Below are 105393 nucleotides of genomic sequence, written 5' to 3'. Positions count from 1 at the left end.
CCGGTTCTCAAGGTGCACGCCTGCGCTGGTTCCCGGTTCCACCGGGCCGCGCGGCAAGGAGATATATTGCCAGACCGCGAAGCGATGTGGGACGTCAATTCCACTCTTCACAAGTCCTACACAATCCATGACTTTCTATGTAGGTAGTAGAAAGTCGAGTGCAGCAAGACCGCACGTATCAGATGATGACCCTTCGGTTAAGAGATATGTAAAGATCGGTCACCTGTAAGTGTTTATCTACCCGCGCTTTTAGCTATGCAAACCAGCGCTTTCGATAAAAAAGTGGGAGCGCCGCGCACAGCGCGACACTCCCCTAGCGATTCAACAGAATCTATTAGGCCTCGAGAGCCTTCTTGGCAATGGCAGCCAGCTCGTTGAAGGACTCGATGTCCTCGTAAGCCATCTGAGCCAGGACCTTACGGTCGAGCTCGATGCCGGCAACCTTCAGGCCGTGCATGAACTGAGAGTAAGAGATGTCGTTCAGGCGAGCGGCAGCGTTGATACGGGTGATCCAGAGAGAGCGGATCTCGCGCTTCTTGTTGCGGCGATCACGATACTGATACTGCAGGGAGTGCTGGACCTGCTCTTTAGCATGCTTGTAAGTACGCGAAGCGGCACCGTAGTAACCCTTCGCACGGTGCATAACGGTACGGCGCTTCTTCTTGGCGGCAACAGCGCGCTTAATACGTGCCATGTTCTATCAACTCCTAGACGGTAAAACGAAAAACGGGAACGCGAACTTAGGCGAGACGCGACTTGATGACCTTGCGGTCGGCAGCGGCGATCTCGGTCTCCTGACGGAAGCCACGCTTACGCTTGGTGGACTTCTTGCTCAGGATGTGGCTCTTGAAAGCCTTGGCGCGCATAAGCTTGCCGGTACCAGTCTTGCGGAAACGCTTCTTGGTGCCGCTGTGGGACTTCATCTTAGGCATGAAATACTCCTTAATCGGTTACAGAACACTAGTTACTTAGTATCGCTTGCCGCTTTATCCTCATCGAAGGCGCCCTTAATCGGGGCGAGCAGCATAAGCATGTTACGGCCTTCCATCTTAGGCTTGGACTCGACCGTAGCGTAAGGCTTGAGATCCTCGGCGAGACGCTCGAGAACGTTAAGACCCTGCTCCGGGTGAGCCATCTCACGGCCGCGGAACATGATGGTGATCTTAACGCGTGCGCCCTTCTTGAGGAAACGCAGAACGTGGCCCTTCTTGGTCTCGTAGTCGCCAACGTCGATCTTGGGTCGGAACTTCATTTCCTTGACCTCGACCTTGGACTGGTTCTTACGAGCGGCCTTAGCCTTCATGGCCTGCTGGTACTTGAACTTACCGTAGTCCATGACCTTGCAGACCGGCGGCTCCGCGTTGGGAGCGATCTCGACCAGGTCGAGACCCTGATCGTCGGCGACGCGCTGGGCATCGCGGATGGCGAACAGGCCGAGCTGAGAGCCATCGACGCCAATCAAACGGCACGAAGATGCGGTGATCTCGTCGTTGATGCGGGTGTCATCAGACTTAGCTATTTTCCCTACCTCCATTCATAAAAAAATAACCCGGCGCTTTTCAGCAACCAGGTCGTAAACATAGACATCCTCGGTATGAGGAAGGGAATCTAGGTTGTATGACCAGTCAGCTGCTCATTGGCGCCAAAAGGTGGGAACCCTCGGGTTCCTCTTTAGGGCATTGCGGGAACAACGCCTTGCGAATAATAACACGTACCGCGCGTTATCACATTACGTACACGAAAAAGGGGGCTTTGAACCCCTTGAAGCGCAGGTGCATGTATGGTGCCCGAGGCGAGACTCGAAGGGCCTTCGCTCCGCGAAGCCCCGGGCTTCGGGCGCACGGCGCCCTCGCCACGCTCCGCTACAAACAGGCCACAGGCCTGTTTGCTTAACGCTCCGCGCGCTCACGCGAGTTCGGCACGAAAAAGGGGGCCTTGACCCCCTTGAACGCTCACTTGCATGTATGGTGCCCGAGGCGAGACTCGAACTCGCACGTTGTTGCCAACGGTGGATTTTGAGTCCACTGCGTCTGCCAATTCCGCCACTCGGGCACGTAATGCGTGAGTTAGTTTATCACAGCTTTCTGTTGATTAGTCCGAAAATGGAACTTCGAGCATTTCGATAAGCTCAACCTTGCGCAACATCTCCCGCTTACGACATCCACGTCCGTTAACCGAGGCCTCGCCCATCTGGTTGTCATAGGGGTCCTCACGCATGCCATCGAAAGCAGGCACAAATTCAGCCTGGAATCGATTGTTGGCCACCATACGCCACGGGTCGAGATTGCCAAAGTAGTGACGACGACGCCACTCCTCCCCCATCCTACGTGCCGAGGAACCAAACGATACGTCGGCGTTAAGCCAACCGGTCTGGGGTGTGTAGAACTCGGCCCAGTCGTGCGGTCCCACCGAATCGGGCGCAACATAAAGGCCGCTCTGCCAACGAGCGGGCACGCCCGCGATGCGGCACATGGTGATAAACGTGAGCGCCATAACGCCGCAATCGCCGCGGAGCGAATGCGCACAGTCGTCGGCAATAGATCCCAAAAGCAGGTACGGTGGCTGATAGCGATAGTCGATATGCTGTGTCAGGTAATCATAGATAGCACGAGCGCGATCGAGCGGATCCTCGAGCCCGTCAACAACACGCTCCGTCAACTGTCGCAAATACGGCGTGAACGCAATGTGCGGACGGTCCTCGGAGGTGTCCTCGGGCAGCGGCGTGTCCATGCACGCATGCGATGGGAGCGCGCCACCATAGATATCGCAATAGGCAGCATCGATGTGATAGCGATAGGTCACCGAGAATAAATGTTCAGTCGAAGATATCCAAGAGGCAGTACGAGCCGAAACGTTTTCAGAGGCAACGGTACCCTCCGACGTCATATCGAGAACCTCGATTTGAGACTGTTGACGACAGGCGGCGGCAACGGGAAGCCACGCGCGAACGGTCTCTCCCTCCAGAGCCCCGGGAACAGACACGGATGCCTTAAGCGTGATGACGCGAGTCAACCCGTTTTGCGACTCCATCTCCCTGAGCATCTGGTTACGCAGCGCAATGCCGTCCGTAGAATCGGGACGCAGGCCCGGAACCTCCTTGGGGTACACGCGAAGCGAATCGAGGAAGTTATCGAGAACAAACAGCTCGCCATCGATAAAGCGCCAGTCAATTCGCTTACGATTAATCAGGTCATCAAACTGCTCTTCGGTAAACTCAGGCCACTCCTCGAGAATCATCGCAATGGCTCGATCACGCGACACCGAAAAATGAAGCGGCGTCTCGAGCATGCGATACCGCTCGGCACGAACACAAGCAGCCAGCGAAGGCTCAGGTTTCTGCTCCAGAAGACGATCGCAGGCAGCAACAGCCTGCGTCAAATACCCGGCATCCTTAAGACGAAGAATCTCGGGCGGCAGTCCAATATCGAGATGACGAAAATCATCACAGCAAACATCAACAGAGCAACCAACAGGACCCTCGTCAATAACCTTCCCATCAGAAGGCAGCACATTAATAACAGCCATACCAAAACTCCAAGTCACTAGAACGCTTGCAGTCCATTGTAGCGAGATAAAAAAGAAAGCCCCAACAAGGGAGCCATCAACACCGCCGAACGGCAATCAAATAAATTATTCAGCCTCGTAACCCTGCGGCGTTAAACAAAGGAAGCCCCGTCCCCCGGAACTGTTTCCTTGGCGCGACTTCTGGCGAAGCCAGTAGCCATTTTAATTCAGCCCAGTAACCCTGTAGCGAGTTAACAAAGGAGGCCCCGTTCACCCGGAGCTTTTCCCATTGCGCGACTTCTGGCAAAGCCAGGTGAGCGCAAGGGAAAAGCGTAGGGTGAACGGGGCCTCCGGCGGGAAGTTAAACCGCTACTTACGCCTTGTTGACGGAGCCAAACTCCTCCATGAGCTCCTTGGTGCGGGCAACGATGTTGTCGCGACCAGGCTTGAGGAGCTTGCGGGGGTCGAAGCCCTTGCCCTGCTGATCCTTGCCAGCCTCGATGTACTCACGGACGCCCTTGGCGAAGACGAGCTGCAGGTCGGTGTTGACATTGATCTTGGAGATGCCCAGGGAGATGGCCTTCTTGATCTGATCCTCGGGGATGCCGGTGCCACCGTGCAGAACGAGGGGCAGGTCGCCGGTCTGAGCCTTGATCTCGCCCAGACGCTCGAAGGAAAGGCCAGCCCAGTCGGCGGGATACACGCCGTGGATGTTGCCGATGCCGCAGGCGAGGAAGTCGACGCCCAGGTCAGCAATCTGCTTGCACTCAGCGGGGTCAGCGAGCTCGCCGTTGGAGGTCACGCCGTCCTCGGTGCCGCCGATGCCGCCGACCTCGGCCTCGATGGACATGCCCTTGGAGTGGGCAAGCTCAACGAGCTCCTTGGTGCGGTCGAGGTTAAGCTGGAAGGTCTCCTCGTGAGAGCCGTCATACATGATGGACGTGAAGCCGGCCTCGATGCACTTGAAGCAGTCCTCGTAAGAACCGTGATCGAGGTGAAGGGCGACGGGAACGGTAACACCCGTGGCCTCGACGGCAGCCTTGACCATGTCGGCGCAGACCTTGAAACCGCCCATCCACTTAGCGGCACCAGCGGTGCACTGAAGGATCAGCGGAGACTTGGCCTCCTCGGCGGCCTGGAGAATAGCCAGGGTCCACTCGAGGTTGTTGGTGTTGAAGGCACCGAGAGCGTACTTGCCGGCCTCGGCCTTCTTGAGCATGTCTGCTGCGTTGACGAGCATAAAAGAAACCTCCTGTAAGGTTGCTCCGATAACGCCTGTGATTTTACCACGGCGCACCCGAGCATAAACGTTCGTTTGTTCACGAATATCGTCCAAACAGACTTTTTTGACCGTTTGCCCTACGAAATTGACCCGTTGGGGAAAAATAGCTTGACGTTTGGACGCTTCTCGTGCTTTAGAAGCTGACTATAAAACTACACCCGCATGAAAGGGTTCTGCATGAGCTCGCGTGCCATGGTGGTCGAATCGCTATGCCCGGTTAGGCAAACGGTATCGGGCGGGAGAAGCCGGGCGAGCTTGGAGAGCGAGCGCAGAATCGCCGCCTCGTCGCCACCGGCAAGATCGGTGCGGCCGTGGCTGCCCGGGAACAGGGTGTCGCCAACAAAGGCGATGCTTCCCTGCTCGGTGGCGGCGAACAAGACGATCCCGCCCGGCGTATGCCCTGGTGTCTCGATCACCTGCAGGCAGATATCGCCAACCTCGATAGCATCGCCCTCGGCGAGCAGGCGCGTCGGCTCCCCGGGGTCGGGCGTCTCAATGCCCCACATAGCTCGCTGTTCCTCGATGTTCACATGCGGCACCGCCACATCCTTAGCACACAGCTCATACTGGCAGCCCGCGCCAACGGTGGTTCGCACGCCGGCAACACCACCAACATGATCGGCATGGCCATGAGTGCATACGGCGCCAAGCACGCGTACGCCGGGATGCTCGGCTCGAACATGCTCCACCAGGCGCTCGCCTTCCCACGCAGGGTCGATAATCACGCATTCATTGTCCGAGATAACAGCATAGCTATTGGTCTGAATGGGACCGTTTACGAGTGTCTCGATCTCGACCGATCCCTTGGGAGTTACATCCAAGGACACAGCATTCATGTCCCTTTCCTCTCTATAGAACTCGAGGCATCAAACGATGCCTCGAGTGTAGCGAATATCGATAATATGGCGCGTTCGTCGCGACTAAATGCGGCGCTTAAGCTGGGCTCCACCCTCGCCGGGCATCAGGCGGCGCGCGTCGTAGACCGAGTCAACGCTGCTGATAGAGGCCAGCAGCGGATCCAGACCACTCGCGTCCGAGATCTCGACCATAAAGCGCAAGGTTGCAATACCCTCGCGGTTAGTCGACGTGGCGGCAGAAAGGATATTGCCGCCCGCATCGCCAATGGCAATGGTGACATCCTTGAGCAGCCCCATGCGGTCCAGGCACTCGACCACGATCTCGACCTGGAAGAGGGTGTCGGCTGCGCCGTCCCACTCCACTTCGATCATGCGCTCGGGATGCTCCATAAGACCCTTGACGTTGGGGCAGTTGGCGCGATGCACCGAAACGCCACGACCGCGCGTGATGAAGCCGACGATATCGTCGCCCGTCACCGGATTGCAGCAATGCGCCAGACGGACCAGCAGGCCGCTGTTGCTCTCGCCCTTGACGATAATGCCGTTGCTGGCGCTCTTGCCGCGCTTTTGCGGCTTGCGGTTGGAGCCTCGGGCCGGCTGCTTGACGACCTCGGCGATAGCCTCGGCCTTGGTGAGCTGTTCCTCGGGCTTGGGGTCCAAGATTTGCTCGACCTTGTTACCCACAGCGCGTGGGGCAACCTTGCCGGCGCCGACGGCGGCAAACAGGTCCTCGAGCTGCTTGTAGTTAAACTGCTCCGCCACGGCGTTGAGCGCACGCGTCGAGCGCGGCGTAGAGATGCCATACCCGCGTTTGCGCAGGTCCTTGGCCAGTATATCGCGGCCGGCAGCAGCGTCATCGTCTTTGGTCGCGGCGGCGAAGTAACGGCGAATCTTTGACTTGGCCGAAGGTGTCTTGACGATCTTGAGCCAATCACGCGACGGCTTAGAACTCTTGTTGGTCAGGATTTCAACGCGGTCGCCCGTCTTGATCTCGTGCGTGAGCGGGGCCACCGCACCGTTGATCTTGGCACCGACGCAGTGGTTGCCCACCTCGGTGTGAACGGCGTAGGCAAAGTCGAGCGGCGTGGAGCCGGCACGAAGCGCCATGACCTCGCCCTTGGGCGTAAAGACGAAGATCTCTTGATCGAAGAGGTCGACCTTCAGCGAGTGCAGGTATTCCTTGGCGTCGGTAATCTCATCAGACGCTGCCCAATCGAGCGAATGTTTGAGCCAGTTAATCTGGTCGTCCAAACGTTGAGCGTCATTGGTCTTGGAAGCAGACGATCCGCCCGATTTCTTATACAGCCAGTGGGCGGCAATGCCGTACTCGGCCTGCTCATGCATCTCGTAGGTTCGAATCTGAATCTCGAGTGGGCGGGCCGTGGGGCCGATAACCGTCGTGTGGAGCGACTGGTAGTTATTGACCTTGGGCATGGCGATATAGTCTTTAAAGCGACCGGGCATGGGGTGCCACAGCGTATGCACCGCGCCGAGCGTGGAGTAGCAATCGCGCACCGAATGCGTGATGACGCGCAGTGCCACCAGGTCGTAGATCTCGGAGAACTCCTTGCCCTTGCGCTTCATCTTTTGGTAGATGGACCAATAGTGCTTGGAGCGGCCATTGATCTGGAAGCCCTCCAGGCCAATGCGGTTGAGCTCGTCGGTGAGCGTCTTGATGGTCTCGGCCAGATAGCGCTCACGGACCTCACGAGACTCCGCCACCATGCGCGCGATGCGCTGGTAGGCGTCGGGCTCAAGGTAGAAGAAGGACAGGTCCTCGAGCTCCCACTTAATAGAGCTCATGCCCAGACGGTCGGCCAGGGGCGCATACACGTCCATGGTCTCGCGAGCTTTAAACAGGCGACGGTCCTCACGCAGGGCTGCAAGGGTGCGCATGTTGTGCAAACGGTCGGCAAGTTTGACGATAATGACGCGGATGTCCTTGGACATGGCGAGGAACATCTTGCGCAGCGTAAGCGCCTGCTTCTCGTCCATGCTATCGACTTCGATGTTGGTGAGCTTGGTCACGCCATCGACGAGTTCGGCCACCGTATCGCCAAACAGGCCGGAAACATCGGCAAGCGAGGTCTCGGTATCCTCGACGGTATCGTGCAGCAGCGCGGCGCACACCACATCGCAGTCCATCTTGAGGTCGGCCAAAATGATGGCCACCTCGACGGGATGGTTGATGTACATCTCACCCGAGCGGCGCTTTTGGTTGCAGTGCTTCTCGGCAGCAAAGCAATAGGCCTGCTCCACCTTAGAAAAGTCGTCCTCATTCATATATTTGAGGCACAGGCGCTCCAGCTTGTCGTAGCTGTCCGCCATAATCTCGGGCGGCAGCTCATCGGCATGCTTATAGTGCTCCATCTCCGAAAAAGGCTGGAGGGTGGAATCATGGGCGGTACGGGCTGCGGCATCCATCGAGGTCCCCTTCCCCTAGGCCCGCGGTACGATCGGGCGGTTAACTTTGGCTAGCATATCAGAAGCGCACGAATCGAGCGCCCAGCTCCGGAAAGCCGAGAACTCCATGCGCGAGCGCAAGCCCTCCAAATAGCGAATTGACCTGCTCAGTTGCACACGGCCAGGGTTTTCGGCCATCGCGATGCGACGGGTGTCATCAAACCCCGAAACGCGACAGAAACCAAGCTCTTCGAAGATTCCCAGGCCGCTTTCCACCGAGCGCTCGTCGACCGGCGTGCGGGCATCGATGGCAAGGCACATCTGCGCAATGTCGATATCGCTCGCGCTAAAGGAATCGTCCCCCGTCTTGCCGCGGTTGGAACGCCACATGGTCTGCAGCGCTCGATAGAGCGTGACGAGCTCGTCGCGCTCGGGCGCGTAGCAGTCGAGCAGGCGCTCGTTAATGCGAGCGTCACGCGACGAATAGAGCAGGTGAATCACGGCAGGTTGGCCGTCGCGACCGGCGCGGCCGCTCATCTGGTTGAACTCGATGGCGCCAAACGGCATGTGGTAGAGCACGACATGTCGGATATCGGGCAGGTTGACGCCCTCGCCAAAGGCAGAGGTCGAAACGATGCAGCTGAGGCTTCCGTCTCGGAATGCCTCCTCCACGCGGCGGCGATCGGAGCGCGCAAGCCCCGCGTTATAGAACGCGATGCGGGTCGCGCAATCGGGCACCCGCTTGCGCAGCGTCTTGGCAAGCGCCACGGACTGGTCGCGCGAGTTGACGTAGATGACGGTCTTCTCCCCCGTCGCCACGATTGACACCAGGCGGTTCTCCCGGCTCGCAAGGTCTCGGTCATCCTCGAGCTGCAAGTTCTCGCGCACCGTCTCGTCGACCACCGTGCGGGTAATCGGTAGCACGCGGGCAAGCTCGGCCACAACCGGAGCCGTTGCGGTGGCCGTCGCCGCCATAACGACCGGGTCGCCCAGGGCCTTGAGGATATCGGGCATGTCGAGATAGGCGCTGCGGTCGCCGCCCTTGGCAAGACCGGCGTGGTGTGCCTCATCGATAACGACAAAACCGATGCGTCCCGAACGCGCAAAGCGGTCGCGGTGAATGGACAGGAACTCAGGCGTCGTGAGCACGATGCCGGTGCGGCCCGAAGCCAAACCGGCAAACACGTCATCGCGCGCCGCCTCCACGGTCTCGCCGGTCAGCACGCCAACGCCAATGCCGAGCGCGGCCATAGTCGACGAGAGGTGATAGGCCTGGTCGGCAACGAGCGCGCGCAGCGGATAGACAAAGATGCTCGCACGCCCGCGAAGGACCGCCTCGCGCGCGGCATGCACATGGAAGATGAGCGACTTGCCACGCCCCGTTCCCATAACGGCCAGAACACTTTGGTGATCGGCCAGGGCATCGAGCGCCTCGACCTGCGCGCGGTGTGGCTGGTTCGAGCCGATAAAGCTATGGATAAGCGAGCGCGTCAGCTCGGTATAGGAAAGCTGGGCGAGCGTTTGGCGCTTGCGGGACTCCAGACGGAGACCGGCGTCCGCAGGCTCCACGCCGCGGCGAAGCTCACATGCCGGGTCGTCAACGCTGGGCGCCGTGGTATTGCGAACCAAGACGTCCTTGATCATGAGCTTTGGCTTTACGCGACCCTGCCAATGCTCGGCCACGGCCTCGAACACCAAATCGACGGCGCTATCGCAATTGATGAGCTTATCGATCTGCGGCACACGGAACATAATGGCCGGCACACTCGCGGCGCCATCGGTCGCCACGAAGCGCATGTGCTCGCCGGTTTTGCCCACCACGGCGCGATCGCACATTGTCACGCCCTCGGCCGCCAACAGCGGCACCTTGTTGCCCTGGCCAAACGGCTCAAGACGGGAGATCTGCTCGATGGTCTCAATATTCAGCTCGGAAAGGTCGACGGTGGCGGCAACCTCGTCGGTGTCCTCAAAGTCCTCGGCGGGAAGCTCGGACAGCACGGCGGAAAGGCGACGGCGGAACTCGTCGAGCTTGGACGCCTCGATGGTCACGCCCACCGCACCCGCATGCCCGCCGCGACGAATCAGCAGATCGGAGCAGCGTTCTACGGCGTCGAACAGGTTGACCTTGCCCACCGAGCGACCCGAACCGCGAGCGATACCGTCTTCGATCGAGAACAGCAGCGCCGGCACGTGATAACGGTTGGTCAGGCGGCTCGCTACGATACCCTTGACGCCCTCGTGCCAGCCCTCGCCGCCCACGACGATTGCGCGCCCGCCATCATAGGTCTCCTCGACCTTTGCCATGGCATCGCGCGTGAGCTCCGCCTCGATCTCGCGACGCTGACGGTTAATCTCCTCGAGCTCGGCCGCCAGCGCGCTTGCCTCGATAGGATCGCGGGCAAGCAGCAGGTCGAGCGCCAGCTTGGGATCGGCCATGCGGCCCGCGGCGTTCAAGCGGGGAATGAGCGAAAATGACAGGCCATCGGCCGTAATGCTAGAGAGGTCGGCCTTGGCAAGTGCGGCAAGCGCGATATAGCCGGGACGGGCCGTCACGCGCATCTGCTGAATGCCCTCGGCGACCAGTGCGCGATTCTCGGGCGTGAGCGGCATCATATCGGACACGGTGCCCAGCGCCGCAACCTCGATCAGCGAACGCCAATACGACGGCTTGCCCAGACGCTCGCCCAGGACCTGCACCAGCTTGAGTGCCACGCCGGCACCGGCAAGCTCACGCGAAGGACCCTCGTCCTCGAGCTTAGGGTCGGTCAGGGGCACGCCCTGCGGCACCTGATCGGAGGGCTCGTGATGGTCCGTGACCACCAAATCGATCCCCAGGCTCTCCAGATAGGAAACCTCTTCCTTGGCGGCAATACCGTTATCGACGGTCACAATCAGGTTGGGTTGGGCGAGCTCGTTGACGCGGTCGAGCGCCGCGCGCGAAAGACCGTAGCCCTCGTCAAAGCGATGCGGAATAAACGGCGTGACATCGGCGCCAAACGTGCGCAGCGCCTCGGTCAACAGGCAGGTCGACGTAATACCGTCAACGTCAAAATCGCCAAAGACCGCGATGTGCTCGTGGTTACGAATAGCACGCTCGACGCGGTCGGCAACGACCGACATGCCCGGGATAATGAGCGGGTCGGCCCAGTCGCGATCGAGCGAAGGCGTCAAAAACAGCTGGCCTTCCTCGATGGATGTAATGCCGTGCGCAACCATAATGCGCGCCACCAGCCCGGGTATGCCCAGGCCAGCCGAAAGCTCCTTTTCGAGCTCGGGGTTTTGCTGAGCGACCGCCCAGCGATGCGTCGTCTTAAGCGATGACATAGGCGCCCACCCCCGATAGGGGCAGGTCGCCGCGATACCTCTCACGGTTCATAGCGATGAGTCCTCTGTGTATGCCCGCTTCGGCAGGCAGATCTGTTGAACGGATTTATTATACCGTGCAGCGCGGACGCAAATCGCCGCAGCACGCCGCGGTTTCGGTAAACGATGCCGGTAATACCCTCGAAATATTCGAGCGTTTCTGACGCACGAACGCATGCGAGCGTCTAGCATATCCATTCAAAACGGATTCACGAGCAAAGGGAGGCACAGGCGCATATGAAGCAATGGGTTGGACTGGGCAAGTTTCTCGCGGGGCACATGCAGGTCATCGTTCCGATTTGCGTGGCACTCGGCGTGCTCTTTCCTCAGCAGATTGGCGTACTCAAGCCCATCGTTCCCGCTCTCTTCGCCTTTATGACATTCCAAGGCGCGATCAGTAACACCTTCCACCAGGTAGCTGAGGTGTTCCGCCGTCCGCTGCACCTGATTTTGGCGCTGCTCGTCTCGGCGGTGTTTATTCCCATAGCAGCTTATGCCATGGGATCGCTGTTCTTTGGCTCCAACCCCAACCTTGTCTGCGGCATCGTGCTCGAGTACAGCGTACCCGTGGCGGTCACTGCCTTTATGTGGATTAGCATGTTCGGCGGCAACGGCCCGCTCGCGCTTACCATCATCCTGACGTCCTCGGTTATCTCCCCTGTGACGATTCCGCTCACGCTTAAGCTCTTGCTGGGTGCCACCGTCTCAATCGATGTGCCGAGCATGATGCAGGACATGGCCTTCATGATCGCCATCCCCGCCGTGCTCGGCATCGTGATCAACGAGCTCACGCGTGGATGGGGACACGAGAAGCTCTCCCCCGCACTCTCGCCCGCCTGCAAGTTCATGATGATGGGCGTTATCGCCTCCAACTCCACCGCCATGAGCGAGTACGTTCTGCACATGAACGCGATGCGCCTGGAAGTCGCCCTCTTTATTTTGACCTTCGCCATCAGCGGCTTTATCGTCGGTTTTCTGATCGCCCGCGCGTTGCACCTGCCGTATAGCGAGACGACCACCATGTGCTTTACCTGCGGCATGCGCAATATCTCTTCGGGCGCCGTCATCGCCACACAGTATTTTCCCGGCGAGGTCGTGTTTCCCGTCATGTGCGGCACGCTGTTTCAGCAGGTACTCGCCTCGCTTATCGGACATCTCTTTGAGCGTCTAACCGGCGAGGAGCGCGCCGCCCAGCGCAAGCGGGTCGAGGCCGGCCGCGACGCCATGGGACGCTAGGCTGTCCGCATTACGCGGGTGTTAGTCTTACTATACGAACGTTTCCAGATGCGCACGCAGGCGCTCAGCATCGACATCGAGCGTCGTCTCGGCATTGACCTGGGCTAAACGATAGCCGACGAAGTAGGGCGAAACCACCCAACGCGGCAGCGCCTTGGCAATGGTCCGACCGCCCAGGTGATAGAAGAACAGATTATACGACCCTGCGCGACCACCGTGGTGCTCGTTCAGGATATAGCGCAGAGCTACCTGGACTGCATCGGCGAAGAGATCCGCCTCGGCTTGATCTCTCGTGTCATCGCTGGCAGAGATTCCCTGCGGGGCTGAAACGTTGATCTCAAAGAACCCCATGATGGGTTCGGTTGAGATGTTGGCCGAGATCCTCCCCTGTTGCCAGACATTGATGCCTTCGAAATTGGCGGAAGTCAGCGAAGCATAGCCGTCTTCCTGCTCCAAACCCACAATCTGCATGTGCGGATGAACGAGGCTACCGCCCGAGAGCGGACCCTTGTTCTTGTACATGAGCACGCTTCGATACTGCTGTGAATCGATCATCTGCTGCCAGCAACCCAGGGCAAACCGCATCACATGGTGGAGTTCATCCGGCTCATAGGTCACCAGGTCGGCATCGTGATCGGCCGACTCGATCAGCACGGTTTGACGGGTGGCGCGCAGGGTCTTGAACTTATTCTCGAGCCAAATGCAATCGCCATCACGGCGAATGATGTCGGTGAGCCCTTCTGTATCGCAAAAGGGACACGCGGTGCCGGGGCGGCGGTTGTCGTCGGGCTTACCGTTCGCCTGCTGAACGTCAAATACCAGCGCCACGGGTTATACCTCCAGCGGCACAATCTTGGTGCCATGGAGCTCGGAGGCGCCCAGTGCCGCCGCCACGGTATCGCGGTTGGCCGTGGAAATGCCGCCGCCGGGAAGGATGGTCAGGCGGTCTCCCGCACACTCGATAAGACGCGACAGATGCTCCAGGTTGTCCTCAATCGGCGTGCCGGCGGCACCGCCGTGCGTCAGGATGCGCGTAACGCCGCAATCGACGAGTGTGTCGACGGCATCGAGCTGAGCCTCGGGCGAGAGCTGGTCAAACGCCATGTGGAAGGTGATGTCGATGGGCTCACGCTTGCATTCCTCGGTCGCGCAGCCCGCGGCCATCACGAGGGCGCCCAACGTAAGCTCGTCGAGCGCCCATCCGTCAGCGCAGGGCTTGCAGCAGCCAAAGACCAAGCCGTCAACGCCGGCGCTCACGGCAAGGCCCAGGTCCATCTCCATCATACGCAACTCGTCCTGGTTGTAATGAAAGTCGCCGCCACGCGGACGGATCATGCACATCACCCGTGCATCGTGCTCGTGGGCATAGCTGGTCGTAGCGCTGATAACACCGGCCGAAGGTGTAGTGCCACCGACGGCAAGGTTGTCGCACAGTTCGATACGCTTTGCACCGGCATCGATAGCCGCCGGCACCCGCTCAAAGTTCTCGGCACAAAACTCGTACAGCATAGATAGACCCCCAAAGACAGCAGATGTTTTCCGACGGGCATTGTCACACATCCCCATGAAGTTGCGGTGGAATAGGGACTCTTTTGGCCTCTGGAGCCCGTATTCAGTCCCCATTTCACCGCAACTTAAAAAGGGGCGCTGACTGAGATAGTCAGCGCCCCTTTTGTTAGGTGGGTTAGCCTCCGAGGTAGGCTTTGCGGACGTTATCGTCGTGCAGGAGCTCTTGGCCGGTACCGGTCATGGTGATCTTGCCGGTCTCGAGCACGTAGCCGCGCGTGGCGATGGAAAGCGCCATCTGCGCGTTTTGCTCGACCAGAAGCACCGTGGTGCCAGCCTTGTGCAGGTCCTCGACAATCTGGAAGATCTGTTCGATCAGAATCGGTGCCAGACCCATGGAAGGTTCGTCGAGCATAAGCAGTTTGGGGTTGCTCATAAGGGCGCGGCCCATAACGAGCATCTGCTGCTCGCCGCCCGAAAGGGTGCCGGCGACCTGGCGACGGCGCTCCTTCAGGCGCGGGAACTGCTCGTAGACGCGCTCCAGGCCCGGAGCCACCGTGGACTTGGGCTGTGTATAGGCGCCCATCTCCAGGTTCTCCTCGACCGTCATCTGCAAAAAGGCGCGACGGCCCTCGGGGACCTGAGCCAGGCCCTTACCCACCAGCTTATCGGCGGGCGTATGAGTAATGTCCTCGCCCATAAACTTGATGGAGCCGGTCTTGGAACGCAGCAGGCCCGAGACGGTTTTAAGCGTCGTAGACTTACCGGCACCGTTCGCACCGATCAGAGCAACGATCTCACCCTCGTTGACGTTAAAGGAGATGTCCTTGATGGCGTGGATGGCGCCGTACCAGACGTTGATGTTGTAGACGGAAAGCATCGGCTCTGCCATTTAGTTCTCCCCCTTATCCTGCTTACCCAGATACGCCTCGATAACGGCGTCGTTGTTCTGGATTTCCTCTGCCGTGCCCTTGGCGATAACCTTGCCAAAGTTAAGCACGCAGATGCCCTCGCAGATGTTCATGACGAGCGACATATCATGCTCGATAAGCATGATGGCGATGCCGAAGGTGTCGCGAATCTTGACGATGTTCGCCATGAGCTCTGCGGTCTCGGACGGGTTCATGCCGGCGGCAGGCTCGTCGAGCAGCAGCAACTTGGGGTTGGTGGCAAGCGCGCGGACGATTTCCAGACGACGCTGAGCGCCGTAAGGAAGCGAGCCGGCCTGTTCATTTGCCAGGTGCTCCATGTCAAAAATGGACAGCAGCTCCATGGCGCGCTCGTGGGCGGCCTTCTCGTGCTTCCAATACGTCGGCAGGCGCAGCACGCCCTCAAAGCCGGAGTAGCGCTCCTGATTGTGCAGGCCGACCTTAACGTTGTCCTCCACCGTCATGGTGTTGAACAGGCGAATGTTCTGGAACGTACGGGCAATACCCATGCGGTTGACCTGGTAGACCGACTTGCCCGAGGTGTCCTCACCGTCGAGCAGGATGGTGCCGTGCGTAGGCTGGTACACCTTGGTGAGCAGGTTGAAGACCGTGGTCTTGCCGGCACCGTTGGGGCCGATGAGACCGGCGATCTCAGTCTTGCCGATGGTCAGGCTAAAGTCATCGACTGCCTTAAGACCGCCGAATTCAATGCCCAGGTGGATGCACTCGAGCGCCGGGCGCTGGCCCAAGTCGCGGTCGGGAACGATGGCGCCAGAAGGATACGGGACCATCTTGCCCTTGTTGAACTCAAACTTACTGGGCATCGGCTGCCACCTCCTTCTTGGAAGCAAAGCGGTCCTTAATGCGTGCGAAGAACGCCTTGAGCTGTGGGTTGTTAGTAAAGACCATGACCAGAATCAACACGATGGCATAGATGAGCATGCGGTAGTCCGAGAACTGACGGAGCAGCTCGGGGAGCACCGTGAGCAGCGCCGCAGCGATAACGGAGCCGCGCATGTTGCCCAGGCCGCCCAGGACCACGAACACCAGAATGAGGATGGACGTATTGAAGTCGAACTTAGTGGCGGAAAGCTGCGAGAAGTTACCGCCGAACAGGGCTCCGGCAGCACCGGCGAGGGCAGCGGAAACCACGAAGGCGATCATGCGGTACTGGGTGACGGAGATGCCCACGGACTCGGCAGCAATCTTGTTGTCGCGCACGGCAATGATGGCACGACCGGTACGGCTGCGAACCAGGTTGAGCACAATCACGAGCGCGACCATAACCAGGATTGCGCCGGCAAGGAAGGTCGAATAGGTCGACACGCCCGATGCGCCCTGCGCGCCCTTGATAATGGCGGTGCCGTCCTCGAGCAGGTGCAGGTCGTCGATCGTGGAGTTACCCGTGATGTTAAAGATCACATGCAGGCCGCGGGAATCGACGCCCACAATGAGGCAGGTGACGACCTCTTTGATGATCTCGCCAAAAGCCAGGGTCACGATGGCCAGATAGTCGCCGCTCAGGCGCAGGACCGGGATACCGATCAAGAAGCCCAAGATGGCAGCGGCGATAGCGCCGACCACAATGCTGATGATCAGACGCATCGGATCGGACGGAACGGCGCTCTCCAGTGCGACGGCGGTGACGATTCCCGTATAGGCGCCGACGCTCATAAAGCCCGCGTGGCCCAGCGACAAATCGCCCGCGATGCCGACGACGAGGTTAAGGGAGATGGCCATGACGATATAGGCCGTGATGGGAACCAGCTGACCGGCGATCATGCGCGGGATCATGTGGTTAGACTGCATAAAGAACACGATGGCGAACGCCACAAGGCACATGGCGTACGTAACAAAGTCGTGACGCGTCTGCTTGTCTTTAAGAAACTTCATAACGCTCACCTACACCTTCTCGGGGACGTACTTGCCCAAGAGGCCGGCAGGCTTGACGAGCAGGACGATGATCAAAACACCAAAGACGATGGAGTTGGCAAGGCTCGTGGAAATGTAAGCCTGCGCCATCGCCTCGATGATGCCGATGAGAATGCCGCCGACAAAGGCACCGGGAATGGAGCCGATGCCGCCGAAAACGGCAGCGTCGAAGGCCTTGATGCCAGGCATGGCGCCCGTCGTGGGCTGCAGCACCGGCGAGTAGGAGCACAGGAGCACGCCGGCGATGGCGGCAAGCGCCGAGCCGATAGCGAACGTCATCGAGATGGTGCGGTTGACGTTGATGCCCATGAGCTGAGCGGCGGCCTTGTCCTCGGACACGGCGCGCATGGCCTTGCCCATCTTGGTCTTACCTGTAAAGAACATTAGGCCGGCCATGATAACCAGGCAGGCGACGATGGTGACGAGCGAGACGGCGCTTACGTTGAACTTGGCCAAGAACTCCGGCACCGGGAAGGTGACGAGCGAAGTGAAGTTCTTGGGCGTGGCGCCCCACAGAAGCTGCGCGGCGTTCTGCAGGAAGTAAGACACGCCGATGGCCGTGATCAGAACGGCCAGCGGGCCTGCTTGGCGCAGCGGCTTATAAGCCAGACCCTCGATGAGAACACCGAGAACCGTGCAGACCACACAAGAGAGAACTACAGATGCCCAGCCCGGGAGGCCGAGATACGACGTGGCGCAGAACGAGACATAGGCACCGACCATGATGACGTCGCCGTGAGCGAAGTTGAGCATCTTGGCGATACCGTAGACCATGGTGTAGCCCAACGCGATGATGGCGTAGACGCTGCCCATGGACAGGCCGTTGACCAGGTATTGGATAAAGACCGTCATGTTCCACATCCCCCTTTCGAATAGGTTTCCAGTTGATGTATGAAAACGGGACGTTACATCGTCCCTAGATACCAAGCAAGCAGGGAAGGCCAAAACCTCCCCTGCTTGGGATCAAAACCGCTCTATGTAAGGCGGCCAATTAGGCCTGTACGTACTTGCCGTCGGTGATGACGTAAGCCGTGGGCTCCTTCTGGACCTGGCCCTTATCGTTCCAGGTGAGCTTGCCGGTCAGACCGTCAACGGTAATCTTGAGCATAGCCTTAGACAGCTTCTCGGCGGCCTCGGTCGGGTCGGCGTCGACACCAAGACCGGCCTCCTTGAGGGCCTCGGCCACCGCGTGCACGCCGTCGTAGGCGTCGGCGGCAAACTGGTCGGGGGTATCGCCGTACTTATCCTTGTAAGCGTTGACGAAGTCGGCGTTCTTCTCGTCGTCGGCGGAGAACGGGGTCATGAGCAGCAGGCCCTCGGCAAGAGAGGTATCGAAGCCCTCAACGCCCAGGATGCCATCCATGCCGTCGCAGCCCATCATCTTGACGTCGTAGCCCATGTCCTTGGCGTTCTTGAGCAGGACGGACGCCGGCGTGTAGTAGATCGGCGCAAAGATCATGGTGGCGCCGGCCTGCTTGGCCTTGGTCAGCTGGTTGGTAAAGCTCGTGGCGGAGTCGTCCTTAAAGGTCTCCTCGTCAACAATCTCGAGCTTGGACTCAGCGGCCTGGGCCTTAAAGGAATCTGCGATGCCCGAAGAATAGGCGTCGCCGGAGTTATAGAACAGCACGAACTTCTCGTCCGCATACTTCTGCGCCAGGAACTTGGCAGCGTTGACGCCCTGGTTGGGGTCGGTAAAGCAAACCTGGAAGACGCAATCCTTGCCGTCGGTGACGTCCTCGGAGGACGCGGACGGAGTGATCATGAACGTCTTGGGGTCGTTACCGCACTCGGCGGCAACGGCAACCGACGCACCCGTGGTGGTCGGGCCGACGAGGGCCTGCATGCCCCAGTCGAGCAGGGTGTTGAAGGCGTTGACGGCCTTCTCGCCATCGGCCTGGTCATCCTCGGCCTTGCTGGCAAGCGGCAACTCCTTGGTCGAGAAATCCTTGCAGCCAAGCTCGACACCCTGGGTAACGGACTTGCCGTAGGACGCGTTGGCGCCGGTCAGCGGGCCGATGGTGCCGATCTTAAACGAAGCGTCGCCCGACGCGGAACCGCTGTCGCCGCCGTTGGAGGAGCAGCCAGCTAGAATGGACATCGCCCCCAGACCTGCTGCGCTCGCGATAACGCTCCTGCGATTCATAACAGGGTTCAATGACTTACCGGTGAGGCTCGACATGCGGCTCTCCTCTCAAATCTCGTCGGGTTTCGGTTACCCGACAGGCCATCCTTCGCCGTGTTCGGCGTTCGCAAAATAGTAGACGCTTTAGTTAAGGAAAGTGGCGATTATTTCAACTTTTCTTTGGATTTGTTGATTTATCCATAATTCTGCGTATTTCTATTACTTTATGCAGTATTGCCACTTTATTATGTAAAAGTAATGTTTCCGTTCTGTTACAGGCGTCCCTGCCCTGAATAAAACGGCCTCACCGGTCGCGCTTTATGCGCACTTAGGCGGCGATGTACTTGCCGTCCTGAATCACATAGGCTGTGGCGGGCTTTTCGACCTGGCCCTCGTCATTCCACGTCAGCTCGCCTGTCAGGCCCTCGATCTTGATCTTGCGCATGGCCTTGGCAAGGTCGCCGGCAATGTCGGCACCGTCGGCCGTAATGTCAATCCCCGCCTTGTCGATGGCCTCGACAATGGCGTGGACGCAATCGTAGGCGTCGGCGGCAAACTGGCTGGGTGTCTCGTCGTAGACATCCTGATAGGCTTTGACGAAGTCGGCATTCTTCTCATCGTCAGCCGAAAACGGGGTCATGAGCAATACGCCCTCGGCAAGAGAGGTATCGAAGCCCTCCACAGAGAGCAGGCCGTCCATGCCGTCGGTACCCATGAGGGTCATGTCGTAGCCCATGTCCTTGGCGTTCTTGAGCAAAACGGACGCCGGCGTGTAATAGATCGGCGCAAAGATGAGCGTGGCGCCGGCCTCCTTGGCCTTGGTGAGCTGGTTGGTAAAGCTCGTGGAGGAATCGTCCTTAAAGGTCTCGGTATCGACGATATCAAGTTTGGACTCCTTGGCCTGCTCGGAAAATGCATCGGCAACACCCGAGCTGTACGTATCGCCGGAGTTGTAGAACAGGGCGATCTTGGCATCCGCGTACTTCTCGGCCAAGAACTTCGCAGCGCTGGCGCCCATGGTGGGATCGGTGAAGCAAACCTGAAAGACCGTGGTCTTATCCTTGGTGACGTCGAGCGACGAGGCCGAAGGCGTGACCATGAGCATATCGTCGGCGATCTCGCCCGAGACGGCGACGGCGGCACCAGTCGTGACGGGGCCAACGAGAGCCTGCATGCCCCAGTCGCACAGGGTATTGAAGGCGTTGATGGCCTTTTCGCCGTCAGCGACGTCGTCCTCGGACTTAAGCGAGAGCTTGAGGTCCTTGGTCGAGAAATCCTTGGCGGCGAGCTTGGCACCCTTCTCGGCCGAGACGCCATAGGTTGCCGCAGCGCCGGTCAGAGGGCCGATGACACCGATCTTGAAGGTCTTGCCGTCATCGGCGGAGCCGCCGTCCGAGCCACCCGACGAGCAACCAGCGAGTGCCACGGTGTTGCCGAGCGCCGCGGCACCGGCGAGAAAGTTCCTACGGCTGAGCGTGCTGTTGATGTTGAACATGGTGTCCCCCTTTTTCGCTGGCCGCAGTGCGGCCGTCTTGCGGTACGGGGCAAACCTTATGGCGCAAACGTTGACAGTTTGTTACGGAGTTCCGTTTGTAGCGAGCATGTTTCCAATGTTTCCGCAGCGTTTCGGGGGTGCCGTTTTGTGCGACTCCTGTTGCCTGGCGAGCACGCGCCCTCGGTTCACGCTAGAATGCACTCAACCTTTAAGCGGTTAATCCATCCATAAGATGCACGAAGGAGCTATCTATGAGCGAACCCCTGCGCACCGTGAACGTCGGCCTCATCGGTCTGGGAACCGTCGGCGGCGGCGTGGCCCGTCTGATCAAGAGCCACCACGATGAGTACCTGGCAGCCTACGGCATCGACCTTAAGCTGACCCGCGCCTGCGCGCTTGCTTGGGAGCAGGCCGAGGCGGCAGGCATTGAGCGCGAGGCCTTTACGAGTGACTGGCACGACATCGTCACCGACCCCGCCGTCGACATCGTCGTCGAGCTCATCGGCGGCGAGCATCCCGCAACCGAGATCTTCACCACTGCCTTTGAGCACGGCAAGCACGTCGTCTCTGCCAACAAGGCCCTGCTGGGCCGTCACGTCGAGACGCTTGCCGAGAAGGCACGCGCGTGCGGCGTGCAGATTAAGTGCGAGGCCAGCTGCGGCGGCGGCATCCCCATCGTGAGCACGCTTGAGCATGACCTGGTGGGCAACAAGATCCTGACCATCGCCGGCATCCTTAACGGCACCACCAACTACATCCTGTCGCACATGGACGCCGAGGGCGCCGATTACGCTGACGTGCTCGCCGACGCCCAGGCAAAGGGCTATGCCGAGGCCGACCCGTCCGCCGACGTCGACGGCTTCGATGCCGCCAGCAAGACGGCAATCCTCGCCTCCATCGGTTTTGGCACCCGCGTTACCACCGACGATGTGTACCAGCAGGGTATCCGTACCATCGGCGCCGAGGACATCGCCCAGGCCCGCGAGCTCGGCTACACCATTAAGCTGCTCGGCATCGCCCGCAATACCGACGCCGGCGTCGACGTCCGCGTGCATCCCACGCTGATCCCCGCCGACCACATGCTTGCCAAGGTCAACGGCGCCATGAACGCTGTCTACGTGGTAGGCGACGCCGTGGGCGAGACCATGTTCTACGGTGCCGGCGCAGGCTCCTTCCCCACCGCGAGCGCCGTCGTGGGCGACATCCTGTCGCTCTCCGAGCAGATCAGCCGCGGCGTGGCTCCGCTGCCCGAGATTGAGCCCTATGGTCACAATCTCGCCTTTAAGCCTATGGACGAGCTCCAGACCAAGTACTATGTGCGCTTGAAGGTCGCCGACCGCGTGGGCGCCCTGTCCGAGACGGTCGACATCTTTGCCAAGCACAACATCTCGATCTCGCTCATCAACCAGGTCGAGGACGGCAAGTCGGGCGTCAGCGATGCCTGCTCGGTCATCTTCCTGACACACCGCGCGCTCGAGAAGGACGTCCAGGCTGCCGCCGCCGAGCTTGCCGGCGTCGACTGCGTGGCCGAGGTCGCCAACGTCCTGCGCATCGAGGACGTCGAGGCCTGGACAGAAGGCGTCATGGCCAACTAGTCCACTACTTCGAACCTCAACGAGGCCCAACGCAAAAGGCGCGCTGTCTGCATCAACCGCAGGCAGCGCGCCTTGTTCTGCTTGCAGGGGAAGCTGCGTCCCGGTATTTCAGCTCAGAACGGGGCGCAGTTTCCCTCAGGGCCTTCTTTCAGAAACTATGTCCCATTCTGGGCGCGGATTCTGGGACACGCTTTCCGTAACGGGCCTCTCGCGGAAAGCGCGTCCCACACTGGACGCGGATTCTGGGATGCATTTTCCGCGACGGCGTTGGCTACCTGCCGTCGTCGTCCTCGGCTTCTTCTCTTGCATAGAGCTCCAGCATGCGGCGGCGGTATTCGCGCACGGCGAGCTTGGCGCGCTCCAGGCGGCGACGCTCGCGCGGAGTCAGCTCGGACGGGTCGACCTCGTCTCCATAGGTCTTATCGGCAAGAAGATGTGCCGCGTCCACAATACGGGCATCGATATGGCCGCTCGCCGCCTCGGCGGAAAGACGCTCGGCAATCGTATCGAGCGTAGGCAAGCCCTCGAATACGCGACCATGGCCATGCGAAGTCAGCAGCTCGTGCTCACGTGCGAGCAGGCTCGCCAAATCGTGATGGGCGCGCAGGATGTCGAGCGCATCGGATGGATGCTCGGCAACTTCTGCCACGGCGGCGACCGGCGCGGCGTCGACCACGCGGTAGAAGAGCTGCGCGAGCAACGGCATCAAGAACACCGTGATGGCACCGGCGGCAACCATGACCGACGCAATATCTTGCGACAGCGCGCCCGCGTTGACGGCAACGCTTGTCACGGCAACGATGATCGGCAGGGCCGTGGTGCAGTACAGGGCCACGGTAATGCGACCATACGCCGACACATCGCGCGTCGCAGGACAAATGCTCATAGAGATGAGAATGGGAACGGCACGAATAATCAACAACGCCACGATAAAGCCCACGAGCAGACCCGGGCGCGACGCCACGGCCGTCAGATCGATCTTTGCGCCCGATACGGTAAAGAATACCGGAATCAAAAAGCCGTAGGCCAGGCCATCGAGCTTGGTCTCGAGCGTATGGTTGCCCTCGGGGATGATGTAGCGCAAGACAAAGCCGGCGGCAAAAGAACCCAACACGATGTCGAGATCAAAGACAGCCGAGAACGCCACGAGCGTGACCAGGATGAGCACCGTCAGGCGCACGAAGGTCTGCGACGTGGTATCGGCGCGTTCCTCGACAAACGCAAAGAAGCGGCTGCCGACGCGCTTGGAGCGGCTCGGGACCACGGCCAGCAACACGCAGACCACCGCAAACAAGCCAAGGATCACAAGCGTTTGGATGCCGGTGCGGGCAGACAGCAGCACCGACATGGCAAGCACAGGGCCGAGCTCACCCCAAGTGCCATACGCGAGAATCGAGTCGCCCACGCGCGTGCCGGTGAGCGAGCGCTCACGCATGATGGGCACGAGCGTACCGAGCGCCGTCGAAGTGAGGGCAAGCGTCACGGCGATACCGTCGAAATGACTGACCGAGAACCACGGGGTAAAGCGTACGGCAAGCCAGGCGATACCAAACGTGACGACCCACGTCGCCAAGCCGTAGCGCCCCTCGACGCCCGTGATGCTCTTGGGGTCGATCTCAAAGCCGGCAAGCAGGAACAAGAAGGCCAGGCCCAGCTCGGACACAAGCGAGACCTCGGCATCTACATGGATGACGCCGAGCATATGGGGTCCCAGCACCGCGCCGAGCACGAGCAAAAAGACCGTCTCGGGAACGGGTTTTCCGGGAATCGCCGAGGCGATAAAAGGACTCGCAAAGGCCACGAGTGCGATGATGGCGAGCGAAACGAATGCCATGTGATGCCTTTCTCTTGTTTGCGCTTCACTGTAGCACCCTCGCCGTCCTCAACGCGCCGCGAGCTGTCGTATCATAGTGAGGTTTACAAACATGTGGCTCAAGGCGACCGCGAGGCTTGTCCCGTAAACCGACCGCTGCCGCATACCGTACCGTACGCCCAACCGATCAGGAAGGCAGGAACCAATGGTCTCTCGTATCTACGTGGAGAAGAAACCCGGGTTCGACGTCGAGGCTCAGCAGCTCAAGGGCGAGCTGACCGAAATTCTCGGCATCAAGGGCATCGAGGCCCTGAGGATCATCAACCGCTACGACGTCGAGGGCATCGACGAGGAGCTTTTCCGCTCCTGCGTGCCGACCGTCTTTAGCGAGCCCCAGGTCGATGTGACCTACGACGAACTCCCCGCAAGCGATGGCGCCGTCTTTGCCGTCGAATTCCTGCCTGGCCAGTTTGACCAGCGCGCCGACTCCGCCAGCGAGTGCGTGCAGCTCATCAGCCAGGGCGAGCGCCCCGCCGTGCGCTCCGCCAAGGTCTATATGATCTCGGGCGCTCTGGACGAGGCCGCCATCGATGCCATCAAGCACTACGTGGTGAACCCCGTCGAGGCGCGCATCGCCTCGCTCGACCTGCCCGAGACGCTGTACATGGAGACTCCCGAGCCCCAGCCCGTCGAGGTGCTCGACGGCTTCCGCAAGCTCGACGAGGCCGGCCTTGCCGCCTTTATCGCCGATCGCGGCCTTGCCATGGACGAGGCAGACATCGCCTTCTGCCAGCAGTACTTCCGCGATGAGGACCGCGACCCCACCATCACCGAGATCCGCGTAATCGACACCTATTGGTCCGACCACTGCCGCCACACCACTTTCGGCACCGTCCTGGACGACGTGACGATCGACGACGCCGTGGTGCAGCAGGCCTTCGACCGCTACATGGAGATGCGCCATGAGCTCGGTCGCGACGCCAAGCCCGTCTGCCTCATGGACATGGGCACCATCGGCGCCAAGTACCTCAAGAAGACCGGCGTCATGACCGATGTCGATGAGTCCGAGGAGATCAATGCCTGCACCGTCAAGGTGAAGGTCGATGTCGATGGCGAGGACCAGGACTGGCTATTCCTCTTTAAGAACGAGACCCACAACCACCCGACCGAGATCGAGCCCTTCGGCGGTGCCGCCACCTGCGTGGGCGGCGCTATCCGTGACCCGCTCTCGGGCCGCAGCTATGTGTACCAGGCCATGCGCGTCACCGGCGCCGGCGACCCCACCGTCCCGGTTTCCGAGACGCTCGAGGGCAAGCTGCCGCAGCGCAAGCTCGTGACTACTGCCGCCGCCGGCTACTCCAGCTACGGCAACCAGATCGGCCTTGCCACCGGTCAGGTCAACGAGCTCTATCACCCCGGCTACGTGGCCAAGCGCATGGAGGTCGGCGCCGTCGTGGGCGCTACCCCGGCAAACCACGTGCGCCGCGAGTGCCCCGCCCCCACCGACAAGATCATCCTGCTGGGCGGCCGCACCGGCCGTGACGGCATCGGCGGTGCCACCGGCTCCTCCAAGACCCAGAACACCGAGTCCATCGAGACCTCGGGCGCCGAGGTCCAGAAGGGCAACGCCCCGGTCGAGCGCAAGCTGCAGCGCCTCTTCCGCCGCGGCGACGCCTGCCGCCTGATCAAGCGCTGCAACGACTTTGGCGCCGGCGGCGTCTCGGTCGCCGTGGGCGAGCTTGCCGACGGCCTGTACGTGGACCTGGACACCGTGACCAAGAAGTACGACGGCCTGGACGGCACCGAGCTCGCCATCTCCGAGTCCCAGGAGCGTATGGCCTGCGCCGTCGCCGACGGTGACGTCGAGGAGTTCATGGGCTACGCCGCCGAGGAGAACCTGGAGGCGACCGTTATCGCCGAGGTTACCGCCGAGCCGCGCATGCGCATGGCCTGGAACGGCGTCGCTATCGTCGACCTGTCCCGCGAGTTCCTCAACTCCAACGGCGCACCCAAGCACCAGGTCGCCCACGTGTGCGCCCGTAGCGTGTGGCAGCCCAGCTGGGCCGGCACCACGCTCGCCGAGCGCATGACCTCGCTCGTCACCGACCTCAACGTCGCTTCCAACAAGGGCCTTTCCGAGCGCTTCGACTCCACCATCGGCGCCGCGACCGTGCTCATGCCCTTTGGCGGCAAGACGCAGCTCACCCCCAGCTCGGCCATGGTCGCCAAGTTCCCCGTAGACGGCGAGACCACCACGGCGAGTGCCATGGCATGGGGCTTCAACCCCTATCTGATGGAGGCCGACCAGTTTGCGGGCGCCTACCTGTCCGTGGTCGAGTCCATCGCCAAGCTCGTGGCTGCCGGCTTTGAGCACAAGCGCGCCTATCTCTCCTTCCAGGAGTACTTCGAGCGTCTGCGCACCGAGGCCGAGCGCTGGGGCAAGCCCACGGCAGCCGTCCTGGGCGCCCTCATGGCCCAAGTCGACCTGGGTGCCGGCGCCATCGGCGGCAAGGACTCCATGAGCGGTTCGTTTGAGGACGAGACCGGCGAGCTCAACGTTCCGCCGACCCTGATCAGCTTCGCCGTCGCCGTGGGCAAGGCCGCCCGCGCCGTCTCGCCCGAGTTCAAGGGCCTCACGCACCGCGTCGTCCGCATCGCCCCCGCCACCTATGGCGAGGACTACCGTCCCGACGCCCAGCAGTTGCTCGCCGCGTTTGACGCCGTCGAGGCGCTCACTGCTACCGGCAACGCCCTGGCCATATCCACGCCCGGCTACGGCTGCGGCGCCGAGAGCCTCTTTAAGATGTGCGTCGGTAACCAGATCGGCATCGAGCTTGCCGAGGATGTAGACGTAGAGAGCCTCTTCACCCCGCTCTACGGCAGCTTTATCGTCGAGCTCGCCGAGGATGCCGAGCTGCCCGAGGTCGCCGACGGCGTTGTCGTCGAGCCCCTGGGCACCACCGTCGAGGGCTATGTCATCGACACCGGCTCCGAGGTCATCGAGCTCTCCGAACTCCAGGAGGCCTGGGAGAGCGGCATCGAGGGCGTCTTTGTCTACCGCAGCGCCGACGAGACCCCCGAGGTCGAGACCATCGACTTCCGTGCCAAGGACATCCACGTGTACAGCGGCGCCAAGATCGCCCGTCCGCGCGTGATCATCCCCGTGTTCCCCGGCAACAACTGTGAGTACGACAGCGCACGTGCCTTCCGCGCAGCCGGTGCCGAAGCCGACACCTTCGTGATCAACAACCTCACGCCCGAGGCCGTCGCCGAGAGCACCCACGAGCTTGCCCGCCGCATCCGTGCAAGCCAGATCGTCATGATCCCCGGCGGCTTCTCGGGCGGCGACGAGCCCGACGGCTCCGCCAAGTTCATCACGGCGTTCTTCCGCGCTCCCGAGGTCACCGAGGCAGTTCGCGACCTGCTCAAGGCCCGCGACGGCCTGATGCTGGGCATCTGCAACGGCTTCCAGGCCCTGATCAAGCTCGGCCTGGTGCCCTACGGCGACATCGTCGACGCCACGCCCGATGCGCCCACGTTGACGTTCAACACCATCGGTCGCCACCAGAGCCGTCTGGTGCGCACCCGCATCTCGTCCAACTTGTCCCCGTGGCTGTCGCAGTGCAGCCTGGACGACCCCTACACCGTCGCCATCAGCCACGGCGAGGGCCGCTTTGTCGCCAATGACGAAGTGCTCGCCCAACTGATCGCCAACGGCCAGGTCGCCACGCAGTACGTGGGCGAGAACGGCAAGCCCAGCATGGACCTTTCCGTCAACCCCAACGGCTCCGCACTCGCCATCGAGGGCATCACGAGCCCCGACGGCCGCGTCCTGGGCAAGATGGGCCATGCCGAGCGTCGCGGCGACAACCTGTACCGCAACGTGCCCGAGCATGTCCCCGGCGATAAGTTCATGCCGATCTTTGAGAGCGGCGTGGCCTACTTCGCTTAAACCTTTCCCATCGGGTACAATCCCTTCGGGTAACAACACCCGCCACCGGCACATCCGGTGGCGGGTTCTTTTTTGCTTCGCGCATGTAGGAAGGACATCATGGAAAGCCGCAAGCCGTATCTCGCCACCCTGCCCGGACTCATCCTGGGCTGCCTCGTCTGCTGTGCACTCTGGGGATCGGCCTTTCCCTGTATCAAGATCGGTTACGCACTCTTTGGTATCCCAGCGCACGATAGCGCCTCGCAGCTGCTCTTTGCGGGCTTGCGCTTCACACTTGCCGGCGCCCTGGTTATCGTTGGGATGAGTGCGGCCCAACGCCGCCCCCTCATTCCGCAGGCTCGCGACATCAAGCCCATCTTTGTCTTGTCGCTCTTCCAGACTATCGGGCAGTATTTCTTTTTCTATCTGGGCCTCTCGCGCGCCAGCGCCATGTCGAGCTCCATCATCGAGGCCAGCGCCAACTTCCTAGCCATCCTCTTTGCCGCCCTGGCGTTTCGCACCGAAAAGCTCGATGCGGCCAAAGTGCTCGGCTGCGTACTGGGCTTTGCCGGTGTCGCGCTCGTCAACCTTTCGGGCGCGGACGGCACCTTTGGCTTCAGGCTCGATGGCGAGGGCTTTATCCTGGCCTCCACCGTCGCGGGTGCCCTATCGACCTGCCTGATCGGCATCTTCTCGCGCGAGCACGACGGCGTCTTGCTTGCCGGGTGGCAGTTTTTAGTCGGTGGCGTGGTCCTTACCGCCATCGGGTTTTTGATGGGCGGCACGTTGTCCCCCACCGAAATCGCCCCCGCCATCGCGCTCATCATCTACATGGCGCTTATCTCCGCGGTCGCCTACTCGCTGTGGTCGCGCCTGCTTGCCGCCAACCCCGTCAGCCGCGTCTCGGTCTTTGGGTTTATGAACCCGGTCTTTGGCGTGCTGCTGAGCGCGCTGCTGCTCGGCGAGGGCGCTGGCACGAGCCCCGTTACCGTCATCGTTGCCCTGTTGTTGGTCTGCGGCGGCATCATCATCGTCAACAAACCCAAAAAAGCCTAGCGAGTTCACCTTTTTAGAGAGGATGTTCGCAAACTTTAGCTTAATGGAGCACACTGGTTCTCGTTGATTTCGTACCGAGTCGCGGCTGCAGACGCCCGTCTTGCCGCACCGCGCCTGGGCATTATGGCCGGTGGCCCCCACAAACGCAAAAAGGGGCGCACGACCATCGCAACGGTCGTGCGCCCCTTTTTCTAGCGAACCTTGATGCCGGATTTCTTTTTGGCATCCTTGATGCGATAGAGCTCCGCATCGGCAGCGCGCAGAAGCTCTTGCCACGTGTTGATCCCATCGCCGTAGCGCGCGTAGCCGATAGACATTCGAAGCGAGTAGGGTGTCTCGGCGCGCGAGAGCTCGTTATTGATCGCCGAACACAGGCGGATAATGTCGTGCTCCGTCACCCCCTTCTGCAGTACGACGAACTCATCACCGCCATAGCGCGCAATAAAGCCGCCGGACGGCGAACAGACGTCCTTGAGTACTGCGGAAACAACCTGAAGAGCATGGTCGCCCTCCACATGTCCATACTGATCGTTAATCTGCTTAAAGCCGTCGGCGTCCATCATGAGCAGATACTCATCTTCGGCCTGATCCACATTTGAGAAGAGCGACAGCATATAGGTCTCAAAACGGTTGCGATTGTTGAGGCCAGTCAACGGGTCGGTCGAGATGAGCTGCTCCTGGCAGATGATATAGAGCAGCAACATGCTAATCATTATGCCGACACAAAGGCCAGGCACCGAGTATACGATCTGAAAGGTACCGCCCACCAGGGCCGGAATGGCGAAAAATGCCAAGGTTCGATAGATAGCCTTCGTCTGCAGGCTCTCGACCCTGCGAGATTGCACAAACGCATGCAGGGACGTATGTATAACGTAACAGTAGCTGACAATGGGCTGGATCATATAGGCAAAGCCGCGACGATACACGCCCTGCGAATCGATATAGAACAAGGCGTGCGTCCAGTAACTGGTAAAAGCCAGCACGACCACCAGAGCCGTAGGCAACGTTACAAGCACCACCCTATAGCGCGAGGTCACAAGGCGAGAGCCCTGCATCGTCTCGGAATAGATAAACCAAATGAGACACGCGATGGCAAAGAGCGAAAACGAAACCGCGTTGGAAATCCAGTTGGCAGCAATACCCAACGTGCCGTCCGCACCATCCGAAAGCGTCCAGATCATATCGAATAATATGTACGCGGCAGAGGTGTAGCCAAGCATGCTAAACAATAGCTGCAGGGTGCTCGAGAACAAGGAGCGACGACTTCGCGCGGCAAGCCCGATAAGAACAATCATGCATAGCAGGAATATCTCAATCTTGAGTGCCTTAACCACTAGACGCCATCCCTTCAATATCCGAATGGTCAGAATCGCCCAATTCGAATCAGGGCAATAAACACCCCTTTACTCCGCAGGGGTAAAGGGAATCATAGCAAAGCGCCCGAACATCACTGCAAAACAGTTTCTGTTCGGGCGCTCGGACGGCGCGAATTGCACGCCGGAATCAATTATCGGTAACGGCCGTTACTCGCCATCGATGTCGGTCGCGACGGCCTCCTCGATGGCCTCGACACCGGCAGGCGACAGGTCCTCCTTGCCCTGACAGAACTTCTTGTCGACCCAGCCGGTCAGAATCGGAGCCATGATTGCCGTGATGATAACGGCAGTGGCGATCTGGGCGTACGCGGTGGGCGCAAGCTCGGCGTAGCGCGGCGCGACCTCGGCGAGAGCAACCGGCGTGGTCATAGCCGTGCCGGCGATGGTGGAACAAGCCACGGCAGCCTTGCCGTTACCACCGCACAGGCGCTCGAACGCAAAGGTGATGGGACCGACGACAAACAGCGTGACAAGGCCCAGCAAGATGCCGGAAATACCGCCGGTGATAAAGCTCGACAGGCTCATGGACGCGCCAAGCTGAAATCCGATGACGGCAATCGCAGGGTTGGAACCGGGAACCAGCAGGTTCTTGATAAACGGGAACAGGTTGCCCAGAACCATGCCGATAACGAGCGGCAAAATGGAGCCGATGATAGTACCGACAGGGATGTTGGCAAGACCCGAAACACCAAGGATGATCATCGTGACGGCGGGGCCGGCCGTAAAGAACAGGATACCGACGGCGCCCTGCTCGGACTCATCGCCGAACTCGCCCATGATGCCCGTATAGAGCGCCATGTTGCAAAACGTAATGCCGCCGATGATAGACACGGAGCTCAGACCCAGGAAGTTGTCGTTAAAGAAATATGCCACGCCTAGGCCGAGAGCCGCTGCGACGACCAGCTTGGGAATCAGCACGACGATACCGGTCTTGATGGCGCCCGGCGTGGACTTAAAGCTGATGCCGGCGCCCACGAACAGCAGGATCGCGGCGACGATGGTATTGGAGCCACCGCGGCAGGCAGCCGTAAAGAAGCCGCCGATCTCAAAAACCTGCGGGCAGAAGGTGTTGAGCAAAAGACCGACGATCATCGGATAGATCATGATGTCGCCCGGGATGCGCGGAACCTTGAATTTCTTTTGCTCGTTGGCAGTCGCTTCCTGTGCCATGAAACCCCCATTTCCGCTGACGCGGAACAAAAGCCCACGTCATGCTTTGCTACAGTAAAGTTTGACCATGGTACCAGAAGAAATAGACCAGCTCGGTGAAAAATTCGACAAGTTGGGATGGAACGAGATTCGGCGCCCGCGACGCCACCCCTATATAAGGCTCAAGACGATATAGAGTACGATGCCCGAGACGCAGCACCACAGCATCGATTTTGTCTTGACCGCCACGACCACGACGCCGGCGGCCGCAATCCAGGGAACCAAGGCAGGCCAGAGTCCCGCGTCGAACGCGCCGGGGCTCACCAAGTCGTTGGCGACCAGCGCGGCAAAGGCAGCGGGCGGGATATAGCCCAGGGCCTCGGTAATACGGGGCGACAGGGTCCGCCCGCGCAAGGCGAACGCCGGCGCGATGCGAAAGAACGCGATAGCAGCCCACGACGACAGCCACAGAACCAAGAACTCGTTAACGGGCATCGCGGGCACCTCTTCCGTCAAATACAGCATCGCACGCCAACGCAATGGCAATGCCGGCCACGACGCTTGCCGGCACGGCAATATTCGTGAGGCCCAAGAACTTGCATATGGCGACAGACACCGCAGCCATAACAGCAGCCACGACATTGCCGCGCGACAGCCGCTGCGAAAAGAGCAGGCAGATAAAGAGTGAGGTGCAGACAAAGGCTGCAATGGCGGTGGGAACATCGACAACGGCGCCGACGATGGCGCCCGTCGTACACGAAACGCCCCATGTTGCGATAAGGATCACGTTGAGCACGAAGGACTCACGCGGGCCCCAATCCTCCCCTTCAACCAACTTGGCAAGCGAGATGCCGTATGCCTCCTCGGTAAGTGTCGCGGCAACAGCCAGCGTCTGACACTTCGAGGCACCCGTCAGATGCGGCGCGATCGATGCCGAGTAAAGCGCAAAACGCGAGGAGACGGCGGCGACGCTCGCGACGATCGATGCTGCAGGCACACCCGCCAGCCACAGGTTGCAGATCATAAACTGCCCGCTGCCCGTCACAAACGTGCTGCTCAGAGCAAAGACCATCCAGGGCTCCATTCCCGTCTGCCCCATGATCATTCCGCACGGCGCGCCTATTGCAACATAGGTAAGCATCACCGGCCAGACGGTTCTAACGATTTTGAGCACCATACGCTTCTCACCCTGACAAGGTCTCCGAGCCGCATGTAGCGATACGGCAGAATCATCATCCGACAGCAACCGAGTTCACCTACAATTGCCACCGGATCGAAAGACACAACTTTTTAGGAAGTCATTATGACAGCTATCGATCGAGACCGGGCGCGCGCGGCCTTCAAAAGCTACACCGATGCCTACGACGCCACCAACCCACGCATCGCGCTCAAAATCGAGCATACGTACCACGTGGCCGAGGCATGCGATGCCGTAGCGCGCGAGCAGGGCTGGTCGTCAGAAGATATTGACCTGGCATGGCTTTGCGGCCTGCTACACGATATGGGCCGCTTTGAGCAGCTGCGACGCTGGGACACCTTTAAGGACGCCGAGAGCATGAGCCATGCGGCGCTGGGCATCGAGGTCCTCTTTGGCGAGAATCCCGCCGATGCACCCGCCACGACAAACATCCGTGACTTTATCGAAACCGGTGCGCATGACGAGCTCATCCGAGCGAGCATCGCCTATCACAGCGACTTTCGCCTGCCGGCACAACTCGACGAGCGTACACGGTGCTTCTGCGATATCGTGCGCGATGGTGACAAGATCGACATTATGCGCACCATCGCCGACAGCACCGTCGACACCATCCTCAAAGTGGATGAGGACGCGTTTCTAGCAAGTCGCTTTTCGGTACCGACGCTTGCCGCCTTTGACGAGCATCGGTGCGTCGCGCGCGACGAGCGCAACGAGCCGGCGGACTACCTGGTGGGGCTCATCTGCTTTATGTTTGAGCTCGTCTATCCAGCAAGCCGCGCGCTGGCGCGCGAACAGGGCGATATCTACCGCCTGCTCGACGCACCCTTTGGCATTATGCGCCCCTTTACCAATCCCACCACGCAAGCGACCTGGGAGTGCCTAAAGGACGAGATGCGCGACTGGCTGGCGCGCGCCTAGCGCTCAAGCTGGGCCAGCAGCTCCTCGACGACCTCGGCGGCGTCCCCAACAACCTTGTACTGGGCAGCACCAAAAATGGGGGCATCCGGGTCCTCGTTGATGGCGATAATGCACTCTGCCCCACCGATGCCGGCAAGATGCTGGATGGCGCCCGAAACACCGATACTCACGAGAAGCTTGGGCGAAACCGATACGCCGGTCTGGCCAATCTGATGGCGATACTCCAACCAGCCGGCCTCCACGACAGGTCGCGTGCAACCAAGCTCGGCTCCCAGAGCCTCGGCGAGCCTTCGCATCAGGGGCAGATTCTTCTTGGAGCCAATGCCGCGGCCCACCACGACCAAGCGCTCGGCATCGGCGATCGAGGCCTGCTGCCCCCACTCCTCGGCGGGAATCGAGATCTCGACACGAGCCTTAGCATCATCCGCAAGCGATATCTGGGTAATCGTGCCGGAGCGGCCGTAGTCAAAGTCGGGCGCCTTAAAGATGCCGGGACGAACTGTTGCCATCTGGGGACGATGATTGGGGCAGACGATGGTGGCCATCAGGTTGCCGCCAAACGCCGGACGCGTCTGTTGCAGCAGTCCCGTCTCCGTATCCATCGAAAGTACGGTGCAGTCAGCCGTAAGGCCCGTCTGCAAGCGCACAGCAACGCCGGGTGCCAGTTCGCGGCCAAAAGCGGTCGCACCGTATAGGATGGCCTCGGGTTTGCGTTCGGCTACCAAATCGCAGATCAAGCGGGCGTAGACCTCCGCATCGTTTTGGCGCAGGCGCTCGTCGCGACAGGCCAGGACTTCGTCGGCGCCCGCGCAAACCAGATGCTCCAGGTCGCCGAGAGAACCCTCGGGACCCATACCGATCAGTGCCACCAGACGGCAGTCGCGAGCATCGGCAAGCTCGCGGCCCTTGCCCATAAGCTCATAGGCAACGGGAGTCACCGTATTGTGCTCGTCGGTCTGCGCGAATACCCAAATGTCTCGATATGCATCAAGGTCCAACGCACCAGCGGCCTCGTCACGCTCGATCGAGATAGCGTTGACAGGGCAGGCGTCGACGCACCCACCGCATAGGATGCAGCCGTCGGTTACGCGGGCGCATCGGCTGGGTCGCTCGCCTTCCACTACGATGCCGCCCGAGGCACAGGCGCGAACGCAGCGACCGCAGCCGATACAGGCTTCGCTATCGATAATCAGTCCGCTCATCTATGCCATCCCCTCGATAATCTTGGCAAGCTTTGCCGCCTGCTCGGACGCCGTCCCCTCAACGGCCTCGCACGTTTGGTCACGGTCGGGCACAAACGAGCGCACGACCTGTGTCGGCGACCCGGCAAGACCGCAACGCGCGGGGTCGGCGTTCACGTCGGCGGCACTGACCACGCGCACGTCCGCCTCCTCCGCCGCGCGAATACCGGCAATACTCGGCATACGCAACTGGCCAATCTCCTTGGCAGTCGTCATCGCGCACGGCATCTCAAGATAGACCGTCTCCTCGCCGGCATCGCAACCGTGAACGAGCGAAAGCGCACCGCACGTCGTAAAATCTGCGCTCTGCACGCAGCTCACATCGGTCACGCAGGGAATCTCAAAGGCGCCGGCAAGCTCGGGGCCAATCTGGGCCGTATCGCCATCCACCGCCATCTTGCCGCAGATGAGCAGGTCGAAGTCCTCGTCGAGCGCTTCGATGCCGCACTTGAGGGCATAGGTGGTTGCCAGGGTATCGGCGCCCGCAAAGGCTCGGTCGGTCAGCAGCAGCGCGTCGTCGGCGCCTCGAGCGATGCAGTCGCGCAGCAGCGATTCGGTCGCGGGGATGCCCATCGACACCACCGTCACGCGCACGTCCATGCCAAAGCCGATAAAGTCGTCCTTCAGCGCCAGCGCGCATTCCAAAGCGCTCGCATCAAAGGGATTAATGACCGCCTGCTTGCCATCGCGCACGATGGTATTGGTCTTGGGGTCCATCTTGACCTCGGTGCTGCCCGGCACGGCCTTGACGCACACCACCATATGGAAATCGCTCATCTTCACGCGCCCCCTTTCTGGACGAGCTCATCCAAGAGCTTCTCCGAAAACAGGTTACCGCGACCCAGCTGCCCGGCAGGATCGAGCTGGAGCTTGAGCCGCGCCGACTCGACCATGGCCTCGTGACCGTACATCGTCTCCAAGAAGCCCGCCTTGATCTTGCCGACGCCGTGTTCTGCGGAGACGGCACCGCCCATGGCCGTGACCTCGGAAGCCCACTGGGCAAAGAGTTCTCCGCCGCGGCGATAATCCTGTGCATCGCGCGGCAGAATGTTCACATGCAGATGGTTGTTACCGATATGCCCCCAGGCGGCAGATTCAAGCCCACTTTCCGCCAGCGTGCGGCGATAGAGGGCGATAACATCGGCCAAGTGCGCGTTGGGCACCGACATGTCCGAACCCAGTTTGGTGATGGTGGGATCCATGCGGCGGCGCTCGTCGATGAGCATGTTGACGCTCTCGGGCACCGCATGGCGGAAGAATCGCTGACACTCGCGATCGACCTCGGTGCGCGCGACCCATGTCGCATCGTCACTGCCGCCCGCAAGCTCCAGTACCCACCCCAAGTGATACAGCTCCTCAGTCGCCTGGGCTTCGTCGTCGCAGTCGAGCTCCACGTAGACACAGACCTTGGCGTCTTTGTCGAGCGCAGGCAGCGAGGCAAACGCCGTCGACTGCTCGCGCTGGCGACGTAGAATATCCAGGGCGCCAGCATCGAAGTACTCGATGGCAGCCGCATGGGACAGGACGGGACGCACAGAATCGGTGAAGGACACGGCCTTGTCTTCGCTGTCGAAGAAGCAGCTCACGCCCCAAACGACCGCGGGTGCCACCTGCAGGGCAATCTCGAGTTCGGTGATGACGCCGATTGTGCCACACGCACCGATAAACAGATCGATGGCATCCATATCGTCAGCAACGAAATAGCCCGAAGCATTTTTTGTCTTGGGCATGGTATAGCCGGGAAGATCGAGCTCGAGTGTACGGCCCGCTGCCGTCACGAGCGACAGGTGGCGGCCCTGGGCAAAAGCCTCGCCGCGCCGAAGCTCAAGCAAATCGCCATCAGCCAGCACGACGTGGAGTCCCGTGATATGTGGGCGCATGGGGCCGTAGGCGTAGCTGCGGGCACCGGAGGCGTTACATGCCGCCATGCCGCCCAGACAGGCAGACGCCTCGGTGGGATCGGTGGGAAAAAACTGCTCGGGAGCCTCTTGGAACTCCTCGTAGGCTTCAAGCGATGCCTGGTCCCAACCAGCGGTCGGCAGCACCTTCTTGCTCAGCTGCTTGCGCAGCTCCGAGAGCACAACGCCCGGCTCCACGCGCAGCAGAAATTGGCCTTGTTCATCGCGGCGAAGGCCCAAATAGCGATTCATACGGGAAGTATTGAGGATATGCCCGCCGTGGGGCACGGCGCCGGCGGCAAGGCCGGTTCGGGCGCCCTGAACCGTTACCGGAACACGCTCGGCATGGAGCTTTCCCAAAATGGCACGGACCTCGTTTTCCGTTGTCGGAAACGAGATGCTCGAGGCCTCGCCCGATGCGCGAGATTCATCGCGGCCATACTCTTCGAACTCGTCGGTGAAGGGTTTGATGGTTGCAGACACGCGAACTCCCCCTTTAGCTAACTACAGTGTTTGCAGGGAGATGTTACCGCATCGTTTCGTCGACGTGTTCGAGACCGTCTCCATAATTGGCGTTTTTTACGTTCGTGCAATTCGGCGAGCGGCTTGATTTCCTCGGCAGACGATGCTTTTGACACATATGGCCCCGCCGTCGCCGACCGCGCGATTGTCGCTCGAAAAAAGTTGGAGTATTTTTTGCCGCCTTTTACCTGCGGAGACGCCAATCCGTCAAGCATTTGGTCAGAAATTGGTCAAGTAGCGGCTGATACGGTCGGCGTCGACAGCCAAAACCGATAGAAGTTTTGGCCCAGAAGCAGGGAGGTTCCCATGGCATATTACTGGCCCCAGTACGGCATCGCCATCGAAGTCGACGACGATCCCCATCTCCTGCCTTTCGACGAAGAGGCATTCCCCGATACGACGGTCTACCACGTTACCACCGATGTGATCTGCGACCCCGAGTCGTTCTCGGCGCTCGCCCACCACATCGCGCATATCCACGACATCGAGCTCCCTCCCGACTTCGACGAGCTCGTCTACTCGCGCCGTCTGATGCTTCACATGCTCTTTGGAGCGGACCCGTCCACCTTTGCGCGCGTCTATACCGCCAAGGATGCCGCATGAGCGCGAAGAAGCCACCCCACTTTGCAGGCCTGGGTCGTCGCAAGAAGCTCATCGTTGCCTGCTTGGCCATCGTCTGTGCCCTTGTCGCCGTAGGACTATACGTTTGGCAGTCGCAGCCCGTACCCGAGGCGGGCGCTTCGGTTACGACGGCCGAGGGCAAAACGCGCCAGGAAATCCAAGATGAGCTCGACGCCATCGTCCGCGACAACATGATGACGATTTCGGTCGCGCCGGTCGCTCAGCTGCAGGAGGACGGCAAGCTGCGCGTCAACGTGCAAAACGTCCAAGACAATAATTTCCCCAGCGATTCCGCGTCATCCAAAACGACGAGACCATGTACGAATCCGGTGTGGTCGAGACCGGCAAGACAATCGAGACGTGCCCCGCCGGCGACATCAAAGAAGGCGAGGCGTACATCGAGATCCAGGCACTCGATGCAAAGACCCTCGACAGCCACGGCAATCCGACACGTGTCAAGGTACGGGTTGAGCAAACCGAGAACTAGCCTTCCGGCCGACACGGCACCGCATGCAATTCACCAGCATTCGTCCAATCATCGCGGGGACGGCCCGCGGCGAATAGAAAGGAACGACCATGGACATCACCAGGAACATGAACGGAGTCAGAGCGCTCGTCGTGGGCACAGGGCTCGCGCTCGCAATGGGCGCCGCCCCGACGCCAGCTATGGCAGCCGGGCGCGTTGGAACCACGAAGGTAATGGTCAGGACCGAGATCGACAACGTTGAGTTCAAAGTTCCGACGGTTATTCCCTTCGTCGCCAAGGCCGACGGCACGCTTCAGGGCCCCTCAGAAGACGCGACCGCCATCGACAATCATTCGGCCTACGGCATCCATGTCACCAACATGAAGATCGACGCCATGAACACCTGGACCATTGCCGCCGACGCCAAGGCCGGAACCGCGCAGAACTCCATCGACTTTAAGGTCGGCCCCGACGGCGCGCTCCAGAACGCCAGCGCCGCCGCGCAAGGGACGGGCCTCGATCTTTCCAAGAATGCAGCCTTCGACATGGGCTACCAGGGCATTGCCGGCGGCACGGACAAAATCAAGCTCAAGACAAGCGGAAACGTCGCCCGCGTCACGCGCGACATCTTCCGCGTAACCGGCGAAGGCGATCAGGTTGCGACGATCACCTGGACGGTCGAGCCCGGTGCGCACACGGCATAAGGCCGTCGCCCTGGCCGCCGCCGTCAGCATCCTAGCGTTTGGGCCAGCCATGGCCTTTGCCCAGCAAGAACAGGCGCAGGCCGCCACGCAAGTGACGGTCGACCTCTCGGAGCTCGACCGCGGCGACCGCGAGGAACCGTTGGCGCAGACAGGCGACAGACGATGGCTCTTGACAGCAGGCGCCGCAGCAGCAGGCGCGGGAACCGCCGGCCTCGGTCTGCACATCAAACGCAGCCAGAAACAAAACACGGACAGGCCGCACTAAATTAGCTAAGGAGACCCCATGGCATCGAAGAACCTTTTGCCCGTCGTCGCACTCTGCGGCGCGCTCGCAACCGGAACGCCTGTCGCCGCTTGGGCGACTCCCGTCATGGCAGACTCCTTACCAGTAGCCCTAAGTTCCGCACCAAATCCGTCGAGCGCCATTGCGTGCGAGCGTTTTTCGATCGCACAGGCCGTGATCTCAACCTCGGGATGCCTTCGTCGTAATACGGACGGCTCGATAGTCGTGGATATCAAGCGTTCGAACAAGGCAAACGGCTCCCAGGCGGGGTGCGCCGTCTGCACGTGGCGCTCGGTTGTGCTCGATGCAGATGGCGATCCATGCAATTTAGAGCTGCGCATCGACATCGCTTCGGTCGATGACTCGGCGAACGGAGCGAAGGTCGCCTTCGACGGTGCGTTTTTCGAGAAAGGAGGCGGTATATGTCTGGGCTGCGCCGCCGCGAATGCAGACGATGCGCAGCCCACCCTCTCATTCACGGCATCGTTGCGGCTGACCAAAGCCGGTACCGATGTTATCGCGGCGGGAGAAGCGTCCCTGCTGTTCTACGCCGTCAGCACCAAAGACACAGACGCTCATTTCGAGAAGCCAGCCGGATCACTCAGCCTTACACGAGGGATAGAGGCAGGCCCTATTGAAATCGATGCCCACGCGCAAAGCAGGCAACGCATTCTTGCCGACCCGGCGCTTCTCGAAATGGAGTGGAACGGATCCGGAGCCATCGGAATTCTCCCCTCCGCGTTTGACGCCAAGACGCTCCCCCCAAACGACGAACCCATCAACGCAACCATACAAGAAGAGAGCGCGGACAAAGAAGCAGGTGCGGGCGACACGCCGTCGCCGACAAACAGCGTCCCAGCTTCTTTCGAAGCGCCGAATGAGCCCGCTGCCGATCCAAACGATCCCGAGCTCGCGGACAGTCTGGGGCTTGCTGATCCTCAAGAGATCGATGAAGGTAACTGCTGCGTGCTTGCCACGCTCGACCACACAGAGGTCATCGACGCTGCGAACATCGAAGTTGCCGCCGCCAATCAGCCCGTCCGCAAGTCGGCTATCATCGCATTTCCTGAATCCATCGAAGTCGTCTTTTTGCCATCGGGCGAGGTCGTGGCCCCAACACTGCTCACCTTGTTGGGCGCCAAGAATACTCGAAACGAAATTAAAAAGATCACGGTTGTCGACCCTGCAACCACCGCCAAGCTGCGTCTATACGCCGTTCCCCCAGACGGAGGCAAGACCTTGGAATTCGATGGTGACACACTCCTAGCCTGGCGACGTCTGGACATTATGCAAGACGTCTCGTATCAGATCGAACTCGAAGGGTTTGATCGTGCCCGCGATGCCAATATCATCGCCGCGGCTATTGAATCCCCGCAGCGGCTTATGACACTGCGCTTTGAATACTATCCCTATGTCCCGACAACCACCTGAGGCTTAAATGCTGCACATCATTCCTAACACCACTTATATAACGTATTAGATGAGTCGCGATGTGCCTCGCATTTCGTTCTGCTACGATTGCCACGTTGGCATCAATACAGGAGGGCTCATGCCGGGCTTGGGAACAATCATCAACGTTGTGCTTTTAGTTGCGGGCGGTCTTTTGGGATTAGCGGGCGGCCGCTTCATTACACCGCGCATCCAAGACACGCTCATGAAAGCATCGGGGCTGTGCGTCCTGTTTATCGGCCTTGGCGGCACCATGCAAAAGATGCTCCTTATCGATGGGAAGGCGCTAGCGACCACCGGCACCACCATGCTCATCGTCTCGTTCGCCCTCGGCTCGCTCATCGGCGAGGCCATCAACTTGGAGGCCGCCATTGAAAACCTTGGCGAATGGCTCAAGCGCAAAACCGGCAGCGAGGGCGATAACGAGTTCACCAACGCTTTTGTCTCGACTTCACTCACCGTGTGTATCGGCGCCATGGCCATTGTGGGATCGATCCAGGACGGTCTGCTCGGTGACTGGTCAACGCTTGCCCTGAAAGGCGCATTGGACTGCATCATCGTCTGCACCATGACGGCGTCGCTTGGCCGCGGCTGCATTTTCTCCGCCCTGCCCGTCGCCGTGTTCCAGGGGACGATCACGCTGTTTGCCGGCGCACTCTCCCCCATCATGACTACGGCAGCCCTCGACAGCCTTTCGCTCGTAGGCTCCATGCTCATCTTCTGCGTCGGCGTCAACCTCATCCGTCCTCAGACCTTCCGCACGGCCAATATGCTCCCCTCCGTCGTCATCGCCGTCATCTACGCCCTCCTGTTCTAAATCTATCTACGCAGCAGTATCTCGAACACCTGTTTGATGCTGTGCTATGATATGAGGCCACCGAAGCTGCGTTAGGAGAGGAGAAGCGGTGGCCGACCAGGACATCAAGATGCTCATCGAGCGCATTATGGCCGAGGCCCGGACCCATCAGTCTGCCCGCTTCTCACATGAAGTCTACGCAGACGAGCCGATTCTCAAAACCGGCCGACAGATGCAGAATTTCCTCCCCGACCAGTACCGTAAAATGCGCGAGATATCGCGCTGGCAGGATGACCCCAAGGGCGGTGCGGGCCGCTGGCTTTCGGAAGCCGAGCTTTTTTACCGCCAGGGCCTGCTGATGGCCGACTTTGAGGACGACTGTCCCTACAACGGCACCTTTAAGTCGTACTTTCCCACCTACAACGCCATGAGCGACCGGCAGCTGCGCGGCTACTTTACCTGGCGTGCCCAAGTGCGCCGCGGAACCGTCGAGGAAACGTCTACGTCCTTTGCCTTTCTGTATCTCTATGAGCTGATTTGCGGCATTGGCGTAGATGACCCACTCGACGGTTTTAACAAGATCAAGGCCTTTTGGGATGTCTATCGCGCCTTCGAGCCCGGCATTGATCGGTTTGCACGCGTGTGGTTGCAGGATTACGCCGTATTCCATGGGCTCGACCCCAAGCTGCTCCGCGACTCTAAAACCGTCATGTTCGATAACGCCCTTATCGAGCTGCGGCGCGCGGCACGAGACCTTGTACCGGCACCGGCACCGTCCGACCAGACCCCCAAACGTCGCAAAACCTCCGAGCCCACGCTCCCCCTTCCGCCCGATGAGGTGCGCGAGGAGCGACTCATGGCCGCCATCAACGCCCTCTCCACGTACAACCTAAGTAACTCGCGGCTTGACCGCAGCCACCACCGCGATCTGCGCCACGTGGCATGCGCCGTGTATGTCCGCATGGCGCGCTACTATGACACGCACCGAAAGACCGGCATCGTAGCGAGCTTGTTTGGGGAGGAGACGGCCATGCCCTACACCATGTTTGCCTCGGCCGTATTCTTTGCGCCCGAGCGCCACGAGGACTGCGAATACCGCCTGGATCCCATCCACATCTACCGTTGCCAAAACGGCTTTTGGGAATGTATGCGTATCCATGGTAGTAGGCAAAAGAGCAGCAAGCTCGGTGAAATGATGCGCGCCTGCGACCAACGCCTGCGCCTGGCGCTGGACCCCGCCCATCCCCTTAAGGAAGAAAAGGTCCCCAAATATATGGCCAAGATTATCGATGACGAGATTGTGGCATGGCTTTCGTGGGACGCCGCACACCAGCCCGTCAAGATCGATATCGACCTGACTCAGCTGGGGCACATTCGGAGCGCCGCTGCGCAAACGCGCGAAGCACTTTTAATCGACGAAGAGCGCGAGGACGGCGCACCTGTGGAAGCCGAGGCAGCGGACTCAGGGCAACCGGAAGCCGAGCCCGTAGCCGACGCGATTGTCGAGGCGGTCGCGGCACCCATTCGGCAGGACGAGACCGACGAGCCAACCATATCCACCGAACAGTTTGGTGTCGTGGCACCGCTTCTCGCGCCGACGCCCGCGTTCGCAGCTGTTGCGCCCGCTGACGCCACGAACGAACTCACGCCTGCCGCAGACGCCTATCTCCGCGCGCTGCTCGAGCACAACGCAGTACAGGCGGAATCGGCGGTAGTGCAATCGGGGCAGAGCGAGGACATGCTCGTCGACAGCATCAACGAGGCGCTCTTTGACCTGGTGGGCGACACCGTAATTGAATTTAGCGCGGCAGGGCCGCAGATTATCGAGGACTACGAAGCAGACGTGAGAGGATACCTAGACCATGAGTGATACCGCATCCGCAGCGCCCCGTGTACCCAAACGCGTCGCCGCCGTTATCCTTAACTCGCTCAAGGGCGGCGTGGTCCCGCGCATCGGCCTTCCCTATATCACCGTGGGTCGCGAGGTCGAGATTCGCGCCCTGCTCACCGATTTGAGTCTCATCGCCGATGGCGGCGCGAGCTTCCGCTTCTTAGTCGGTCGCTACGGCGCCGGCAAGAGCTTCTTGCTTCAGACCATCCGAACGCATGCCATGGGCGAGGGATTCGTCGTCGCTGATGCCGACCTTTCCCCTGAGCGCCGCCTGCAGGGCGGTCAGGGACAGGGCCTTGCCACCTACCGCGAGCTCATCCGCAACATATCGACCAAGACGCGCCCTGAGGGCGGTGCGCTCAACCTTATTCTGGATCGCTGGGTCGCCTCGTGCGCCGACGTCGACGAGTCGGTCGTCAATGCCCAACTGGCCCCGCTCGAGGAGATGGTCCACGGCTTCGACTTCACCCGCATGCTCCGCCGCTATCGCACGGCCGTATCCGAGGGCGACGAAGAAGCCATGAGCCGCGTGACCAAATGGATCCGCGGCGAATACCGCACCAAGAGCGAGGCCCGCGCCGAACTGGGGTCCTCAACCATCATCAGCGATGACGACTGGTACGACTACGTCAAACTCATCGCGCGTTTTTTGGTTTGCAGCGGCTACAAGGGCATGCTGGTGCTCATCGACGAACTCGTGAATCTGTATAAGATTCCCAACGCCATCACGCGCCAGTACAACTACGAGAAGATCCTGACCATGTACAACGACACACTTCAGGGCAAGGCGCAGTATCTGGGCATGATTATGGGCGGCACGCCAACCTCCATCGAAGACCGCCGCCGCGGCGTGTTCTCCTACGAGGCTCTGCGCAGCCGACTCGCTCAGGGTCGCTTTGCGCGCGAGGACCTTAAGGACATGCTCGCGCCCATCATCCGTCTGCAGCCACTCACCTACGAGGAGCTGCTGGTGCTGATCGAAAAACTCATGCAAATTCACGCCGGCTACTTTGGCTGGACGCCCACGCTTACCGAGAACGACTTGGTGGACTTCCTCAAGATCGAGTTCGGTCGCGTGGGAGCCGACACGCATCTGACGCCGCGTGAAGTCATTCGTGACTTTATCGAGCTGCTCGACATCCTATGCCAAAACCCCGACGCCAACGTGGCCGAGCTGCTGAAAAGCGTCGGCGGCGACGCGCTGGCGACGGCAGCCGCAACAGGTGACACCGATACCGCAGGCGGCGACCGTAACTTCGCCGAATTCACCATCTAACCTGCCAAAAAGGGACAGGTTTATTTTGGCAGGTTTTATCTGGGAAAACGTTGAGGCAGTCATGCAGCAAGCCGTTGCCAGCCGCGCTGAGAGATTCGTTTTTGAGAGGAGGCCCCGTGAACGCCTTTGACCGCTACGCCCCGTTTATCCAAGACTTCATCTACTCCCACGATTGGGAGAGTCTGCGCTCTATCCAGGTTGCGGCAGCAGATGCCATCTTTAACACACAAGACAATGTGCTCCTAACGGCATCCACAGCTTCCGGCAAAACCGAAGCGGCCTTCTTTCCCATCCTGACCGAGTTTTGGGAGAACCCGCCCGCAAGCGTGGGCGCCCTCTACATTGGCCCCCTCAAGGCGCTCATCAACGATCAGTTCGTCCGCCTCAACGACCTCTGCGAAGAAGCCGACATCCCCGTCTGGCACTGGCATGGCGACGTTTCGCAGTCGCACAAGGCAAAGCTCATCAAAAAGCCGAGCGGTATCTTGCAGATTACGCCCGAGTCGCTCGAGGCGCTCTTGATCCATAAGCACATGGCGATTCCGCGCATGTTCTGCGATCTGCGCTACGTCGTCATCGACGAGGTCCATTCGCTTATGCGCGGCGATCGAGGCGGGCAGACGCTCTGCCTTATTGAGCGCCTGTCGCGCATGGCCGGCGTACAACCCCGCCGCATTGGCCTTTCGGCTACCATCGGCGACCCCGAGCGCACGGGCGCTTTTCTCTCTCAGGGAACGGGGCGCGACTGCGTTATCCCCCGCTTTGAGGAGCCGCGTCGCGTGTGGCGTATCTCCATGGAGCACTTCTACAACTCGGGTCCCCAGGCTCAGAAGCGGGGATTCGAGGGCATGGGTCCTCAAGAGGCCGAAGTGCTTGCATGCGAGCGCATTGAGGCAGCGGCACCCGCGGCACTGCCCGTCAGCACCCAAGACATGCGCCATAGCGGACAACTCACACAGGAGAAACGCCGCCAACGTCGCGAGCAGGCACGGGGCAAGGCTGCCCCCAAGGACAGTCGCGCTTCCTCGGCCCCCGAGGGCGAAGTCGACATCCCCCGGGCCACCGAGCAGACGCTCCTCAACCCCACCGACACCGCACCCGACAACGCCGACCCCGGCATGGGCTACATCTTTGAACATACCCGCGGCCGCAAGTGCCTGGTCTTTGCCAACTCGCGCGAGGAGGCAGAGGCCGTGTGCTCCATGTTGCGCAGCTACTGTGAAAGCCGGCACGAGCCCGACCGTTTCCTCATCCATCACGGCAATCTTTCGGCATCGTTGCGTGAGACGGCAGAAGAGCTTATGCGCGACGAGGAACAGGCACAGACGACCGTCACCACCTCCACGCTGGAGCTTGGCATTGATATCGGTCGCCTGGAGCGCGCGTTCCAGATCGATGCACCGTTTACCGTCAGCTCCTTTTTGCAGCGCATGGGGCGCACAGGCCGCCGCGATCTTCCGCCCGAGATGTGGTTTGTCATGCGCGAGGAAGAGCCCGAGCCGCGCACGATGATGCCTGAAACGATACCTTGGAAACTCCTCCAGGGCATCGCGCTCGTACAACTCTATCGCGAGGAAAAGTGGGTCGAGCCGCCTGAGCTCGATCGACTCCCCTACAGTCTGCTCTATCACCAGACCATGTCGACCCTCGCCAGCACCGGAGAGCTCACGCCGGCGGAACTTGCCCAGCGCGTGCTCACGCTCAGCTATTTCCATCGCGTCTCGGCCGATGACTATCGCGTGCTGCTGCGTCACCTCATCAAGATCGACCACATCCAGGTCACCGAGGGCGATGGGCTCATCGTGGGCCTCGCGGGCGAGCGCATCATCAACAACTTTAAGTTCTACGCCGTGTTCCAGGAAAACGAGGAGTTCACCGTTCGCAGCGAGTCGGCCGAGTTGGGCACGATCGTCAACCCCCCTCCGCCCGGTGAGCGCATCGCCATCGCCGGACACTGCTGGATTGTCGAGGAAGTGGACTGGAAGCGCCACACCGTCTTTGCCACGCAGGTCAAGGGCCGTGTGCCGGCATACTTTGGCGATTGCCCCGGAGACATCAATACACACGTACTCGAGCGCATGCGCAAGGCGCTCAACGAACATGCCACGTATCCGTATCTTATGGGTAACGCGCGGGCCCGCTTGGCGCAGGCTCGCCATACGGCTGAGATTTCGGGTGCGGGAACTAGGCCGCTCATTAACCTGGGCGGCGACACCTGGGCGCTCTTCCCCTGGTTGGGAAGCTACGCCTTTCTGGCGCTCGAGCGTATGCTTAAAATCAAATGCGCAGCTGAGCTGGGCCTTCGCGGACTCGACCCGTCACGCCCGTACTTTATGCAGTTTAAGATGAAGGCCGACGAGGAGACGTTCTTTGAGGTACTCGCCGCCGAGGCCGAGAAAGACTTCGATCCCATCGAGCTCGTCTATCCTGGCGAGGTGCCTTACTTTGACCGCTACGACGAGTTTGTTCCCGAAGAGCTCGTGCGCAAGGGCTTTGCCGAAGGCGTGCTCGACATAGAGGGCATGAAGCAGCACGTCCTCAGCTGGCGCGACCACGCCTAAGACCAGTCTTTTTGGGACGGAGAGACTTACTTGTCGTGAAGGGCGGTGCCGAGGAAGTCGGCGTCGAAGGGCACGGCTTCGGCAAAGACACAGTCGCCGTCGCTGGCGATGAGCAGGTAGTTCTCCTCGCCGCCGAACTCCGCATCGCCGCACGGGACCACCCAGGCATGGGCGAATACCTCGAGTGCCGTGGCAGCGCAGTCGCGCAGGAACGTCACGTCGCTCCCCTCGTTTGCGCTCACGATATTGGCGACGTAGACGCCCCCAACATTTAGGCTGCCCCGCACTAAACGCAACGCCTCAACGGTCGCCAGCTCGCGCACGGGCTCGGCACCGCCAAAGCAATCGCTCACGACCACGTCGTAGCGACGATGGCCCACACTCGTCACACCCAGATACGAGCGAGCCTCAGCAGTAATCACCCGCAAGCGGTCGCCCACCGTGCGCTCCAGCTCGTCCAGATAGAACCAACGGCGCGCCAGGCGCGTAATCTCTCCGTCATACTCGATGACGTCCATGCGCAAGCCCTCGTGCGACATCAGCGCGAACTTGGGATAGGCAAACCCACCGCCGCCCAGCATAAGCATACGGTCGATGCCGTGACCATAAGCGTCGCGCATCGCATCCTCGGACTCAAACACGTCGTCAAACGCACGATAGTACGCAAAGACGGGCTCGGCCCAACGCTCACCGACATAGCTCGCGCTTTGGTAGACGCCGCCTTGCACCAACACGCGAATCTCATCGCCGCCCTCATCGTGCACGCGTTTCACACGCGCCAACCCATTGCGGGTTCGCGCAACCTGCAGACAGGCAGCGCGAACAGCGACGGCGGCCGCACCAAGCGCCGCGGCTCCCAGAGCAACGCCGGCAACGACGCCGGCAGAAACACTCGGCTTGTTCATCTAGAGCTCCTTTTGCAGATAAAGGCCATGGTCATAAAATCCAAGATGGCGATAGTACTCGCGCGTACCAATCGCGCTGATCACGTTGATGCGCGCATAGCCGGCATCCCGGGCAATCTCGCACGCACGCTCTACGAGCAAACGCCCCAACCCGTGATGCTGCGCCGCCTGGCCCCGGTCACCCACGCGTGCCGCCATGCCATACACGTGCACCTCGCGAATCATCGCCTCGTCCGGCGTAGTCGGCAACTCGTCCGCATGCGCGGCAACAAACGAATGGTCGGGCAGCGACAACCGCAAAAAGCCCGCGATCTTGCCCTGCTGCGTCACCCACTGCAAAAAGCGCTCGTAAGTCACCGGTGTCACGTACGTCACTTCCTCATCAAGAGATAGCTCGTCCAAGTCGGCACCCGCGGTACTGATCTCACGATAGCGAATCTCGCGCACCGTCGCGCCTTCCCCACGAGCCACCAAGCGGTTCTCAACGAGCTGGCGCAGGTTGGGTTTCTTGTTGCCCACCATGATGTCGTCGGAGCTAAAGTCGCGGATCATGCGACTGATGCGGCAGAACGCCGGCGTCACCACGATGTCGTCGGCCAATACATCGAGCAGCTCTTCCTCGGTATAGGGACGCCACTCGCCGCGCTCATAGCAGCCCACCAGACGCGAGCCCTCGATGAGCGCACACGGGTAGACCTTGACCTCGTCGGGCATAAAGGCCCCCTCGGTCATAAAGCACTCGTAGTCGCGCTTGTCCCCCTCGGGCGTGGCGCCCAGCAAGTTAAGCATAAAATGCGCGTGGATCTTAAAGCCAAACAGGCGCGCAAGCGAAAACGCCCGCTCGATCTGCGCCACCGAAATGCGACGCTCGTTGATATCGAGCAAGTGCTGGTCGAGACTCTGGATACCCATCTGAATCTTGGTGCAGCCCAGGCGGCGGATAAGCGTGAGGGCCTGCGGCGTTACAGCATCGGGGCGCGTCTCGATAACGAGCCCCACCACGCGATGCTTCGCCGTCTCGTTGATGCGCTGCTGACGCTCAAGCTCCTCCATCGTTGCCGCCTGCCACTCGGCAACCTCGCCCCACGGCGTACCAGGGCCGTACAGACGGCGCACCGCGCGGTTATAGCCGCCCACGGCAACATCCACACGCTCCTGCTCGTCGGCAACGCCGGCAGCAAGCTCAGCCTCGTCTGTCGCAATGCCGGCAGCCCGATAGCGCTCGCGGCGCTCTGTTACCACCGGCGGCAGGGCATCGGCGGGAGCGTCATCGAGCAGGCGCCCCGCCTCGGCACGGCTGATGCCCGGACGCGCCAACATGGGGTTTGCCGCCACGCCGGCGACGACATCGTCATTGAGCGCCCGGAAAAGCTCCGACATAAACCATGTCTGATACCCTTGCGGATAGTCGCTCCAGGTACCGCCGAGCACGATGAGCTCTATCTTGTCGGTCGCATGCCCCATCTGCGAAAGCGCCGTCAAACGGGCGCTCACCTGCAGATACGGGTCAAAGCAATTTTGCTCCGCACGGGCGCATGCCGGCTCGGCGTGCAGATAGCTCTTGGGCATGCGCAGATCGTTGGGGCAAAACAGGCAATCGCCCGAGCATGGCCAGGGCTTGGTAATGACGGTAATGGTCGCCACGCCCGAGGCCGTTCGGCGCGGCTTCATACGCAGGACCTGCAGCAGTTGACGCTCCAGATCGGCATCGACATTCCACGCAGCCCACCGAACCGGCTCCTCACGTTTAACCCGCTGGTAGAACGGCAGCAGACGGCGCTTGGCCAAATCGCGTTTGTCGGCACCCTCACGGCGCGCCTCGGCATGTATCAGTTTGACGAGCGCTTTGTCGTCCACGGTCTCGCCGCGACGCAGAGCCTCGAGTATGTTCAAGATAATCTGTTCCATGTCCCCATTGTAAAGGCAAAGGCGCCGAAGCCCGTCACGGCTCCGGCGCCTCCATCAAAGAGCATGCCTATATGTACCGATCTCCGAAAACCGCATGTCACTCCGGATCAAACGACATGTCGCCCGAACCGACCTCAAAACGATACGTAGCAGACTTATCGCCGTTATCGAATTCAAGATTCAAAATGGTCTCGCCGTCGTAGCCAAGCGGAAGGAAATCGCTCTCGAAGTCGCCGCTGCCCAAGGTGAGGCTCGCCTTAAAGCCCGTCGAGTTCGGAACCGTCATCTCCACATCGCCCGAGTCCACGCTCACGTCCATCGACTTCGCGGGGGCCTGGTAGAGCTCGAACGTCGCATCGCCCAAACCGACCTCGGCATTCAGAGTGTCGGTCACGGTGCCCGCAAACGCGACGTCTCCCGAGTCCAACGTCAAATCAAAGTCGTGGCACGCAATGTCCGCGACCGTCAGGTCTCCCAACCCCACGTTTGCCGTAATGCCCATCATGTTATCGGCAAGCTCACGCGGCAGTTCAATGGTGACCTTACGGTCATGGGCGCGCTCGTCATCGCAGTCGAACTGGCTAATCTTGAGTGTAGAGCCCTCGATCTTAACCAGATTCTGAGTGGCGGCATCGGAAGCAGACGCCCCCTTTGCAACGCGCCCGCTTTCGATGACACGTACCGGTCCGCCAGAGACACGTTTAACCTCGACCGTCCCCGACGTCACATCCAAGTCGAGCGATTGGAACGCGTCTTCGTCAAAAGTCGTGCTCGAAAGCTGCTGAGGCCGAGCGGAATAGTTACCGCCATCCAAAAGATCGTCCTCGTCAACCGCATCGTCCATACCAGAGAAGCCGGATACAACATCGTCGAGATCCCACGGACCATCAAAATGAATCAATGTCCGCGAAATGCCAAAGACAAGCCCGATGATGAGCACGAACGCTCCGATGCCAACGCCCAAGCGCACCTTGGATTCATGCGAAAGCTTCATCATTCATCACTCTCTTTGGCAATCGACTCAGCGGTAGTCGCGGTAGCCACGTCAGCATCAGGTTCTGCAGAAGTATCCTTCCCCTGGGCCTTGACCGCCACCGGCACCGGACCAACCTGGATATCTCCACGTGCCCAATCGCCATCAAGCGCACGTGCCACCCAGTGATAGATAGGAATCGTAAAGAAGATCAGTGCGGGAAAGGGGCTGACACCAACCAGGAGCATCAGTAAAAAGAACAGTAGCCAACACACGGCCCAATACGGGAACGACTGGAACGGGCCCTTCACCGGAGTCGAGCCAACCGCGGTGCCACTCGTCGCCTGCGCCGTAGCGGCATTGGCGGCCTGCGCACTCCAGCTTGCCGCTTGCGCCGCCTTGGCCGCAGCATCACTCGCCTGCGTTGCCGCCTCGGTAGCGCGCGCCGCCGCCTCATGGGTGCGAGCACGCTCTGCCGCCTCGGCCTCGCGCTGACGGGCGCGGTCCTCGTTCTCAAACTCGATATCGTCCTCGATCTCGTCGCTCGGATTGAGCAGCTCGTCCAGGCTCACGCCATAGAGTTTGGCAAGTGAGATCAGGTTCTCGGTATCGGGCGAGCTCTCCGCGCGCTCCCATTTACTGACTGCCTGGCGCGACAGCCCCAGCTTTCGCGCCAGCCCTTCTTGGCTAAAACCCTTGCTGCGACGAAGGTCGGCGAGCCGCTGCGCAGTTTCTACATTCATGGTTCCTCCTAAGTGATGCCAGCCGTGCCGCCGGACCGTTTTTGTTCTTAAGGCGCCTTGCACAGTTAAAAATCTATCCGCCATCGCCAAAAGCATGCCACCTATTCTAGTGAGATTTTTGACAACCGGCGGTTGCGGGCACATATGAGCTGCGGAAATGTGTCCAAACAAAGCAATGACCCACGGCTCGGTTGTCCCCGTTGCGGCGTTAACGGTAGTATGGTCGTACTGTTTATTCCGCACCGCCAACGGAGGGAGTCCCGCGCCGTGAACCGCGATTTCGCCTCATCGCTCATCCAGCTCAACAACACGTTCTATCGCGAGCACTCCGTCTCCTTCTCCGATACGCGTCAGGCCCCGTGGCCCGGCTGGGTGCGCACCATGGACATCGCGCTAGAACAGCTCGACGTCGCCACGATCGAGCATCCCGTCCGCGTCTTCGATCTCGCCTGCGGCAATATGCGATTCGAGAACTTTGCCGCCGGCGGCGCACTTGCCGCCAAGGGCGTCGACGGCGCAAACCCCTCGGCAGATGCCAGCTGCCCGTTTGAGTTCTATGGTGTCGACTCGTGCCAAGACCTGGCCATCGATGCACGTGGTCACGCCCTGCGCATTCCCAACCTGCACTTCCAGGAACTCGACGTGCTCGATGCCCTCATGAGGCTCAACCCCGCCGAGACGCCCGACGTTCTTTTCGATGCCCCGCTCGCCGACATCTCGGTCTGCTTTGGCTTTATGCACCACGTGCCGTCGTGCGAGTACCGCGTACGCGTGCTCGACGCCCTGGTGCGCCAGACACGCCCGGGCGGCATCATCGCCATCAGCTTTTGGGAGTTTATGAATGACGAGCGCATGGCGCGCAAGGCCGTTCGCGCCGAAGCCCGCGCCGAGCTCACCCCGCCGTTTGAGGGCTACGACTCCGCGCAGTTTGAGGCCGGCGACCACCTCATTGGCTGGCAAAACGACCGCCACGCCTACCGCTATTGCCATCACTTTGACGATCAGCAGATCACCGACCTGGTGCGCGGCGTGCGTACGTTCTACAAGAGCGGCGAGGTCCCCGTGCGCGAGCTTGAGCGCTTCCATGCCGACGGTCGCAGCGGCGAGCTCAACCGCTACGTGATCCTTAAGCGCCTGTAGGTATCGGCGACTCGCTGCCGAGCCGCATCGCATCTTTCGGGCAAGCTATGCCCACCCTTTTTCAACCCATTGACGGAACGCGCAGCTATGCGTTCCACACTTATGACCAAGGAGCCTCATGGGAGCCGTCCACGTTCGCACGCCTAAGAACTTTGTGCTCGAGGAGCGCCTGGAGCGCTACGCCGATGCGATTGAGACGAACCCCGAGGCCTATGCCGGAGATTGGCGCGCGGCCTGTGTGCCAGTTGGCAGCAAGCCCTTCGAACACCTTCACCTGGATCTTGGCTGTGGCAAGGGAACGTACCTCGTAGAGCGCGCGGGCCACGAGCCAAACACGCTCTTTATCGGCATGGACCAAGAGCCCATCTGCATCGCCTATGCCGCGCAGAAAATCTGCGAGCAGGAGCTATCCAACGCACTCGTCCTGCCCCGAGGCGCCGCATCGCTGCCGCAGCTATTTGCCGCAGGCGAGCTCGACGCCATCACCATTAACTTTCCCACGCCGCAGCCCAAGGCCAAGTACGCCAAAAAACGACTCGTCCATGTCGACCATCTGATGATCTACCGCCCGCTCTTTGCAGCCGGCGCCACCGTCACGCTGCGAACCGACAGCAAGCCATTGCGCGACTACGCCCTGGGGCAGTTTGCCGCGGCAGGCTACGACGCACTTTGGGTAAGCGACAACGTCCGCCGCGACCATCCCGAGCACCCCGAGACCGAATATGAATGCCGTACGCGCGAGATGGGTGCCGTCGTCTATGGCATTTGCGCTACGCCCGGCGCGGAACCCATCGAAGAGCAGCTCGCGGCGGGCCGCGCGCAGGAGCAAAGCCTTGCCTGCTACCTGCCCGAAAACCTCGATGAGCTCACCTACGTGCCTCTCGGCATGGAAGAGGCCGTCGAGAACTTCAGAAACCGTGCCCGCAAGGGCAAGAAGCACCTGCCGCAAGAGTCCTAGGGGCTTCTGATGGTCGCGGCGTCAGCAAATAAGCGCGAATAGGCGCCAGCAAACAACCCTCAAACCTAAGTGAGTAGACTTTTTTGCAATAGCCAAGCACAACCCGCATAACGAAAACTAAAACCGCAGATAGAACCCTTGTGCAAAATCCATGTGCTCGCGACATCGCAAAAAGTCTACTCACTTAGCTGGCAACTGCACCAAACGGCCGGGCAGAACGCCCATTTCCTGCATTTTCTTGCCTGCAAACGCATCGATGCGCCGCTACGCCATAATAGTTGGCGGACAAACGCGAGAGAAAGCAACCACATGGCACAGACCACGACAGATACCGCCGCCAGCACCGTTTCCGGCGCCGGCGCCGCCAGCTCATTCTCGGGCGGCACGGGAACCGAAGCCGAGTTTGGCTCGCTCGGCGCGCTCTCCCCCACCTGGTGGGAGCCCGAGGACGGCAGTGAGCCCGAACCGTGGCTCACGCCCGACCAAGCCTTCGAACGCTTCTTTGAATGGACGAGCGATCGCGGCATTGAGCTGTGGGATCACCAAGAAGAGGCCCTCATGGACCTGGCTGCCGGCGACCACGTCATTTTGGGAACACCGACCGGATCGGGTAAATCGCTCGTCGCGCTGGGCATGCTCTTTATGGGCATGGCACAGGGCAAGCGCTGCTACTACACGGCCCCCATCAAGGCCCTGGTCAGCGAAAAGTTCTTCGACCTGGTACAGGTACTCGGCCGCGATAACGTCGGCATGATCACCGGCGATACGCATATCAATACCAAGGCGCCCGTCATCTGCTGCACGGCCGAAATCCTTGCCAACGATGCGCTGCGCGAAGGCGAGGACGCCGACGTGGGCTGCGTGGCCATGGACGAGTTCCACTACTTTGCCGACCCCGACCGCGGCTGGGCCTGGCAGGTACCGCTGCTCACCCTGCCCCACACGCAATTTATGCTCATGAGCGCCACGCTCGGCGATGTCACCGCCATCGCCGCCTCACTCGAGGAACACACCGGCGCTGCTTGCGACTTGGTTGTCGACGCCCCTCGTCCTGTTCCGTTGAGCTACGACTATGTGACGACCTCCCTCGAGGGCACGGTCGAGCTCGCCATGCGCCGCGGCGAGGCCCCGCTCTATATCGTGCACTTTAGCCAGGATGCCGCCCTTGCGACGGCACAGTCGCTCGCCAATTTTGGCATCGCCAGCAAGGAGCAGCGCGAGGCCATCAAAGAAGCGGCAAAGGGAACGAGCTTCTCGACGGCCTTTGGTAAGATTCTCAAACGCCTGCTTGGATGCGGCGTCGGCGTGCACCACGCCGGTATGCTGCCGCGCTATCGCCTCCTGGTCGAACGCCTGGCGCAGCAGGGCCTACTGCCCGTCATTTGCGGCACCGACACACTCGGCGTCGGTATCAACGTGCCCATCCACACCGTGGTTCTCACTGCGCTCACCAAGTTCGACGGCTACAAGATGCGTCGCCTGCGCGCCCGCGAGTTCCATCAGATAGCCGGCCGCGCCGGCCGTTCGGGCTTCGATACCGAGGGCATGGTCATCGCCGAGGCCCCGGAGCACGAGATCGAGAACGCCAAGCTCATGGCCAAGGCGGGCGACGACCCCAAGAAGCTCCGCAAGATTAAAAAGAAGAAGGCCCCCGAGGGCTTTGTCACCTGGAACAAGCAGACCTTTGAGCGCCTGATCGAGACGCAGCCCGAAACGCTCAAGCCGCGCCTGCGCATCACACACTCCATGGTGATTAGCGTGGTCGAGCAGGGCGGCGATGCCCGAGCCCGCGTACACGACCTCATCGAGACGAGCCTGCAGACTCCCGAGGAAAAGGCCAAGCTCGAGGTTCGCGCCGACGAAATCTTCGCCACACTCATCGATTCCGGCGTCGTCGTTCGCACCGAGGTGCCGCCCGCGCCCGACGCTCCGGCTGACGCCGCGCCGGACATCGACTACGCGCTGACGGTCGATCTGCCCGAGGACTTCGCACTCGATCAGCCGCTCTCGCCGTTCTTGCTTGCCGCGTTGGAGCTGCTCGACCCCGAGAGCGAGACCTATACCATGGATCTGATCTCGATGGTCGAGGCAACGCTCGAGGATCCCAAGCAGGTGCTGCGCGCACAGGAGCGCGCCGCGCGCGACCGCGCGATGGCCGAAATGAAGGCTGACGGCGTCGAGTATGAGGAGCGCTTGGAGCGCATTCAGGACGTCACGTACGAAAAGCCGCTCGAGGATTTGCTCGACGCCGCCTTTGACAAGTACTGCCAGGAAGTGCCCTGGGCAAACGACTACCAGCTCTCGCCCAAGAGCGTCCTGCGCGATATGCTGGAAAGCGCGAGCGATTTTAAGGGCTACATTCAAAAGCTCGGCATCGCCCGCTCCGAGGGCATTTTGCTGCGCTACCTAGCAGAGGCCTATCGTTCGCTCGACCGCACCGTGCCCATCGAGAAGCGCGACGAGCGCCTGCGCGACATTATCTCGTGGCTGGGCTTTGTGGTGCGCTCGGTGGACTCGAGCCTGGTGGACGAGTGGGAGAACGCCGGCAACCCGGCAGCCCTCGATGCTGCGCCGCCGCAGGGCATCGACGAGGTCGTGGCGGACCGTCGCGGCTGCACGCTATTGGTGCGCAACGCGCTCTTCCGCCGCGTGACCCTTGCCGCCCGCGAGCACGTTCGCGACCTGGGCGAACTCGACGACGACTGGGGCATGAGCGAGATCCGCTGGCAAAAAGCACTCGACGCTTACCACGAGCAGCACGAGGAAATCCTCACCGACGGAGATGCTCGCAGCGCCGCGATGTTTTCCATCGACGAGTCCGACGAGAAGACCGCGCACGTATGGCACGTGCACCAGATCTTTGCCGACGAGGATGGCGACCACGACTTTGGCATTATGGGCGATGTCGATCTGGACGCCACACAAGACGGTGGCGAGGTCATTTTCAAAAACTACCGCGTGGGCTTTATCGAGAACTTGCTCGAGGACTAGCCGAACATACTGGAACGAAACGAAGCGGGGCCGCTGGCAACATCGCTAGCGGCCCCGCTTTTGCACTATACGTTATGCCTTACTCGGCATCCTCGACCTCATACGAATCCGCCTCGGCCGGCTCATCGTTTGTCTCTGACGCAGCCCCACGCGCCTCGTCAAACGCCGCCTTCATGGTCTTGTTGCCCCACGTGAGCTTGCGAATGGTAAGATCGTCGGCCTTCTTGTTGGCTAGGCGCAGATTGTTCTCGGAGGACAGCAACGCCTCCTTGGTTTTCTGCAGATGGCTAATCGTCTTGTCGATCTCATCGATTGCCGTTTGGAACTTGCGGCTCGCGATCTCGTAGTTGCGGCCGAAATCGTTCTTGAACTTCTCCATCTTGGCTTCGAAGTTCGTGACGTCGATATTCTGCTGTTTGTACTCCGCCAGCTCCTGCTTATAGCGCAACGAACCCATGGCAGCGTTGCGAAGGAGCGTGATCATGGGAATGAAAAACTGCGGACGGATCACGTACATCTTCTCGTAGCGATAGCTCACGTCGACTATCCCTGCGTTATAGAGCTCGCTCTCGGGCTCGAGCAGCGTGCAGAGCACCGCATACTCACAGCCTTTCTGGCGACGATCGTGATCGAGTTTCTTAAAGAAGTCCTCGTTTTTATGCTTGGTCGCGGTCTCGTCGTTCTCGTTTTTCATCTCGAACATAATCGAAATGACCTCGTTACCGCTCGCGTCGCGCTCGCGGAAGATAAAGTCGCCCTTGGTACCCTCGGACGCATCGTTATCTTTCTCGAAGTACGCGTTGGGAAACGCCGTCATGCGCAGACGGTTGAACTCGGTCTCGCAGTGCTGCTCGAGCGACTCGCCCACCATCTTGGTGGACAGACGGACCTTCATGTCCTTAAGGCGCTCAATCTCTTCATCCTTGTAGCGAATCAGGTCATCGCTCGCGCGCTTGGCCTGCGCAAGCTCCAGCTCGTGTGCCGCCTTGGCTTGCTCCTCGCGAGAATCGCGCACCGCCAGCTCGCTCGTCAGCTTGGCACGTGCCTCATCGCGCTCTCGCTCCGCCGCGGCGACCGCCTCTGACAGGTTCATTTTTGCCATCAGTTCCTGCTCGCGCAACTGGGCACGCAGCCCCTCGGCCTCTTGCTCGGACTGAGCCTTTGCGGCGGAAAACTTCTCTTGCACCTTCGCGCGATAGTCAGTAAGCGCGCGCTCGGCCTCGCTGCGAGCGGCATCGAGCTCACGCTGCGACTCGGCCGCGGCTGCGGCGAGCGCCATCTCCTGGGCCTTGTCCGCCGCGGAGAGCTTTGCCTGCAATTCGGCAATCTGCGCATCGCGTGCGGCCAAATCGTTTTGAGCGGCATTGCGCGCCGCCGACTCGACAAGCTTGGCTTCGTCATCCTTGCGCCCCAGCTGCGCACGCAAATTGTCGATCTCGCGCTGAAGCTCGGCATTCTCCTTTTGAGCGTCGGCACGGGCCTCAACCGCCGCGCGCTGGCTTGCACTCTCGCGCTCTGCGGCAGCGCCCTCGAGCTTAGCGCGCAGCTCGGCAAGCTCAGCATCGCGCTTGGCAACCTCTTGCGCCAGTTTCTGATCCGCAGTGTTCTTCTGCTCGACAAGCTGGGCATTGCGCTGAGACTCTGCCTGTTGCAAGGCAGCCGTCGAACGCGAGCGCTCAAGCTCCAGCGCCTGCTCACCCTCACGCTGGACTGCCTTCACACGCTCATCCAGGTCGCGCGAGAACTCGGCATCGCGCACCTGCTTGACGATATCCGCATAGCCGGATGCATCGACCTTAAAAACTACGCCGCAATGCGGGCACTTGATCTCGTTCATAGCAGCTCCTCGATGGACGCAAATATCAACCGGCTACACTCTACCGCGCCGCGCGGACAAAAAAGGCGCCGCCGCCATAATGGCAACGGCGCCAGAGCCACCACAAAGGTGCCTGTCCCCTTTGTGGTGGCTCTGGCGCCCTATAACCCAAAGAAGCTAAGAATCTGATCGCGGCTTACGGGCTTGTACTCGTTGGCATCGAGACCGACATCGTAGCGAAAGATAGGGCGCTCGCGATCGCGGTTGCGTGCGTTGGCGCGGTCACCTCTGCTGTGGATATGCCCATGCAGCATAATGGCGCCACGTGCCTTGCCGTTCCAGCTGAGCATGGGGTAGTGGCTCATAACCAGACGATGGCCCTTGGCATAGCCGGGAGCAATCTCCAGGTAATCGCGCACGTCTTCCCAAATCCGCGGTACGTCGGAATCTTCCCAGTCGCCGTCATGGTTACCGCGGATGAGCGTCACGTTCTGGCATTCGATACGCTCGCGCAGGCGCACCGCCTCCGCCAGGGGCAAACGATAGGTAAAGTCACCCAGAATATAGAGGCGGTCGTCCGCAGCCACGCACTCATTGATGGCATCGATGACCTTGCGGTTCATCTCCTCGACCGAGCCAAACGGCCGGTCCATGTCGTGCAAGATATTCGTATCGCCCAGGTGCAAGTCGGCGGTAAACCACATCATCGTCTGTGTCCTCATTTCGCAACGTGTTCAACTCGTGCTAAGTATACAGACGCAGCGATGCGGCGGTTATCCAAAGAGCCCGCCGAACAGTCCGCGGCGGCGTTTGTCTTGCTTTTTCGAAGCGTCACTCTGAGTTTTCTTGTCCTGCCGTTTCTTACGATCCTGCTCCAACTCATCGTCGTCGAGTAGCAGATCCCACTCAAACGGATCGTCTGTCAGATCGAACTGGTCGTCGTCATCAAACATGGCCGCCTCCATTGCCGACTAGCGGGCATCCACCACATAGAGGCCAACGCGCACCTGGTGCCACGGGCTGCGCTCGGGGGCAACCTGTTGCACGCGGGCCTCAAATACGTCCTCGTGGCCGTAATACATCATCAAGGACAGCGGGCCGACCTCGTTTCCCGGAACGTAGCCAAGTTTGGTCTTGCCATAGTAGATCGCAACTGCCTCGGGGTCATGGGGATTATCGCGCTCGGCACACAGCGTCAGCTTATCGCCCGCTTTAAGATCGCCCAGGACCAAGGCGCCATCGGCATACTGAAATCCTGCAATGTGAAATGACAGAAGAACACGTGAAGGCTCGTACATAGCAGCTCCTCTAACGGCCGGATAAACCGGTGTGTAACCTTATTGAGAAGTCTACGGTCCCGCGCGGACACAAATACATCCTGTCTGCGTCCTTCAATCGTTTGCCTCAACGCTTGCGCGACAGAACGCTTGCAGATAAGATAGGAACACGGATGGCACCCGTTGCCGCGGGTCTTGCCAACTCCGATACACGTTTTCATCGTGAGAAGTGGCCGTCTTCGCTTACGCGGGGGCGGCTATTTCATTCGGCCGATAAACAGACCGAGTTCGATAGCCGCAATCAACAACGCCAATAACGAAATAACATCGCTTACGTTCATACCAAATCCCTTCTAAAGGGAGTTGGCCCATCCGTGCTCCATAACAGTAGTCTAACGCAAAATGCAGGTAATAGGAACACTTGTTCGTATTACCTGCGCCCTTTTCTAATGCACAAACATGCGCACGAACTTGTGCTTCCAGCTTGCGTAGGGCGCATACCGAAACGGCACGTCCAGCCAAGTTGCCTTGTTCACGATGCTCTTCTTGTGGCTAAACGTATCGAAGCTCTCGCGTCCATGGTACTGCCCCATACCGCTCGCGCCCATGCCGCCAAAGCCCATATGGCTCGTAGCCAAGTGCATGATCGTGTCGTTGACACAGCCGCCGCCAAAGGGCACGTAGCGCACAAAGCGTTGCTGAACCGAACGGTCCTGGCTAAAGATATACAGGGCCAGCGGCGTCGGACGATCCGTAATAAACGTCTCGGCCTCGTCTAGGCTCTCAAACGTCAGCACCGGCAAGATGGGACCGAAGATCTCCTCCTGCATCACGGCGTCATCGGGGGTCACGCCGTCTAGGATCGTCGGCTCAATCTTGAGCGACGACTCGCGCGCCGTGCCTCCCAGCACGACCTTATCGGGATCGATCAGCCCGCGCACGCGCGCAAAATGCTTGGCGTTGACGATATGCCCGTAGTCCTCGTTATCGAGCGGATGCTCGCCAAACATACGGCGGGCCTCTTCCCTGATGAGGTCCAGCAGCTCGTCGTGCACGCGCGCATCGACCAGCAGGTAGTCGGGCGCCACGCAGGTCTGCCCCACGTTGAGCCATTTACCAAAGGCGATACGCCGCGCCGCAACCTTCAAGTTTGCCGTCGCATCCACGATGCAGGGGCTCTTGCCGCCCAGCTCAAGCGTCACGGGCGTGAGGTTTTTACTCGCGCGCTCCATGACGAGCTTGCCGACCGGAACGCTACCGGTAAAGAAGATCTTGTCCCAGCACTCATCGAGCAACGCTTCGTTCTCGGCGCGCCCGCCCTCGACAACCGTCACCAGGCGCGGATCAAATGCCTCTTCACAGATTTGCTTGAGCACCGCGCTCGATGCCGGAGCATAGGCACTCGGCTTGATGACCACGGTATTGCCCGCGGCAAGGGCGCCGGCGAGCGGCTCGAGTGTTAGCAAAAACGGGTAGTTCCACGGAGCCATGATGAGCGTGACGCCATAGGGCACGGCTTGCGTTTTGCACGCGCTCACGGCGTTGGCAAGGTCACACGGACGCAGGCGCGGACGACTCCATCGAGCCACGTGAGCGATCTGATGACGAATCTCGGAAAGCGACGTGCCGATCTCGCACATATATGCCTCGTCATGCGACTTTCCCAAATCGGTCTTGAGTGCATGGGCAATATCGGCCTCGTGCGCCCGTACCGCATCGCGTAAACTCACGAGCGCGCGACGTCGGGCATCAACATCAAACGTAGCGTGCGTTTTAAAGTAAGTGCGCTGATCGCCGACGATGCGCGCAATTTCCTCGGTGTTCATGGCACCCTCCTAGTTCTCGTCCTCAAACATACCACCCGCGACGACCTCGTACATACGCTCGAGCTCCACGCGGTCCATCAAAAGCGGAACGGGGTACAGCGGATTGGCCTCGGCATCGGCATGCGCCGCCATCTCGGGAATGTCGGAGCGGCGAATGCCCGAGACATATTTGGGGATTCCCAGGATCTCGTTCATGCGGTCGACCCAATCGAAAAAGGCCTCGGCCGCAAGACTATCCTGCGCGGTAGCCGGCGCAATGCCCGCCATGCGAGCAAGATCGGCAAGCTTGGGGGCGGCGGCGTCACCATAAGCGCGAAGCATGTGCGGCAGGATGATCGCGTTGGCCAAACCGTGCGGAATTCCGTATCGGCCGCCCAGACTGTGCGCGATGGCATGCACATATCCGACATAGGAGCGGGTAAACGCAACGCCCGCCTTATACGCCGCCGAAAGCATATTGCGACGAGCGCGCATGTCGTCACCATGCTCATAGGCCTCGAGCAAATTGTCGTGGATAAGCTGCACCGCCTGTCGCGCCATCTTGCGCGTATAGGGCGTGGTGCTTCGCCCGATAAAGGCCTCAACGGCATGCGTCAGGGCGTCCATGCCCGTCTGCCCCGTAATGGAAGCGGGCAAGCCGCACGTAAACTCGGGGTCGTGGACTGCAAAACGCGGGATGAGCACAAAGTCGTTAATGGGGTATTTGTAGTGCGTCCCGTCATCGGTAATTACCGCCGCAAGCGTGACTTCGCTTCCCGTACCGGCGGTAGTGGGAACGGCGATGAGCAGCGGCAGGCGACGATGAATCCGCAGCAGGCCGCGCATCTTGTTGATGGGCTTGTTTGGCTGCGCAATGCGTGCGCCCACGCCCTTGGCACAGTCCATGGCCGAGCCACCGCCAAAGCCGATAATGGCCTGGCAGGCGCTCTCTCGATACAGGGACGCCGCTTCTTCCACGTTTGAAACCGTGGGGTTTGCACGCGTTTCGGCATAGACCGTAACGCCAATCCCCCTGGATGCGAGCGCCGTCTCGAGCGGTGCCGTGAGCCCCAGACGGGCAATGCCGGGATCCGTCACGATAAGGACCTTCTGGATCGAGCGCTTTTGAAGCACCGCGGGCACATCCTCGGCATGCTCTAAAATGCGCGGCTCGGTATAGGGCAGGATCGGCAATGCAATGCGAAAAACCGTCTGATATGTTCGGCACCAGGCACGACGGGCTAGATGCATAAAGGAAACTCCTTCATTTGTTGATAGGTCAACATTTGCTCGCCCGATTGTACTCAGCGGCGGTCAAAGACGGCCTGCCAATCGTTAATCAATCAACATCTTTATAGCTCGAAATTGTTTTATTAAAAATCATTCCTAATAGGCTTCACATTTGGTTGCATTTATGGATAATAGAACTCGTCAAGACGCACGTCCGGAGAGGGCCCTTACGGGACCGGACGAGCGCACAATCGCCATCGATCGAAAGGATCGAATCATGAAGTTTGTTTGCCCCGTTTGCGGTTATGTGGAAGAGTTCGACGGCGACCAACTGCCCGAGGACTTCAAGTGCCCCCAGTGCGGCGTTCCCGGTTCTCGTTTCCTGAAGCAGGAGGAGGGTCAGCTCGAGTGGGCTGCCGAGCACGTCGTGGGCGTCGCCAAGATGGAGGGCGTCTCCGAGGACATCGTTGCCGACCTGCGCGCCAACTTTGAGGGCGAGTGCTCCGAGGTCGGTATGTACCTGGCCATGGCTCGCGTCGCTCATCGCGAGGGCTATCCCGAGATCGGCCTGTACTGGGAGAAGGCTGCCCACGAGGAGGCCGAGCATGCCGCCAAGTTCGCTGAGCTCCTGGGCGAGGTCGTGACCGACTCCACCAAGAAGAACCTCGAGATGCGCGTTGAGGCTGAGAACGGCGCCACCGCCGGCAAGACCGATCTTGCCAAGCGCGCCAAGGCCGCTGGCCTCGATGCCATCCACGACACCGTGCACGAGATGGCTCGCGACGAGGCCCGCCACGGCAAGGCTTTCGCCGGCCTGCTCAAGCGCTACTTTGGCTAAGCCAACCGCCTGAGACATAACCTCAAGCTCGATGAGGCCCGGACCGTATTGGTTCGGGCCTTTTTCGTGCCTCATGAACTTGTTAACGCCCTGAAATAGGACCGCCTTCGGCATCGGCTTCTCGTCAAAAACTAAGTGAGTAGACTTTTTGGAACTTGCCGAGCACGCCATCCATATTGCTTTATAAAGCCGCAGGTAAATGACTTGTTGCAAAACGGCTTGGTCGCCAAAGTGCCAAAAGTCTACTCACTTAGAACCGCAGCCGTCCACGATCGAGCCATTTTGTGTCTAGCGGGCATCTTTCCGTCGATTACTCCCAATTTTGTCCAGTCAATGAATAGTTCAGACCGGAGTAATGCCTCAGCCCTTTGCTCATCCGAGCTTTTATCACGATATTCAGCATCGAGCATCCTGCATACGGCCTTAACGATCGCGCGGAATCTATCCTCATCCGATATCTGTCTGTGTGTAAGGAGAAGCACATCGTAGCCCATGGCCTGAAGGGCCGTCATGCGGTCAGCGTCACGCAAGCCATCCCCTGCGCGTCCGTGCGAGGCCTTTCCCTGACATTCAATGGCCACCTGTCGCCTACCGTCCGGCGAAGAAAGAAGTAGGTCGATATATACACGGGACTTTCCCACAATCGCTCGAGCACTTGTGCTTAACGTCACTTCGACATTGAGCTCTATGCCGCAAAACCCTTCGCCTCCCAGGGCTCGCGGCAGTCCAAGCAACAAAAACGCCTCGACCTCAAAAGGCGACGCGGCACCCAATGGAACGAGTTGCGATACCGCCATAAATCTATTGCCGTAACGCATCCCGCAAACATCTGAACAAAAACGGTCAAGGTCTCCGCCCAAAACCAAAGCGTCTCGACGCCATAAATTTGAGGCGATGCCGTCCTCGGACGGGCAGCGCACCCAACCGAACGTTGTCGAAATCGCGCCCGAATCAATTGCACGCGAAAGCTCCGCCTCAAGTGCCGCCGGCAGGGCACACACCGCAAACAAGCCACACATCTCCGCCAATACCAAAAGAAGCTGAAGATCCGTCAGATGCCGCGACATGATGAATGTCGTCAGTAGAGGAGATGTAACCAAAAACCCATGCTCCGTTTCCAGCACGGATTCCCTGGGGAGCTCACCAAGAAACAGCCGCTGCCTGATACTGGCAGGACAAGTCCGCTTGTTTCTCGTCCGGACCAATGTATACAACGGAAAGCCGAGCACAACCGCAGCCGTCGGGTTACGGGCAAGGTCATATCGCTGCCGGTCTTCTTCCGGCCGTGGAAGCGGCGGACACAAAGCGCGGACTTGAGGAGGCAAACGCCAGTACCTAAAAGCCGATATGTCACAAAGTAGATCCTTCATAGGCACAGGAAAACACGAATTTCAACCCAGTCAGTCACGTATTGGCGCGAACGCACCAAAAATGGCGCCGAACGGACTGCCAAGTTTTCAACAGCACTCCCCAACTGGCCAAAAGCTTGCCGAGAGCTGGACGAAGCCCTGTTGAAAACCCCATTTTTTCTCATGCAGGAGCTTTGCGCGGCAAGTGAGTAGACTTTTTTGAACATCCCGAGCAGGCCGGTCATCCTGCTTTTCAAAACCGCAGGTAGATAGCTTGTTACAAAACTGCCTGGTCGCCAAAGTGCTAAAAGTCTACTCACTTAGGTTGCAGAGTGCCCCCCATTAGCTGCAATTCCAAGCTAGTTAGCACTTTTGGACTCAGATCGTCATACTGAACAAGAATTTGAGTTGAGTTTTCAGGGACAGATGCGCCATCGGCACACCAAAAACAGTCACCAATATCGATAAAAGGGATGCTCGAGCGCGTGAGGGCCCGTGCAAAAGTGCTTCCGCCCGTTCCACGCTCCGCAACCACGATACAGTAAAGGCCCGCGTCTGCATGCTCGATCGAGACTTCCCCTGCCGGAAACGCCTTCCGCACAAGCGCCGCCAGGCCATCGCGCGCCTCGCGAGCGCGCACGCGCACGCGGTTCACATGTCGCTCGTAATCACCCGATTCCAGCAAACGAGCCAAAGCGACCTGGTCAACAGAGCTAACCGACGAGGCGTAAAAACCAAGGTTGCGCCTAAACCGCTCCATTAGCTCATCGGGCAACACCATGTACGCTAGACGCAACGCCGATGACAGGCTCTTCGAAAACGTGTTGGTGTAAATAACCGACTGGGCGGCATCGATCGATGCGAGCGCAGGAATCGGCTTGCCAGCAAGGCGAAACTCACAATCAAAGTCATCTTCGATGAGATACCGACCTGGTCGCTCGGCGGCCCAGCTCAGAAGCGCATAGCGACGCGCAATGCTCGTCACAAGGCCGGTCGGATACTGATGGGACGGCATCAGGTGAAGGACATCGGTCCCGCTTTTCTGCAGAGTGCTCAAGTCCACGCCCTCATCATCCAACGGGATATGTCGAACTTGGCAGCCCATAGCCTGATAGATACGCGTCAGACGCAAATAGCCCGGATCCTCAACCGCATACACCTTGTCCGCGCCAAGCAACTGAACCAACATGGTATCGAGCAGCTGGGCGCCCGCACCGATAACGATGTTGTTGGGGTCGACATTCATACCCCTTGTCCCGTGCAGATGGTGAGCAATTGCGCGTCGCAGCCGAGCAGTGCCCTGCGCCGGTGCGGGCGAAAAGATTTCGCGCTCGTCTTCGGATGCCAGCGTCGCCCGTAGCGCGCTTCGCCAAAGCCGCGCCGCCTCCAAAGCAGAAGGAGAAAGCGCATCGAATCGCTCGACCTGTCCGTTGACATCATGCACGCTGGGGCCCACAGAGACGGCATCTCGGTCGATGCCCTCCGCAGCCGAAGCCAAAACCGGTGCATCCGGAAGCTCGCAAGCGTAGTAGCCACGACGTGGTATTGAGCAAATATAGCCCTCAGCGAGTAACTGGCTATATGCATTCTCGATGGTAATAACACTGATTCCCAGATGACTGGCAAAGGCGCGCTTAGACGGCAAATGCTCCCCCGCCACAATGCGTCCAGCTACGATATCATCTCGAATTTGCTGGTAAACATACTCATAGAGCGATGCTTCGCCGCGTTTTTCCAAATTGTAGTCAAGCATGAGCCTATCACCTGACCTTATTAAGTCATTCAATCTGGTATTAGTCTGACCTTGTAATTATCTCGAAAACTGAGTATTTTGTCATACCCAGCTCCCCGATAGGATGTTCCGTCAAGCAATGCACATGCCAACCAAGGGAGCAACCATGGCAGAACAGAACAGCAAGGCCGACCGCGTCAAACTCAATCGCGAGCTCGCGCAGATGCTCAAGGGCGGCGTCATCATGGACGTTACCACGCCCGAGCAGGCACGCATCGCCGAGGAGGCAGGCGCCTGCGCCGTCATGGCCCTCGAGCGCATCCCGGCCGACATCCGTGCCGCAGGCGGCGTCTCGCGCATGAGCGACCCCAAGATGATCAAGGGCATCCAGGAGGCCGTCTCCATCCCCGTCATGGCCAAGTGCCGCATCGGTCACATCGTCGAGGCGCAGGTCCTGCAGGCCATCGAGATCGACTACATCGATGAGTCCGAGGTTCTCTCCCCTGCCGATGACGTCTATCACATCGACAAGACCCAGTTTGACGTGCCGTTTGTCTGCGGCGCCCGTGATCTGGGCGAGGCGCTGCGCCGTGTTGCCGAAGGCGCCACGATGATTCGCACCAAGGGTGAGCCGGGTACGGGCGACGTCGTTCAGGCCGTGCGTCACATGCGCAAGATCCAAAAGCAGATCCGTGACGTTGTTGCCCTGCGCAACGACGAGCTCTTTGAGGCAGCCAAGCAACTGCAGGTTCCGGTCGAGCTGGTGCGCGAGGTCCATGCCACGGGTAAGCTTCCCGTCGTGAACTTTGCCGCCGGCGGCGTAGCGACCCCCGCCGACGCCGCGCTGATGATGCAGCTGGGCGCCGAAGGCGTGTTTGTCGGCTCGGGCATCTTTAAGAGCGGCGACCCCGCCAAGCGCGCAGCCGCCATCGTCAAGGCCGTGGCAAACTTCACCGATGCCAAGCTCATTGCCGAGCTTTCAGAGGACCTGGGCGAGGCCATGGTGGGCATCAACGCCGACGAGATCGAGATTATCATGGAAGAGCGCGGGCGCTAGTCCAGCAGAAAGGATCGCACATGAGCGATTATGCAGACCAAACGGTCGCCGTGCTGGCGGTCCAAGGCGCATTTGCCGAGCACGAGGCAAGACTATCCGAGCTGGGCGCGCGCTGTATTGAGCTGAGGCAGGCGGCTGATTTAAAGCAGGATTTTGACCGTCTGGTACTTCCCGGCGGCGAGTCTACCGTTCAAGGGAAGCTGCTAGATGAGTTGGGCATGCTCGAAGAGCTTCGCACCCGCATTGTTGAAGGCATGCCCGTCCTGGGCACCTGCGCCGGCCTGATTCTGCTGGCTCACGACCTTGCCGCCCATGACGATAAGGGCACGCCGCGCCTGGCAACCATGGATGTGCTCGTTGAGCGCAATGCCTACGGCAGGCAGCTCGGCAGTTTTCGAACCAAGGGGCAGGTAGCTGGCATCGACGGTGAAGTGCCGCTGACGTTTATCCGCGCGCCCCGCATCGTCGAGGTCCACGGCGACGCAAAGGCCTTAGCGAAAGTCGACGGCCGTATCGTCGCCGCGCGCCAGGGCAACCAGCTCGGCGTAACCTTCCACCCCGAACTCGACGAAGACACCCGCCTCCACGAACTGTTCCTACAAATGTAGGCAGAACAGAAACGAGAGTGGATAATCTCCCACTATAAGCTTGGATGCAGGCTCAAACCGGGAGATTATCCACTCTCATGCTATGTAGTCGTTGGGGACGTTCTTAAACGACTAGTCAAACAAGAACGTCCCCAACGACTATCTTTTAGCAGGTCTGGATCAAGGCAATGCCGATGTTTTGGCACCGGCAGCGAGCGCCCACCAGAGCGACAACTAGTTACGCGGTTTGGTAAAACCGCGTAACCCAACTAGAAGCGGTTGCCGCGGAAGCCGCCGCCGTTGCGGCCGCCACGGTCGCCACCGCGACCGCCGCGGTCGTTACCACGGTTGCCGCCGAAGCCGCCACGGTTGCCGCCGCGGTCGCCATAGCCACCACGGTTGCCACCAAAGCCGCCGCGACCGCCACGGTCGCCGCCACGGTCACCAAAGCCGCCGCGGCCACCGCGATCGCCACCGCGGCCGCCACGGTCACCGCCACGGCCGCCGCGGTCACCAAAGCCGCCACGGCCGCCGCGATCGCCACCGCGGCCACCGCGATCGTCACGACCGCCGCGAGGACCGCGGTCCTCGTCCAGGCCCATGGCGACGAGCGGAGCGATAACCTTATCGAGAGCGGCCATCAGCTCGGTGGCCTCCTCGTAAGAAAGCTCGGGCAGGAGCTTCTCCTTCTTGTTGGCAAGCTCGACCAGGCCCTCAGCGGCATCCTCGGCAGCGAAGACGACGATCTTGCGCATATCGCCCTCGGCGTCGTCGATGCGGCCGACCAGATCGGCGGCCTCGGCCTCGGCCATCAGGCCATCGAGCTCACGGAGGCGCATGCCCAGCAGGTCGGACATTTCCTTCTGCTCCATCTTGGGCTTGAGGTCAAGAAGCTTGATGGCGCGCTCGATGTTCGCCATGCGCTCGGCCTTGGCCTCCTCCTCCTTGGAAATAGCAAAGCGACGGCTACGCAGCAGGCGGGCGGCCTTCTGCATCTTGTCCATCAGCTCTTCGTCATCGTAATCAACGGCGGCCTCGACAACCTCGGCCTCCTCCTCGTCGGAAACCTCGTCAGCAGCCTCAACCTCGGCAGCTTCGGTCTCCACGGTCTCGACTGCCTCAACCTCGGCAGCCATGGTCTCGTTCTCGGTCTCGTTCATGATCTCTTCGTTCTCGGACATGAGACTCCTTCTTGGCCCTCTCGGGCATCATCGCCCCATTCGCGGGGCCCGTCGCGCACTCTTTGCGCTTTAAACATTCATGCCTCTCGGCAAAACGTCCATTAGTTTATGGTGTCGTCATCTAATCTAGCTGCAGAATCTATGTGCACACATTAATGCGACATGTGCGACTCGCGACGAGCGTACACCAGCGACGCCACGAACCCGACCACGGCAATCACGGCCGCCACGCGCACGGCAGTTGCAAATCCAATCGCCTGGGCAACGTCGGTCGCAGCGCCAGCCGCGCCGGCAGTCGCTGCAGAACTCGAGAGCAGGCCGATAAACAGGGACGGGCCAAACGATGCGGCAATCATGTTCCACGTGTTAAGCAATGCCGTTCCGTGAGGATGTTCAGCGGCAGGCAGCGTCTCCAATCCGGCCGTTTGCGAGGGGCTCAGCACCAAACCGACTCCGGCATACACCACAACGGTCAGCGCCACAACGACGCCGATGTTCATACTCGCCGCCGTCATCGAGATGGCAGTCTGCCCCACGGCAATCAGGGCAAAGCCGACCGGCAGCAGCGGCCATGCGCCACGGGCGTCCATCACGCGTCCGCCCACAATCGAGGTCACGGCGTTACAGGCAATCGCCGGCAAAATGAGCAAGCCCGCAACAAGTGCGGTCATGCCGTATGCGCCCTCAAAATAGAGCGGCAACAAAACGCTCATCGAGAACGTCGTCATCATCGACACCACCACAAGCAGGCACGCAGGCCAAAAACGAACGCTCGCCATGGGACGCACGTTAAGCACCGGATGCTCGAGTTTGAGCTGGCGGGCCGCAAACAGGCCGAGCAGCACAATGGCGGCGATAAGCGTCACGATGCCGGCAATCAGATTGGTCGAGAACTCGCCTACGGAATACACAAATGCCGTAATGCCGGCGGCGAGCAAAACAACCGACAGAATATCAAGCGTGGTGTTCGAGCGCTCTCCGACATTCTGAACAAGCTTTACGCCCGCCGCAGCGACCACAATGCCGGCCACCAGCGGCACTACGAACACCGCCCTCCAGCCAAACAACGTGCACATAAGACCGCTGATCACAGGTCCAAACGCCGGCCCTAGCGTAATGCAGGCACCACCCAGGCTCAGATACAGACCGAGCTTCTCGCGCGGGGCGCAAGGCAGCACCACGTTCATCATGAGCGGAAATAAGATGCCCGATCCCGCAGCCTGTAAAATACGACTTGGCAGCAAAACGCTAAACGACGGAGCGATCAGACACAGGACTTCGCCGGCGACCATACATCCGCATGCGAAAAACAACAGCTTGCGCGTCGAGAAACGGCCGGACAGGAAGGCCATGATGGCCGTAAAGATCGACGTCACAATCATGTAGCCCGAGACGAGCCACTGCGCCGTGGTGGCACTCACCGAAAAGGCCGCCATAATGTCGTGCAACGCCACGTTAATGATGTTCTCGTTAAACGCGGCAACAAAGGCCGCAATATACATAACGACGAGAAGCGCCGCAGTGGCCGATGGCGTTACTTGAACTTGTTGCTGAGATTTGCTCCCCATGCATTTCCTTCCTCTTGGAACGACAGTTGCATCGCCCCAGAGGAACAGCCCAGGGCGAAAAATGAGCCCTAGACTTACGCCAGACGCCGTACACGACGAGTCTGACAACATGGTCCAACGTCGAAAGATTGTAACGCGGACGCACAGCTTTCCTTCCGCGCTATTATTAAAAGTCCACGAAAGCATGAGACATGAGGAGCCCGCCATGATTAAGCCCATCATGAAATCCGAGTTCTTTTTGCGCCTGCCTTCCGAAGACGCGGGACCCGACGATGCCGCGACCGGGCAGGACCTCCTGGATACACTCCACGAGCATGAGCACGAGTGCGTGGGCCTCGCCGCCAACATGATCGGCGTGCGCAAACGCATCATCTGCGTAAAGGACGGCAACAGGACACTCCTGATGTACAACCCTCAAATTCTTGAGCAGGTCAATGCCTATCAGACGAGCGAAGGATGTCTCTCGCTGATCGGCGAGCGTCCCTGTACCCGCTATCGCCGCATTAAGGTGGAGTATTTGGACGAGAACTTCGTCCACCGCATCAAAAACTTCTCGGGCTACACCGCCGAAATCATCCAGCACGAAATCGACCACTGCAACGGGATTGTTATTTAGTTCCGCCGTTCTACCGAACGGCGGACCACTTGACGCTGCGCGAGCCGCATTCACGCCAATCTGACGTTCAATTTCGAGGGCGCGACCAGAAGGTCAGCGCCCTCTCATTTCACGTCACCTTGGCGCAAATGCGGCTCGCTCGCTGTCGTATGTCTATCCTGCGACGCCTCGATTCTTGCGGCGGCAGGCACCTAATCCCCTACGATTGGCGGTAATGGTCAAAGAAGTCGGCGAGGTCTTCGAGGGACTCTTTGAGTACTTCCATGCGCGGCAGGTACACGATGCGGAAGTGATCGGGCTCGGCCCAGTTAAAGCCGCCGCCGCGCGTGATCAGAATCTTCTTCTCGTGCAGCAGGTCGAGGGCAAACTGCTCATCATCGGTGATGTTGAACTTCTTCACATCCATCTTGGGGAAGATGTAGAACGCCGCACGCGGCTTAACCACCGAGATGCCGTCAATCTTGTTGAGCGCCTCATACACAAAGTTGCGCTGCTCGTAGACACGGCCGCCGGGACGGATGTAGTCGTTAACGGACTGATGACCACCGAGTGCCGTCTGAACGATCGACTGAGCCGGCACGTTGGAGCACAGGCGCATGTTCGAGAGCATGTTGACGCCCATGATGAAGTCGCTCATGCAGCGCTGGTTGCCCGAAAGCACCATCCAGCCAATACGATAGCCCGCAATCATGTGAGACTTGGACAGACCGCTAAAGGTAACGCAGGGCAGGTCGGGGGCGAGCGAGGCAATCGAGACGTGCTCGTAGCCGTCCATGCACAGGCGGTCGTAGATCTCATCGGCAAAGATCATCAGCTGATGCCTGCGCGCAATCTCGACGATGCCCTCGAGCACCTCGCGCGGATAGACAGAACCCGTGGGGTTGTTGGGGTTGATGATGACGAGGGCTTTGGTCGCACTCGTAATCTTGGACTCCATATCCTCCAAGTCGGGATACCAATCCGCCTGCTCATCACACAGATAATGTACGGGATGACCGCCGGCAAGGGTTGCGCACGCCGTCCAGAGCGGATAGTCGGGGCTGGGGATCAGAATCTCGTCGCCGTTGTCGAGCAGCGCGTTCATCGAAAGCTGAATGAGCTCGGACACGCCGTTGCCCGTGTAGATATGCTCCATCTGAACGTTGGGCAGGCCCTTGATCTGCGAATACTGCATGATCGCCTTGCGCGCGGAGAACAGGCCACGCGAGTTGGAATAGCCTTCGCAGTCGGGCAGCTGCTGGCGCATGTCCTTGATGACCTCATCGGGTGTGCGGAAACCGAAGGGCGCCGGGTTGCCGATATTGAGCTTGAGGATGCGCTCGCCCTCGTCCTCCATACGGGCGGCCTCGTCGACGACGGGACCGCGCACGTCATACAGGACGTTGTCGAGTTTGGTGGATTTAGAAAAAGTACGCATGGTGGTGCTCCTTGCAATTTGAGCTGAGGGATGGGGTTCGGGCTTGGAATCGTTGCGGGGTGATGATGCCTCGCCTTGATCGGCGTCGCCGGCGAGCAGCCAGGTAACATCGACCTCCAAAATACGGGCGAGCAGCTCAGCCACATCGCGCCGCGGAATCGTCTTGCCGCTCACATATTGGCTCATCTGACTCTTGCCGAGTTTTTTGCCGAGCATCTCCGATGCGCGGATTACGTCCGACTGGCGAACGTCGCGATTGGACATAGTCTGTCGCAGGCGATCGCTAAACGTCTCTTGGGCCACTAGAACCTCCTTGCTGGCAAAGTTCAATTTATAGAACACGAATTGAACCTGGGTTCAATTTAGGCAGCAGTATAGCGCGGCGCATTATCGGGAAGTTCAATTTCATAAGAAAATGCGCCGGACTCTGAGATTTGCCCAAAGCGGACAATGACACGCACACGTTTAGAGGTATTCGAGGAAACGGGCGGCAGCAAGCGAAACATCGGCCGTTCGATATATGGCGTTGATCTGCCGATGGGGATGCCCCTCGAGTGGGCGCACGGCAACATCGAACTGGCAGCGGCGCAAGATGAGCGCGGGAAGAATGCTCACGCCCAGGCCGTCCTCGACCATAGCCATAATCGCATAGTCATCCCAGGTCGACAGCTTAGAGCGCACCGCCAGGCCCGCGCGGCGAAACAGCGGCGTAATCTCATCATCGGTGCCTCGTTCTAGCAGAATAAACTGCTCGTTGGCTAAATCGGCAAGAGAAACGACCTCCGCCGTGGCAAGCAAAGAGTCCGCCGGCACTACCGCCATCAACTCGTCGCGCACCAAAGACCGCGATGCCATGCCGTTTTCTCGGGGTTCACGCGGGATAAAGCCCAGATCGCAGCGGCCCTCTGCCACCCATTGTTCAATCTCTGAGTAATCGCCCATCAGCAACTCGTAATCGACGTCCGGGTGATCGGCGCGAAAGCGCGCAATCACCGGCGGCAGCACGTGGGTCGCCACGCTCGAAAACGTACCGATGCAGATCTTGCCACGCATGAGCCCTCGCATCTCGTCCACGCGTCGCTGCAGGCGGCCAAACTCTTCGCATAACGCCTCGACTGCCGGCATGACCTGCCGCCCGTCGGCAGAAAGCACCACGCCCTCGCGGCTGCGATCAAGCACCTTAAAACCCCAGTCTGCCTCAAGGTCGCCCACCATGTGGCTCACGCCCGACTGCGAATAGCTCAGGCGCTCTGCAGCACGCGTAAAGCTGCCGGCACGCACCGTCTCGAGCAGCACTTGCATCTTTTGGATATTGGCCTCCACGGCACGTCCCCACCCTTGCATGAGTTTTTGTCATGTTTTCCATGCATTATATTCGCTTTTCTTCTAAAGCCAGTTCACCCATAGTGAACATGTTCGGATATAGAGGGGATGTCAGCGCATGAACAACGGACTGTTTACGTACTTAGCAGCATTGCTATTGTTTGGCTCCAACGGCATCATCGCCGCCGCCATCGCACTGCCGAGCTCCGATATCGTGCTACTGCGCACGTTTTTGGGCGCCCTCTCGCTTGTCACTATCCTTGCCATCACCCAACGCCATAAACTGCAGGCGCCATCTCGTCCCCGCGAAGCCGCAGCACTCCTTCTCTCGGGAGCCGCGCTGGGCGCCAGCTGGATTTTTCTGTTCCGCGCCTACCAGACGATCGGCGTCGGCGTATCCTCGCTGCTGTACTACTGTGGCCCCATCATTGTCATGGCGCTCTCCCCACTCATCTTTGGTGAAAAACTGACCGGCGGCAAAATCGCCGGGTTTATCGCCGTCGCCTGCGGTGCTTTTCTCATTGCAGCACAAGGTCTAGGCGGCAATATGCCCATTGCGGGTATCGTCTGCGGTATCGCCTCGGCATTTTGCTATGCGCTGATGGTCATCGCTAGCAAGGGTGCGCCACACATCGAAGGCCTCGAGAACTCCACGCTCCAGGTGAGCGCCGCCTTTTTGACCGCGCTGGTCCTCACGCTCATCACGCAGGGCGTTCCCTCATTCCTGTCCGCCGGCGTCGCCGCCAGTATTGATTGGCGCGCCGTCATCATGCTCGGCGTCGTCAACACCGGCATCGGTTGCCTGCTCTACTTTAGTGCCGTCGCCAAGCTGCCCGTCCAGACCGTCGCGGTCGTCGGCTACCTCGAGCCGCTTTCGGCCGTCGTGTTCTCGGCCGTCCTTTTGGGCGAAGCCATAACACCGGTCCGCCTGATGGGTGCCGCGCTTATCATCGGCGGCGCGATTTTTTGCGAACTCGCCGGCAAACGCGCAAGCTCCAAGGCTGGCATAGCCCAGACAGCACGTGCTTAAAAGCCCCTGTTTTGAAATGCTACCTACGTACATAAATAATCCCCAGCTGGGGATTATTGTCTAAAATAACCTGATGTGCCAAACTGCTCTTGTATGTATAAAGACGGCATAAAGATTATCTGTCCTAGACAGATAACCGGATGTCTAAGGGAGTCCACGTGGCACACAACAAACTGGAGGCAAGCCCCCAAGACCAGCGTGGTCAAGGCGGGCACGGAGCCATCCCCCTCTCCGCTGGCATGCTGCTCGTAACGCTCGGCGTCGTCTATGGCGACATCGGCACGAGCCCCATGTACACCATGAAATCAATCGTCGCCAACAACGACGGCATCGGTACCGTCAGCGAGGACATGATTCTGGGCGCGCTTTCGCTCGTCATCTGGACCATGACGCTCGTGACCACGGTCAAGTACGTGGTAATCGCCATGAAGGCCGACAACCACAACGAAGGCGGCATCTTCGCCCTGTTTAGCCTGGTGCGAAAAGTGGCACCATGGCTGATCCTACCTGCCATGATCGGCGGCGCGGCGCTGCTCGCCGACGGCATCCTCACCCCCGCGGTCACGGTCACCACAGCCATCGAGGGCCTGCGTACCATCGAGTGGGGCCACGCGCTGCTGGGCGACGGCCAGACCAACGTCATCATCATCACCATCATCATTATCTGCGGCCTATTTGCCATGCAGCGCGCCGGTACCTCGTCGATCGGTAAGCTGTTCGGCCCGCTCATGACGTTGTGGTTCCTGTTCCTGGCAGGCGCCGGCCTGTTCAACATGCTCGGCAACCTGTCCATCCTGCGCGCGCTCAACCCCATCCGCGGCATCATGTTCCTGTTCTCGCCCATCAACCACTCGGGCATCATGGTGCTCGGCTTTGTCTTCCTGTCGACGACCGGCGCCGAGGCGCTCTATTCGGACATGGGTCACGTGGGCAAAGCCAACATCTACGCATCCTGGCCGTTTGTTAAGGCGGCCCTCATCCTTAACTATCTGGGTCAGGGCGCTTGGCTGCTCGCCAACAACTCCAACCCCCAGATGCTCGCGATGGATATCGTTAACCCGTTCTATATGATGCTTCCCGAGCCCCTGCGCCCCTTTGCCATCGTGCTTTCGGCCGTGGCGGCCATCATCGCCTCGCAGGCCCTCATCACCGGCTCATTCTCGCTGGTATCCGAGGCAACGCGCCTCAACCTTATGCCGCACCTGCGCATCCACTACCCCAGCGACACCAAGGGTCAGCTCTATATTCCGCTCGTCAATAACATCATGTGGGTCGGCTGTATCTTCATCGTGCTGCTGTTCCAAAACTCCGAGCGCATGGAGAGCGCCTACGGCCTCGCCATTACCGTGACCATGCTCATGACCACGACGCTTTTGACGAGCTACATCGCCGGCGTCCTCAAGCACAGGCTGGGCGCCTGCGTCTTCGCCCTGCTCTTTGGTGCCATTGAGCTGTGCTTCTTCGCCTCGTGCCTCACCATGTTCTTTGACGGCGGCTACCTCATGATCTTCCTGGCCGCACTGCTGTTTGGCCTTATGTACGTGTGGCGCCGCGGCACCGCCATCGAGCGCACGCAGACGATTTTGCTGCCCGTCTCCAAGTACATCGACCAGCTCAACCGCCTGCGCAACGACGAGACCTATCCCGTGCTCGCCGACAATCTGGTATTTCTCACCAACAGCCCCGACCCGCTCACGCTCGATCGCGACGTGCTCTATTCCATCCTGGACAAGCACCCCAAGCGCGCCAAGGCATATTGGTTCATCAACGTGCATGTTACCGACGAGCCCTATACGCACGAGTATTCCGTTGAGACCTTTGGCACAGACTTCCTGTTCCGCGTGCGCTTGGACCTGGGCTTTAAGGTCAATCAGCGCATCAACGCCTACCTGCGCCAGATCGTCGGCGACTTGATGGCATCGGGCGAGCTGCCGCCGCAACATCACACCTACTCCATCTACGAGACGCGTGGCAACGTGGGTGACTTCCGCTTTTGTATGCTGCGCAAGATGCTTGCCCCCGAAACGGACATCAACCGCAATGACCACCGCGTGATGGCCATCAAGTACGCCGTCCGCCGCGCCTGCGGAAGCCCGGCACGCTGGTACGGTCTTGAGAACTCGGCCATCATCATCGAGTACGTGCCGCTGTTTGCCCGCATGCGCCCGGCCGTTAAGCTCGTGCGCACCCAGGTGCCGCTCGAAGTTCAGATTGAAGAGGCCGAGGAAATGGAAGTCGACATCTTCTCGGACGACTTGGTCAACGGCAACGAGGCCGGTAGGGACATGAACGTCGATCCCACCGAGCTGCTCGAGAGCGTCGCCGATACGCCCGAACAGCAACAGCTCGACGGCCTCGAGAGCGAACAACTCAACGACGCCAACTTCTAGCGACGTCACAAATCAACGACAGCGGCCCTGCACCTCACGGGAGATGCAGGGCCGTCTTGTATTGCAGTAAAGCTAACGGCTACGAACGACGCGGCTCGGGAACCACGAGCCTATCGGGGCTCGCGCCCTCAGCATCCATCAGGCTCACGTAGCGAATCGACGGATCCCCATACATCGCGTAGTAATAATTGCCCGTGCGCGCGCTAAAGCATCCGGTGTAGATAGTCTTCTCGAACTTGCCATCGCCCATCCTGGACGCTCCCTCGATCATCACCACGCCCTCGAGCGAACGGAACATGCGAACGACGTTTTCGGTCTCGCTCTCCTTTTGTGGGTAATTGGCATTGAGGTACGCCGCCTTTACAAAACGGCTCGGCGAATAGCAATCGCCCGGAATGCCGCGCATGCCGGCACCGGCTCCATAGGGCTTAAGCTCGGCGCCACGCCATGTCGCCGTCTGCGGAAAATCGCTTGTGGCGGTGATATAGGTGCGCAGGTTTTCCATGTGCCACGGGAAGGTCGGCTGGTTGGCAAGGGTGTCGACCGGATCGTCGTATACATGCAGGCCGTCAGCCATCATCTCGACCACGATGCTGCGCTGGCTGTCGCCGATAATCCAATGGAGCAGCGACACGCCCAGCCCCTCTCCGGCAGATTTGGCGACAATCACCGTGTCGCGCAGCGCGGCCTCGACCTCATCGACCGTCGAGAACGTCGCTGCCACCCACAGGGGAAACTCATAGGCCGCGATATTGGTCTTGCCGTCGACAGGGCCCTCGGCATACTCGGCATAACCCGGGAAATTGAGACCCGCCACGGCGAGGCCCGCATCGTTGCCGCAATCGAAGAACATAGGGTAGTTCCTGTAATCGATGCACATACCGATCACCGCGTGCGCCGCTGTCGCGTCGTCGATAAACGAATACGGAATGTGAAACCCGCGCGGCATCACGCGAACCTGTTGGCCGTAGTCAAAGCTCCAGTCGAGATTGCGGCCCAGATACATGTGGCCAGAATTATCGGTAAATCGAATACTCGTACACATAGCGCCTCCTAGCTTTACGTTCTTGCTAATTTCATTGTCTCCAAACAAAAAGGCGCTAAACGCAAAAGCCCGGACATGACAACAATGTCACGCCCGGACTATTCAAACAGGATAAACTCAACCAAGTTAACCCCGCAGGTCGTCTAAGGGGTCAAAGTGCCGCAGATTGCCACGAAAGAGGAGCGCCGCGTACTAACGGTACGCAAGCGACGATTGAGCGGCAAGGTGCGGTGCTTTGATCCCCTTAGACCAACTTTCCTAGACAGTGGTCGATCATATGCTGGACCATTTGTGCCTCAAAGCCCGCGTAGTCGCGGCGGCACTCCTTCATCTTGCCGTCGACGATCTGGTCAAAGGCAACCTTGCACTTGATATAGCGCGTGGACTTGGTGACCTCCTCGTGCGTCAGGCAGCTCTCCTCCATCTTGCTGGCACCCAGGCCAAACACCAGACGGGGGTTGTAGAGCACATGGGGCTCGCCGGCGTCGTCCAGATAGACGCAGACCTTCTTGGTGACGCCGATCTGGTTGGCGGCAAGGCAGCCGGCATCATCGAGCGACTTGATGGTATCAATCAGATCCTGAGCGACCGACTCGTCCTCGACAGTCGCAACCTCGCAACGCTGAGACAGGATAGCCTCGTCGCGGCAGAGCTCTTTAATCATACGTTCCTCCATAGGGGTCGTTGTAACCGCTTAAGTATACGGTACCTACACAATTTCATGCGAAAGATACCGCCCGTCCGTTACAAACCGCCGAACATCAACATGTGAGGAACACCAACTTCACAAAGGCGATATAGTGGGTGAGTTCGTGTCAATCGGCCTAAACTCGGGGCCGAACAAGGAAAGGGTATGCATGGACGAACTATTTCACGTCAGCGAGCGCAAGTCCACAATCGGGACCGAACTCCGCGCTGGACTGACAACATTCCTGGCGATGGCCTACATCATCGCCGTCAACCCCGCGGTGCTCTCGGGCGCTGGCATCGATGCGGGAGCGCTCGCCTGCGCCACCTGCCTGGGCGCCGGCATCATGACCATCTGCATGGGCATCTTCGCCAACCGCCCGCTCGCCTGCGCGTCGGGCTTAGGCGTCAACGCGATGATCGCCGGAATCACCACCACCGTCTGCGGCGGTGACTGGCATGTGGCCATGAGCGTCATCTTCCTTGAGGGCGTCGTCATCTTGCTGCTCGTGCTTTGTGGCCTGCGCGAGGCCATCATGGACGCCATCCCCGTGGTTCTGCGCCACGCTATCTCGGTGGGTCTGGGCCTGTTCATCGCCATGATTGGCCTGTGCGATGCCGGCATTATCACCGCTGGCGCCGGTACACTCGTCGGTCTGGGCGACATCGCCTCCCCCACCTTTATCGTCGGCATCATCTCCATCGTCGTGACGGTTGCCCTGGCTTCCCGCAACGTGCCGGGCTCGCTGCTCATCGGCATCGTCGTCGCCGTCATCGCCGGTATCCCCCTAGGTGTGACCCAGGCTCCGACCGGTATCATCGCCCCGCTCGACTTCTCGAGCATCGGTGGCCCCATCGCCGACGCCGGCGGCATGCCCGCCATCGTCAAGGTCCTTACCGACCCCGCGCTCCTCGTCATCTCGTTCTCGCTGCTCATGAGTGACTTCTTCGACACCATGGGCACCGCGATGGCCGTGGCCAAGCAGGGCGAGTTCCTCACCGACGACGGCAACGTCGAGGATATCAAGGAGATCCTGATCGTCGACTCCGCCGCCGCTGCTGTGGGCGGTTTCATGGGTGTCTCCTCCATCACCACCTTCGTCGAGTCCACTTCCGGCGCCGCTGACGGTGGCCGCACGGGCCTCACCTCCGTCACCACCGGCGTGCTGTTCATTCTCGCCGCGTTCTTCTCCCCCATCGTCACCATCGTTTCCAGTGCCGCCACCTGCGGTGCTCTGGTCTACGTCGGCTACCTCATGATGAGCGAGGCCTCCGAGATCGACTGGTCCGACGTGTCGCAGGGTTTCCCGGCGTTCATGATTGTCGCCGGCGTGCCCTTCACCTACTCCATCTCTGCCGGCATTGGCCTGGGCTTTATCGCCTACGTGGCCGTCGCGCTCTTTAAGGGCGAGGCCTCCAAGATCAAGCCGCTCATGTGGATCGCAGCCCTCGCCTTCCTCGTCTACTTCTTCGTGGCGTAACGGCATAGTCTGCTAAAGCAAAACAACAAGGCGCGGAATCGCATCGAGCGGCTCCGCGCCTTTCTTTTAGCGTCTGCCCCCGTGTCAGCGTGCGACAATTGAGGCTGTCAATTATCACAACACTGAGAGAAGCCTGCCTTGGAAGCGCATCATAAGCAGATAACCGTTTATTCAGAGTGTGCGGAAGGCGCGCCCGTCATCTATCTCCCCGTGGTTATGGGCAACGGTAGTGAAGTCTACGAGCGCTGCCGAGAGCTCGACTGCCCGCCGTTCACCCTTGTCGCCATTGGAGGGCTCGATTGGAATCGCGAGCTGAGCCCTTGGGAATGCGACGGAACTATACGAGATGCCGAGCCCTTTGGCGGACAGGCTGCTGGTTTTCTTGACGAGTTGTTGAAGCAGATAATCCCCCAGGCCGAATCATCGCTCCCGCAACCGCCCGCCTGGCGCGGCGTTGCCGGCTACTCGTTGGCGGGTCTTTTTGCACTGTGGGCACTTTGGCAAACAGATGTCTTTGAGCGCGTGGCGAGTGCATCGGGGTCGCTGTGGTTCCCCGGCTTTATCGACTACGCGCGCGAGCGCACGATGACGGCTACGCCCGACGCCGCCTATCTGTCGCTCGGTAAAAAGGAAACCAAGACGCCCAACCGCATGATGCGGCACGTACTCGACGATACGCGCGCGATGGAAAAGCTGTTTATCGAGCGCGACATCCCAACAACGCTGGAGCTCAACCCCGGCAATCATTTTGCCCAAACTGACCTGCGCATGGCGCGCGGCATCCACTGGATACTGACGCATTAAAAATGGCGTCCACGCGCACATACGCATGGACGCCATTTTTAATTTGGCTGAACGCAGCTACTATTCAGTAGTCTCCTCAAGCTCGGAAGTATCGAACTCAAAGTCATTACCGGGCAGGATGGCGTTGAGCACAATGCCCACCAGCGAGCCCACGGCAAGGCCCGAAAGCGAAATCGTCACGCCGCCCAGCTCCAGCACGATGGCACCGGCGGTACTGTAGGCAATGCCGAGCGAAAGCACGAGCACCAAAGCCGCAACCAGCACATTGCGGTTGTTCTGGAAATCAACCTGGTTTTCGATAAGGTTGCGAACGCCCACGGCACTGATCATGCCGTAGAGCACGAGCGACACGCCGCCGATTACACACGCCGGCATGGCGGCGATCACGGCAGCAAACTTGGGGCAGAACGAAAGCACGATGGCGCAGCAGGCGGCAATGCGAATCACGCGCGGGTCGAACACGCGCGTCAGGGCAAGCACGCCAGTGTTCTCGCCATACGTCGTATTGGCGGGGCGCCAAAGAGCGATGCCAAGATGGTCGCCAGGCCATCGCCGAGCAGGGTACGGTGCAGACCGGGATCGGCAATGTAATTGCGTTCGCAGGTAGAGCCAATGGCGGAGATATCGCCAATGTGCTCAATCATGGTCGCAAAGGCCAGCGGCATGATGGTGATGATGGCCGTCGTGGCAAGACCGCTATCGAGCTGCGGTCCAAAGAGCGCAAACACGGTGTTGTCCCACACGACGGGCAAGCCAACCCAGGGGGCGGCTGCGACGCCAGAGAAGTCGACCTCACCCAACGCGGCCGCAACGGCATAGCTCACCACGACGCCCAGCAGAATCGGCACGATCTTAACCATGCCGCGGCCCCAAATATTGCAGATGACGATCACGGCCACAGCGACAACGGCAACAAGCCAGTTGGTCTGGCAGTTGGCGATAGCAGAGCTTGCCAAGATCAGGCCGATGGAAATGACGATGGGGCCGGTCACCACCGGCGGGAAGAAGTGCATGACACGCTTGGCGCCAAATGCGCGGAACAGCGCTGCCAGCACCGGATAGAGCAGGCCGGCGCAGACAACGCCCAGGCAAGCGTAGGGCAAAAGCTCGGCCTCGCCGTTGGGCGCAACGGCGGCATAACCCGCGATAAAGGCAAACGACGAGCCCAGGAACGCGGGCACCTTACCGCGCGATAGAAAATGAAACAGCAGCGTGCCGATGCCGGCGAACAGAAGCGTCGTCGAAACGGAAAGGCCGGTGAGCACGGGCACGAGCACCGTGGCTCCGAACATCGCAAACATGTGTTGCAAACCCAACACAAACATGCGCGGGCGGCCGAGCGACGATGCATCGTAGATGGCATCGGTGACGGCGGGCGTCGAGGACTGGGATATGGATGTCCTTTCATGATGGAAGGGCGATCAGGCATATCGGATAACCTGCCCGAACGGTACGATCCGAACCATTGTACGCGATACGCCATGTCTCGCACGCGCCGTCACCTGCGAACGTTACCGCTACTTCCAAACGCGCTCGGCAATGCGCTTGACCAGCGCGATCTTTGCCCACTGCTCGTCCTCGGTCAGCTTGTTGCCAATCTCGCAGCTGGCAAAGCCGCACTGGGGCGACAGATACAGGCTCTCGAGCGGAACATACTTTGCAGCCTCGTGAATACGCTCGACGATAACGTCCTCGTCCTCAAGCTCAGCAGCCTTGGTGGTCACCAGGCCCAACACGACCTTCTTGCCGGGGGCAACATACTTCAGCGGCTCAAAACCGCCGGCGCGCGGCGTGTCGAACTCTAGGTAAAATGCGTCGACATCCTCGTTTGCGAACAGGTACGGCGCGATGGGGTCATAGCCGCCCTCGAAGGCATAGGTAGAGTGGTAGTTACCACGGCACACGTGTGTGTTAATGACCAGGTCGTCGGGCTTGCCCTCGATGGCGGCGTTGTTGAGCGCCACGCCCAGCTCGCTTACCTTCTGCAAGTCGACCGGGCTCATGCCGGTTTTGGCGACAAAATCGGTATCGCAGTAGATGCCCCAGGTGCAGTCATCAAACTGGATGTTGCGGCAGCCTGCTGCGTACAGGTCGGCGATCACCGTGCGATAAGCGGCTGCAATGGCGTCGGCAAGTTCCTCATCGGTCTTGTAGACGGCGCGCAGACTCTCCTGCTGGCCATCGCAGCGATCGAGCGTGACCTCAGAGAACGTCTGGATAGGCGCCGGAATGGTCTGGCGTGCGACCTGGCCCTCCTCCTCAAGCGCCTTGACGAACTTAAAATGCTCGACGAACGGGTGGTTCTCGCCGCTAATGGGACCGGTTACCACGGCGGTGTCGGCCGTCGTCTCCTCGTCATGGAACATATAGCCCGTGCGTGAGGCGCGGCGCTCAATGCCGTTAAGGCCCCACATAAAATCGAGGTGCCAGTAGCTGCGGCGAAACTCGCCATCGGTGATAACCTGCAGGCCGGCGGCCTTCTGCTTGGCCACCAAATCGCGAATGGCATCGTCCTCGACGGCCTTAAGGCCGGCGGAGTCGAGTGTGCCCGCGGCATAGGCGGCACGTGCATCCTTAACAGCCTGTGGACGAAGAAAGCTGCCGACGATATCGGCGCGAAACGGCGCGTTCGGTTGAATCGAAGTGCTCATAGATATCTCCCTTTGCATTGGTTGCTTTACTGGGACAGAGTATGAGCGCTCATATGGTCATCGTAAAATATACGTTTATAACTGTTTGATATAGATGTTTCCTATATCAGTCTGGACTGCCATAAAGAGATTTGACCCGCGCGGAGCACAGCAGCCTAAATGTGCTGGCGAATCGCGTCGATATAGGCCTGCCCGTAGCGCGTAAGTGTCGTGTTCTTGCGCGTGATGATGCCGATCTCCATGTACTCGTCTACATCGAGCGGAATCGAGATGATGCCGGGGCCGTTGAGCTCGTGACTGATCACGCCTGAGCATACCGTGTAACCGTTGAGGCCCATAGCCAGGTTGAACAGCGTCGCACGGTCGCGCACGCGGATATTCTTGCGACGCTCAAACGTCGAGGTCAGTTCCTCGGAATAGTAGAACGAGTTATAGCTGCCCTGCTCGTAAGACAAAAACGGGTAGTCTTCCAAGTCCTCGAGCGTCACGCTGGAGCGGCCCGCCAGCGGATGGTCGGCGCACACGAAGACATGCGGCGTGGCGCAGAAGAGCCCCTCGAATACGAGCTCGTTGGCGGCGAGCATGCGCTCGATGACCTCGCGATTGTGCTCTGACAGATACAGGATGCCGAGCTCGCTTTTCATATGCGCGACGTCCTCGATAATCTCGTGGGTCTGTTCCTCGCGCAGGGTAAAGTCGTAGCGCGCGGCATCGAACTCACGGATCACATCGACAAACGCGTTGACAGCAAAGGAATAGTGCTGACAGCTCACACTAAAATGCGGCACCTGCTCGGATGCACCCTTGTACTTGCCCTCGAGCAGGTCGGCCTGGTCGAGTACCTGGCGCGCGTAGCCCAAGAAGGTCTCGCCCTCTTCGGACACAATGACGCCCTTGTTGGTGCGCTCAAAGATATGCACACCCATCTCGTTTTCGAGATCGCGGATCGATGCGGTAATCGAAGGCTGCGACACAAAGAGCCGGCGCGAGGCCTCGGTGATGCTGCCGCATTCGGCAACTATGACGACATACCTGAGCTGCTGAAGCTTCATAGCTGTCTCCTTAGCTGTTCGTGAGACTCGCGTCGGCAGCACCCGGCAGGCGCATAAACGGCGGCATCTCCCCCGTCGCGGCGCAGGCGGCAATCTGATGCAGGGCCCCGGCAACCGCATCGTCTGCCGCAGCGCCGATATGCCAGCGCGCGGCAGCCGTGACGGCCTCATTGGCATTGGCGACTGCAACGGAGTTGGGAACGGCATCGATCATGGGCAAATCGTTATCGGAATCGCCAAATACGGCCACCTCATCGGGCGTCAGGCCCAAAGCGCGCGCCAGCTCCAGCGCAGCGCAGCCCTTGTCCCAACCGGCCGGAAGGATGTCAAACAGGCGCACACGGTTGTTGGGAAACACAAGCGAGAGTTCCGGCACCTCAGCAGCAACGCGCTCGCGTAGCTCCGCGAGCTCCTCACGTGAACGGGCACTCCAGATATTCGCCTTAAACACCGGCGTCTCATCGACGACGGGACGGCACGGGGCCTCTTCGCCTTTGAGCCACGCGTTGCCGCCCGACTCCATGGCGCGACGCACGCGCTCGGGATCGCTCGTCACGCAATAGGCATCGTTGTCCCAAAAATCATCACCCAGGCTGTAGACCTTCAGGTACGTATCGTCGGTCTCTTGCTCCAAGTAGTCAGCCAAACGCATAAGGGCGGCGTTGCCGGTCGCATGCGAGGCTACCGCCTCGCCGTCCACAAACACGACCTGTCCGTTACAGAACGCGCCAGTCGAAAAGCACTCGGAACGATTTTTGAACATCCAACCCATCGCGGACGGCTGGCGACCCGAAACCGGGCCAAAGTGCAGACCCGCCGCCTGCATGGCATGAATGCCCTCGATGGCGTAGTCGCTAGCGCCGTCATGCCCGGCTGGAATCAGCGTATCGTCCATATCGGTCAGCACAAGTTTAATCATAAGGCCCCCCATTCGTATCGGTCCTACCTATTGTAACGACCTGCCAAAATAAACCTGTCCCTTTTTGGCAGGTGCGCTAGTATAGGGAGCAACAGATTCGATGCGGGAGTGCCGGCGGTGCAAACCACAAGGCTGAGAGGGCATGGGGCCCAATCCTTTGAACCTGTCAGTTAATGCTGGCGTAGGGAGCATGCCGCCTTTACAGGGGCGCTGTCTATGCACAGCGCCCCTTTTCTATGCCAAGGAGGCATGTGCAGTGATTGATTCGGAACAGCTTAAGCAAAATGTGGTCAAGGCCGTAGAGGAGATTCGCGCCACCAATCCGATGGCCGGCTCCATCACCAACACGGTGACGATCGACTTTGTCGCCAACGCACAGCTCGCCGTGGGCGGATCGGCCGCCATGGTCTATCTGCCCGACGAGGGCGAAGCGCTCGTTGCCGGCGGCGGCGCCATCTATCTCAACATGGGCACGCTCTTCCCTATCTACGAGCAGACGATTCCCCGCGCGGCGAAGGCGGCACACGACGCCGGCAAGCCCTGGGTGCTCGATCCGGTGGGCCTGGGCATCGGTAGCCTTCGCACCCAGCTGGTAAACGAGCTCAAGCAGTACAAGCCCGCCATCGTGCGCGGCAACGCCTCCGAGATCATCGCGCTCGCCGGCCTGTGGGGTCTTGAGGGCGAGGCGGCTGATCTGAGCCGCGTACGCGGTGTCGATACCACCGACACGGTCGATGCCGCCCGCGGCGCCGCCGTGGCGCTCGCCCGCTACACCGGCGGCGCCGTAGTGGTCTCGGGCGAAGTCGACCTGATCACCGACGGCACGACCGTGGCCAAGTCCCACGGCGGCAGCCCGCTCATGTCCAAGATCACCGGTTGCGGCTGCTCGCAAGGCGGCGTGCTGGCTGTGTACGCCTGCGCTGCCGACCCGTTTACGGCCGCCGTCTGCGGCACCGCCGTCTACAACGTTGCCGGCTCGCGTGCCGCCGCTGTCGCTGACGCCCCGGCAAGCTTTAAGGTCGCCTTTATCGACGAGCTCTACCGCGCAACCGCCCAGGACATCGCCAACAACCAGCTCGACCTCGAGGAGGCATAGGCCATGTCCGAGCCCGCAACCAATGCCGGCATGAACACGCTCATCGCTGTGGCCATCGCCCCGTGCGGCACCGGCGATGAGCTGTCCGCCGAGGTCGCCGAGGTCGTGCGCGTCATTCGCGAGAGCGGCCTTCCCAACCGCACCACCTCGATGTTCACCGAGATCGAGGGCGACTGGGACGAGGTCATGCAGGTCGTGCGCGACGCAACCTTTGTGTTGGCGAGCAAGGGCATCCGCACCGAAGTCGTGCTCAAAGCCGATATTCGGCCCGGATTTACCGACACCATGACCGGCAAGCTTGAACGCATGGAAGCGCAGATCAAAAAGCAGGAGGAAGCACGATGAGCATCCGCGACAACCTTGATATCTCGGCCTATCTGGTACTCGGCCCCGAAAATACGCTGGGACGCCCCGTGGGCGATGTGGTGGCCCAGGCGCTCGACGCCGGCTTTACCTGCATCCAGGTGCGCTCCAAGGTGGCAAGCGCCCGCGAGATCATCGCGCTGACCGGCGACGCCGCGCAGGCAATCGCACAGGCTGGCAAGACCGGTCAGGTCGCCCTGTTAATCGACGACCGTCTGGACTGTGTACTCGCCGCGCGCGAGCAGGGTATTGCCGTCGACGGCGTGCACGTGGGCCAAAGCGATATTCCCGTCGAGGTCTGTCGCAAGCTGCTGGGCCCCGACGCCATCGTGGGCCTTTCGGCCCGTTGTGAGGAGATGCTCGAGTACGTCAAGACCGCCGACATGAGCCTGGTCGACTACCTGGGCATCGGCCCGCTCCACGAGACCGAGACCAAGCGCGACTGCGGACGCGCGGCCGACGGCTCTATCATCACCAAGAGCTTTGAGGACCTGGCCGCACTCCACGCGGCAAGCCCCGTGCCCATCGTGGTGGGCGGCGGCGTTAAGACAGCCGACCTGCCGCAGCTTAAGGCCACCGGCGTCAACGGCTTCTTTGTGGTGAGCGCCGTCTGCAGCGCCGATGACCCCTACGCCGCGGCCAAGGAGCTTGTCGACACCTGGCAGCAGGCATAGCCATAAGCCGAGCAGCCGATTCGCAGCCTCACATCTTCAGCAATGGAAAGCGCATCCCAGTTTGGACCTCCATTCCGGGATGCGCTTTCCACATGCGACCCTTACCCCGCCAGATACGCTTCCAACGCCGGCAAAGTCGCCTCCGCATCGCGGCGACCAATCTGGTAGATGCGCTCAAGTTCATCGGGCTCACGACACAGCGACGGCACCTTCACCGATTCGCTCGGACGCACCACAAAGATATCGCCGGCGGCCTCACGACGCGCCAAATCATCGAGCGTGGCATTGTAGACCTCATGCCGATGCTCAAGCGCTGCGACAAACTCCGGATAGTGACGGAACACGCGCCGCAGCATGGGCATCACGCTGTTGGGCTGCTTCACAAAGCCCGCCGGCTGCGTGAGTACCACGATATTGCGGTCATACCCCTGCGCAAACAGCCAAGCGCTGGGAATAGAGTCAGCCACGCCACCATCCAGATACTTATGCCCGTCAATAGCAACGGGACGCGTCGCCACAGGAATCGCCGATGACGCCCGGATCCACTCGATATCGCGCTCATCGCCATAGGGCAGGTCGTGATAGACGGCCTTGCCCGTCTCGATATCGGTACACACGCACGTAAATCGCATGGGGCAGGCGCGGTACGCCTCCAAGTCGATGGGATCGCGCTCGATAGGCACCTCGTGATAGGCAAAATCGGCATTGAACATATCGCCGGTCCGCAGCCAGCTTGCTACACCCGCATAGCGCTTGTCGGCGCAATAAGCCTTGTTGTAGCGAATGGCGCGGCCGATCTGGCGCGATTTAAAGTTGTAGCCAAACGCCGCGCCCGCCGAGACACCCACCATATGGTCGCAGGTCAAGCCGTGCTCCATCCAAACGTCGAGCACGCCCGCCGTATACATACCGCGGTAGCCGCCTCCCTCGAGTGCCAGCCCCACTGTGCGCGTCGTATTTGACTGTGCCATGCGACCATCTCCGTCCCCACAAATTCAAACGGAACAAGTATACCCGTCAACATACATCGTCTCAGTCGCATTTTCATCGAACATCGCATCGTCGCGCTACCGTTTGTCGAATAATAGCCGCCCACAGCATGTGCACCCATATATAATTGTGCACTATTGTTTACACTACTCAGCTGTTATCAACAGCGAACATTAACCGGCAAATTAACTCAACAACGCGGCAAGGCGGGGGCCTGGATACATGCAAAGCGCTGAGCAACGACGCGTGTACACAACGAGCTCGCCCGACGCAATCCGCCCCGACCTCAGAAAGCCGCTTAGAACATGGAAACTGTCAGCAATTACACCGAAACGCTCGAAAAGACCGTCCGCGACCTTCTCGAACGTCAAGACGATCTGATCAGGACCGCCTTTACCGACCAGCTTACCGGGCTTGGTAACCGCGGCGGCTTTGCCCGCTCCCTCGAAGAACTCTGGGAGCAGGACGCCCCCGTTACCATGGCGTTCATCGATATCGACAATCTCAAGCACTGCAACGACGTCTTTGGCCATGACGAGGGCAACCGCTATATCTTGCAGGTAAGTCTCTATCTTAAGCTGTATATGAAGGTGGGCGAAGCGGCGTTTCGCATAGGCGGCGACGAGTTTGCCATCCTATCTACGATTGCAACCGAGGACGACCTCGCCGAACGTCTGAAACACTGCCGAACGGTTCTGCTCAAAAACAACGATTCCGAGATGCCCCACTCGTTTAGCTACGGAGTGTCACATGCCGACCCCGCCCTGGGCGAAGCTTCCAATCGCATGACGCTCGATGCCGACCATCGCATGTACGACTACAAGCTACGTCATGCCATGCACCTCGATCGACGCAATATCACGCAAGTTCACGCCGACGACTTCGAAATAAGCGATCGAATTTTTGACGCCTTTTCGATGCTCAACGAGGGCCGTTATTTCTTTATCGAGAACTTGGACAAACATCGCACCCTTTGGTCACAAGGTGCCTTGCGCGATCTTGGCCTTCCCTCGGAGCACATAGACAACTGTCGCGATTACTGGAAAACGCGCGTCCATCCCGACGACCTTGAGGCCTGCATCAACGACATCGACCAAGTCTACAACGGCACCAAGCACCGTCGCGTCATGCAGTATCGTGTGCGCAACGCCGTCGGCGACTACGTCCTTTGCCGTGCTCGCGGGTTTCGTATCGACGGCGACGGAAATGTCCCCTCGCTCTATGTCGGCGAGCTCGTCAACCACTCACTTGCCGAAACCGTCGACGCTGCCACAGGCCTCGGAACGCAGCGCATGCTGGCCAACGCCATCGACGCCTGCCGCCGCGATCGTTGCGAGACAGGGCTTATAGCGGTGCGCGTTCGTGGCACGACAAAGCTCAACGAGCTCTACGGGGCCGAGGCTGTCGACAACATGCTTGCCGAATACGCAGGCCGCATGCTGTCGATCACTCGCGGCAGGAGCCGGGTCTACCGTTCACGAAGCGTTCAGTTCGTCGTGCTCAGCAACGACCTAGACCACGAGGCATTCGAGCAACTGACCCGCCACCTTAAAGAGGCCGTTTTCGCTCCTGTTCGAATCGCAGGCGACACCATTACTCCCGTCTGCCTTGTCGTCCCGGCCTTTTACGAGCACTTAACCCATCAAGCGACCGCCGTTTTAGGCGAACTCGACCGTCGCCTTCGCACGGCCGGCGGGCTTGTTCCCAACGACAGCCTCCCCATACCCGAGGCGGAGCGCAAAAGCGCCATAGCCGAACGTATCGACTCGCTCACGGGTCTCTATCGACCCAGCGAGTTTATGCGGCGCGCCAACGCATTTCTCGAGGCAAGGCGCAACGGCACCTGGTGCATCGCCACGGTCGACATGGGCCACATGCGCCTGTTTAATGAATGGTATGGACAGGCCGAAGGCGACCGCCTGCTTGCCGATGTGGGCACGGTCCTCAAGGACATCGAGAATGCCGATATGGGCGTCGCAGGGTACTGGGGCCAAGATGACTTTTGCGTACTCATCCCCTTTAAGCACATCACCGTCCATCAAATCTACAACCGCGTTCGCGAGGCAGTAGCCAGGCATGATGGCGGCGTAGGTTTTTGGCCGTCCATGGGCGTTTACCCCATCGATTCCAATGAGGAGATCACCATCGATGCGCAGGCAAAGGCCATGTTTACCAATCGGCGCGCAAAAAACGACTTTAAGGAGCGCATTGCCATTTTTTGCCCCGAGGAGTACAAGCGCGAAATCGTGTTCAACCGCACGCTGACCGAATTCCAGTACGCGCTGTCAAATGGTCGCATCACGTACTATCTTCAGCCCCAGGTCGATATGGAAACCGGCGAGATTATTGGCGCCGAAGCACTCACCCGCTGGATTGACAAGAACGGCTCTCTTATTTCGCCCGCAACGTTTATCCCCGCACTCGAGGAAAGCGGCTTTGTAGTGACGCTCGACAAATATGTTTGGCAGGGCGTCGCCATGTGGCTCCGCGAGCGCCTCAATCGAGGACTTCGCGTGGTTCCGATTTCCCTCAATGTGTCGCGCGTAGACATTCTTGCCTGCGATGTCGCCGAGCATATGGGGTCGCTCGCCGCCCAGTACAACCTGCCGCCCGAACTCATGCACATCGAGATCACCGAGACCGCCTATACCGGAGAGTCCGAGGCCGTGGATAAGCTGACCGCGGATCTGCACACCCGTGGCTTCTCGACCTACATGGACGATTTTGGCACCGGCCAGTCCACGCTCGCGATGCTCAAGAACGTCAACGTCGACGTCATCAAGCTCGACCGCACCTTTGTGCCCACCGACCGCGATCAAGGCCGCAGCGCGCAGATCGTGTCATCGATGCTCGAGATGGCGCAGTCGCTCCATCTGCCCGTCGTGGTTGAAGGCGTCGAGACAAATGAGCAGGCGAACATGCTACGACAAATGGGCGCCCGCTACGCTCAGGGCTTCCTCTACTACCGCCCCATGCCGGCGAAGGATTTTGAGGCATTGCTCGATGGTGGCAATAACAACTGATACGCTCGCGCGCAAAACGCCACCGTCGAAGGGGATATTTGTCTCCATTAGCTAACTTATATCCCCAATTCAAACCGAATTGGGGATATGATACAAACCGTTGTTCCGCCCAAGGAGGTTATCCATCATGAACGAGTCGTATCGCCTGGGCGAGCAATCGATTATTGCCTATCTTCAGCGACTTGCGAACGGCGTCTCGACCGCCGAACTCGATGTTGCCGCGCTGCCTGCTGGGCTACGCGCCGTTGGCGAGCAACTGCAAAAGACGCATGCCATCCTGCAACAAGAGCGCCAGCTGCTTGAGCGCAACGCCTATATCGATCCGCTCACCAACTTGGGCAACCGCAACGGATTCGACCGTCACGTCGAGCAACTCTGGCGCAAAGGCGACCCCTTCACCTGCGCCTATATTGACATCGACCATCTCAAGCATTGCAATGATAGGTTTGGCCACGCCGAAGGCAATCGCTATATTCTGAGCATCTGCCGCACGCTCTCCGAAACCATGGAGCACGATGAGATGCTGTTCCGTATCGGTGGAGACGAGTTTGTGCTCATCTCGCTCTCCGCAAACGAGATTGAACTCGAGCAGCGCTTGGAGCAGGTACGTACCAGGCTGATCGAGGCGAGCTCAGGTGGCAAGGCGCCCATGATCGGCAGCTTTAGCTTTGGCTGCTCGCGCGTCGATCCACTTGCTGGCGACACGCGTCGCCAGATGACAATGGATGCCGATCGCAAGATGTATCGCTATAAGCTTATGCATCGTGTGCAGCAACCGAAAGACGATGACGCGCCGCAACGCCCAATCGTCGATCAGCTTCCCTGCAACGACCGGGTGTTCCAAGCGATCTCCATGAGCTCCGAGACGCGCTATCCGTTTATCCTCAATCTCGATACGGGAGAATCGCAATGGTCGGTTAACGCCGTGCGCGATTTTGACCTGCCCTCCCAGCACCCTTTTAACTCACTCGACATGTGGCTCGCCCGCGTTCATCCCGAGGACCGCGACAACGTACGTGTCGAGCTCGACATGGTGATAAACGGCACGTGGCACTTCCACTACATGCAGTATCGCGTAATGGATGCCACCGGAAAATACGTGCTTTGCGACTGCACGGGCTACCGCTTGGACGGCACCGATACCGAGCCCGGCATGTATGTGGGCATTATCATCAACCGAAGCTTGGCAGATACGACCGATTCCGTGACCGGCTTGGGCGATATTCACGCCCTGGTCAACGCCATTGGCGAAATGCGTCGCGTGGCGCGCAAGGCTGGTTTGATCGCCATCAAAATCGACGATATCGCTCAGGTCAATGCCCGCTTTGGCTTTGATGCGGGCGACCGCGTTTTGGCAGAGTGTGCCGCCTGTCTGGTGGAATGCTCGCGCGGTAAGGGTCGTATGTTCCGCTCGACGGGGCCGATGTTCGTGGCTCTTTTCGACGACTTTGATCCCGAAGAAACCGATGCGATTGCAGAGGAAATCGAGCGGTTCCTGGGTTCGCCCGTGCTCTTTGGCCCATTTGAATATCAGCCGCCCATTCGCGTGGCCACGCTCCATCTGGACGGCGTCGACCGTCAGCCCGTTTCGATTTTGAACGAGCTCAAAGCGTTGCTCGGGAAAGCCGTGCAGGTGCCAGGTACCAAACTGGATTAGCACCGCGCCCACACCACCTCCCCCATCGTGCGATAATCCTCTGCAGAAGTCACCGACAGCAGAGGGAGTTTGTGATGAAGGTTCTTTTGGTCAATGGCAGCCCCAAGGCAAACGGCAACACCGCCCGCGCACTCGCCGAAGTCGCCGAGCAACTCAATGCCGAAGGCATTGATACCGAGGTGTTTCAGCTGGGCACCAAGCCCATTCGCGACTGCATTGGCTGTGGTCAGTGCGGCAAGCTCGATTGCCGCTGCACCTTTGACGATGACGTGGTGAACGAGCTGATCGCTGCCGCCGAGCAGGCAGATGGCTTTGTCTTTGGCTCGCCCGTCTACTATGCGCACCCCAGCGGGCGCATCCTTTCGGCCCTCGATCGCGCATTCTATGCCGGCAGCAAAGCCTTTGCACACAAGCCGGGCGCTGCCGTCGCCGTTGCCCGTCGCGGCGGCACGTCGACCACCTTCGACGTGCTCAATAAGTACTTCACCATCAACCAGATGCCCGTGGTTGCTTCCACGTACTGGAACAACGTGTTTGGCGCCATGCCGGGCGAGGCCGCCCAGGACGCCGAGGGCCTGGCCACCATGCGCAACATCGGCAAGAACATGGCCTGGCTCCTGCATTGTATCGAGGCAGGACAGGCCGCCGGTATCGAAGCCCCCGAAGCCGATCGCGAGCGCACCAACTTCATCAGGTAGAACGGCGGAACAAATACATGAACGTGCAAATTTTTGGCACCAAAAAGTCTTTCGATACCAAGAAGGCTCAGCGTTATTTTAAGGAGCGCCGCATTAAGGTGCAGTTTATCGACCTTAAGGAAAAGGAGGTGAGCAAGGGCGAGCTCACGAGCGTGATGCAGGCGGTCGGCGGCATCGACAAGCTGCTCAACCCCAAGGCTAAGGACGAGGAGACGCTCGCGCTCATCCAGCACCTCACCCCTAGCCAGCGCTTCGATAAACTGCTCGAGAATCAGCAGGTTCTGGCCGAGCCCATCGTGCGCAACGGCAAAAAGGCCACCGTCGGTTATTGCCCCGATGTATGGGGAGCCTGGGAGTAGCTTGTGTTATTTGCCGGCGCGTGGGTATAAGAGCAGGCGTTTGGCATAAGATTCAACTGTAAGCCATGTCTAACAAAGGAGGGCACATGCCCAACAAACCCGTGAAGATCATCATGCTTACCGGATACCTCGGTGCCGGCAAGACTACGCTGCTCAACCACATCCTCGCTAACGACGGCGGTATCCGCGCCGCCGTGATCGTTAACGATATCGGCGAGATCAACGTCGATGCCAGCCTTATCGCCGACGGCGGCCTTTCCGAGACCGACGACCTCATCCCGCTCACCAACGGCTGCATCTGCTGTACGCTTTCGGATGACCTGGCCAACCAGCTGCAGGGCATCGCCGATTCAGGCAAGTTCGACTACATCATCATCGAGGCCTCGGGTATTTGTGAGCCTATCCCCATCGCCTATACCATCTCGAGCTTCTGTGACGAGGCCAAGGTGGGCGGCGAGCCCAAGCTCGCGCTCGACAACATCGTGGCCGTGGTCGATTGCGCCCGCATGTACGACGAGTTCAACGGCGGTCGCGACCTGCTGGCCGATGATATCGACGAGGACGACATCGAAAGCCTGCTCATCCAGCAGATCGAGTTCTGCTCCACGCTGATCCTCAACAAGATCGATACCGTGACGCCCGAACAGATCGCCGAGCTCAAGGCCATCGTGCGCAGCCTGCAGAAGGACGCCGTAATCGTCGAGGCCCAAAACGGCGAGGTCCCCATGGAGGAGCTGCTCGACACCGACCGCTTCGACTTTATGCGCGCCTATAACTCCGCCGCCTGGATCGAGGCCATGGAGCATCCCGAGGAGCACGACGACCCCGAGGTGCTCGAGTACGATATCGAGACCTTTGTTTACTCGCGCCGCAAGCCGTTCGACCTGCAGAAGTTCACCGATTTTGTTGAGCAGGAGTGGCCCGACGAGGTCATTCGCGTCAAGGGTCCGTTGTGGCAGACCGGCGATCCGGACATGTGCTACATGTTCGAGCAGGCTGGCCACCAGATGCGCCTGATGGAGAACGGCCTGTTCGTTGACTCGGCGCCCGAGGGCGAGAAGCAGAAGATCATCGACGAGAACCCCGAGATCATGCAGATTTGGGACGACGAGACGGGCGACCGCATGACGAGCCTGTGCATCATCGGCCGTCACATGGACAAGGATGCGCTCATCGCCTCCCTCGATGCCTGCCTGACCGACTGGCACCGCGCCTAGGTTTATCCAAGCGGGCATTTTTCCGCCTACGCAACCGCCAAACCACCACGAAGGTGCCCTTCGTGGTGGTTTTTCGTTCTGAGCCAAGGAGATTCATGTTCAATATCGTGCTGTACGCACCCGAGATTCCGGCCAATACGGGCAATATCGGCCGCACCTGCGTGGTTACCGGTGCCCGCCTGCATCTGGTGGAGCCGCTGGGCTTTTCGCTCGATGACAAGACGGTGCATCGCGCCGGCCTGGGCTACTGGCAAAACTTGGACGTGACCACCTATGCCGGCTGGGAGGATTTCCTTGCACGCAATGGTCTCTCCCCTGCCGACGAACGCCTGCATCTGCTGACCAAAAAGGCACGCCGCACCTATGCGCAGAGTACCTACCGCGATGGCGACTACTTGGTCTTTGGCAGCGAGAGCTCGGGCATTCCCGAGCCACTGCTTGCCGCGGCGCCCGAGCGCTGCGAGCGCATCCCGATGCTGCGCGATTGCGACTCGCTCGATAACGCCGAGGCATGGGAAGCTCACGAGGAATCGCTGGGGCATACCGAGGACAGCCACGAGGCCATCCTTCGGCAGGATATCTGCGGCAACTTCGTCAATCCCGACGACTACCGCATCAGCGCCCTCAACCTTTCCAACAGCGCCGCCATCGTCCTCTACGAGGCCCTACGCCAAACAGGCTTTCCGGGAATGTGACAAAGGAACTGTCCCTTTGTCACATTCAAGCGCCGCGCCGATGGCACACACGCCTAATTGATGCTCTAGATAAAGAGCCCTCACTTTTAATCAGAATTAACTAAAGTAAAATGAAGTTAAACGGCGGTGTGAAAGGAGAGCTTTGTGGAATATCTCGAGAACCCGTTTACCCCCAGTTTTGGTGAGGTTCCTGCCCACCTCGCTGGCAGACAACAGATTATTCGGGATTTGGACCGTGCCTTCTTGAGCCAGCGCAGGCGCCCAGAATTGACCTCGATCTTCTCAGGCGCTCGTGGAACCGGTAAAACCGCTCTCATGTCGTCGCTCGCGACAAGGGCGGAATCCCACGGCTGGATTGCCGTAAAGACGACCGCGCTCCCGGGAATGCTTGAGGAAATCGAGTTCGGGGCGAAACGTGCTGCCGGCCATCTTATCGACCCGTCCAACCACTTCGAAGTCACCGGTCTCGGAATTGCACCGCTCGGCAGCATCGAGGTCAGTCGCGTTCACGATGCCTCAACCTGGCGGTATCGCATGAGCGACATCATCGACCAGCTCAACGAAGCGGGCACCGGTCTGCTCGTCACGGTTGACGAGGTGGACCCGACACTCGACGAGATGATTCAGCTCGCAGCGACGTATCAGCACTTTGTGACCGATGGGAGACGCGTCGCGCTGCTCATGGCGGGACTTCCCAACAACGTCTCGACGTTGCTGAACCACAAGACGGTCTCGTTCCTTCGCCGCGCCCAACAATATCATCTGGGTCGCATTGCCGACTATGACGTGCGAGAGGCCTTGATTCGCACAATCCAGGAAAACGATCGCCTGGCAGATGCTGAGGGAATCGATAGAGCCGTTCGCTCGATCTCTGGTTTTCCCTTCCTATTGCAACTCGTAGGCTACCGTGCCTGGGATCTCACAAACGATTCGAAGAAAATCTCGTCACGCGACTTTGACCTGGGAATCAAAATCGCGCGCGACGAGATGGACGACCGAATCCTCGCGGCAACCTATCGGGAACTCACTGCAGAGGACAAGCGATTCCTCATCGCCATGCTCGATGACGAAGAAGAGTCCACCACCGCTGACCTTGTCGAGCGCCTTAAGCGTTCGCCGCAGCAGGTCTCCCGCTACCGACGCCGCATGATAGACGCCGGCATCATCGGGGAGCGAGGACGAGGGCTCGTCGCATTTGAATTGCCATTCTTCCGCGACTATCTCGCGGCTCAATGCGTGAAATAGAAATCAATGTGACAAAGAGGCAGTCCCTTTGTCACATTGCCTATAGGTAGCGACCGGTAATGCTCTTGGAGCAAGCCGCGATGTCGCTCGGCGTGCCGGCGCAGACGATTTGCCCGCCGGCGTCGCCACCGCCCGGGCCCATGTCGATCACATAATCGGCGTTACGGATAAGGTCGAGATCGTGTTCGATCACGATAACCGTGGCGCCCTTGGCAACAAGGCCGTCGAACACACTCAGCAGCACCTGAACATCGAGCGGATGTAGGCCGATCGTAGGCTCGTCGAACACGAATACGGCATCGTCCTGCACGCGTCCCATCTCGCTCGCAAGCTTAAGACGCTGCGCCTCGCCGCCCGAGAGCGCCGGCGTGGGCTCACCGAGCGTGAGATAACCCAAGCCCAGGTCGTGCAAGGTCTGCAAGCGCGCCTGGACTTTCTTGAGTCCCAGTGTGGCGTCGATGGCCTCGTCCACACTCATGTCCATGAGCTGCGGCAACGTAAGCAGGCTCCCGTCCTTGCCCTCGCGATGGATATGCGAAGCCGTGTCTGCATAACGCGAACCGCGACATGCCGGGCAGACGATCTCGACGTCGGGCAGAAACTGCACGTCGAGCGATATCGATCCCGTGCCATCGCACGTAGGGCAGCGCAGAGTGCCAGTGTTGTAGCTAAAGGCACCTGCCTTGTAGCCGGCTGCCTTGGCCTCTGGCGTGCGGGCGAAGGCGCGGCGCAGCTCGTCATGGATGTCGGCATAGGTTGCGACCGTCGAGCGCACGTTGGCGCCGATGGGCGTGGCGTCAATCAGGTTGGCACGGGCAATGCCTTCGGCATCGACCCAACGCACATGGCGTGGCAAGCGCTCGCCAGCTGCCTGGGCCTTAAGCGCCGGAATGAGCGTCTCGAGCACCAACGTCGTCTTGCCCGAGCCCGAAACGCCTGTCACCGCGACAAGACGGCCGCGCGGAATATCGACTTCGAGCGGTTTTACGGTATGGATGGCATCGGTTGCCATGCGGATGTGGCCCTGGTCGAACATCTCCTCGTCAGTCACCTGCGGACGCATGCGTTTGGACTCTGTGCACAAAAACGGGGCGATGCGGCTGCCCCGCGATTGTTCGACCTCATCTATCGTGCCAGCGGCAATCACATTGCCGCCGCCCGCTCCGGCAACGGGGCCCATCTCGACCAGATAGTCGGCTTCCGCCAGCACGCGCGTGTCGTGGTCGACAACAACCACGGTGTTGCCGTCATCCACCAAATCGCGCATCACGCCTACCAGGCCGCCGACATTTGCCGGATGCAAGCCAATCGAGGGCTCGTCCAGCACATAGAGCACGCCCGTCGATCGGTTGCGCACCACGCGAGCAAGCTGGACGCGCTGGCGCTCACCCGTGGAGAGCGTGGCGCCGGCGCGGTCGAGCGAAAGATAATCGAGGCCCAAATCGACCAGGCGACGGGCCGCACCCAAAAACGAATCGCAGATATCCGTCGCCATGGGCTGCATCTCGGTCGGCAAGGATGCGGGCACCTCGCGCACCCACTCAACCGCATCACCAAGCGTCATGGCCGCGGCCTGTGCCAGATTGATACCGCGTACCTGGGGCTGGCGTGCGGCCTCGGAGAGACGCGTGCCGCCACAGTCACGGCATGGCCCCTCGCGCAAAAAGCGTGCAACGCGTTTGAGACCCTTATCGTCTTTGACCTTTGCGAGTGCGTTCTCGACGGTATAGACGGCGTTGTAATAGGTAAAGTCGAGCGGCGTGGCGCCCTCGCCGTTTTTGGGAACGTAAAGAATGTGCTTCTTAACCGCGGGGCCGTGAAACACGATGTCGCGCTCTTGAGGCGTGAGCTGGTTAAACGGCACGTCGGTGCGCACGCCCATCTCGCCGGCTACCTGCTTCATCAGATCCCACATGAGCGTACCCCAGGGAAGCACCGCGCCTTCGTTGATGGTCTTTGACTCGTCGGGCACCAGGCTCGCCTCGTCCACCTCGCGAATGACACCAGTGCCGCCGCAGGTAGAGCACGCGCCGCCGCTGTTAAAGGCAAGGTCCTCGGCACCCGGCGCGTAGAACTCGCGGCCGCATGCGGGGCACGTGAGCGACAGGCCCGCAGCCACATTAAGGCTCGGCTCCACACGCGCCCCGCAATGCGGGCACACGTGATGGGCACAGCGGCTAAAGAGCAGACGCAGGCTGTTGTTGAGCTCGGTCATGGTGCCAAAGGTGGAACGCACGCCCGGCACGCTGGGGCGCTGATGCAATGCGAGCGCCGCCGGCACGTGCAGTACCTCGTCCACCTGGGCGTGTTCGGCCTGCGTTAGGCGACGTCGAGTATAGGTGCTGAGTGCTTCCAAGTAGCGACGCGAGCCCTCGGCATAAAGAACCCCCAGCGCCAGCGAACTCTTGCCCGAACCCGATACGCCGGCAATACCCACGAGCTTTCCCAGCGGAATGTCGATATCGATGTCCTTGAGGTTATGGACGCGCGCGCCACGTACCTCGATAGCCTGCGGGCTCATCTTCTGTTCCGTCACCTTTATCACCCTACTCATGCCATAAAACTCGATCGCGAATGTACGCGCCCAGCATGGGCACGGTAAACCGGACGAGGCCGTATCCGGCAGCTTCGATGACGCGCTCGCGAATCAGGCTTGCGCGATATTTACTCGCCCAGCTCTGGGTACGCTCGCAGCGCTCAATGATATCCGCCATGCGCGTCGGTTTGCCCTCGTCAACCGCCATGGCCTCGATAAAGAGGCGCTGTGGACTGCGCAGCCCGTAATACAGAGGCGCGTCAACCGCTTCGTAGAACTCGGAGACGGCATCCGCATGGCCATCCTCGACATCGCGCCTTTCGATGACCTGCGAGCTACGCCGGACAGCAGACCGCCACATGTAATATCCCACCAGCTGAACCATATAGGGATGCCCCATGCTCTTGCGCGCCGCAAGGTCCGCCGTCTCCGCGTCAACGTAAAGACCAGCATCTTTGACCGCCTGGATATATGAATCACGCACCTTGGGCAAGGATATCGCCCCCAGCGTACGCTGCTGGGCACGCCGCAAAAACGTCACGCTCGGCTCTTCGAGCAGGTCGTCAACCATACTGGGTAAGCCGGCGAACACCAGCGCAAGACCGCGCTGCTCGCTATCGGGCAAGCCCGTGGCATCCTGGTCTCCGAGCACCTGCTGATAGAGAACGGCAAGGGCCGCCAGCTCCTCGATAGACGCCGATTGCGCCTCGTCAATCGCAAACAGTATGCCTTTGCCTGGACCGAGCTTCTTAAGGCGCTCGTTGACCAGCCCTCGCAACATCTCGCCCTTTGCCCGCGCCGCCTCGACTGACATCCGACCAAACGACGGACCGAATTCCATTGACGTCACAACGGGTTTATTCGAGCGAAGCGCGTCGGCCAGGCGGTCGCACAAGCCAAGCGAAGCGGAATCGGAGACAACCGCCCATCCGCGCTCGCTGGCTAGACGTTGCAGCTCCCGCAGGAGAACCGTCTTGCCGCAGCCGCGATTTCCCGTAATGAGCATGAGCCTGCCCGGCGCTCCGGCGCCGTTGTCGAGTCCTTCCTCAAAATCTTCGATGACCGACTCTCGACCGATGAGCATCGGAGGCCGCTTGCCTGCCGTTGGCTTAAAGGGATTTGGATTCATGTCGGCCTCCTCGGATCGGTAAACCCTGGTAACAGTTATACCAACTTATACCGAGTTATACCAATTAAATGCGGCAAAGAGTCTGACCCTCTATCACCTATGGCCGAAAAACTCGGCGTCTGCTGCTCGCCAGGAGCGGAAGGTGGTGGGATCGACCTTTACATGAGCTGCGGCGGGTACGTCGTACCATTTGACCGTGTAGCCGGCGCCGTGAGAGCAAAAGACCGAGTCGGGCGTGTTGGGCAGATCGGCCTCGGGCTCATAGGCGGCCGTCTCGATTACGCACTCGGCATCATGGCAAGGCGCATAGCCGGCGAACTCCAGGTACAGATGCCCACGACCACTCGTGTAGGCAGCCACCTCCAGCGCGTAATCCTGCACCTCAGATGCCGGCACGCGACCCACAAGCTTCGCCCGGTCTCCCGCCATCGTCGGCGGCTCGTACTCGGCACCCATGCGCGTGGCATCCGAGAGCGCCCGGCCCACGCACTCCCCCGGCACCTCGAGCTCAAAGCGATACCACGGCTCCAACAGCACCGCCGCGCCGGCCTCACGCGCCTGCATGAGCCCCTGGCGAATCGCGCGGTACGTGGCCTGGCGAAAATCGCCGCCCTCGGTGTGTTTGGCATGCGCGCGGCCACCCGTGAGCGTAATGCGCACATCGGTGATGGGCGAGCCGGTCAGCGCGCCCAGATGATCGCGCTCCATGGCGTTGGTGAGTGCCAGACGCTGCCAGTTAAGATCGAGCTCGTCGGTCGAGGTCACGGTGCCAAACTGCACGCCCGAACCCGCCGGCAACGGTTCCAGGCACAGATGCACCTCGGCATAGTGGCGCAGTGGCTCAAAGTGGCCCACGCCCTCGACCGGCTGCGAAATAGTCTCCTTATAGAGAATGCCGCCAGACTCAAACGCAACCGAAAGGCCAAAGCGATCGGCCAACACCCGCTGCACGACCTCGAGCTGCACCGCCCCCATGAGCTGCAGATGTATTTGTTCAAGATGCGTATTCCAGCTTACGCCGAGCATGGGATCTTCGTCCGCCAGCTCAGTCAGTGCTTTGAACACCGCATGGACATCGTGTTCGCCCGGAAGCACCGTATAGGTGAGAACTGGCGCAATGACGGGCGCATCGCACGCGGATTCCGCGCCCAAGGCGTCCCCTGGGCGAACGTGCGCAAGACCCGTCACGGCACAAATACCGCCAGCAGCAACTTCTTGGGCAAGCTCATACTTCTCGCCGTTATAGATGCGGACCTGATCGACCTTCTGCTCCCATGCCTCGGCACCGGAACGTCCGTCAATCATCTGCTTGGCATGCAACGTGCCGCCGGTCACTTTAACCCAAGCCAAACGCTCGCCGTGATCCCCACGGCTGACACGATAGACGCGCGCGGCAAACTCCGGGAGCCACGCCTGTTCACGCATCAGCGCGCATATGCCATCCAGCAGCTCGTCCACGCCTTGGTCCTTGAGCGCCGAGCCGGCAAAGCAGGGAAAGAGCTTGCGCTCGGCAACCATGCGCGACAGCGTTGCGACAGAAAGCTCGCCCGCTTCAAAAAACTCCTCGAGCGCTTCTTCGTCTAACGCGGCAGCGTCCTCCTGAACGGCCCCGCCCGCCAGCAGTTCGCTGGCATCCAAGCAGCCCTCGGAAAGGCGTTGCCCAAGTTGTGCCAGCAAAACATCGCGGCCGGGATTCTCCAAATCGATTTTGTTGATGAAGATGAACGTCGGGATGTCATAGCGCGCAAGCAGGCGCCACAGGGTTTCGGTGTGCCCCTGCACGCCGTCGTTGGCGCCCACAACCAAAATCGCGTAGTCGAGTGCGCGCAGCGTGCGCTCCGCCTCGGCAGAAAAATCGACATGTCCCGGCGCATCCACGAGCATGACGTGGGTATCGCCATGGTCGAGCACGGCCTGCGACGAGAAGATCGTAATGCCACGCTCACGCTCGATCGCATTCGTGTCCAGATGCGAATCGCCATCGTCCACGCGGCCGCGCTTGCGAATGCGACCCGCGTTGAACAACATGGCCTCGGCCAGCGTGGTCTTGCCGGCATCGACATGCGCCAAGATTCCAACGACCGCTTGCTTCGACATGGCTCTCCTCTTATTACAAGCCCATCGCACGCGGCAACGGGCGTTCACGCTCCACACTGGATGATACAATTTACGGGCCGGCGGGCGAAGCGGGCCCTATCCCCCGACCGAGCTCATCGCCCCGCGTTGCCGCGCGGCGATTTTCGTAGGTTCGCGCCTTGCGAAAGCCGGCACCTCCCCTTTTGTCTGCCTTGGCTCATCTGAGGCGGTAACAGCGCGAACCCCACAACAACGCGTTTTACCAAAAATGGCCCCACTCGGGGCCATTTTCATTTCGATGAAACGCTGGTATGTGACTCGGCCTTTATGCCTCGCGCAGCCAATCAAACGCGACGCGCGGCGTACCGTCCGACACATATACGATACCGGCGCGCTTAAACCCGGCCTTGGCGATGGCGCCCTGCATGGGCAGGTTGTCTTGGTGTGTGTCGATACGCAGATGGTCGATGCGTTCCTCGGCAAAGGCAAACATCGCAGCCGCGACGCCATGCGTGGTGCCGTCGGATGCCACGCGGTGCAGCACAGCATACGGGGCGTCGCTGCGCCACTGGCCGCCCTCGATCACATCGTAGGAACTGTCCGGCCCCGGCAGAAAGGCAAACGTCGCCACCACGCGTCCGTCTTCCTCGCACACATAGCTGCCACCGGCGGCGATATCGGCAGCCAGCTGCTCGCCCGAAGGCGTGCCCTCGGGCCACTGCGTCGTGTTGCCATGTGCGCGCATAAAGGCGCGGGCCGCGTCATAGATGGCCATGACGGCGGGAATGT

Annotated in this window: 85 protein-coding genes, 1 tRNA gene, 1 pseudogene and 1 riboswitch (1 of these 88 running past the window's edge); of the genes and pseudogenes, 35 read left to right on the top strand and 52 right to left on the bottom strand. The window is 60.1% G+C overall.

Annotation, left to right across the window (positions count from 1 at the left end):
• Window positions 1–334 precede the first annotated feature (334 nt).
• From rplT to recJ, 9 genes are all read right to left on the bottom strand, one after another.
• Window positions 335–694, bottom strand: coding sequence for a 50S ribosomal protein L20 (rplT, locus tag I2G40_RS04260; protein ID WP_022094123.1), 360 nt, complete (start codon window positions 692–694; stop codon window positions 335–337).
• A gap of 46 nt (window positions 695–740) precedes the next feature.
• Complete coding sequence (gene rpmI / locus I2G40_RS04255; protein ID WP_006234422.1) at window positions 741–932, bottom strand: 50S ribosomal protein L35; 192 nt, start codon at window positions 930–932, stop codon at window positions 741–743.
• A gap of 32 nt (window positions 933–964) precedes the next feature.
• Complete coding sequence (gene infC, locus I2G40_RS04250; protein WP_006234423.1) at window positions 965–1534, bottom strand: translation initiation factor IF-3; 570 nt, start codon at window positions 1532–1534, stop codon at window positions 965–967.
• 431 nt (window positions 1535–1965) lie between these two features.
• Window positions 1966–2052, bottom strand: a tRNA-Leu gene (locus I2G40_RS04245).
• A 39-nt stretch (window positions 2053–2091) separates the two neighbouring features.
• Entirely contained in the window at window positions 2092–3525 is a 1434-nt protein-coding gene (locus I2G40_RS04240) for a transglutaminase-like domain-containing protein (protein WP_195544296.1), read from the bottom strand.
• 352 nt (window positions 3526–3877) lie between these two features.
• Window positions 3878–4744, bottom strand: coding sequence for a class II fructose-1,6-bisphosphate aldolase (fba, locus tag I2G40_RS04235; protein WP_006234429.1), 867 nt, complete (start codon window positions 4742–4744; stop codon window positions 3878–3880).
• A 194-nt stretch (window positions 4745–4938) separates the two neighbouring features.
• Window positions 4939–5622 (bottom strand): MBL fold metallo-hydrolase, encoded by a 684-nt coding sequence (locus I2G40_RS04230; RefSeq protein WP_195544295.1) that lies wholly within the window; start codon window positions 5620–5622, stop codon window positions 4939–4941.
• Between the two features lie 84 nt (window positions 5623–5706).
• Window positions 5707–8067 carry a RelA/SpoT family protein gene (locus I2G40_RS04225; RefSeq protein WP_195544294.1) on the bottom strand — a complete coding sequence of 787 codons (2361 nt, stop codon included), beginning with the start codon at window positions 8065–8067 and terminating at the stop codon, window positions 5707–5709.
• Window positions 8068–8082: 15 nt separating this feature from the next.
• Window positions 8083–11370 carry a single-stranded-DNA-specific exonuclease RecJ gene (gene recJ / locus I2G40_RS04220; RefSeq protein ID WP_195544293.1) on the bottom strand — a complete coding sequence of 1096 codons (3288 nt, stop codon included), beginning with the start codon at window positions 11368–11370 and terminating at the stop codon, window positions 8083–8085.
• Window positions 11371–11646: 276 nt separating this feature from the next.
• Between recJ and I2G40_RS04215 the strand changes: the two genes are divergently transcribed.
• Window positions 11647–12645: a bile acid:sodium symporter family protein gene (locus tag I2G40_RS04215; protein ID WP_195544292.1), complete on the top strand. Its 999-nt coding sequence runs from the start codon at window positions 11647–11649 to the stop codon at window positions 12643–12645.
• Window positions 12646–12675: 30 nt separating this feature from the next.
• Here the strand turns inward: I2G40_RS04215 and I2G40_RS04210 are convergent, their stop codons facing one another.
• The 8 genes from I2G40_RS04210 to I2G40_RS04175 all read right to left on the bottom strand — a co-directional run bounded on the left by I2G40_RS04210 (window position 12676) and on the right by I2G40_RS04175 (window position 20629).
• Window positions 12676–13473 (bottom strand): DUF4931 domain-containing protein, encoded by a 798-nt coding sequence (locus tag I2G40_RS04210; protein ID WP_195544291.1) that lies wholly within the window; start codon window positions 13471–13473, stop codon window positions 12676–12678.
• A gap of 3 nt (window positions 13474–13476) precedes the next feature.
• Window positions 13477–14154, bottom strand: a complete 678-nt coding sequence (locus tag I2G40_RS04205) for a copper homeostasis protein CutC (RefSeq protein WP_195544290.1) — start codon at window positions 14152–14154, stop codon at window positions 13477–13479.
• Window positions 14155–14329: 175 nt separating this feature from the next.
• Window positions 14330–15043 (bottom strand): ABC transporter ATP-binding protein, encoded by a 714-nt coding sequence (locus I2G40_RS04200; RefSeq protein ID WP_006234438.1) that lies wholly within the window; start codon window positions 15041–15043, stop codon window positions 14330–14332.
• Window positions 15044–15904 (bottom strand): ABC transporter ATP-binding protein, encoded by an 861-nt coding sequence (locus I2G40_RS04195; protein WP_006234439.1) that lies wholly within the window; start codon window positions 15902–15904, stop codon window positions 15044–15046.
• Complete coding sequence (locus tag I2G40_RS04190) at window positions 15894–16973, bottom strand: branched-chain amino acid ABC transporter permease (protein WP_195544289.1); 1080 nt, start codon at window positions 16971–16973, stop codon at window positions 15894–15896. Before I2G40_RS04190 ends, I2G40_RS04195 begins: the two co-directional genes overlap by 11 nt.
• 9 nt (window positions 16974–16982) lie before the next feature.
• Window positions 16983–17864, bottom strand: a complete 882-nt coding sequence (locus I2G40_RS04185) for a branched-chain amino acid ABC transporter permease (protein ID WP_040358647.1) — start codon at window positions 17862–17864, stop codon at window positions 16983–16985.
• 139 nt (window positions 17865–18003) lie between these two features.
• The gene (locus I2G40_RS04180) at window positions 18004–19191 is read right to left on the bottom strand and encodes an ABC transporter substrate-binding protein (RefSeq protein ID WP_117758807.1); all 1188 of its coding nucleotides are present in this window, start codon (window positions 19189–19191) and stop codon (window positions 18004–18006) included.
• Window positions 19192–19462: 271 nt separating this feature from the next.
• Window positions 19463–20629 carry an ABC transporter substrate-binding protein gene (locus tag I2G40_RS04175; protein ID WP_195544288.1) on the bottom strand — a complete coding sequence of 389 codons (1167 nt, stop codon included), beginning with the start codon at window positions 20627–20629 and terminating at the stop codon, window positions 19463–19465.
• Window positions 20630–20880: 251 nt separating this feature from the next.
• Here I2G40_RS04175 and I2G40_RS04170 point away from each other — a divergent pair, with 251 nt between their 5' ends.
• A complete protein-coding gene (locus I2G40_RS04170) occupies window positions 20881–22224 on the top strand; it encodes a homoserine dehydrogenase (RefSeq protein ID WP_195544287.1) in 1344 nt (447 codons plus the stop codon).
• Between the two features lie 271 nt (window positions 22225–22495).
• Here the strand turns inward: I2G40_RS04170 and I2G40_RS04165 are convergent, their stop codons facing one another.
• Window positions 22496–24058, bottom strand: a complete 1563-nt coding sequence (locus I2G40_RS04165) for a cation:proton antiporter domain-containing protein (RefSeq protein WP_117848262.1) — start codon at window positions 24056–24058, stop codon at window positions 22496–22498.
• Between the two features lie 184 nt (window positions 24059–24242).
• Between I2G40_RS04165 and I2G40_RS04160 the strand changes: the two genes are divergently transcribed.
• Together I2G40_RS04160 and I2G40_RS04155 are read left to right on the top strand one after the other, a co-directional pair.
• Window positions 24243–27989 carry a phosphoribosylformylglycinamidine synthase gene (locus I2G40_RS04160; protein ID WP_195544286.1) on the top strand — a complete coding sequence of 1249 codons (3747 nt, stop codon included), beginning with the start codon at window positions 24243–24245 and terminating at the stop codon, window positions 27987–27989.
• Between the two features lie 99 nt (window positions 27990–28088).
• Entirely contained in the window at window positions 28089–29024 is a 936-nt protein-coding gene (locus I2G40_RS04155) for a DMT family transporter (protein WP_195544285.1), read from the top strand.
• A gap of 191 nt (window positions 29025–29215) precedes the next feature.
• On the opposite strand, the gene I2G40_RS09760 is transcribed toward I2G40_RS04155, so the two are convergent.
• The 4 genes from I2G40_RS09760 to I2G40_RS04135 form a co-directional block, all read right to left on the bottom strand.
• Window positions 29216–30358 carry a GGDEF domain-containing protein gene (locus tag I2G40_RS09760; RefSeq protein ID WP_195544284.1) on the bottom strand — a complete coding sequence of 381 codons (1143 nt, stop codon included), beginning with the start codon at window positions 30356–30358 and terminating at the stop codon, window positions 29216–29218.
• A gap of 189 nt (window positions 30359–30547) precedes the next feature.
• Window positions 30548–31570 carry a 2-keto-3-deoxygluconate permease gene (locus tag I2G40_RS04145; protein ID WP_195544283.1) on the bottom strand — a complete coding sequence of 341 codons (1023 nt, stop codon included), beginning with the start codon at window positions 31568–31570 and terminating at the stop codon, window positions 30548–30550.
• A gap of 150 nt (window positions 31571–31720) precedes the next feature.
• Window positions 31721–32044: an AzlD domain-containing protein gene (locus tag I2G40_RS04140; RefSeq protein WP_035137063.1), complete on the bottom strand. Its 324-nt coding sequence runs from the start codon at window positions 32042–32044 to the stop codon at window positions 31721–31723.
• Window positions 32034–32726 carry an AzlC family ABC transporter permease gene (locus I2G40_RS04135; RefSeq protein ID WP_195544282.1) on the bottom strand — a complete coding sequence of 231 codons (693 nt, stop codon included), beginning with the start codon at window positions 32724–32726 and terminating at the stop codon, window positions 32034–32036. Before I2G40_RS04135 ends, I2G40_RS04140 begins: the two co-directional genes overlap by 11 nt.
• A 126-nt stretch (window positions 32727–32852) precedes the next feature.
• Between I2G40_RS04135 and I2G40_RS04130 the strand changes: the two genes are divergently transcribed.
• A complete protein-coding gene (locus I2G40_RS04130; protein ID WP_195544281.1) occupies window positions 32853–33665 on the top strand; it encodes an HD domain-containing protein in 813 nt (270 codons plus the stop codon).
• Here the strand turns inward: I2G40_RS04130 and I2G40_RS04125 are convergent.
• Genes I2G40_RS04125 through I2G40_RS09755 form a run of 3 tightly spaced genes read right to left on the bottom strand, consistent with a single transcriptional unit; the run spans window position 33662 to window position 37287 of the window.
• The gene (locus tag I2G40_RS04125) at window positions 33662–34867 is read right to left on the bottom strand and encodes an electron transfer flavoprotein subunit alpha (protein WP_195544280.1); all 1206 of its coding nucleotides are present in this window, start codon (window positions 34865–34867) and stop codon (window positions 33662–33664) included. The two genes, I2G40_RS04130 and I2G40_RS04125, sit on opposite strands and share 4 nt — an antisense overlap.
• The gene (locus I2G40_RS04120) at window positions 34868–35683 is read right to left on the bottom strand and encodes an electron transfer flavoprotein subunit beta/FixA family protein (protein WP_195544279.1); all 816 of its coding nucleotides are present in this window, start codon (window positions 35681–35683) and stop codon (window positions 34868–34870) included.
• 2 nt (window positions 35684–35685) lie between these two features.
• The gene (locus tag I2G40_RS09755; protein ID WP_195544278.1) at window positions 35686–37287 is read right to left on the bottom strand and encodes an FAD-binding oxidoreductase; all 1602 of its coding nucleotides are present in this window, start codon (window positions 37285–37287) and stop codon (window positions 35686–35688) included.
• 345 nt (window positions 37288–37632) lie between these two features.
• Between I2G40_RS09755 and I2G40_RS04110 the strand changes: the two genes are divergently transcribed.
• The 9 genes from I2G40_RS04110 (at window position 37633) to I2G40_RS04070 (ending at window position 47373) form a co-directional block, all read left to right on the top strand.
• Complete coding sequence (locus tag I2G40_RS04110; protein WP_035137058.1) at window positions 37633–37929, top strand: hypothetical protein; 297 nt, start codon at window positions 37633–37635, stop codon at window positions 37927–37929.
• A gap of 334 nt (window positions 37930–38263) precedes the next feature.
• Window positions 38264–38434 carry a hypothetical protein gene (locus tag I2G40_RS04105; protein WP_195544277.1) on the top strand — a complete coding sequence of 57 codons (171 nt, stop codon included), beginning with the start codon at window positions 38264–38266 and terminating at the stop codon, window positions 38432–38434.
• Between the two features lie 89 nt (window positions 38435–38523).
• Window positions 38524–39117: a hypothetical protein gene (locus tag I2G40_RS04100; protein WP_195544276.1), complete on the top strand. Its 594-nt coding sequence runs from the start codon at window positions 38524–38526 to the stop codon at window positions 39115–39117.
• A 49-nt stretch (window positions 39118–39166) separates the two neighbouring features.
• The gene (locus tag I2G40_RS04095) at window positions 39167–39382 is read left to right on the top strand and encodes a hypothetical protein (RefSeq protein WP_195544275.1); all 216 of its coding nucleotides are present in this window, start codon (window positions 39167–39169) and stop codon (window positions 39380–39382) included.
• 18 nt (window positions 39383–39400) lie between these two features.
• Window positions 39401–40831, top strand: a complete 1431-nt coding sequence (locus I2G40_RS04090) for a hypothetical protein (protein ID WP_195544274.1) — start codon at window positions 39401–39403, stop codon at window positions 40829–40831.
• Window positions 40832–40949: 118 nt separating this feature from the next.
• Complete coding sequence (locus tag I2G40_RS04085) at window positions 40950–41666, top strand: DUF554 domain-containing protein (RefSeq protein WP_035137052.1); 717 nt, start codon at window positions 40950–40952, stop codon at window positions 41664–41666.
• An 88-nt stretch (window positions 41667–41754) separates the two neighbouring features.
• On the top strand, window positions 41755–43515 hold the full coding sequence (locus tag I2G40_RS04080) for a TerB N-terminal domain-containing protein (protein WP_324252567.1): 1761 nt from the start codon (window positions 41755–41757) through the stop codon (window positions 43513–43515).
• Window positions 43508–44812 (top strand): ATP-binding protein, encoded by a 1305-nt coding sequence (locus tag I2G40_RS04075; RefSeq protein ID WP_195544273.1) that lies wholly within the window; start codon window positions 43508–43510, stop codon window positions 44810–44812. The genes I2G40_RS04080 and I2G40_RS04075 overlap by 8 nt, the downstream gene beginning before the upstream one ends.
• A 116-nt stretch (window positions 44813–44928) precedes the next feature.
• A complete protein-coding gene (locus I2G40_RS04070; RefSeq protein WP_195544272.1) occupies window positions 44929–47373 on the top strand; it encodes a DEAD/DEAH box helicase in 2445 nt (814 codons plus the stop codon).
• Between the two features lie 26 nt (window positions 47374–47399).
• Here I2G40_RS04070 and I2G40_RS04065 read toward each other — a convergent pair whose 3' ends face one another.
• The 4 genes from I2G40_RS04065 to I2G40_RS04050 form a co-directional block, all read right to left on the bottom strand.
• The gene (locus I2G40_RS04065) at window positions 47400–48278 is read right to left on the bottom strand and encodes a spermidine synthase (RefSeq protein ID WP_195544271.1); all 879 of its coding nucleotides are present in this window, start codon (window positions 48276–48278) and stop codon (window positions 47400–47402) included.
• Window positions 48279–50186: an elongator complex protein 3 gene (locus I2G40_RS04060; RefSeq protein WP_195544270.1), complete on the bottom strand. Its 1908-nt coding sequence runs from the start codon at window positions 50184–50186 to the stop codon at window positions 48279–48281. It abuts the gene before it with no gap.
• Window positions 50187–50283: 97 nt separating this feature from the next.
• Window positions 50284–51180 (bottom strand): DUF4097 family beta strand repeat-containing protein, encoded by an 897-nt coding sequence (locus I2G40_RS04055; protein ID WP_195544269.1) that lies wholly within the window; start codon window positions 51178–51180, stop codon window positions 50284–50286.
• Window positions 51180–51902: a helix-turn-helix domain-containing protein gene (locus I2G40_RS04050; protein WP_195544268.1), complete on the bottom strand. Its 723-nt coding sequence runs from the start codon at window positions 51900–51902 to the stop codon at window positions 51180–51182. Before I2G40_RS04050 ends, I2G40_RS04055 begins: the two co-directional genes overlap by 1 nt.
• A gap of 267 nt (window positions 51903–52169) precedes the next feature.
• On the opposite strand from I2G40_RS04050, the gene I2G40_RS04045 reads away from it, so the two are divergent.
• The 3 genes from I2G40_RS04045 (at window position 52170) to I2G40_RS04035 (ending at window position 56991) form a co-directional block, all read left to right on the top strand.
• Window positions 52170–53042, top strand: a complete 873-nt coding sequence (locus I2G40_RS04045) for a methyltransferase domain-containing protein (protein WP_195544267.1) — start codon at window positions 52170–52172, stop codon at window positions 53040–53042.
• A 118-nt stretch (window positions 53043–53160) separates the two neighbouring features.
• On the top strand, window positions 53161–54000 hold the full coding sequence (gene trmB, locus I2G40_RS04040; protein ID WP_195544266.1) for a tRNA (guanine(46)-N(7))-methyltransferase TrmB: 840 nt from the start codon (window positions 53161–53163) through the stop codon (window positions 53998–54000).
• Between the two features lie 309 nt (window positions 54001–54309).
• Complete coding sequence (locus I2G40_RS04035; RefSeq protein WP_195544265.1) at window positions 54310–56991, top strand: DEAD/DEAH box helicase; 2682 nt, start codon at window positions 54310–54312, stop codon at window positions 56989–56991.
• A 79-nt stretch (window positions 56992–57070) separates the two neighbouring features.
• Here I2G40_RS04035 and I2G40_RS04030 read toward each other — a convergent pair whose 3' ends face one another.
• From I2G40_RS04030 to I2G40_RS04005, 6 genes are all read right to left on the bottom strand, one after another.
• Window positions 57071–58828 carry a DUF2130 domain-containing protein gene (locus tag I2G40_RS04030; RefSeq protein WP_195544264.1) on the bottom strand — a complete coding sequence of 586 codons (1758 nt, stop codon included), beginning with the start codon at window positions 58826–58828 and terminating at the stop codon, window positions 57071–57073.
• Between the two features lie 140 nt (window positions 58829–58968).
• Window positions 58969–59514, bottom strand: a complete 546-nt coding sequence (locus tag I2G40_RS04025; RefSeq protein WP_229090643.1) for a metallophosphoesterase — start codon at window positions 59512–59514, stop codon at window positions 58969–58971.
• A gap of 66 nt (window positions 59515–59580) precedes the next feature.
• The gene (locus I2G40_RS04020) at window positions 59581–59760 is read right to left on the bottom strand and encodes a hypothetical protein (protein WP_195544263.1); all 180 of its coding nucleotides are present in this window, start codon (window positions 59758–59760) and stop codon (window positions 59581–59583) included.
• Between the two features lie 18 nt (window positions 59761–59778).
• Window positions 59779–60105, bottom strand: coding sequence for an HIRAN domain-containing protein (locus tag I2G40_RS04015; protein WP_035137041.1), 327 nt, complete (start codon window positions 60103–60105; stop codon window positions 59779–59781).
• A gap of 425 nt (window positions 60106–60530) precedes the next feature.
• Entirely contained in the window at window positions 60531–61910 is a 1380-nt protein-coding gene (locus tag I2G40_RS04010) for an aldehyde dehydrogenase (RefSeq protein WP_138111901.1), read from the bottom strand.
• Window positions 61911–61919: 9 nt separating this feature from the next.
• Window positions 61920–63140, bottom strand: a complete 1221-nt coding sequence (locus tag I2G40_RS04005; RefSeq protein WP_195544262.1) for an iron-containing alcohol dehydrogenase — start codon at window positions 63138–63140, stop codon at window positions 61920–61922.
• A gap of 256 nt (window positions 63141–63396) precedes the next feature.
• Here I2G40_RS04005 and I2G40_RS04000 point away from each other — a divergent pair, with 256 nt between their 5' ends.
• Window positions 63397–63957 (top strand): ferritin family protein, encoded by a 561-nt coding sequence (locus tag I2G40_RS04000; protein ID WP_022094328.1) that lies wholly within the window; start codon window positions 63397–63399, stop codon window positions 63955–63957.
• 242 nt (window positions 63958–64199) lie between these two features.
• On the opposite strand, the gene I2G40_RS03995 is transcribed toward I2G40_RS04000, so the two are convergent.
• Window positions 64200–65081 carry a hypothetical protein gene (locus tag I2G40_RS03995; RefSeq protein WP_195544261.1) on the bottom strand — a complete coding sequence of 294 codons (882 nt, stop codon included), beginning with the start codon at window positions 65079–65081 and terminating at the stop codon, window positions 64200–64202.
• A 541-nt stretch (window positions 65082–65622) separates the two neighbouring features.
• A complete protein-coding gene (pdxR, locus tag I2G40_RS03990) occupies window positions 65623–67059 on the bottom strand; it encodes a MocR-like pyridoxine biosynthesis transcription factor PdxR (protein WP_195544260.1) in 1437 nt (478 codons plus the stop codon).
• 145 nt (window positions 67060–67204) lie between these two features.
• Here pdxR and pdxS point away from each other — a divergent pair, with 145 nt between their 5' ends.
• A complete protein-coding gene (pdxS, locus tag I2G40_RS03985; RefSeq protein WP_035137036.1) occupies window positions 67205–68095 on the top strand; it encodes a pyridoxal 5'-phosphate synthase lyase subunit PdxS in 891 nt (296 codons plus the stop codon).
• Window positions 68096–68115: 20 nt separating this feature from the next.
• Window positions 68116–68703: a pyridoxal 5'-phosphate synthase glutaminase subunit PdxT gene (gene pdxT / locus I2G40_RS03980; protein ID WP_195544259.1), complete on the top strand. Its 588-nt coding sequence runs from the start codon at window positions 68116–68118 to the stop codon at window positions 68701–68703.
• A 248-nt stretch (window positions 68704–68951) separates the two neighbouring features.
• Here pdxT and I2G40_RS03975 read toward each other — a convergent pair whose 3' ends face one another.
• Both I2G40_RS03975 and I2G40_RS03970 read right to left on the bottom strand, forming a co-directional pair.
• Window positions 68952–69863, bottom strand: coding sequence for a hypothetical protein (locus tag I2G40_RS03975; protein WP_195544258.1), 912 nt, complete (start codon window positions 69861–69863; stop codon window positions 68952–68954).
• Window positions 69864–70015: 152 nt separating this feature from the next.
• Window positions 70016–71431: an MFS transporter gene (locus I2G40_RS03970; protein WP_195544257.1), complete on the bottom strand. Its 1416-nt coding sequence runs from the start codon at window positions 71429–71431 to the stop codon at window positions 70016–70018.
• A gap of 205 nt (window positions 71432–71636) precedes the next feature.
• Between I2G40_RS03970 and I2G40_RS03965 the strand changes: the two genes are divergently transcribed.
• Window positions 71637–72047: a peptide deformylase gene (locus I2G40_RS03965; RefSeq protein WP_055286616.1), complete on the top strand. Its 411-nt coding sequence runs from the start codon at window positions 71637–71639 to the stop codon at window positions 72045–72047.
• Between the two features lie 199 nt (window positions 72048–72246).
• Here I2G40_RS03965 and I2G40_RS03960 read toward each other — a convergent pair whose 3' ends face one another.
• Together I2G40_RS03960 and I2G40_RS03955 are read right to left on the bottom strand one after the other, a co-directional pair.
• Window positions 72247–73728 (bottom strand): aminotransferase class I/II-fold pyridoxal phosphate-dependent enzyme, encoded by a 1482-nt coding sequence (locus tag I2G40_RS03960; RefSeq protein ID WP_275950433.1) that lies wholly within the window; start codon window positions 73726–73728, stop codon window positions 72247–72249.
• A 201-nt stretch (window positions 73729–73929) separates the two neighbouring features.
• A complete protein-coding gene (locus I2G40_RS03955; RefSeq protein WP_324252566.1) occupies window positions 73930–74787 on the bottom strand; it encodes a LysR family transcriptional regulator in 858 nt (285 codons plus the stop codon).
• 118 nt (window positions 74788–74905) lie between these two features.
• Between I2G40_RS03955 and I2G40_RS03950 the strand changes: the two genes are divergently transcribed.
• Both I2G40_RS03950 and I2G40_RS03945 read left to right on the top strand, forming a co-directional pair.
• On the top strand, window positions 74906–75817 hold the full coding sequence (locus I2G40_RS03950) for a DMT family transporter (protein ID WP_195544255.1): 912 nt from the start codon (window positions 74906–74908) through the stop codon (window positions 75815–75817).
• 140 nt (window positions 75818–75957) lie between these two features.
• Window positions 75958–78207 carry a KUP/HAK/KT family potassium transporter gene (locus I2G40_RS03945; protein WP_195544254.1) on the top strand — a complete coding sequence of 750 codons (2250 nt, stop codon included), beginning with the start codon at window positions 75958–75960 and terminating at the stop codon, window positions 78205–78207.
• 79 nt (window positions 78208–78286) lie between these two features.
• Here the strand turns inward: I2G40_RS03945 and bsh are convergent, their stop codons facing one another.
• Both bsh and I2G40_RS03935 read right to left on the bottom strand, forming a co-directional pair.
• Window positions 78287–79252, bottom strand: coding sequence for a choloylglycine hydrolase (gene bsh, locus I2G40_RS03940; RefSeq protein ID WP_195240203.1), 966 nt, complete (start codon window positions 79250–79252; stop codon window positions 78287–78289).
• A gap of 244 nt (window positions 79253–79496) precedes the next feature.
• Window positions 79497–79916: a peptide deformylase gene (locus I2G40_RS03935; protein WP_117647429.1), complete on the bottom strand. Its 420-nt coding sequence runs from the start codon at window positions 79914–79916 to the stop codon at window positions 79497–79499.
• A 193-nt stretch (window positions 79917–80109) separates the two neighbouring features.
• Here I2G40_RS03935 and I2G40_RS03930 point away from each other — a divergent pair, with 193 nt between their 5' ends.
• Together I2G40_RS03930 and I2G40_RS03925 are read left to right on the top strand one after the other, a co-directional pair.
• Window positions 80110–81420, top strand: coding sequence for an NCS2 family permease (locus I2G40_RS03930; RefSeq protein ID WP_195544253.1), 1311 nt, complete (start codon window positions 80110–80112; stop codon window positions 81418–81420).
• Between the two features lie 138 nt (window positions 81421–81558).
• Window positions 81559–82224, top strand: a complete 666-nt coding sequence (locus I2G40_RS03925) for an alpha/beta hydrolase (RefSeq protein WP_195544252.1) — start codon at window positions 81559–81561, stop codon at window positions 82222–82224.
• Between the two features lie 60 nt (window positions 82225–82284).
• Here the strand turns inward: I2G40_RS03925 and I2G40_RS03920 are convergent.
• The 4 genes and pseudogenes from I2G40_RS03920 to I2G40_RS03905 form a co-directional block, all read right to left on the bottom strand.
• A pseudogene (locus tag I2G40_RS03920) lies at window positions 82285–83516 on the bottom strand (uracil-xanthine permease family protein).
• A 225-nt stretch (window positions 83517–83741) separates the two neighbouring features.
• Entirely contained in the window at window positions 83742–84875 is a 1134-nt protein-coding gene (locus I2G40_RS03915) for a 5-methyltetrahydropteroyltriglutamate--homocysteine S-methyltransferase (RefSeq protein WP_229090642.1), read from the bottom strand.
• 155 nt (window positions 84876–85030) lie between these two features.
• A complete protein-coding gene (locus I2G40_RS03910; protein ID WP_195544250.1) occupies window positions 85031–85927 on the bottom strand; it encodes a LysR family transcriptional regulator in 897 nt (298 codons plus the stop codon).
• Between the two features lie 10 nt (window positions 85928–85937).
• On the bottom strand, window positions 85938–86846 hold the full coding sequence (locus I2G40_RS03905; protein ID WP_195544249.1) for an HAD-IIB family hydrolase: 909 nt from the start codon (window positions 86844–86846) through the stop codon (window positions 85938–85940).
• 94 nt (window positions 86847–86940) lie between these two features.
• Window positions 86941–87051, top strand: a riboswitch (TPP riboswitch).
• Between the two features lie 51 nt (window positions 87052–87102).
• Between I2G40_RS03905 and thiM the strand changes: the two genes are divergently transcribed.
• Genes thiM through I2G40_RS03890 form a run of 3 tightly spaced genes read left to right on the top strand, consistent with a single transcriptional unit; the run spans window position 87103 to window position 88979 of the window.
• Entirely contained in the window at window positions 87103–87942 is an 840-nt protein-coding gene (gene thiM / locus I2G40_RS03900) for a hydroxyethylthiazole kinase (protein ID WP_195544248.1), read from the top strand.
• Window positions 87943–87945: 3 nt separating this feature from the next.
• Complete coding sequence (locus I2G40_RS03895; RefSeq protein WP_006234516.1) at window positions 87946–88287, top strand: thiamine-binding protein; 342 nt, start codon at window positions 87946–87948, stop codon at window positions 88285–88287.
• Window positions 88284–88979, top strand: coding sequence for a thiamine phosphate synthase (locus I2G40_RS03890; RefSeq protein ID WP_195544247.1), 696 nt, complete (start codon window positions 88284–88286; stop codon window positions 88977–88979). Before I2G40_RS03895 ends, I2G40_RS03890 begins: the two co-directional genes overlap by 4 nt.
• A gap of 101 nt (window positions 88980–89080) precedes the next feature.
• Here the strand turns inward: I2G40_RS03890 and I2G40_RS03885 are convergent, their stop codons facing one another.
• On the bottom strand, window positions 89081–89950 hold the full coding sequence (locus I2G40_RS03885; protein ID WP_195544246.1) for a patatin-like phospholipase family protein: 870 nt from the start codon (window positions 89948–89950) through the stop codon (window positions 89081–89083).
• A gap of 324 nt (window positions 89951–90274) precedes the next feature.
• Here I2G40_RS03885 and I2G40_RS03880 point away from each other — a divergent pair, with 324 nt between their 5' ends.
• From I2G40_RS03880 to I2G40_RS03850, 7 genes are all read left to right on the top strand, one after another.
• Complete coding sequence (locus I2G40_RS03880) at window positions 90275–92992, top strand: bifunctional diguanylate cyclase/phosphodiesterase (RefSeq protein WP_195544245.1); 2718 nt, start codon at window positions 90275–90277, stop codon at window positions 92990–92992.
• Window positions 92993–93119: 127 nt separating this feature from the next.
• The gene (locus I2G40_RS03875) at window positions 93120–94649 is read left to right on the top strand and encodes a diguanylate cyclase domain-containing protein (RefSeq protein WP_152068414.1); all 1530 of its coding nucleotides are present in this window, start codon (window positions 93120–93122) and stop codon (window positions 94647–94649) included.
• Between the two features lie 74 nt (window positions 94650–94723).
• Window positions 94724–95347: a flavodoxin family protein gene (locus tag I2G40_RS03870; protein WP_195544244.1), complete on the top strand. Its 624-nt coding sequence runs from the start codon at window positions 94724–94726 to the stop codon at window positions 95345–95347.
• 17 nt (window positions 95348–95364) lie between these two features.
• The gene (locus tag I2G40_RS03865; protein ID WP_195544243.1) at window positions 95365–95706 is read left to right on the top strand and encodes an arsenate reductase family protein; all 342 of its coding nucleotides are present in this window, start codon (window positions 95365–95367) and stop codon (window positions 95704–95706) included.
• 86 nt (window positions 95707–95792) lie between these two features.
• On the top strand, window positions 95793–96923 hold the full coding sequence (locus I2G40_RS03860) for a CobW family GTP-binding protein (RefSeq protein WP_195544242.1): 1131 nt from the start codon (window positions 95793–95795) through the stop codon (window positions 96921–96923).
• Window positions 96924–97018: 95 nt separating this feature from the next.
• Entirely contained in the window at window positions 97019–97618 is a 600-nt protein-coding gene (locus tag I2G40_RS03855) for a tRNA (cytidine(34)-2'-O)-methyltransferase (RefSeq protein WP_195544241.1), read from the top strand.
• Between the two features lie 144 nt (window positions 97619–97762).
• Window positions 97763–98863: an ATP-binding protein gene (locus I2G40_RS03850; protein ID WP_324252565.1), complete on the top strand. Its 1101-nt coding sequence runs from the start codon at window positions 97763–97765 to the stop codon at window positions 98861–98863.
• 40 nt (window positions 98864–98903) lie between these two features.
• Here I2G40_RS03850 and I2G40_RS03845 read toward each other — a convergent pair whose 3' ends face one another.
• The 4 genes from I2G40_RS03845 to I2G40_RS03830 form a co-directional block, all read right to left on the bottom strand.
• Entirely contained in the window at window positions 98904–101417 is a 2514-nt protein-coding gene (locus tag I2G40_RS03845) for an excinuclease ABC subunit UvrA (RefSeq protein WP_195544240.1), read from the bottom strand.
• Window positions 101410–102528, bottom strand: a complete 1119-nt coding sequence (locus I2G40_RS03840) for an AAA family ATPase (RefSeq protein WP_195544239.1) — start codon at window positions 102526–102528, stop codon at window positions 101410–101412. The genes I2G40_RS03845 and I2G40_RS03840 overlap by 8 nt, the downstream gene beginning before the upstream one ends.
• Window positions 102529–102621: 93 nt before the next feature.
• Entirely contained in the window at window positions 102622–104625 is a 2004-nt protein-coding gene (locus I2G40_RS03835; RefSeq protein WP_195544238.1) for a GTP-binding protein, read from the bottom strand.
• 304 nt (window positions 104626–104929) lie between these two features.
• Window positions 104930–105393: the 3' portion of an N-acetyltransferase gene (locus I2G40_RS03830; protein WP_195544237.1), read on the bottom strand. It continues 25 nt past the right edge of the window; only the last 464 of its 489 coding nucleotides appear in the window; the start codon falls outside the window, past its right edge — the gene reads right to left on this strand; it ends in the stop codon at window positions 104930–104932.

The organism is Collinsella aerofaciens, from assembly GCF_015558785.1.
In the GTDB taxonomy this organism is placed as follows: Bacteria; Actinomycetota; Coriobacteriia; order Coriobacteriales; family Coriobacteriaceae; genus Collinsella; species Collinsella aerofaciens_P.
This window is presented reverse-complemented; position numbering and strand designations above follow the sequence as displayed.

Coding starts and splice junctions, on each gene's coding strand:
- rplT (WP_022094123.1), bottom strand. CDS start 694: ATGGCACGTATTAAGCGCGCTGTTGCCGCCAAGAAGAAGCGCCGTACC.
- rpmI (WP_006234422.1), bottom strand. CDS start 932: ATGCCTAAGATGAAGTCCCACAGCGGCACCAAGAAGCGTTTCCGCAAG.
- infC (WP_006234423.1), bottom strand. CDS start 1,534: ATGGAGGTAGGGAAAATAGCTAAGTCTGATGACACCCGCATCAACGAC.
- I2G40_RS04240 (WP_195544296.1), bottom strand. CDS start 3,525: ATGGCTGTTATTAATGTGCTGCCTTCTGATGGGAAGGTTATTGACGAG.
- fba (WP_006234429.1), bottom strand. CDS start 4,744: ATGCTCGTCAACGCAGCAGACATGCTCAAGAAGGCCGAGGCCGGCAAG.
- I2G40_RS04230 (WP_195544295.1), bottom strand. CDS start 5,622: ATGAATGCTGTGTCCTTGGATGTAACTCCCAAGGGATCGGTCGAGATC.
- I2G40_RS04225 (WP_195544294.1), bottom strand. CDS start 8,067: ATGGATGCCGCAGCCCGTACCGCCCATGATTCCACCCTCCAGCCTTTT.
- recJ (WP_195544293.1), bottom strand. CDS start 11,370: ATGTCATCGCTTAAGACGACGCATCGCTGGGCGGTCGCTCAGCAAAAC.
- I2G40_RS04215 (WP_195544292.1), top strand. CDS start 11,647: ATGAAGCAATGGGTTGGACTGGGCAAGTTTCTCGCGGGGCACATGCAG.
- I2G40_RS04205 (WP_195544290.1), bottom strand. CDS start 14,154: ATGCTGTACGAGTTTTGTGCCGAGAACTTTGAGCGGGTGCCGGCGGCT.
- I2G40_RS04200 (WP_006234438.1), bottom strand. CDS start 15,043: ATGGCAGAGCCGATGCTTTCCGTCTACAACATCAACGTCTGGTACGGC.
- I2G40_RS04195 (WP_006234439.1), bottom strand. CDS start 15,904: ATGCCCAGTAAGTTTGAGTTCAACAAGGGCAAGATGGTCCCGTATCCT.
- I2G40_RS04190 (WP_195544289.1), bottom strand. CDS start 16,973: ATGAAGTTTCTTAAAGACAAGCAGACGCGTCACGACTTTGTTACGTAC.
- I2G40_RS04185 (WP_040358647.1), bottom strand. CDS start 17,864: ATGACGGTCTTTATCCAATACCTGGTCAACGGCCTGTCCATGGGCAGC.
- I2G40_RS04180 (WP_117758807.1), bottom strand. CDS start 19,191: ATGTCGAGCCTCACCGGTAAGTCATTGAACCCTGTTATGAATCGCAGG.
- I2G40_RS04175 (WP_195544288.1), bottom strand. CDS start 20,629: ATGTTCAACATCAACAGCACGCTCAGCCGTAGGAACTTTCTCGCCGGT.
- I2G40_RS04170 (WP_195544287.1), top strand. CDS start 20,881: ATGAGCGAACCCCTGCGCACCGTGAACGTCGGCCTCATCGGTCTGGGA.
- I2G40_RS04165 (WP_117848262.1), bottom strand. CDS start 24,058: ATGGCATTCGTTTCGCTCGCCATCATCGCACTCGTGGCCTTTGCGAGT.
- I2G40_RS04160 (WP_195544286.1), top strand. CDS start 24,243: ATGGTCTCTCGTATCTACGTGGAGAAGAAACCCGGGTTCGACGTCGAG.
- I2G40_RS04155 (WP_195544285.1), top strand. CDS start 28,089: ATGGAAAGCCGCAAGCCGTATCTCGCCACCCTGCCCGGACTCATCCTG.
- I2G40_RS04145 (WP_195544283.1), bottom strand. CDS start 31,570: ATGGCACAGGAAGCGACTGCCAACGAGCAAAAGAAATTCAAGGTTCCG.
- I2G40_RS04140 (WP_035137063.1), bottom strand. CDS start 32,044: ATGCCCGTTAACGAGTTCTTGGTTCTGTGGCTGTCGTCGTGGGCTGCT.
- I2G40_RS04135 (WP_195544282.1), bottom strand. CDS start 32,726: ATGGTGCTCAAAATCGTTAGAACCGTCTGGCCGGTGATGCTTACCTAT.
- I2G40_RS04130 (WP_195544281.1), top strand. CDS start 32,853: ATGACAGCTATCGATCGAGACCGGGCGCGCGCGGCCTTCAAAAGCTAC.
- I2G40_RS04125 (WP_195544280.1), bottom strand. CDS start 34,867: ATGAGCGGACTGATTATCGATAGCGAAGCCTGTATCGGCTGCGGTCGC.
- I2G40_RS04120 (WP_195544279.1), bottom strand. CDS start 35,683: ATGAGCGATTTCCATATGGTGGTGTGCGTCAAGGCCGTGCCGGGCAGC.
- I2G40_RS04110 (WP_035137058.1), top strand. CDS start 37,633: ATGGCATATTACTGGCCCCAGTACGGCATCGCCATCGAAGTCGACGAC.
- I2G40_RS04105 (WP_195544277.1), top strand. CDS start 38,264: ATGTACGAATCCGGTGTGGTCGAGACCGGCAAGACAATCGAGACGTGC.
- I2G40_RS04100 (WP_195544276.1), top strand. CDS start 38,524: ATGGACATCACCAGGAACATGAACGGAGTCAGAGCGCTCGTCGTGGGC.
- I2G40_RS04095 (WP_195544275.1), top strand. CDS start 39,167: ATGGCCTTTGCCCAGCAAGAACAGGCGCAGGCCGCCACGCAAGTGACG.
- I2G40_RS04090 (WP_195544274.1), top strand. CDS start 39,401: ATGGCATCGAAGAACCTTTTGCCCGTCGTCGCACTCTGCGGCGCGCTC.
- I2G40_RS04085 (WP_035137052.1), top strand. CDS start 40,950: ATGCCGGGCTTGGGAACAATCATCAACGTTGTGCTTTTAGTTGCGGGC.
- I2G40_RS04075 (WP_195544273.1), top strand. CDS start 43,508: ATGAGTGATACCGCATCCGCAGCGCCCCGTGTACCCAAACGCGTCGCC.
- I2G40_RS04065 (WP_195544271.1), bottom strand. CDS start 48,278: ATGAACAAGCCGAGTGTTTCTGCCGGCGTCGTTGCCGGCGTTGCTCTG.
- I2G40_RS04060 (WP_195544270.1), bottom strand. CDS start 50,186: ATGGAACAGATTATCTTGAACATACTCGAGGCTCTGCGTCGCGGCGAG.
- I2G40_RS04055 (WP_195544269.1), bottom strand. CDS start 51,180: ATGAAGCTTTCGCATGAATCCAAGGTGCGCTTGGGCGTTGGCATCGGA.
- I2G40_RS04050 (WP_195544268.1), bottom strand. CDS start 51,902: ATGAATGTAGAAACTGCGCAGCGGCTCGCCGACCTTCGTCGCAGCAAG.
- trmB (WP_195544266.1), top strand. CDS start 53,161: ATGGGAGCCGTCCACGTTCGCACGCCTAAGAACTTTGTGCTCGAGGAG.
- I2G40_RS04035 (WP_195544265.1), top strand. CDS start 54,310: ATGGCACAGACCACGACAGATACCGCCGCCAGCACCGTTTCCGGCGCC.
- I2G40_RS04030 (WP_195544264.1), bottom strand. CDS start 58,828: ATGAACGAGATCAAGTGCCCGCATTGCGGCGTAGTTTTTAAGGTCGAT.
- I2G40_RS04025 (WP_229090643.1), bottom strand. CDS start 59,514: ATGATGTGGTTTACCGCCGACTTGCACCTGGGCGATACGAATATCTTG.
- I2G40_RS04020 (WP_195544263.1), bottom strand. CDS start 59,760: ATGTTTGATGACGACGACCAGTTCGATCTGACAGACGATCCGTTTGAG.
- I2G40_RS04015 (WP_035137041.1), bottom strand. CDS start 60,105: ATGTACGAGCCTTCACGTGTTCTTCTGTCATTTCACATTGCAGGATTT.
- I2G40_RS04010 (WP_138111901.1), bottom strand. CDS start 61,910: ATGAACACCGAGGAAATTGCGCGCATCGTCGGCGATCAGCGCACTTAC.
- I2G40_RS04005 (WP_195544262.1), bottom strand. CDS start 63,140: ATGCATCTAGCCCGTCGTGCCTGGTGCCGAACATATCAGACGGTTTTT.
- I2G40_RS04000 (WP_022094328.1), top strand. CDS start 63,397: ATGAAGTTTGTTTGCCCCGTTTGCGGTTATGTGGAAGAGTTCGACGGC.
- pdxR (WP_195544260.1), bottom strand. CDS start 67,059: ATGCTTGACTACAATTTGGAAAAACGCGGCGAAGCATCGCTCTATGAG.
- pdxS (WP_035137036.1), top strand. CDS start 67,205: ATGGCAGAACAGAACAGCAAGGCCGACCGCGTCAAACTCAATCGCGAG.
- pdxT (WP_195544259.1), top strand. CDS start 68,116: ATGAGCGATTATGCAGACCAAACGGTCGCCGTGCTGGCGGTCCAAGGC.
- I2G40_RS03975 (WP_195544258.1), bottom strand. CDS start 69,863: ATGTCCGAGAACGAAGAGATCATGAACGAGACCGAGAACGAGACCATG.
- I2G40_RS03970 (WP_195544257.1), bottom strand. CDS start 71,431: ATGGGGAGCAAATCTCAGCAACAAGTTCAAGTAACGCCATCGGCCACT.
- I2G40_RS03965 (WP_055286616.1), top strand. CDS start 71,637: ATGATTAAGCCCATCATGAAATCCGAGTTCTTTTTGCGCCTGCCTTCC.
- I2G40_RS03960 (WP_275950433.1), bottom strand. CDS start 73,728: ATGTCCAATCGCGACGTTCGCCAGTCGGACGTAATCCGCGCATCGGAG.
- I2G40_RS03950 (WP_195544255.1), top strand. CDS start 74,906: ATGAACAACGGACTGTTTACGTACTTAGCAGCATTGCTATTGTTTGGC.
- I2G40_RS03945 (WP_195544254.1), top strand. CDS start 75,958: ATGTCTAAGGGAGTCCACGTGGCACACAACAAACTGGAGGCAAGCCCC.
- bsh (WP_195240203.1), bottom strand. CDS start 79,252: ATGTGTACGAGTATTCGATTTACCGATAATTCTGGCCACATGTATCTG.
- I2G40_RS03935 (WP_117647429.1), bottom strand. CDS start 79,916: ATGATTAAAGAGCTCTGCCGCGACGAGGCTATCCTGTCTCAGCGTTGC.
- I2G40_RS03930 (WP_195544253.1), top strand. CDS start 80,110: ATGGACGAACTATTTCACGTCAGCGAGCGCAAGTCCACAATCGGGACC.
- I2G40_RS03915 (WP_229090642.1), bottom strand. CDS start 84,875: ATGAGCACTTCGATTCAACCGAACGCGCCGTTTCGCGCCGATATCGTC.
- I2G40_RS03910 (WP_195544250.1), bottom strand. CDS start 85,927: ATGAAGCTTCAGCAGCTCAGGTATGTCGTCATAGTTGCCGAATGCGGC.
- I2G40_RS03905 (WP_195544249.1), bottom strand. CDS start 86,846: ATGATTAAACTTGTGCTGACCGATATGGACGATACGCTGATTCCAGCC.
- I2G40_RS03895 (WP_006234516.1), top strand. CDS start 87,946: ATGTCCGAGCCCGCAACCAATGCCGGCATGAACACGCTCATCGCTGTG.
- I2G40_RS03890 (WP_195544247.1), top strand. CDS start 88,284: ATGAGCATCCGCGACAACCTTGATATCTCGGCCTATCTGGTACTCGGC.
- I2G40_RS03885 (WP_195544246.1), bottom strand. CDS start 89,950: ATGGCACAGTCAAATACGACGCGCACAGTGGGGCTGGCACTCGAGGGA.
- I2G40_RS03880 (WP_195544245.1), top strand. CDS start 90,275: ATGGAAACTGTCAGCAATTACACCGAAACGCTCGAAAAGACCGTCCGC.
- I2G40_RS03875 (WP_152068414.1), top strand. CDS start 93,120: ATGAACGAGTCGTATCGCCTGGGCGAGCAATCGATTATTGCCTATCTT.
- I2G40_RS03870 (WP_195544244.1), top strand. CDS start 94,724: ATGAAGGTTCTTTTGGTCAATGGCAGCCCCAAGGCAAACGGCAACACC.
- I2G40_RS03865 (WP_195544243.1), top strand. CDS start 95,365: ATGAACGTGCAAATTTTTGGCACCAAAAAGTCTTTCGATACCAAGAAG.
- I2G40_RS03860 (WP_195544242.1), top strand. CDS start 95,793: ATGCCCAACAAACCCGTGAAGATCATCATGCTTACCGGATACCTCGGT.
- I2G40_RS03855 (WP_195544241.1), top strand. CDS start 97,019: ATGTTCAATATCGTGCTGTACGCACCCGAGATTCCGGCCAATACGGGC.
- I2G40_RS03845 (WP_195544240.1), bottom strand. CDS start 101,417: ATGAGTAGGGTGATAAAGGTGACGGAACAGAAGATGAGCCCGCAGGCT.
- I2G40_RS03840 (WP_195544239.1), bottom strand. CDS start 102,528: ATGAATCCAAATCCCTTTAAGCCAACGGCAGGCAAGCGGCCTCCGATG.
- I2G40_RS03835 (WP_195544238.1), bottom strand. CDS start 104,625: ATGTCGAAGCAAGCGGTCGTTGGAATCTTGGCGCATGTCGATGCCGGC.